This is a genomic window from Pantoea sp. BJ2 (genome assembly GCF_040255075.1).
Taxonomy (GTDB): domain Bacteria; phylum Pseudomonadota; class Gammaproteobacteria; order Enterobacterales; family Enterobacteriaceae; genus Pantoea; species Pantoea leporis.
This window is the reverse complement of the sequence record NZ_CP158292.1, coordinates 2,128,906-2,244,248: the sequence shown is the minus strand read 5'-3', so window position 1 is coordinate 2,244,248 and position 115,343 is coordinate 2,128,906. Positions and strand designations below refer to the sequence as shown.

Here is a 115,343-nt window from a genome sequence, read left to right as displayed (position 1 = left end):
CTCAACTTTATTTTTATTACTCTGCGATGAATGCGGGTAAATCAACGGCTTTGCTACAGTCTTCTTATAATTATCATGAACGTGGTATGCGATCGTTGGTTTATACCGCCGAGATCGACAACCGCTTTGGTGCAGGCAAAGTCAGTTCACGTATCGGGCTTTCGTCTCCTGCATTTTTATATAACGATGAGACAAAGCTCGATGAGGAAATAGCTGCAGAACATGCGAAGCAACCCGTGCATTGCGTGTTAGTCGATGAAAGCCAGTTCCTTACGCGCGAACAGGTCAAAGCATTATCTGATGTTGTCGACAATCTGGATATTCCGGTGCTTTGCTATGGCCTGCGCACCGATTTCCGTGGAGAGCTGTTTGTTGGCAGCCAATATTTACTGGCATGGGCGGATAAGCTGGTTGAGCTTAAAACCATCTGCCACTGTGGCAGAAAAGCCAGCATGGTGCTTCGTCTTGATGCTAAGGGTAAACCTTTCAGCGAAGGTGAGCAGGTGGTGATTGGTGGCAATGAGCGTTATATATCGGTCTGTCGTAAACACTATAAGCAGGCAATCGATGAGGGTTCACTTCAGGCGATATATGGCTCACAATCGCCGCAGGTTTAACTCATCAGCAAGCCATAAAAAAACCCGCCGTAGCGGGTTTTTTGTTTAAAGCGGTTTAGGCTTTTTTGGTTTTCTTGTCAATTTTCACTTCGGCTTTAACTTCTTGAGCATTCTCACTCAATGACTCAGAGAATTCACGACCGTAGAAGGTATCCAGCATGATTTGTTTTAACTCAGCAATCAGCGGATAGCGTGGGTTCGCACCGGTACATTGGTCATCGAATGCATCCTCAGCCAGTTTGTCCACTTTCGCGAGGAAATCAGCTTCCTGCACGCCCGCTTCGCGGATTGAGGTTGGGATGCCCAACTGCGTTTTCATCTCTTCAAGCCAGGCGAGCAGTTTTTCAATTTTCTGCGCGGTGCGGTCGCCAGCGGCGGAGAGTCCCAGATGGTCAGCAATCTCAGCATAACGACGACGTGCTTGTGGGCGGTCGTACTGGCTGAAAGCCGCTTGCTTAGTCGGGTTGTCATTGGCGTTATAGCGAATGACGTTTGAAATCAGCAGGGCGTTTGCCAGACCGTGTGGAATGTGGAACTCCGAGCCCAGTTTATGCGCCATTGAGTGACATACACCCAGGAAGGCGTTTGCGAACGCAATCCCCGCGATAGTTGCCGCATTGTGAACGCGTTCACGTGCTACCGGATTTTTTGCGCCATCACGATAACTGGCTGGCAGATTCTCTTTCAACAGTTTCAGTGCTTGCAAGGCCTGGCCATCAGAATACTCATTCGCTAATACGGAGACATAGGCTTCGAGTGAGTGCGTTACCGCATCGAGGCCACCGAAGGCGCAAAGTGAACGCGGCATATCCATCACCAGGTTGGCATCAACTATGGCCATATCTGGCGTCAGCGCATAATCCGCTAATGGATATTTCTGGCCGGTCGCATCGTCCGTTACCACGGCAAACGGCGTTACTTCAGAACCCGTACCGGAAGTGGTAGTGATGGCAACCATACGCGCTTTAACACCCATTTTCGGGAACTTATAGATGCGTTTACGGATGTCCATAAAGCGCAGTGCTAGCTCTTCGAAATGCGTCTCAGGATGTTCGTACATCACCCACATGATTTTTGCTGCATCCATCGGTGAACCACCGCCGAGTGCGATAATTACATCAGGTTTAAAGCTGTTCATCTGCTCTGCACCTTTACGGACGATGCTCAGCGTTGGGTCAGCTTCTACTTCGAAGAAGACTTCGGTTTCAATACCGTGAGATTTCAGTACGCGAGTCACCTGATCGGCATAGCCATTATTGAACAGGAAGCGGTCGGTAACGATAAAGGCGCGTTTGGCACCATCAGTTGCCACTTCTTCCAGAGCAATCGGCAGTGAGCCGCGACGGAAGTAAATAGACTTCGGAAGTTTATGCCACAACATATTCTCAGCTCGCTTGGCCACGGTTTTCTTGTTGATGAGATGTTTTGGTCCCACGTTCTCAGAAATGGAGTTACCGCCCCATGAACCACAGCCCAACGTCAGTGATGGAGCCAATTTGAAGTTGTACAGGTCACCGATACCACCTTGTGACGCCGGCGTGTTAATCAGAATACGCGCGGTCTTCATTTTGTCGCCGAAGTAATGCACACGCTCGATCTGATTATCCTGATCGGTATACAGACATGAGGTGTGGCCAATACCGCCCATGGTTACCAGTTTTTCAGCTTTATCGACCGCGTCGTGGTAATCCTTCGCCCGGTACATCGCTAAGGTTGGAGAGAGTTTTTCATGCGCGAAAGGCTCTGATTCATCAACCAGTTTCACTTCACCAATCAGAATCTTGGTGGTTGCCGGCACGCTAATTCCCGCCAATTCGGCAATCTTCGTCGCCGGCTGGCCGACAATCGCCGCATTCAGCGCGCCATTCTTCAGAATGATATCCTGAATCGCTTTCAGCTCTTTACCTTGCAACAGATAGCCGCCGTGGCTGGCAAAACGCTCACGTACCGCGTCATAGGCCGAATCAACCACAATTACGGATTGCTCAGACGCACAAATCACACCGTTATCGAAGGTCTTCGACATCAGGATGGATGCGACAGCGCGTTTGATATCCGCTGTTTCATCAATTACGACTGGCGTGTTACCGGCACCAACACCAATTGCGGGCTTACCGGAACTGTAAGCGGCTTTGACCATGCCCGGACCGCCGGTTGCAAGGATCAGGTTGATATCAGGGTGATGCATTAACTGATTAGAAAGTTCGACGGATGGGGTGTCGATCCAGCCGATGATATCTTTTGGCGCACCCGCCGCAATCGCTGCCTGCAGCACAATGTCAGCGGCTTTGTTAGTGGCATCTTTCGCACGTGGATGCGGAGAGAAGATAATGCCGTTACGGGTTTTCAGGCTGATCAGTGCTTTGAAAATCGCCGTAGAAGTTGGGTTGGTGGTAGGAACGATGCCACAGATCAGGCCAATCGGTTCAGCAATAGTAATCGTGCCGAAGGTGTCATCAGTGGCGAGAATACCGCAGGTTTTTTCATCTTTATAGGCGTTATAGATGTATTCAGAAGCAAAGTGGTTCTTGATGACTTTATCTTCAACAATACCCATACCTGATTCGGCAACGGCCAGCTTGGCCAGTGGAATGCGTGCGTCTGCAGCGGCGAGGGCGGCAGCGCGGAAGATTGCATCAACTTGTTCCTGACTAAAATTAGCGTACTCACGCTGTGCCTTTTTTACACGTTCAACCAGTGCATTAAGTTCGGCAACATTAGTAACGGCCATAGTGCTCTCCTGAAGGAAGTTAAACTCTTTTAGTAAACAAGCCTGAATCCAGAAGTATAGTCACGCTATGCTTATATATTGGGCAGGTTGGCGTCTGTTTTGCCGTTGCTTACTAAAAGGGTTTCCTGGTCAAGATACTTAAGCGTCAGGAAGTTGTTTCGACGGGGTAAGATTACCCCTGATGAGGTAGGTAAATTTTGATGCAGATCAATCCGGATCTAAGCTGACACCTTTCAGCACTAACTTTCGCAAGTAAAGTTAGCGCGATGTGCCACATATTCTGCACGCATCGGCTGCATCGCAATAACCAACGGTTAACAGCAGTTGAAAAAACTGGCTCAAAGCCAGACGTATAGCATAAATTTCTGCCGTCAACTCTGGTTTTTCGCCCGGCTTATGCACTACATTAAGCGCGCTTTTCTACTCAGACTTTACCGGAGCCTACTTTGAATCCCGTGCTACTCGATCTTTCCGGCTACATTAAGTTTTTTGTCGGTTTGTTTGCCCTGGTAAATCCGGTAGGTATCATCCCGGTCTTTATCAGCATGACCAGCTATCAGGCGGTGGTTGAACGTAATAAAACTAATCTTACCGCCAACCTGGCCGTGGCCATCATCCTCTGGACGTCACTGTTTCTTGGCGATGGCATCCTGCATCTGTTTGGCATTTCGATAGATTCATTCCGTATTGCTGGCGGTATTCTGGTGGTCACTATCGCGATGTCGATGATCAGCGGAAAACTGGGTGAGGATAAGCAGAACAAGCAGGAGAAGTCAGAGAGCGCTATTCGCGAAAGCATTGGCGTGGTACCGCTAGCGTTACCGTTAATGGCTGGTCCCGGTGCAATTAGTTCAACCATTGTCTGGAGTACGCGTTATCACAGCTGGCAGAACTTAATTGGTTTTAGTATCGCGATTGCCATTTTCGCCTTTTGCTGTTGGCTGCTGTTCCGCGCAGCACCGCTGATGGTGCGGGTGCTTGGACAAACCGGGATTAACGTGATTACCCGTATTATGGGCTTGTTGTTAATGGCGTTGGGCATCGAGTTTATTGTTACAGGTATGAAATCTATTTTTCCTGGTTTGCTGAATTAAACGAAGTTATTTTTTTCTTTTAAGAGATTTCACGATCCAAAATGGTGCATATCTTCATTTTATTGCACCATTTTGGTTAATTTATTCATTAACCTTAACTGCAAACGTCCAGCATCACTTTTACTACTATCCTCATCCCATCCGAGTAAAACCTCACACTAAACTGTGATAATTGTCACAGATAATTGTTCTGCACATAACTTTGAAATTAGCATTTGAGAAAAGTTGATAAGTTAATCGATGACTCTTTATGCGGATAATGGCTATTTTTATAGTCGAATTCGTAAAAATCATATTGAAAGAACAATAACGAGTAAAATACATGCAGTTATCCTACAAATAACTTTAAAATCATTTGGTTAATCGATAATTCAATAAAAGAATTAACACTTCTCCTACTCTCGCGAACGTGATAAAAGAGAATCTGCTAACATTTTTGCAGTTTAGCTTTGGCGTGCGGGCATCGGTTCTGATAATTTTCGGCACATCACAAATTTTTTATCTGATAGTGACAAATGTGTACGCTTCTTGCTTACAGGCTATCAGGCTTATGATTAAGGTTGATATTTGTTGATGAAATGCATGGTAGCGAAAACGGCCGTACTTTCAGTGCTTGCCTTCTGCCTTACAGACGCACTGGCAGCAAGCCAGGCAGCCCAAATTCCCGCGGGCACACAATTATCAGAATTACAGCGTATCGTGATTAATAATGGCGGTGAGGTGGCAACGCTTGATCCGCAGAAAGCAGAAGGCGTGCCGGAATCCAATGTCATGCGTAATTTGCTGGAAGGCCTGGTTGAAACCGATAATATCGGTCAACTGGTCCCCGGTGTCGCTAAGCAATGGCAAAGCGAAGAAGGGCGCATCTGGATTTTCACGCTGCGTGACGATGCGCGCTGGAGTAACGGCCAGCCTGTTACTGCTCAGGATTTCGTCTACAGCTGGCAGCGCCTGGCCGATCCTAAAACTGCTTCGCCTTACGCCAGCTACTTACAGGCTGCGCATGTGGCGAACGTTGACGCCGTTCTGTCTGGAAAAGCCGCACCCTCTGAACTCGGCGTTAAAGCCCTCGATGATCGTCATCTGCAAGTCACCCTTTCTGAACCCGTTCCCTACTTTGTTGCCATGCTGGCTCACAGCGCGATGCAACCGGTCTACCGTCCGGCGATAGAACAATGGGGCGAGCAGTGGACGCAGCCGCAACATTATGTTGGCAACGGCGCTTTTACGCTGGCGGAGTGGGTGGTAAATGAAAAAATCGTGGTGAAACGCAATCCACAGTATTGGGATAATGCCCACACGGTGATGGAAGAGGGCGTATTTTTACCGCTCTCCTCAGAGAACAGCGATATCAACCGCTATCGCAGCGGTGGCACTGATATGACCAACAGCGTTGTGCCGCCGGAAATGTTCAAAAAGTTACAGCAGGATCTCGGCGATGAGGTCAAAATCAGCCCGCTGCTGTGCACCTTCTATTACGAAATTAATAACAAAAAAGCGCCATTCGATGACGCGCGCGTACGCGCCGCGCTAAAGTTAACCCTCGATCGCGACATCATTGCGCAGAAGATCATGGGCCAGGGCCAGATTCCTGCCTACGGATTGACGCCGCCGTTTACCCACGGTATCACGCTTTCCCCTCCGGCCTGGGCGCAACAAACGCAGTCCGAGCGTAATGCCAGCGCCAAACAGTTATTAGCCGATGCCGGCTTTAACCAGCAAAACCCGCTGCGTTTTACGCTGCTGTACAACACCTCCGAACAAAACAAGCGACAGGCGATTGCTGCGGCCTCGATGTGGCAGAAAAATTTGGGGGCGGTGGTGTCATTGCAGAACCAGGAGTGGAAAACGCTGCTGGAGACGCGCCATCAGGCGCAGTATGACGTGGTACGCGCCACATGGTGCGCAGATTACAACGAACCTTCTACCTTCCTGAATATGCTGTTGAGCGGTTCATCCAATAACACCGCGTTTTACCACAGCCCGGCGTTTGACCAGTTGATGAAGCAAACATTAACCAGCGCAGACGAAGCAAAGCGCGCCTCGCTTTATCAGCAGGCGGAAGCGCAACTCGATAAAGACTCGCCAATCGTACCGGTCTATTACCGCGTCAGCGTGCGGTTGGTAAAACCTTGGGTGGGTGGTTTTATCGGCAAAGATCCGCAGGACATGTTGGCGTTGAAATACTATTACATAAAGAAACATTGAGTAATGGGCCGATCCGGCGCTACAGTCGGGCGGCACTTTACCGTGGTAAACCCTGAAGGGTGATTAGGGTCTTCGTTCAGACACGCGAAGATCACCTGGAAACGGGGTACGCCGGGCGTAAAATCGACCCGGTAAAGATAATAAAACTGGAGCGTAATAATGAACAACATCACAAAAAAAAGCCTGATTGCCGCGGGCGTATTAGCCGCAATCGGCGCGCTGGCAGGGAATGCCGCGCTGGCAGCAACAGTGCCAGCAGGCGTTGAATTGGCAGCAAAACAGGAACTGGTTCGCGGTAACGGCGATGAAGTACAGTCGCTGGATCCCCACAAGATTGAAGGTGTACCCGAAGACAACATCGCGCGTGACCTGTATGAAGGTTTAATCACCAGCGACAGCGATGGCAAACCGGTACCGGGCGTGGCAGAAAGCTGGGAAAACAAAGATTTCAAAGTCTGGACTTTCCACCTGCGCAAGAACGCTAAATGGTCCAACGGTGAGCCGGTTACTGCACAAGATTTCGTATATAGCTGGCAGCGCCTGGTCGATCCGAAAACCGCATCGCCTTATGCCAGCTATCCGCAATACGGCCACATCGTCAATGTTGACGACATCATCGCCGGTAAAAAGCCAACTTCCGAGCTGGGCGTAAAAGCCATCGACGATCACACGCTGGAAGTGACGCTGAGCGAGCCCGTACCCTACTTCTATAAGCTGCTGATCAACTCCGTGATGTCTCCGGTGTATAAGCCGGCGATCGACAAATTTGGCGATCAGTGGACTCAACCGCAAAACTGGGTCGGTAACGGCGCCTTTAAACTTGAATCGCACGTGATCAACGAACGCGTAACGCTGGTGCGTAACCCGCAGTATTGGGATAACGAGCACACCGTGCTGAACAAAGTCACCTTCCTGCCAATTAACTCCGAAGTCAGCGACGTTAACCGTTACTTCTCTGAGAACGGCAGCGATATCACTTACAACAACATGCCTATCGAACTGTTCAAAAAACTGCAGCGGGACAACGGCAAAGAGTTGATGGTTAAGCCATACCTGTGCACCTATTACTACGAAATCAATAACCAGAAAGCGCCATTCACCGATCCACGCGTGCGTACCGCGCTGAAACTCGGTCTGGATCGCGACATCATGGTGAACAAGGTTCTGGCACAAGGTCAGCAACCGGCTTACAGCTTCACCCCGCCAGCCACCGATGGCATGGAACTGCTGCCGCCGGATTGGTTCAAGTGGGATCAGAACAAGCGTAACGAAGAAGCGAAAAAGCTGCTGGCTGAAGCGGGTTACACCGCGGATAAACCGCTGACCTTCAACCTGCTGTACAACACCTCCGATCTGCACAAAAAACTGGCGATCGCTGCCTCATCTATCTGGAAGAAAAACATCGGCGTGAACATCAAGCTGGAAAACCAGGAGTGGAAAACCTTCCTCGACACGCGTCATCAGGGCAACTTTGATGTTTCTCGTGCGGCATGGTGTGCGGATTACAACGAACCGACTTCATTCCTGAACATCATGCTGTCTGACAGCAGCAGTAACACCTCGCATTACAAAAGCGCTGACTTCGATAAAGTTATTCACGATGCGGTTAAAGCCACAGACGATAAAGCGCGCGTAGCGGATTATCAGAAAGCTGAGCAGATTCTGGATAAAGACAGCACCATTGTACCGGTTTACTACTACGTCAATGCGCGTTTGGTGAAACCTTACGTGGGCGGTTACACCGGCAACGATCCGCTGGATAAAACCGTCGATAAAAACCTGTATATCATTAAACATTAATAGCACTCAGGCTATCGACAGTGGCGGTGCTGCGGCACCGCCTTTTTACTTTGTGAAGCAACAGCCTGGTAGGTACGGCAATGTTAAAATTCATCCTGCGTCGGCTCCTTGAAGCCATCCCGACGCTGTTTATCCTCATCACCATCTCTTTCTTTATGATGCGACTGGCACCCGGCAGTCCATTTTCCGGCGAACGTGTCCTCTCGCCGGAAGTGATGGCGAATATCGAAGCGAAGTACCATCTCAACGATCCAATTGGCAAGCAGTACCTGAGCTACCTGGTGCAGTTGGCACATGGCGACTTTGGCCCTTCGTTTAAATACAAAGATTACTCGGTCAATTATCTGGTCGGCCACGCCTTCCCGGTGTCAGCCAAACTTGGTCTGGCTGCCTTCTTCCTCGCCGTGGTGCTGGGCGTAACGGCTGGCGTGATCGCCGCCCTGAAGCAAAACAGTTTGTGGGATTATGCCGTGATGGGGGTCGCGATGACCGGCGTGGTGATCCCCAGCTTTGTCGTGGCACCGTTACTGGTGCTGGTGTTTGCGATTACCTTACGCTGGCTACCAGGCGGCGGCTGGAACGGCGGCCAATGGAATTACATGTTGCTGCCGATGGTGGCGCTGTCGCTGGCCTACATCGCCAGCATCGCGCGTATTACCCGTGGTTCGATGATTGAAGTGATGCATTCAAACTTCATCCGTACCGCGCGCGCTAAAGGACTGCCATTGCGTCGTATCGTGCTGCGTCACGCGCTGAAGCCTGCCATGTTGCCGGTGCTTTCCTATATGGGACCGGCGTTTGTCGGCATCATCACCGGTTCCATGGTGATTGAATCCATCTATGGTTTGCCGGGCATCGGCCAGCTGTTCGTTAACGGGGCATTGAACCGTGACTACTCGCTGGTGATGAGTCTGACCATTCTGGTTGGCGTGCTGACCATTCTGTTTAACGCGATCGTTGATGTGCTGTACGCCGTGATCGATCCGAAAATCCGTTACTGATTGTGGAGCTCGCCCATGATGTTAAGTAAGAAAAACAGCGAAGCTCTGGATGCCTTCAGTGAAAAACTGGAAGTCGAAGGGCGCAGCCTCTGGCAGGATGCGCGTCGCCGCTTTATTCACAACCGTGCAGCCTTCATCAGCCTGCTGGTGCTGCTGGTGATCACTTTGTTCGTGGTGTTCGCCCCGATGTTGTCGCAGTTCAAATATGACGACACCGACTGGGCGATGATGTCTGCCGCGCCGGATACCGTCTCCGGCCACTGGTTTGGCACCGATTCATCGGGTCGCGATCTGCTGGTGCGTGTTGCGATTGGTGGCCGTATCTCGCTGATGGTGGGTATCGCCTCCGCGCTGATCGCGGTGCTGGTGGGCACGCTGTATGGCTCACTGGCGGGTTATCTGGGCGGTAAAATCGACTCGGTGATGATGCGTATTCTGGAGATCCTCAACTCCTTCCCGTTCATGTTCTTCGTTATCCTGCTGGTAACCTTCTTTGGTCGCAATATTCTGCTGATCTTTGTGGCGATCGGCATGGTGTCGTGGCTGGATATGGCGCGTATTGTACGTGGGCAGACGCTGGGCCTGAAGCGCAAAGAGTTCATCGAAGCGGCGCAGGTCGGCGGTGTGAGCACTTTCAAAATCGTGCTGCGTCACATTGTGCCAAACGTATTAGGCGTGGTGGTGGTGTATGCCTCGCTGCTGGTGCCGAGCATGATCCTGTTCGAATCTTTCCTCAGCTTCCTTGGCCTCGGCACTCAGGAACCGCTGAGCAGTTGGGGCGCATTGCTAAGCGATGGCGCCAACTCGATGGAAGTGTCGCCGTGGTTACTGATGTTCCCGGCAGGTTTCCTCGTGGTCACGCTGTTCTGTTTTAACTTTATCGGCGATGGCTTGCGTGATGCCCTCGACCCGAAAGATCGTTAAGGAGTTTCCCGATGACCATTCATGAATTTCAGCCAGCCCTGGCTGCACGTGCGGGAAACAATAACCTGCTGCTTGATGTAAAAGACCTGCGCGTCACCTTCAGCACCCACGATGGCGATGTCACCGCTGTGAACGACCTCAACTTTTCACTGCATGCGGGTGAAACGCTGGGCATTGTTGGCGAATCCGGCTCGGGGAAATCGCAAACCGCGTTTGCCTTGATGGGCCTGCTGGCAAAAAATGGGCGCATTGGCGGTTCAGCGAAATTTAACGGCGCAGAGATCCTCAATCTGCCGGAAAACAAGCTCAACAAACTGCGCGCAGAGCAGATTGCGATGATCTTCCAGGATCCAATGACGTCGCTTAACCCTTACATGCGCGTCGGCGAGCAGTTAATGGAAGTGCTGAAGCTGCATAAAGGCATGAACAGCGCGCAGGCGTTCGAAGAGTCGGTGCGCATGCTGGATGCGGTGAAAATGCCGGAAGCGCGTAAGCGTATGAAGATGTTTCCGCATGAGTTCTCGGGCGGTATGCGTCAGCGTGTGATGATTGCGATGGCGCTGCTGTGTCGGCCGAAGCTGCTGATTGCCGATGAGCCGACTACGGCGCTCGACGTGACCGTACAGGCGCAGATCATGACGCTGCTGAATGAGCTGAAGCGCGAATTCAATACCGCGATTGTGATGATTACCCACGATCTCGGCGTGGTAGCGGGTATCTGTGACAAAGTGCTGGTGATGTACGCCGGTCGTACCATGGAATATGGACGCGCACGCGATGTGTTCTATCATCCTGCCCATCCATACTCGATTGGCTTGCTGAGTGCGGTGCCGCGTCTGGATGCTGAGGAGGGCGAGTCGCTGACCACCATTCCAGGCAACCCGCCAAATTTGCTGCGCCTGCCGCAAGGCTGTCCGTTCCAGCCTCGCTGCGCTTACGCCATGGACATTTGTGCCAAGGCACCGCCGCTGGAGCCTTTCGCTGAAGGGCGCTTGCGTGCCTGCTTCAAGCCGGTGGAGGAGTTAGTATGAGCACCGTAGTCGAAGAGAAAAAAGTCCTGCTGGAGATCGCCGACCTTAAGGTGCACTTCGAGATCAAGGATGGCAAACAGTGGTTCTGGCAGCCACCGCATACTCTGAAAGCGGTCGACGGCGTCAGTCTGCGTTTGTACGAAGGTGAAACATTGGGCGTGGTAGGCGAATCAGGCTGCGGTAAATCAACGCTGGCCCGCGCCATCATTGGCCTGGTGAAAGCCACAGAAGGGCGCGTCGCCTGGTTAGGACGCGATCTGCTCGGGCAAAACCGGGAGCAATGGCGTCAGGCGCGCAGCGATATCCAGATGATCTTCCAGGATCCGCTGGCATCGCTCAATCCGCGTATGACCATTGGCGATATCATTGCTGAACCGCTGCGCACCTATTACCCGAAGATGCCGGGCCAGCAAGTGAAGGATAAGGTGAAAACCATGATGATGAAGGTTGGGTTGTTACCTAACCTCATCAACCGCTATCCGCACGAGTTCTCGGGCGGCCAGTGTCAGCGTATTGGCATCGCGCGTGCGCTGATTCTCGAGCCGAAGCTGATCATCTGCGATGAGCCGGTATCGGCGCTGGACGTGTCGATTCAGGCGCAGGTCGTTAACCTGTTGCAGCAATTGCAGCGAGAAATGGGGCTGTCACTGATCTTTATCGCGCACGATTTGGCGGTGGTAAAACACATCTCCGATCGCGTGCTGGTGATGTATCTCGGGCATGCGGTTGAGCTGGGTACTTACGATGCGGTGTATAATAATCCGCAGCATCCGTACACCCGCGCGCTGATGTCAGCGGTGCCAATTCCCGATCCGGATCTGGAGAAGAACAAGCAAATCCAGCTGCTGGAAGGAGAGCTGCCCTCCCCGATCAATCCGCCATCGGGATGCGTGTTCCGCACCCGTTGCCCGATTGCCGGACCAGAGTGCGCGAAAACCCGGCCGCTGCTGGAAGGCAGCTTCCGTCATGCGGTCTCTTGTTTAAAAGTCGATCCGCTGTAAATGAAAACGCCGGGCGATTGCCCGGCGTTTTTTTGTCTGTCGCTTACTCGCGCCACAGGATGTGGCAGAGTTTGTGATCTTTCTCGCGGCAAAGCAGGACGCGTGCGAACACATCAGTGATCGGCTCGCCGTCGGCTTCACCCAATCCAATCACCACTTCTGCGAAGAAGTCTGGGTTGAGATCGAAATCAACATGTTCCTGCCAGTCTTCCGCAGGATCGAACAGTTCCGCGCCACCGCGCTCTTCAAACTGCAGATTGAACAGAATAATGTCAGCGGGATCGAGATTGTCACCAGCCAGCTCAAGAAAAATATCGTAAGCCTGCTCCAGCGTTTCATCTTCAGTAAGGCGATTATTTAAATCCATGGTCATTCCTGCTTGCCCTGAGGCGGTAATATTTTCGCTCGTTTTACAGTAAAGGACTAAAGAAGTAAAACAGTCGTTCAACGATGCGTTGCCACCAGGCACGTTTAGCCCAGCGAGCACCATCCAGTAAGCGTGAGCGGGCGATGTAATCATCCTGCACGGTAGCGAGATCGCTGCCGAAGCCGTCATCATCAACCACCAGAGTGATCTCAAAGTTGAGCCACAGGCTGCGCATATCCAGATTTACCGTGCCGACCAAACTCAGCTGCCCGTCAACCAGCACACTTTTGGTATGCAACAGGCCATCTTCAAACTGGTAAATCTTCACGCCGGCTTCCAGCAGTTCGGTGAAGAAGGCACGACTCGCCCAGCCTACCAGCAGCGAATCATTATGGCGCGGCACAATGATGCTCACTTCCACACCGCGTAACGCTGCGGTACAGATGGCGTGCAGCAGGTCATCGCTCGGCACAAAGTAGGGCGTGGTCATAATCAGCTGCTGACGCGCGGAGTAGACCGCTGTGAGTAACGCCTGGTGGATCATATCTTCCGGAAAGCCGGGCCCAGAAGCGATTACCTGAATGGTATGTCCGCTCTCCTGTTCGAAGGGCATCACGTTGCCATCCGGCGCGGGCGGCAGAATGCGTTTGCCGGTTTCAATCTCCCAGTCGCAGGCATACACAATGCCCATGGTGGTTGCCACCGGGCCTTCCATGCGCGCCATCAGGTCAATCCATTGTCCCACGCCGGCTTCCTGCTTAAAGAAGCGTGGATCGACCAGGTTCATGCTGCCGGTATAAGCGATGTAGTTATCGATCAGCACCACTTTACGATGCTGTCGCAAGTCCATGCGGCGCAGGAAAACACGTAGCAGGCTTACCTGCAATGCTTCAACCACGTCGATGCCGGCATTGCGCATCATATTGACCCAAGGGCTGCGGAAGAAGGTGACGCTGCCCGCTGAATCCAGCATCAAACGGCAATGTACACCGCGACGCGATGCAGCCATCAGCGATTCCGCCACTTCATCGGCCAGCCCGCCGGGATGCCAGATATAGAACACCATCTCGATATTATGCCGTGCCAGCTGGATATCACGGATCAGTGCGTGCATCACGTCATCGGAGTTGGTCAGCAACTGCAGCTGATTACCTTTCACGCCGGCGATGCCCTGACGATGGCGGCACAAATCAAACAGGGACCGCGCCACGTCGCTGTGTTCGGTGGCGAAGATATGACGGCACTGTTTGAGATCGTTAAGCCATTTGGCGGTGGAGGGCCACATGGTGCGCGCGCGTTCGGCACGCCTTTTACCTAAATGCAGCTCACCAAAAGAGAGATAAGCGATTATACCCACCAGCGGTAGAATGTAGATGATCAGCAGCCAGGCCATTGCTGAGGTGACTGCGCGGCGTTTCATCAGAATACGTAGCGTGACACCCGCAATCAGCAGCCAGTAACCAAACAGCAGCAACCAACTGATTAGGGTATAAAATGTGGTCATTAAGTGGACGTCCTGTTCGCGCTTTGTTGTGCAAAGTTTACGTGCTGATCACAGGGAGTGAAACCTTTAATCGTGAATGAGGTTTCGATGAAGCTTTCGATTTGGCATTTCCTGGCAGATCTTTATAATGCCTGCCGAGTTTAGCCTGTCTGAGAGGATGTGATGAGACGCAGCAAAAATGAAGTGGCGCGCTGGAGAATGTTACGTCAGGTACACCGTCGTCGTTCTCGCTGGCTGGAAGGGCAGTCGCGTCGTTATAAGCGCATCCATACCATTCGTCATCAGGTGGCGCAGCAACATCGCCGCTCCATCCTGTTTATCTCGCAAATGGACTGATGGGTTTACGCGGCCATCATGCGCCGCGTAGCACCCGGATGACATTGACCATCTCTACTGCCGCTGCCAGCACAATTAACATCACAATGTGCTGACGAGCGTTGCGCCAGCCTTGCTGACGCCATAGCCAAAGTGCTCTGCCGATGAGAGCGAATGCTATCACCAGCAGTAAAACTGACAACCACATAGATTAGAAAACGCGTTTGAACGGTTTGACCGCGACTTTCTCATACACGCCTGCGGCAATGTAGGGATCATCCTTGGCCCATGATTCCGCGACTTCCAGCGAAGAGAATTCGGCGATGATCACGGAACCGCTGAAACCGGCCGGGCCTGGATCGTTGCTGTCAACTGCTGGCAGCGGACCCGCAGCAATCAGTCGACCTTCATCTTGCAACAGCTTCAAACGAGCAAGATGCGCGGGACGTACCGAGTTGCGTTTTTCCAGTGAATCAGCGGTATCTTCCGCATAAATGACGTAAAGCACGATGGGATACTCCCGTTAGACTTGCCGAAATTGCGTGACACGTTAAGTGATCGTTAATCAGAGTGCAAACGAAAGATAAATACGCTGTCATTCAGCGCAATCAGGGTTAAAAAAGACCTTTCTGCGGGGCGCTTGCACATCGCTTATTGAAACTGATTGCTATTTGCATTTAAAATCTGCGCTTCACTCAATGAACATGAATGATATGACCACGTTGACTACGCCTTTACCTTCACGTACCCCCATTGCTGTAATTTTATCCGTGGTACTTCACGGTTCGTTGATCGCTGGCATTCTCTATGCATCGTTTCATCAGGTGATTGAAGTTCCAAAAGCGTCCCAGCCTATCAGCGTTTCGCTGGTGGCTCCGGAAGTGCAACCCGAACCTGCGCCTGCCCAGGTCACGCCGCCGCCACCTGAACCTGAGCCGGAGCCTGAAGTGGCGCCAGAGCCGCCGAAGGTTGAGCCGGTACCGATTCCTAAGCCGGAGCCGAAGCCAAAACCTAAACCGAAGCCAAAGGTTGAAAAGAAGGTTGAGCCGAAACCGCGTCAGCAAGTGAAGCCACAGGAAAATCCGTTTAAGCAGGAAGCCCCAACCACGCAGACGCGTCCAACAACCGCGCCGAAAGCCAATCCGACCGCAACGCCGAGCATTTCAGATGGTCCGAAAGCGATGAGCGTCAGCAAGCCTGCCTATCCGGCACGTGCGTTCGCGCTGCGTGTTGAGGGACGTGTGCGGGTGCAGTTTGACGTTGATAGCGACGGTCGTGTGGATAACGTCCAGATTTTGTCGGCAGAACCGCGCAACATGTTCGAGCGCGAAGTGAAGCAGGCGATGAAGAAGTGGCGTTATCAGCCAGGTCGTCCGGGCAAGAATCTCACCATGAACATCGTATTCCGCATCAATGGTGGCGCCAATATCGAATAAGCACTCGTGGCTGAGAGGCAATAAGAAAGCGGTCAGATGACCGCTTTTTTAATGTTACAGATCGCTTAAATTGCTTCTGCCGGGCGGCAACGGGCGAGATTGCCCGGTATTGTCGACGGCGACGTAAACAAACACCGCTTCGGTTGCGCAGTAGGTCTGTCCAATCGGTTCGGACGACACTTTCTTGATCCACACTTCGACGTTTATGGTCATGGAACTGTTGCCGGTGCGGATGCAGCGTGCGTAGCAGCTCACCACATCGCCAACCGCCACCGGTTTAAGGAACGTCATTCCGTCCACGCGCACGGTGACGACACGTCCTTCGGCAATCTCTTTCGCCTTAATTGCGCCGCCCATGTCCATCTGCGACATCAACCAGCCACCAAAGATATCTCCGTTAGCATTGGTATCCGCTGGCATGGCCAGGGTACGCAACACCATCTCGCCTTGCGGCGACTTATGTTTTTCGTCCATTGCTCAGTTCTTCTGCAGGTGAAGAGAAGCCCGACGCTGTCGGGCGGAGTGGCATTATTTTTGTTCTTGTTGCGGCATCTGTCGCCAGATATACACGCCGCTTAACAGAGTAAAGAGTAGGGTCAGGCCGGTCAGACCGAACACCTTAAAGTTAACCCAAAATTCCTGCGATAACCAAAACGCAACATAAATATTCGCTAAGCCGCAGGCGAGGAAGAAGATTGCCCAGGCAATGTTGAGATTGCGCCACACGCCTGAAGGCAGTTGTAACTCTTTACCCAGCATGGTTTGGATCAGCGGTTGCTTCATAAACCACTGGCTGTAGAGCAGCGCGACGGCAAACAGCGAATAGATCACCGTGACTTTCCATTTGATGAATTCATCGTTATGGAATACCAGCGTCAGCGTGCCGAATACCGCGACCAGCACAAAGGTAAAAATGGTCATCTTTTCCAGCTTGCGGTAGAGCACCCAACTGACGACCAGCGCCAGACCGGTGGCAACGATCAGTGCGCCAGAAGCAACAAAGATGTCGTACAGCTTGTAGAAGATGAAGAAAACCACCAGGGGAAGAAAATCGAGTAACTGCTTCATAGCGTTTCCAAGTAGGCAGGAGCGTACAGTTATGGCGCCCGGGTGAGCGCCATAACGATTAACGTAACAGCATATACAGCCGGTACAGGTAGATAATCAGCACTGCGGAGACCAGGTTACCCAGCGCGTTCAACACCACGGAGGCGATATTGGCGGGCAGCACGGTCAGCGATGAGAAGAAGAACATCAGCACAATTTTGGCCAGCAGCCACAGCACAATAGCCGGTGCGATAACCTTAATATTCTTCCAGGCGAGACGCATGCTGGCACGCATCGCGCCAATCACGCCGAGCTTCTCATTGGCGAGAATCACCGGTGCCAGTGAAAACAGGACCGCCAGAATCACGCCCGGTACCATCAGCACCATAAAGCCCAATTGAACCAGCAGGGTAATCAGGAAGGTCTGCAGCAGCAGCTTTGGCAGGATGGGCGCAGATGCACCAATAGCGCGCAGCGCGCTGACGCGTTGTCCGCCCGATACCATTGGGATTAGAAGCAGCATGCCACCCAGCAGCAGCGTGTTGCCAATCAACGCAGCGAACGTGCCTGCAGCGGAAGCGCGCAGCAAAATACGCTGCTGATCCGGAGACATATTTTGTACCAGCTCAAACAGCGACGATGCGCTGTCATCGGACTGGCTCAACAACGAGAGCTGGTCTTCACCTGGCGTTAACGCGTGGCCGACGATCACAGTAATGAACGAGGTCAGCAGCGCCAGCAGTAAAATAGTAACCAGCTGATGGCGCAAAAAATTTCCTGTGTCACGGTATAACGAGCTTGCCGTGATAGACATGTAAACTCCTTGAAAGAACCGGATTAATTAACCCGGCGATTGTACATGTTCTACTGGCGTGCTGGCACCCGCATTGGGATAACTTTCTGTCATAACAGGTAAAGAAGGGTGAAAAAGCGCAGGAAGACCGTAGCGAGCACGGGCGCGATCGCAAGCTTCGTTCTGTTCACCGTTCTCGCCGGACATCGAAAACTCCCGACAGGGCGAAGGACGCTGCTGATAAATGCCGCAGGATACGCAGCCGCCGACGTCGCCCTGCAGCGCAATACAGCGCGGCTGGCGTTGGTTGGTGCCGCGCATATTGCGCATAAACGGGGTTAACGGTTCGGTTAATTCAACGGGAACAGCACCGGCGCCATCATCGGCTTCGGCCCAGTAAAATGAGACACGGAAGTGCGCGCAGCATGCGCCACAGGTCACGCAAGGATTTAGTGAATCGCTCATCTGATCGCCCGCCACCTTTAAGGTATCGAACCAAAATCACACAGGGGAAAGTTAAAATAGTCACGGCGAAAAATTTTCGCAAGCGGACTTTTATTACGCGCTGTAAAGCCAAAATTGATCTGAATCAATTCATTGTTTTTTAAGTGATTAATTTAGATTGATGCAGATGATCTTTTACCAAAAAAGGGGTAAATGTTGTGCCGCATTCAACATTGTGACCCATCTTTATTTGGCAAAGGAGTGATTATGAAACTGGCAAAATGCGCACTGCTGATGGCGCTGGCAATTCCGCAACTGGCTCTGGCTCATGAAGCCGGTGATTTCTTTATGCGTGCAGGTAGCGCCACCGTTCGTCCGACCGAAGGCTCTGACAATGTGCTGGGTATGGGCGGCTTTAACGTTAGCAACGATACGCAGCTGGGCTTGACCTTCACCTATATGGCAACGGATAACATCGGCGTTGAGCTGCTGGCTGCAACCCCGTTCCGTCATAAGGTTGGACTGGGCGCCACCGGTAATCTGGCCACCGTTCGTCAGCTGCCGCCAACCTTAATGGCGCAGTACTATTTCTTTGATAGCAAAAGTAAAGTCCGTCCGTACGTTGGCGTCGGTATCAACTACACCACCTTCTACGATGCCAAATTCAACCAAACGGGTGAGGATGCCGGTTTAAGCGACCTGAGCGTGAAAGACTCGTGGGGCATGGCGGGCCAGGTTGGTCTGGATTATCAAATCAACCGCGACTGGATGCTGAACGCATCGCTGTGGTACATGGATATTGATACCGAAGTGAAATTTAAAGCTGGCGGTGAGCAGCAAAACATCAACACGCGTATCGATCCGTGGGTGTTCTTCTTTGGTGCGGGATATCGATTCTAATCGGCAACCAGAAATGAAGCGGGCGGCCAGAAGGTCGCCCGTTGTATTATTTGATCTGCATATTGTTAACCACAGATTTCACACCCGCCACGCCACGCGTTACGGCCACCGCGCGATTTGCCATCTGCGGTGAGCTGACAAAACCGCTCAGCTGAACTTTACCCTTGAAGGTTTCAACGTCAATTTCGGTCGATTTCAGCGACTCGTCATTCAACAGCTGAGCCTTAACTTTGGTGGTTACCACGGTATCGTCGATGTAACCGCCAGTGCCTTCTTTGGTCGCTGTGGGTGCACACGCGCTAAGTGCCAGCGCCATTACCGCAGCCATCATAAATCCTGCAACGACTTTGAAAAATTTCATTGGTTATCTCCCTGTCTTAGATGATGTTTCGCCGCAATGGGGCGGCGCAGTTAATTGTGGTCTGGAGATGCGAAATCAGCAAATCGGCGCGCGCGAAAAAGTCAGAAAGAGGGCATTTTTACCACTTAATGAGCCAATCGCAGTTTTCGCTGGGCATGAAAATCTGAGAGTAGCCGGGAATTTGAGTTTGGGGATGTTTGTGGCAATAAAAAGGCCTTATCCGCACCTGCGAATAAGGCCCTGAAGATTTTAGCGGGTAGCTGCTTTCAGACTGCTCACAAAGGCTTTCAGTTCGCTGAGCAGCGTTGCCGGATCGTTCTGGTTACGCTCAATAATTTTCACAATTGCCGACCCGGAAATGGCACCCGCCGCACCGGCGGCGATGGCTTCTTTCACCTGGCCGGGTTCAGAGATACCAAAGCCCTGCAGCGGCGGCGCAGCGTTAAACTCACGCAGCTTTTCGATCAGGTGATGCAGCGGCAGGCTGGCACGATTTTCCGAACCGGTGACGCCTGCGCGTGACAGCAAATAGGTATAACCGCGACCGTGCGCAGCGATCTCACGCAGCAGTTCATCGTCAGCATTTGGTGGACAGATAAAGATCGGCGCCACATTGTGGCGCAGCGCAGCCTGACGGAACGGCGCAGACTCTTCCAGCGGCACATCCGCAACCAGCACAGAATCGACGCCCACCGCTTCACACTGCGCATAAAAGTTGTCGATACCTTTGCTGAACACCAGATTGGCGTACATCAGCAAGCCAATCGGCAGCTCGGGATATTTCTGACGCACGGTCGCCAGAATTTCAAAGCACTGCGCCACGGTGGTGCCGGAAGCAAAGGCACGCAGCGTCGCGCCCTGTATGGTTGGGCCGTCGGCCAGCGGATCCGAGAACGGAATACCGAGCTCTAGCGCATCCGCACCGCCTTCCACCAGGGTATCGATAATTTTTAGCGACAGTTCAGGTGACGGATCGCCGAGAGTAACGAAGGGGACAAACGCGCCTTCTTGCTGCGCCGACAGACGTTGAAACAGCTGATTGTAACGTTCCATCAGATCTCTCCCTTGGCTTTCAAAATATCGTGAACGGTGAAGATGTCTTTATCGCCGCGACCAGAAAGGTTAACCACCAGCAGCTGCTCTTTTTCCGGATTTTCGCGGATCATTTTCAGTGCATGTGCCAGCGCGTGTGAGGATTCGAGCGCAGGAATAATCCCTTCAGCACGGCACAGCTCTTTAAAGGCGCTGAGCGCTTCGTTATCGGTGATCGAAACATATTCCGCGCGGCCGATACTGTTCAGATGCGCATGCTGAGGACCCACTGACGGGAAGTCCAGACCTGCAGAGATTGAGTAGGATTCTTCAATCTGCCCCTCTTCGGTCTGCATCATCGGCGCTTTCATACCGAAATAGATACCCACGCGACCGTGCTTGAGCGGCGCACCGTGTTCTCCGGTTTCGATCCCGTGACCGGCCGGCTCTACGCCGATCAGGCCAACACTTTCTTCTTCGATAAAATCAGCGAACATGCCGATAGCGTTCGAACCACCGCCCACGCAGGCTAACACCGCATCCGGCAGGCGACCTTCGCGCTCCAGAATCTGGGCTTTGGTCTCTTCACCAATCATGCGCTGGAATTCACGCACGATAGTCGGGAACGGATGCGGGCCAGCGGCGGTGCCGAGCATGTAGTGCGCGGTTTCATAGCTGCCAGACCAGTCGCGCAGCGCCTCGTTACAGGCATCTTTCAGCGTGGCTGAGCCGCTATGCACCGGAATCACTTCCGCGCCCATCAGACGCATACGGAATACGTTTGGCGACTGACGCTCAACGTCCTTGGCGCCCATGTAGATGCGGCACTTCATACCCAGCAGGGCACAGGCTAACGCTGACGCGACACCGTGCTGACCGGCGCCGGTTTCCGCGATGATCTCGTTTTTGCCCATGCGCTTAGCCAACAGCGCCTGACCCAGCACCTGGTTGGTTTTATGCGCACCACCGTGCAGCAAATCTTCACGCTTTAGATAAAGGCGGGTTTTGCTGCCTTTAGTCAGGTTGCTGCACAGCGTCAAAGCCGTTGGGCGTCCAGCGTAGTTTTTCAGCAGGTCAGTAAACTCGGCCTGAAACTCGGGATCGCGCTGCGCTTCAACAAACGCATTTTCCAACTGGCGCAAGGCTGGCATCAGGATTTGTGGTACGTACTGGCCGCCAAACTCGCCAAAATAGGGATTCAATAACGTGGTCATTTTTCATCTTCCTTATTCGGCCCGCACCATGGCGGGCAAGCGAAATTAATAGGCGCGCAGCGTGCGGAATACCGCCGCGACTTTGCTGGCATCTTTAATGCCTGGCGCAGATTCTACGCCGGAGTTGAAATCGAGGCCGGCACAGCCCAGCTGCGCGGCCTCTACGCAGTTGTCCGCGCTTAGGCCACCGGCCAGCAGCACATTGCTGAGATCCTGGCCTTGCAGCAGTGACCAATCGAAACGCTGGCCGGTGCCGCCCTGGCCATTATCAAACACGTAACGATCGACGTGCGGCCAGTCGCGCGCAGGTAACTGCTCTTTAATGCTCAGCGCTTTCCAGATTTTGGTGTCTGCTGGCAGCGCCTGACGCAATTCTGCGACGAACGCCTGATCTTCATCGCCGTGCAGCTGTACCGCAAAAAGTTTTAAACTTTCCGCTAGCGTGACAATGTCACTTGCCGCATTGTTGCGGAATACGCCAACATACTTCAGCGGGGCAGCCGCCTGCACAATCTGCGCCTGCTCGCGGCTGATTTTACGCGGTGAGCCTTCAGCGAAGATCAAGCCACCGTAAATGGCGCCGGCTTCCTGCGCTGCGCGTGCATCTTCGGCGCGGGTCAGGCCGCAGACTTTATTATCACCGAGCAATACGCGTCGCACGCCAGCAGTGAGATCGGCTTCTTCCATCAGCGCGGAGCCAATCAGGAAGCCGTTAGCGAAGTGGCTCAGCTCACGAACCTGCGCATAATTGTGAATGCCAGATTCGCTGATGACGGTGACGCCATGTCCGAGGCGCGGGGCTAACTGACGCGTGCGATTCAGGTCGATGGACAGGTCGCGCAGGTCGCGGTTATTAATGCCGACGACTTTGGCTTCCAGCGCAATCGCGCGTTCCATCTCTTCTTCATTACTGACTTCGGTCAGCACGCCCATTTTCAGGCTGTGCGCCACGGCGGCGAGCTGACGATATTGCTCATCATCGAGCACCGACAACATCAGCAAAATGGCGTCGGCCTGATAATGTCGTGCCAGATAGATCTGATACGGATCGATGATGAAGTCTTTGCACAACACCGGTTGCGTGATGGCGGCGCTAACAATCGGCAGGAACGCAAAATCGCCCTGGAAGTATTTCTCATCGGTTAACACCGACACCGCAGAAGCGTAATGACGATATACGCCAGCGATGGTGGCGGGATCGAAATCCTCGCGAATCAGCCCTTTGGAGGGCGATGCTTTTTTGCATTCCAGGATGAATACGGTGCGTGAGCCACGCAGTGCATCGTAAAAATGACGTTCCGCAGGCTGCAAATCGTTCTGGAAGGTGGCCAGCGGCTGCTGTGCTTTGCGCGCTTCAACCCAGACGGCTTTATCTTGTACGATTTTCTCTAAAACAGTGCCCTTAATACTCATCTCATCCTCTCGCTGCCAGAGCGACAACGCGCTCGTAGGCCTGTCCGCTGCGAATGGCAGCGATGGCGCGCTGTGCGTTGTCGCGCAAATCTTCATTTCCGAACACTTTCAGTAACATTGCGACGTTGACCGCCACCGCCTGCTCATGGGCGGGCTGGCCTTTACCCTGAAGTAAACGGGTCAGAATGTCACGGTTTTCTTCCGGCGTGCCGCCTGCCAACGCGTCTTTATCATGGAAGCCAAAACCGAAGTCTTCTGGCGTCAGCTGATAGCCAGTGATTTCGCCATCACGCAGCTCGGCGACCTGCGTTGGGCTGTGCAGCGCCACTTCATCCATGCCGCCGCCGTGAACCACAGCCGCACGTTGATAGCCGAGCACTTTTAGCGTTTGGGCGATTGGCAGTACCAGCTCCGGGCTGTACACGCCAATCACCGCCAGCGGTGGACGCGCGGGGTTAATCAGCGGACCCAGCACGTTAAAGATGGTACGGGTTTTCAACTGCTGACGTACCGGCATCGCGTGACGAAAACCGCTGTGGTACTGCGGAGCAAACAGGAAGCAGACGTTGAGATCGTCCAGCGCCTGGCGTGCTTGTTCCGCAGGCATATCCAGATTGATGCCAAATGCCGCCAGCAGATCGGAAGAACCCGACTTGCTGGAGACGCTGCGATTACCGTGCTTTGCCACTTTCAGGCCGCAGGTTGCCGCAACAAAGGCGCTGGCGGTCGAGATATTGATGCTGTTGCTGCCGTCACCGCCGGTACCGACGATATCGGCAAAGGTGTAATCCGGGCGCGGGAACGGTTTTGCATCAGCCAGCAGCGCGGAAGCGGCACCGGCGATCTCTTCCGGACGCTCGCCACGAACTTTCATGGCAATCAGCGCGGCGGCTAACTGCGTCGGCTCCAGCTGACCGGTAATAATAGCGCTAAATAGCTGGTGGCTTTCGCCCTGGCTCAGCGTCTCAGACTGATAAAGTTTTTCCAGAATAGTTTGCATCATAATCTCCCTATTACTTCGCCAGCGCCCAGGCCAACGTCTGTTCTAATAAGCGCGCGCCCTGAGTGGTGAGAATGGATTCGGGGTGGAACTGGAAGCCACACACCCGGTCGGCATCGTGGCGCACGGCCATCACCATGCCGTTGTAGCTGGCGTTAACGGTCAAGTCGGCTGGCGTATTGCTACCGACCAGCGAGTGATAGCGCGCCACCGGAAGCGGATTGCTTAGGCCAGCGAACATGCCTTCGCCATCATGGGTAATAGAAGAGGCTTTGCCGTGCAGGATCTCGCCGGCCTGGCCGACATGGCCGCCGTAAGCTTCAACAATCGCCTGATGACCGAGACAGATGCCGATAATCGGCAGACGACCGCGCAGCGCTTGCAGCAAATCTGGCATGCATCCGGCATCTTTCGGCGCGCCCGGACCCGGCGACAGCATCAGAATCGGGTTTTCCATCTGTTGCAGGCGTTCAATCAGCACCTCAGCGGGCACGTTGTTGCGGTAAATCACCACGTTATGGCCAAAGGTACGCAGCTGATCAACGAGGTTGTAAGTAAAAGAGTCGATGTTATCGAGCAGCAGGATATCGGCCATCAGAAAATCTCCTTGCAGTGATGGGCTGTTGCGATGGCACGCAATACCGCGCGCGCTTTGTTGCGGCTCTCGTCCGCTTCTGCCTGAGGCTGGGAATCCAGCACCACACCGGCGCCGGCTTGTACGGTGGCTACGCCGTCTTCAACCCACGCGGAACGGATAACGATGCAGGTATCAAGGTCGCCGTTAGCGGTGAAATAGCCGACTGCGCCGCCGTAGCTGCCGCGACGTGTGCCTTCTTTCCCGGCAATCAGTTGCATCGCACGCACTTTCGGTGCGCCGCTCAGCGTGCCCATGTTCATGCAGGCGCGGTAGGCGTGCAGCACGTCGAGATCTGCGCGCAACGTGCCGACCACGCGTGACACCAGATGCATCACAAACGAGTAGCGGTCAACTTTAGTCAGGTCTGCCACGTAACGGCTGCCCGGCACGCAGATACGCGCCAAATCGTTACGTGCTAAATCCACCAGCATCAGGTGCTCAGCCATCTCTTTATGGTCGGTGCGCATTTCCAGTTCGATGCGGCTGTCGAGATCGCGATCCAGCGAGCCATCGGCATGGCGGCCGCGTGGACGCGTACCGGCAATCGGGTAGATCTCAATCTGACGCGACGTCGCGTCATATTTCAGTGAGCTTTCTGGCGAGGCACCAAACAGCGCGAAATCCTGATCCTGCATAAAGAACATGTAAGGACTTGGATTGCTGTTTTTCAACGTGTCGTAAGCGGCCAGTGGAGAAGGGCACGGCAGCGAGAAGCGACGTGAAGGGACAACCTGGAAGATTTCGCCAATGCGAATCGCTTCCTGCATCTCACTAACTACGCTGCAATACTCTTCGTCGCTCTGACTGGTGCTCAGCGTCATGTGCTCGACGCGCTGGACCGGCAATGCGGGCGCTGCTTGCGTCATCTGGCCGCGCAGTTGTTCGATGCGGCCTTGCAGACGCTGGAACTCGCTGGTCGATGGGCTGAATAAGCTGGCCTGCAGGCGAGCAGTGCGCTGCTGATGGTCGATCACCAGTAAGGTTTCGGCCAGATAGAAGCAGTAATCCGGGCAACGCTGTTCGTTGCGCAGTTGCGGCAGATCTTCGAAACCGGCCACTAAGTCATAAGCGAACAAGCCGCCAAGTAGCATCGCTTCACGCTCCTCTTCCGGGCTGTTCACCAGTTGCGGGATCAGGCGCAGCGCATCAAATACGGAAAGGGCCTTCAGGCGGGAATCTTCGTCCTGCATGCCTTGCGGCTGGGTGAAATGCAGCTCGCGGCCATCAGGGCGCACCTCGATACGCACCTCAGAGGGCAGCGCCTCGTCCAGCAGCGGCAAGATGGCGCGACCATTTTCCGACAGCGCTTTGATGGTGACAATGTTGCCCAGCGCACTGACGCGCAGCGCGCTATCGACAATCAACAGGCTTTTCAGGTTTTGTTTGCTGTCGATATCTGCGGATTCAAGCAGCAGAGTTGCTGGACGTGCGCCGCATAACTGATGAAACACTGCGGCCGGATCTTCGCGGTAGGGCGCGGTACCGGTTATCAACTTCAATGTAGGTTTCGCAATAGCCATAATGGATTCTCTGAATTTCGCTCAAAAAAAAGCCCGCTCGGTGGCGGGCTTAGGTATCAATCTGCACTGCGGTTACGCAAATTGTGCACGACGACGTCGCCCGATAAAGGGATCTTCGCGCCACCAACCATTTAGATGCGTACCAAAAATAGTCATGATTAAATACCCGTTACGTGTGAACTTGTGTACTAGTTAACTGGTTCGGGCGAAAAATGTCAATACCCTTTTTCAGCCAGGGGCAAAATCGTTATCATGCCTGCCGGTTTATGCAGTTGCTGGAGTTATTTTGTCGGACATCGCTCGTTTTCCCCTTTACGATTTACACAGCCATACGCTGGCTTCTGACGGCTTATTGACGCCGACCGCGCTGGTGCAGCGCGCGGTTGAGATGAAAGTCGGTGTGCTGGCGATTACCGATCACGACACGGTGGCGGGCGTGGCAGAAGCGCAGGCGGCAGTGATGCAACAGGATCTACCGATCCGCGTGCTAGCCGGTTTAGAAGCATCAACCTTATGGGAAAATCACGAAATCCACATTGTGGGGCTGAATGTCGATTGCCAGCATCCCGCGCTGACTGAATTCCTTGCGCAGCAGTATCAGACACGCCTTGATCGTGCGCAGCAGATTGCCGAACGCCTCGAGCGCGCTCGCATTCCTGATGCGCTAGCCGGTGCGCAGCGACTGGCGCAGGGCGGCTTGATCACGCGTGGCCACTTTGCGCGTTATCTGGTGGAGATTGGCAAAGCCGACAATATGGCGCAGGTATTCAAGAATTATCTGGCGCGCGGGAAAACCGGCTACGTGCCGCCGCAATGGTGTACAATTAAACAAGCCATTGATGCTATTCATCATTCTGGCGGCTATGCCGTTTTGGCGCATCCCGGTCGTTATGGTTTGTCGGCTAAATGGTTAAAGCGGCTGATTGCGCATTTTGCCGACGTGGGTGGCGATGCCATGGAGGTCGCGCAGTGCCAGCAAGCGCCCAACGAGCGCACGCAGCTGGCAACCTATGCGCGTGACCATCAGTTAGCCGGGTCGCAGGGATCAGATTTCCACCAACCTTGTCCGTGGATAGAACTGGGACGCAAGTTATGGCTACCGGGCGGCGTGGAGCCGGTTTGGGAACGCTTCCCCGCATTGGCGCCCAGCAGTGCTGTTACAGACAGGTGATATGAGGTTTTTATGAGTCAATATTTTCACATTCATCCCGACAATCCGCAGCCGCGCCTGGTAAATCAGGCCGTTGATTATCTCAATAAAGGCAGCGTGATTGTTTATCCAACCGATTCCGGCTATGCGCTGGGGTGTCGTCTGGAAGAGAAAAATGCCATGGAGCGCATTTGTCGCATTCGCCAATTGGATGGCAATCACAACTTTACGCTGATGTGCCGCGATCTGTCGGAGCTGTCGACTTACGCGCAGGTGGATAACTCCGCGTTTCGCCTCCTGAAAAACAACACGCCGGGCAACTACACCTTCATTTTGAAGGCGACGAAAGAAGTGCCGCGTCGTCTGATGAATGACAAACGTAAAACCATCGGGCTACGCGTGCCGTCCAATCCGGTGGCGCTGGCGCTATTGGAGCGCCTCAACGAGCCGATGATGTCGACTTCGCTGATGCTGCCCGGCAATGATTTCACCGAGTCCGATCCGGAAGAGATTCAGTACAGCATTGGCAAGCTGGTGGATCTGATCATCGATGGCGGCACGCTGGGACAGCAGCCGACCACGGTGATCGATCTCACCAGCGATGCGCCGTTGGTGGTGCGCGAAGGTGTCGGTGACACGCGCCCGTTCCAGTAATCATGCATGGTCAGGCGTGGCTTTCTGCGTCTGACCAATATTGGATTCCAGCCAGGTTTTGAAATCCCCGTACGGAATATACAGCGAGACATCTTTTAAGATGACTTTCTTGCTGCGAACGTTAGATATTTCATGGCTGTAACCGACAATCACCCCGCCAATGGTTTGGTCCGCATTATATACCGCGCCACCGGACATCCCTTGCACCACGCCAGCATTTGATGCCATTGCCATGCAGGGCTTTTTATTCCATTTATTGGTAATGGCGGTACGCGCTAAATTAACGCCGCTCGATTCCACCGGCATAGCGGAAATAAAGCTGTAACCGTACATTTTAATCGGTTCGCCAATAGCACCGTTGCGGAATTTCGCCAGCGTTTCTGGACTGTTTTTATGATAAATAATCGCGACGTCGCAATAAGGATGATAGGCCTTGACACGCTGCACGGCCGTTTTTGCCACGTGCGCCGCCGTCAGGCTGTATTCTGGCGTCAAAGGAATGGTTGTACCGAGAATGCCCAAACCCAGCACGGTCGGGATGCCTGTCACGCTCATATCAACGTGTTGCATCGCAGTACGACTGTACTCAGTGTGGCCCACGGAACAACCGCTCAGTGCCAGCGCAGCGAGCGCAGGCCAAAGCAGAGAGGTTTTCATGGCTGTGATCTTCTTTAAAGCATGTCCGTAAAATCCCTGGTGAAGACTTTCGACATGCAAATTAAATTCATTCCGTAAATGAATAAACGCGTCTAATCCCGCGCGCGCCGGTTTGTAATATCAGTGAAATTACACAGTGGTTCGTTAATGATTTGTAAGTTGAACGAATATAAATAGTAAATGAAAGCTATGTTATTATGACGACGCACTGGATTTCAGGCTTAAATTTTACACAGTTTTTTCTGCAGAACAATTCATCAAATTTAATATTAATCAAATAATACAAAAATACAGACTTAATCCAACCTGTAGTGCCAATAAACTATCAGTTTGCATTTATTACTGTAATGGACCTTATTTAATGCTATTAAATAGTTTTTTATGCTGTTTTATTGTTTTTACTTAGATTTAAAGTTTGTGATTATCCTTAAGCGTGGCGAGCAATAGCGGTTAAGCAGTCTTGCAAAGTGCTAATGTATCAGTTGCCTTAAGTTGATAATAGGCTCAGGCGGGAAAGGTTAGGGACAAGTAATAATAATTCAGTCACTTGGCGTGGATGCTGCGGATGCAAATAAGATCGATCTATCAGCCAGCTGAATGTTTATCGTCATGGTCTTAATGGCCACGTTTTTACCAGACCCTCTGTTATCGGCAGCAAAGGAAAAGGTGTTAACAAAACTTGCGTTAGTGTAAAATCGCGGGCCGTCTGCGATTGCAGCAGCGATGCAGAGCGGTAACAGATTCTGATATGGGAATTGGTAATCCCTTTATCGCACCTCTTCTTACCACGACGCCTGGGAAGGCGACAACGAGGCTCCATGAGCGAAAAATTACAGAAAGTATTAGCGCGCGCCGGTCACGGTTCGCGTCGCGAAATCGAAACCATGATTTCAGCTGGACGCGTCAGCGTTGACGGCAAACTGGCGACGCTTGGCGATCGCATCGAAAGTGATAAATCCCTGAAAATTCGTATCGATGGCCATCTGGTTTCCATCGCTGAGTCGGCGACCGAAGTGTGTCGCGTATTAGCGTACTACAAACCAGAAGGTGAACTCTGCACGCGTAACGACCCGGAAGGGCGTCCAACCGTATTTGATCGTCTGCCGCGTCTGCGTGGTTCACGCTGGATTGCCGTCGGCCGTCTGGATGTGAATACCTGCGGTTTGATGCTGTTCACCACCGATGGTGAACTGGCTAACCGTTTGATGCACCCAAGCCGTGAAGTGGAGCGTGAATATGCGGTTCGCGTGTTTGGCGAAGTGGATGACGATAAAATCCGTCAGCTGAGCAAAGGCGTGCAGCTGGAAGATGGCCCGGCATCGTTCAAAACCATTAAGTTTGCCGGTGGCGAAGGCATTAACCAATGGTACAACGTGACGCTGACCGAAGGACGTAACCGCGAAGTGCGCCGTCTGTGGGAAGCGGTTGGTGTGCAGGTTAGCCGTCTGATGCGTGTGCGTTACGGTGATATCCAGTTGCCGAAAGGCTTGCCACGCGGCGGCTGGATCGAGATGGAATTACCGGCAGTCAACTATCTGCGTACGTTAGTCAGTATGCCGGAAGAGACGGTAACGAAAGTGGCCGTTGAAAAGGATCGTCGTCGCACCAAGGCTAACCAAATTCGTCGTGCGGTAAAACGTCACGGTGTGGTGAGCAACAATCCGCGTCGGAATAATACCAAACGCGGTTCCTGATCCTAAGCCTGACGCCGCGCTCTGCGGCGTCAGCGTGTTACCAATCTATTCCTTGCTGTGCCTGAATTCCCGCATCAAACGCATGTTTCACCGGACGCATTTCCGTTACGGTATCTGCCAAATCCAGTAACGTACGATGACAGCCGCGACCGGTTATGATTACGCTTTGCTGTGCAGGGCGCTGTTGCAACGCATCAACCAGCTCCGCTAAATCCAGATAATCCATACTCACCATGTACGTGATTTCATCAAGGATCACCAGATCGACGCGGCTGTCGGCCAACATACGACGCGCCTGCTGCCACACCAACTGACAGGCGGCAGTGTCGGTCTCGCGGTTCTGCGTATCCCAGGTAAAACCAGTGGACATCACCTGAAATTCGACGCCGTGCTGTTCCAGCAAATTACGTTCACCGTTGGGCCATTCGCCTTTAATGAACTGTACCGCCGCCACTTTTTTACCGTGCCCGCAGGCGCGCAACGCGGTGCCAAAAGCCGCGGTGGTTTTCCCTTTGCCGTTACCGGTGAACACCATCAAAATGCCGCGCGTCTCGGTGGCGGCGGCGATTCGGGCATCAACCTGCTCTTTTAGTCGCTGCTGGCGTTGCTGATGGCGATCATTCATGCGGTTGCCGGCCCCGCTTTGCGTCCCGGCTGCGCATCAAAGCTGGTACCGGTTTTACGTCGGCTGTCATCACCCATCAAATAGAGGTAGAGCGGCATCAAATCCGCGGGGGTTTTGAGTAAATTGGCATCCTCATCCGGGAAAGCGCTGGCGCGCATTTTGGTGCGCGTACCGCCAGGATTGATGCAGTTCACCCGCAAGTGACGGTTTTTATACTCGTCAGCCAGCACCTGCATCATACCTTCAGTGGCAAACTTCGAAACCGCATACGCGCCCCAGCCTGCACGGCCGGTGCGGCCCACGCTGGACGTGGTAAACACCAGCGATCCGGCATCTGATTTCAGCAGCAGCGGCAGTAATGCCTGGGTTAAATAGAAGGTGGCATCAAGGTTTATCTGCATCACGTCACGCCAGATCTGTGGATCGAGCTCCTCCAACGGTACGATTTCGCCCAGAATGCCAGCGTTGTGCAGCACGCCATCCAGACGCGGCACCAGCGCAGTAACCTGGTCGGCTAACTGCTGGCAGCTTTCTGGCGTAGCTTCGGCCAAATCCAGTAATAAAGAAGCGGCTGGCTGCTTGTTTAACTGGTTAATGGCCTGCTGCGTTTTCTGCAGGGTGTCGGCGTTGCGGCCCAACAGGATGACGCGCGCGCCGTAGCGCGCATAGGTCAGCGCCGCTTCACGGCCGATGCCATCGGAAGCGCCGGTGACGAGGATGATGCGATTTTCCAGCAGATCGCTTTTCGGTTGATAATGCACAGCGATGTCCTTTGCTCGGGTCAGAAGGTTTTTGGCTTTATGCCTGAATTTGCCGCGCGGTGCAACGCTTGAGCCTCGCATTCTGTGCCGCCTGCGGGCATTTCAGGCGACGACAGCGCGTAAAGCGGGTAAACTTATAGCTGTTGTAATTTACTGTTTAATAAGGCGGCAGAATGGATTTTTTCTCCAGTTATGGATTATTTCTGGCTAAGGCCGTTACCGTGGTGGTGGCGATCGCAGCTATTGTTCTGATTGTGCTAAATGCCGCGCTGCGTAAACGTCACAGCAGCGGTCAGCTGCGTTTGACGCATCTTGATGATGATTATCGTGAGATGAAGGAAGATCTGCAGCTCGCCAAAATGAAGCCACAGGCGCAAAAAGTGTGGCTCAAGCAGCATAAGAAAGAAGAGAAGCAAAAGGCGAAAGCCGATAAACGCAATGCTAAAGCGGGCGTGAGCGAGACGCTGAAGCCCACGCTGTATGTGCTGGAGTTCAAAGGCAGCATGGACGCGAGTGAGGTCACCTCATTGCGTGAAGAGATCTCCGCGGTGCTGGCAGTTGCGGTGCCGGGCGATGAAGTGCTACTTCGCCTGGAAAGCCCCGGCGGCGTAGTACACGGCTACGGTTTGGCGGCTTCGCAGCTGCAACGCCTGCGCGATGCCGGTCTGCAATTGACGGCGGTGGTGGATAAAGTCGCTGCCAGCGGCGGTTACATGATGGCTTGCGTGGCGGATCGCATTGTGGCCGCACCGTTTTCTATTATTGGTTCAATTGGCGTGGTCGCGCAGATTCCCAACTTCAACCGCCTGTTAAAGCGCAACGATATTGACGTCGAGCTGCATACCGCCGGTCAGTACAAACGGACTTTGACGCTATTTGGTGAAAATACGGAAGAAGGGCGCGAGAAATTCCAGGAAGATCTCAATGAAACGCATCAGCTGTTTAAAGATTTTGTACAGCAGATGCGTCCGTCGCTTGATCTGAACAAAGTGGCGACCGGCGAGCATTGGTATGGCCGTCAGGCGCTGGATTTGGGTTTGATTGATGAAATCGGCACCAGCGATGCGTTGATTATCAAGCATATGGATCGCTTCACCGTGCTGGGCGTCCATTACGCACGTAAGCGTAAAATGATGGATCGCTTCACCAACAGCGCCAGTCTGGCGGCAGAACGGTTGATTCTGAAAATATGGCAGCGCGGCGAGAAGCCGCTGTTGTAACCGAGCCCGGCAACTGCCGGGCTTTTTTATGCCAGATGATATTGAGAGGAGAGTTCGACCGCGAGGTGTTTAAACACGTTAAATACCGTGGTGGTTTTTGCGGTGGGCAAGCCTTCATCATCGAGAAAATAGGGACCGCGAAACACCAAAACATCACCTTGCTGAATCACATCATTGGCTTCTAATCCGACAAAATAATCGTCGTGCTGCGTGATTATCTGATTGGCTATTTCCAGTAACGCGTGGCGTGAAATAGCTTCCGTTGGCACTGACATTTTTCACCTCTTTTTTGACAGCCATTTTTCTCCTTCTATATTACTTGCGAGCTATCGCGTTCAGCAAATCAGCATGGCGTCGTAAAACTGACGCAAAATTAGGCAGAATGCTAATTAAGTTGCGTAACGGATTTTATCAGGTAGAGTGTGGGCGATTCAGCTTTCAGGGAGATCACACCCGGATGTGTGGTTCTGTCAGATGGAAAACTCGCTCCTAATCATAAAGTTGCAGAAGTCGACGCAATCTGACCTGAGATTATCCCTGCTGCCTTGAAATGCGAAATGCCGGCAGCAATATTGAACCCATTGGGTTTTGGGACCTCCAATTCTCTCCCGTTTATCAGGACGTTTCATTTAGGTAAAGGTACATATGGGTAAATCACTCGTAATCGTTGAGTCCCCGGCAAAGGCCAAAACAATCAATAAATACCTCGGTAATGACTACGTGGTGAAATCCAGTGTCGGTCATATCCGTGATTTGCCGACCAGCGGTTCAACTGCCCGTAAAAGTGCCGACGGGGAAAAAGCGAAACCTGGAAAAAAGGTTAAAAAGGATGAGAAAGCCGCACTCGTAAACCGCATGGGTGTGGATCCCTGGCATGGTTGGGAAGCGGATTATCAAATTCTGCCGGGCAAAGAAAAAGTTGTCGCTGAGCTGAAAAACCTGGCTGCCGATGCAGACCACATCTATCTCGCAACCGACCTTGACCGCGAAGGGGAAGCCATTGCCTGGCACCTGCGGGAAGTGATCGGTGGGGACGATAAGCGCTTTAGCCGCGTAGTATTTAACGAAATTACCAAGAATGCGATTCGTCAGGCGTTTGACAAGCCTGGCGAGCTTAATATTGAACGTGTCAACGCACAGCAAGCGCGCCGCTTTATGGATCGCGTGGTGGGTTACATGGTGTCGCCACTGCTGTGGAAGAAAATTGCCCGCGGCCTGTCAGCCGGTCGCGTTCAGTCGGTTGCGGTGCGTCTGGTTGTTGAGCGCGAGCACGAAATCAAAGCTTTTGTGCCAGAAGAGTATTGGGAAATCGATGCTGATTTCGCCACGCCGAAAGGCGCCGATCTGGCCATGCAGGTGACGCATCAGAATGACAAAGCGTTCCGTCCGGTTAATCGTGAGCAAACTCACGCGGCGGTAGCGATTTTGCAGAAAGCGCGTTACGAAGTGCTGGATCGTGAAGACAAGCCGACCAGCAGCAAGCCTTCTGCACCTTTTATTACCTCAACGCTGCAACAGGCGGCGAGTACGCGTTTGGGCTTCGGCGTGAAGAAGACCATGATGATGGCGCAGCGTTTGTATGAAGCGGGCCACATCACCTATATGCGTACCGACTCCACCAACCTGAGCCAGGATGCTGTGGCGATGGCGCGCGGTTATGTTGAGAGCAGCTTCGGTAAAAAGTATCTGCCAGAAGCGCCGAATACCTATGCCAGCAAAGAGAATTCACAGGAAGCGCACGAAGCGATTCGTCCTTCTGACGTGAATATCGTGGCTGAGCAGCTGAAAGATATGGAAGCTGATGCGCAGAAACTTTATCAGCTGATTTGGCGCCAGTTTGTTGCCTGCCAGATGGTTCCGGCTCAGTATGACTCCACCACGCTGACCGTGGGCGCGGCTGAATTCAAATTGAAAGCCAAAGGCCGCACGCTGCGTTTCGATGGCTGGACGCGCGTGATGCCTGCGCTGCGTAAAAATGATGAAGATCTGACGCTGCCGCCGGTAGATGTTGGCGACATGCTGGATCTTAAAGAGCTGATGCCAAGCCAGCACTTCACCAAACCGCCGGCGCGCTTCAGTGAAGCATCACTGGTGCGTGAGCTGGAAAAACGTGGCATTGGTCGTCCATCGACGTACGCCTCGATTATCTCCACCATTCAGGATCGTGGTTACGTGCGTGTTGAGAACCGCCGTTTCTACGCTGAAAAAATGGGTGAAATTGTTACCGACCGTCTGGAGTCTAATTTCCGCGAGCTGATGAACTATGACTTCACCGCGCGCATGGAAAATAGCCTCGACCAGGTGGCGAATAATGAAGCCGAATGGAAAGCGGTACTCGACTCCTTCTTCAGTGATTTCAGTCAGCAGCTAGATGATGCTGAGAAAGATCCGGAAGAGGGCGGCATGCAGCCGAACCAGATGGTGTTGACGTCAATTGATTGTCCAACCTGTAGCCGCCCTATGGGGATTCGCACCGCCAGTACCGGCGTGTTCCTGGGTTGCTCGGGTTATGCTTTGCCGCCGAAAGAGCGCTGCAAGCAGACCATCAACCTGATCCCGGAAAATGAAGTGCTCAACGTGCTGGAAGGCGATGATGCTGAAACCAATGCGTTGCGCGCTCGTCGTCGTTGCCAGAAGTGTGGCACCGCGATGGACAGCTATCTGATCGATAACCAGCGCAAGTTACACGTCTGCGGTAATAACCCAGAGTGCGACGGCTACGAGATTGAGCAGGGCGAATTCCGCATCAAGGGCTACGACGGTCCGATTGTTGAGTGCGAGAAGTGTGGTTCTGAAATGCATCTGAAAATGGGTCGTTTCGGTAAGTACATGGCGTGTACCAACGACGAGTGCAAAAACACCCGTAAGATTCTGCGTAACGGTGATGTCGCGCCGCCAAAAGAAGATCCGGTGCCGCTGCCAGAATTGCAGTGTGAAAAATCGGATGCTTACTTTGTGTTGCGTGATGGTGCAGCGGGCGTGTTCCTTGCTGCGAATACCTTCCCGAAATCACGTGAAACGCGCGCGCCGCTGGTGGAAGAGCTGCAACGCTTTGCCGACCGCCTGCCAGAAAAGCTGAAATATCTGTCAGAAGCGCCAGCCGCCGATCCGGAAGGGAATAAGACGATGGTACGTTTCAGTCGCAAGACCAAACAGCAATACGTCTCTTCCGAAAAGGATGGCAAAGCCACCGGCTGGTCAATGTTCTATATTGACGGCAAATGGCAGGAAGCGAAAAAGTAATTCCCCGCAAGGCCAGCATTCGCTGGCCTTTCTCTTATCCTTATAGCTAATCGTTCTACATTCTTCCTTTAACTGATATAGTAGTTATAGAACACTTTTCGTTTCGCTGACTCGCTTTCCCTCCCTCACCGCAATTAAAGCGGAAACACGCCTGCCGGGAATGCACCTCTGTCGCTACCAGGAAGATATAACTATGAAATTGCAGCAGTTGCGTTACATCGTCGAAGTGGTTAATCACAATCTTAATGTCTCATCGACCGCCGAAGGCTTATATACCTCGCAGCCAGGCATCAGTAAGCAAGTCCGTATGTTAGAAGATGAGCTGGGCGTGCAGATATTTGCGCGCAGTGGTAAGCATCTGACGCAAGTAACGCCTGCAGGTGAAGAGATTATCCGGATTGCGCGCGAAGTGCTGTCCAAAGTTGACGCGATTAAATCTGTTGCTGGTGAACACACCTGGCCAGATAAAGGCTCGCTGTATGTAGCAACTACCCATACGCAGGCACGTTATGCGCTGCCAGGCGTGATTAAAGGCTTTATTGAGCGCTATCCTCGCGTCTCTTTGCATATGCATCAGGGATCGCCGACGCAAATAGCTGAGGCGGTTTCAAAGGGCAATGCAGACTTTGCCATTGCCACAGAAGCGCTGCATCTGTATGACGATTTAATTATGCTGCCGTGCTATCACTGGAACCGCGCCATTGTGGTAACGCCAGATCATCCGTTGGCGGGTAAATCAAATGTGACGATAGAAGAGCTGGCGGATTTCCCGTTAGTGACTTACACATTTGGCTTTACAGGCCGTTCAGAATTGGACACCGCGTTTAATCGCGCCGGATTAACGCCACGCATCGTCTTCACCGCGACGGATGCTGACGTCATTAAGACGTACGTGCGTTTAGGCCTGGGCGTTGGCGTAATTGCCAGTATGGCGGTTGATCCGGTTGCAGACCCCGATTTGGTGCGTATAGAAGCTTCAGAAATCTTTACGAATAGTACGACCAAAATTGGCTTTAGACGTAGCACCTTCCTCCGCAGCTATATGTATGATTTCATTCAACGTTTCGCACCACACCTGACACGTGATGTGGTGGATGCGGCGGTCGCATTGCGCTCCAATGAAGACATCGAAGCCATGTTCCGCGACATCAAGTTACCCTCCAAGTAAATTCCTAACTCATTCTTTTGCCAAGGTGTCCAGTGGGCACCTTCGGAATCCCTTAGCGCTTAGCGCCACGAGTACTTCAAAAAAAATCATTATTTTTTTGTAAATGAAACATGGGTCACATGTTTTTTCATTGTTATCTATTAAATGCGAATCAGTACACAATTTTTACGATGCTGCTTTGCAGCTCGCCAGGAATATTCCCATACTCTAGTTAAGAATTGATGAAGAAGGGCTTTTTAACTGGCATGGTAAATTAAACTCAAATTTAGATTGGATCTAATTTGCTGTTAACCAAAATTTACAATGTAACGTTTTAATTAATAGTTGTGTTGGTAATTAAATTTATCTCATCAATTTTTGGCGTTTTGATAAATAGCGTTAATCGTTGTGCTCAATAAAAATAACTGGATTTTCGGTCTTAACAAGTTTAGGATTCGTCCTAAATCTTAATCGTTGTCATCAATCGTTTTATTGAGAGTGATTATCAAAAACTATGAACACGAGAATAACTGTACAGCCGGGCTTCCGGACTAAAAGCACCAAAGTTGAGCGTACTGGTAATACCCGTCGCAAAGCTTGGATGACTGTCTTCGCTGCTTCAGCACTGTTCTGGGTAGTGGTGGCGTTAATGATTTGGCGTATGTGGGGTTAAGCCATGTGGGCAAATACACTCAGTCGTAAGCATCCGGTTTCTGCACGTCAGCCGCAAACGCCTGCGTGCAAAGTTAAAGACGTTGTATCCACTGAACCTCAGGTCACCATTCCGACTTCGTGGGAACTCAGCGAGAATCAGCGCAACTTTATTGAATCCTTCATGGATATGAAGTCGAAATAACGCAGCATGCGTTCCGTACTATATTTAGTCGTTTAGTCCCTCTTTTTGCCGGATTATCCGGTGGGCAAGTTAAAAGCCCGTCCTTTAACACTCAGCATTAAAAAAACGGTGTCATCAGTACAACGCTGAAGACGGTGGACTTTTTTTGCCCGGAATCCGGGAGGGAGTGAATGATGAACATCAATACATCGACATTATCCTGGGTGAGCGTTTATACCTTTTCCCTGGCTTTTTGGGCCGCCGCCTTTTGGGCGATGATTTAAGCCCTAACTCAAATTATACTGAATTTTATAAATGCCCTGACAAACGTCGGGGCATTTTTCATTGTGTTTTAATGTGTCTATTCGTGTTGTTATCAAAACGTTAACGGCAATGTAGTCTATCTTTAAGTTAAACCTTGCAGTCACTGAGGTTTAAAAAAGATTCACTTACATGGAGGCGCTATGTCGTTAACGTTACGCGAGCAGAGTCAGGACACGCTGGATGTTCGGGCAAAAAAATATCATTACTACAGCTTGCCCAAAGCAGCTCAGCAACTGGGCAATATCGATCGCTTGCCCAAGTCGATGAAAGTCCTGCTGGAAAACCTTTTACGCTGGCAGGATGGTGATTCTGTCACGCTTGAAGATATTGAAGCGCTGGTCGCCTGGCAAAAAGATGCTCACGCCGATCGTGAGATTGCCTATCGTCCCGCGCGTGTATTAATGCAAGATTTTACCGGTGTACCGGCGGTGGTAGATTTGGCTGCCATGCGCGAAGCGGTGAAACGCCTTGGCGGCGACGTCGCCAAAGTCAATCCCTTATCCCCGGTAGATTTGGTTATCGATCACTCTGTCACCGTGGACCATTTCGGTGATGACAAAGCCTTTGATGAAAATGTGCACCTCGAAATGGAGCGCAACCATGAGCGCTACGTTTTCCTGCGTTGGGGGCAAAAAGCCTTTAATCGATTCCGCGTAGTTCCGCCAGGCACCGGGATTTGTCATCAGGTCAATCTGGAATACCTCGGTAAATCTGTCTGGCATGAGACGCTGAATGGGCAAGAGATCGCCTATCCCGATACGCTGGTGGGCACCGATTCGCACACCACCATGATCAATGCGCTCGGCGTATTGGGTTGGGGCGTTGGCGGGATTGAGGCTGAAGCGGCGATGCTTGGTCAGCCGGTCTCAATGCTGATTCCTGACGTAGTCGGTTTCAAACTCACTGGTAAATTGCGTCCGGGCATCACCGCAACGGATCTGGTGTTAACCGTTACGCAAATGCTGCGCAAACATGGTGTTGTGGGTAAATTCGTAGAATTTTACGGCGACGGCTTAGCCGACCTGCCGCTTGCCGATCGCGCCACCATCGCTAACATGGCGCCTGAGTATGGTGCGACCTGCGGCTTTTTCCCCGTCGATGATGTCACTCTGAGTTATATGACGCTCACCGGCCGCGATGCGGAGCAGGTTGAACTGGTTGAGGCTTATGCTAAGCAACAAGGTATGTGGCGTAACGCGGGTGATGAGCCGGTGTTCACCAGCTCTCTAGCGCTGGATATGGGCGACGTCGAGTCCAGCCTGGCCGGTCCAAAACGTCCGCAGGATCGTGTATCACTCGGTGATGTTCCTACTGCCTTTGATGCCAGCAACGAACTGGAAGTGAATCAGGCGCAAAAACCGCATAAAACCGTGAGCTACCGCGATAGCGAAACTGGAGAAAGCTATCAGCTGGATGACGGTGCGGTCGTGATCTCGGCGATTACCTCTTGTACTAATACCTCAAACCCTAGCGTGCTGATGGCTGCCGGTTTACTGGCGAAGAAAGCCGTTGAACGCGGTCTGATGCGCAAGCCCTGGGTTAAGGCCTCACTGGCACCCGGTTCCAAAGTGGTTTCCGACTACCTTGCTGTGGCCCAGCTTACGCCATATCTGGACGAGTTAGGATTCAATCTGGTCGGTTACGGTTGTACTACTTGTATCGGTAATTCCGGCCCGTTACCGGACGCGATAGAAAGCGCGATTAAAGAGGGTGACCTCACGGTTGCCGCGGTGCTTTCGGGTAACCGTAACTTCGAAGGCCGTATTCATCCGTTAATTAAAACCAACTGGCTGGCTTCGCCGCCGCTGGTGGTTGCATATGCCTTAGCGGGTAATATGAAGCTCAATCTGCAATCCGATCCGCTCGGCCAGGATCGCCAGGGCAACGATGTTTTCCTCAAGGATATCTGGCCTTCACCGGAAGAGATTGCGGAAGCGGTGCAAAAAGTCACCAGCGATATGTTCCACAAAGAGTATGCCGAGGTGTTTAACGGCACGCCAGAGTGGCAGCAGATCAAAGTCAGCGAAGCGGCAACCTACGATTGGGATGGTGATTCTACTTACATTCGTCTGTCGCCCTTCTTTGACGACATGGAGAAAACGCCGAAGCCGGTGCAGGATATCAAAGGCGCGCGCATTCTGGCGATGCTGGGTGACTCCGTCACCACCGACCACATTTCTCCTGCGGGAAGCATCAAAGCCGAAAGTCCAGCCGGACGCTATTTGCTGTCGCATGGCGTTGAGCGCACCGATTTCAACTCTTACGGTTCGCGTCGTGGTAACCACGAAGTGATGATGCGCGGCACTTTCGCTAATATCCGTATTCGTAACGAAATGGTGCCGGGTGTAGAGGGCGGTTATACCAAACACTTCCCGACTAACGAGCAGTTGGCGATTTACGATGCGGCGATGAAGTATCAGCAGGAAGGTGTGCCGTTAGCGGTGATTGCTGGTAAAGAGTACGGTTCAGGCTCAAGTCGTGACTGGGCAGCAAAAGGGCCGCGCTTACAGGGCGTGCGCGTGGTTATCTCCGAATCCTTCGAGCGAATTCACCGCTCTAACCTGATTGGTATGGGGATTCTGCCGCTCGAGTTTCCGGCTGGCGTGACGCGTAAAACGCTGCAGCTTACGGGTGAAGAGTTTATAGATGTGGCAAATCTGTCGCAGCTTAAGCCGGGTGGCACGGTAACCGTAATTCTGACGCGCGCGGATGGCAGCCAGGAGACGCTGGAAACGCGCTGCCGTATCGATACGGGCAACGAGCTAACCTATTACCAGAACGACGGCATTTTGCATTACGTTATCCGCAACATGCTGAACTAAAAGAAAAAGCCGGGATTTCCCGGCTTTTTTTATCTGCTTTAAAATCTGCTTAAGACTTCGGCAACAGATGACCCATTTTCTCGGCTTTCGTATCGAGATAGTGCGCGTTTTTCGGGTTACGCCCGACAACCAACGGCACGCGTTCGACGATATTGATACCGGCTTCACTCAGGATTTCAACCTTGCGCGGATTGTTTGTCAGCAAGCGCACTTCATTGACGCCCAACAGTTTGAACATATCTGCACATAGCGTGAAGTCACGCTCATCAGCGGCGAAACCGAGCTGATGGTTGGCTTCGACCGTGTCGTAGCCTTTATCCTGCAATGCATAAGCACGAATTTTATTCAGCAAACCGATGTTACGACCTTCCTGACGGTGATACATCAGAATGCCACGACCTTCTTCCGCAATCGCCGTTAACGCCGCTTCCAGCTGGAAGCCGCAGTCACAGCGCAAGCTGAACAGGGCATCGCCGGTGAGACATTCGGAATGGACGCGCGCCAGCACCGGATTGTGATCGCTAATATCACCATAAACCAGCGCGACATGGTCGTGGCCGGTTGCCAGTTCTTCAAAACCAACCATCAGGAAATCTCCCCATGGCGTGGGCAGTTTGGCTTCTGCTACCCGTTTAAGCTGCATGTGACTCTCCAGAACCTTCAGAGGATGCGCTATCATCATGATAACGCACGGGCCATGTGGCCCGATGAAACTTACGCTATTGTGCCACAACCCGAACGGCTGCCGTTAATCGGTCAGAGTGATTGTAGTGATAAAGCACAATTATCCAAGCCGCAATAGGTATGTTATTCTTTTTTCAGCTAAAGTTATGCTTAACGCACCTGTTAATCCGGATCTAAAAGGAAGCGAATGTTAAAAATCATTCAGCGCACCACCTTAGGGGCGTTTTTATTGTTGTTGATGCCGTTGGGCGTGTGGATATCTAACTGGCAATGGCAACCCGGGGAAAGCGGCAATCTACTTCGCGTGCTGTTTTGGATGACGGAAACCGTTACCAGTCCGTGGGGTATCCTCACCAGTATCATCCTCAGCGCCTGGGTGTTGTGGTGTTTACGCTTTCGGCTCAAACCCGCGATTCTGCTCATTCTTATCATGAATGGTGCGATTCTTGCTGGTCAGTACACCAAATCCTCAATCAAAGAGCATGTGCAGGAACCGCGCCCCTACGTCATCTGGCTGGAAAAAAGTCATGGCATTAACGGTGATGAGTTTTATCAGCTTCATCGCCAGCAGCGTGGCGAAATGGTCTCAACTTTGCTGGCCAATGACACTCAGCTGCCGCAATGGCTGAAGAATCATTGGGCATTTGAAACCGGTTATGCGTTTCCTTCCGGGCATACCATGTTTGCCGCCAGCTGGGCGCTTTTAGCCATCGGCCTGTTATGGCCGCGCCGTCATTTTGCCACCGTTGCCGTATTATTCGTTTGGGCGACCGCGGTGATGGGCAGCCGTTTAGTGCTGGGTATGCACTGGCCGCGTGATTTAGTGATGGCAACGCTGATATCCTGGTTATTGGTGACCGTAGCTACGCTGCTGGCCCAGCGTTTCTGCGGCCCGCTCACCATTCCACCAGAGGAACATCGTGAGATCGCGCAACGTGATGATGGATTGTAATCAGCCTATTCATCCCCATATGATTGATTGTGCTTGTAGAAAAAAGCGCTAACTGATGTGGGGATAAGCAGCATCGACGGCGGTTTTTTGGCATACTTCTATTGGATAACCTCTCGACAGGACGCATTGTGAAATATTTGCTTATTTTTCTCGTGGTATTGGTCATTTTCATTATCTCCGTCACGCTCGGAGCGCATAACGACCAAATCATCACCTTTAACTATCTGCTAGCGCAGGGCGAATTCCGCATTTCAACACTGCTCGCCAGCTTGTTTGGCGCTGGATTCCTGCTGGGATGGGCGATTTGCGGCCTGTTCTGGTTACGCTTACGTGTTTCTCTGGCAAATGCGCAGCGTAAACTTAAACGTATGCAGGCACAGAATGAACAATCAACTGCAGTGACCCCATCACCAACTGCCAGTCGTCGGGATTAATTTTCGATGCTTGAATTGCTGTTTCTGCTTCTTCCTGTTGCTGCGGCGTATGGCTGGTATATGGGCCGCCGCAGTGCCCACCAGGATAAGCAACAGGAAGCGAACCGCCTGTCGCGCGATTATGTGACCGGTGTAAACTTCCTGCTCTCCAATCAACAGGATAAAGCGGTTGATCTCTTTCTCGACATGTTGAAAGAGGACAGCGGCACGGTTGAGGCGCATCTGACGCTTGGCAATCTGTTCCGTTCGCGTGGTGAAGTTGATCGCGCCATTCGCATTCACCAATCCCTAATGGAAAGTGCGTCGCTCAGCTACGAGCAGCGCTTGCTGGCGATCCAGCAACTCGGCCGCGATTACATGGCAGCCGGATTGTACGATCGTGCCGAAGATATGTTTGGGCAACTGGTTGAAGAGACCGATTTCCGTATTGGCGCGTTGCAGCAGTTATTGTTGATTCATCAGGCAACCAGCGACTGGCAAAAAGCCATCGACGTGGCGGAAAAGCTGGTTAAGCTCGGCAAAGACAAGCAGAAAGGGGAAATTGCCCATTTTTACTGTGAGCTGGCGTTGCAGGCATTAAGCAGTGATGACCTTGATCGGGCGATGAGCTTGCTGAAGAAGGGCGAGTCAGCCGATCATCAAAGTGCGCGCGTCTCAATCATGATGGGCCGCATTTTGATGGAGCAGGGCGAGTACGCCAAAGCCGCCAGCCGACTGCAGCGCGTGCTGGAGCAGGACAAAGAGCTGGTGAGTGAAACGTTACCCATGCTGGAAACCTGCTACCAGCGCCTGAACCAACCCGAAAACTGGGCGCAATTTTTACAGCGTTGTGTCGACGAGAATACCGGCGCCGCAGCAGAGCTTTATCTCTCTGATATTCTTGAGCAACAGCAGGGACCGGAAGCGGCACAGCTGTATATCAATCGTCAGCTTCAGCGTCATCCGACGATGCGTGTGTTTCATCGTTTGATGGATTTCCACTTACACGAAGCGGAAGACGGACGTGCGAAAGAGAGCTTGATGGTGCTGCGCGATATGGTCGGCGAGCAGATCCGCACTAAGCCGCGATATCGCTGCCAGAAATGTGGCTTCACTGCCCATGCTCTGTACTGGCATTGCCCATCTTGTCGCGCCTGGTCTTCAGTTAAACCCATCCGTGGACTCGACGGCCAATAAATGGCCGCATCACGCGTCTGGTTACATCTATTTAGTTACAACATACTTGTGAGTTTGATTAAGAAACTGCCCTGGCATCGTGCAGCCAGCAGTCAAACAGGCAAGTTCTGGCGGTAGCGTGATTGTCGGCACCGGCCTGCGCAGGTAGAATGCTTGCCGTTTGTCCATCGCGCCTGCGGGTGCCAGTTACTGAGGAAACGTTATGCCTGTAACCACTTCACCTATTCTGGTGGCACTCGACTATCATGATCTCAACAGCGCGCTGCAGTTTGTAGACCGCATCGATCCAAGCCAGTGTCGCCTGAAAGTGGGCAAAGAGATGTTCACACTGTTTGGTCCATCGCTGGTGAAAACGCTGCAGGAACGGGGTTTTGAAGTGTTCCTCGATCTCAAGTTTCATGACATCCCAAACACCACCGCACATGCAGTCGCGGCAGCGGCGGATCTTGGCGTGTGGATGGTGAACGTGCATGCCAGCGGAGGCGCTCGCATGATGAACGCGGCTCGTGAAGCACTGGTACCATTCGGCAACGATGCGCCGCTGCTGATTGCCGTCACCGTATTGACCAGCATGGATGAAGACGACCTCAAAGGTTTGGGCATTACCTTATCTCCAGCCGCGCAGGCTGAGCGGCTGGCACGTTTGACCCGCGATTGCGGCCTGCACGGCGTGGTTTGTTCGGCCCAGGAAGCCGCGCATTTTAAGCAGGTGATAGGTCAGGATTTCGCGCTGGTTACGCCAGGCATTCGTCCGGCCGGCAGCGATGCGGGCGATCAGCGCCGTATCATGACGCCGCAGCAGGCAAAACACGCCGGCGTGGATTATATGGTCATCGGGCGTCCGATCACCCAATCCGCCGATCCGGCCGCCACGCTGCAGCAAATCCTGCAAAGTTTACAGGAGGCTTAATGGCTCAGGACAATCGATTGGTGTATTCGACCGATAGCGGTCGTATCACCCATGAAGAAGAGAAAGCGCCACGACCTAAAGGCGATGGCATCGTGCGTATTCAACGCCAAACCAGCGGACGTAAAGGTAAGGGCGTGTGTCTGATTACCGGTGTCGATCTGGATGATAGCGCTCTCGAAAAACTGGCTGCTGAACTGAAGAAAAAGTGTGGTTGCGGTGGAGCAGTGAAAGAGGGCGTGATTGAGATTCAGGGCGATAAACGCGATTTGATAAAAACGCTGCTGGAAGCCAAAGGCATGAAAGTCAAACTGGCGGGCGGTTGAAGCAGTTCGGGCCACTTTTAGGTGGCCCGTTGTTAAGTAGATGCGCTGCGTAGCCTGATAATTATAATTTATTTGCTGATCTGGTGGCCGATGATGCCGCCGACAGCTGCGCCACCAACGGTACCAAGTCCGCTACCGTTGGTCAGCACTGAACCACCAATGGCACCTGCACCCGCACCGATTGCGGTATTACGGTCGCGTTTAGACCAATTCGAACAGCCGCTCAGCGCGACAACTAGTGTTGTTGCCAATACGGCAGCAGTAAGACGTTTCATTGTTGTAGTCATTAACTTCTCCTTGATTGTTAACACCGTGGTAACCATATAAGTATAGATGTTACACCGCACTCGGCAGGGTAAAACGGTCCTAAAATGCGAGTTTGCAAGCCACTTCTTGTTTAATCATCAAAACCAACCCGCGCCACACATTTAACGCCTTAGCCACTTTCCGCAGCTTTTACAGCCGTTCCATCCATAACGCTTTTTCTTCCTGCTCCGCACAATTCAGCTATCACAGTTCGCAGGAGAAAAAAGATGCTGGAAGCGTTAAAGCAGCAGGTGCTGGAAGCCAATCTCGATTTACCCCGTTACAACCTGGTCACCTTTACCTGGGGCAACGTCAGTGCGGTGGACCGCGATCGGGGTTTACTGGTGATCAAGCCGTCGGGCGTGAAGTACGAGCAGATGCAGCGCGACGATATGGTGGTCGTCGATCTCGCCAGCGGCGAGGTGATAGAAGGGAAAATGCGCCCATCTTCGGATACCGCCACCCACCGCGCGCTCTATCTCGCTTGGCCAGAGATCGGCGGCATCGTGCATACGCACTCGCGCCATGCCACCATTTGGGCTCAGGCTGGACGTGAAATCATCGCGTTAGGCACCACGCACGCCGATGATTTTTACGGCACCATTCCCTGCACGCGGCAGATGAAGCGCGAAGAGATTGAGCAGGAATACGAGTGGAATACCGGCCAGGTGATCATTGAAACTTTTGCGCAGCGCGCAATTGAACCAACGGAAATCCCCGCCGTACTGGTGAATTCCCACGGTCCATTTGCATGGGGTAAAGATGCGCATGCTGCGGTACACAGTGCGGTGGTACTTGAAGAGGTGGCTTATATGGCATTGCATACCGAGCAGCTGCGCACTGAGTTACCGCCGATATCGCAAACACTGCTTGATCTGCACTACCTGCGTAAGCACGGTAAAAATGCCTGGTATGGGCAGAATTAAAGTCAATTCTGAAACATATACGCCTGCTGGCGTAATGCCAGTTAATTAAGCTAATGGTGAGCGCGCAGGCCGGGGGCACTTTTGGTCCGGCGGTCCTCGCGCCGCTTACGCGGTACCTTCACTTCGTTCGTCTGCCTGACGGACCGGCGGAGACGGGACGTCCTTGTCCCGGCTCCGCCTTTCGCCCGCGTCCTGCGGGCTCTCCTGGCCTCCTCGCTTCGTTCAGCGCTGCGGATTGCCGGCCCAATAGTGTCACCGGCCTGCTCATGAGCTTCAATGCGTGTTGTTGACAAGGGCAGATGCGTCAAAGCCCGCACAGATAATCCATCCTTACAAAAAAAACGCCTCCGGGTGCCTCTCATTTAACTTCAAATCACCTGGTATGGCGATGCGTATCATAAATACAAAATGATCGATCAATAAAAATAAAACAGCGTTTCATAAATGCATTTGCGATCACTTTTTTCCTTTCTGCCAATCGTTATCTTGCTCGCCATGCCATCTGGCAATTCATAAAAACACCTCCCTCTGGCTCAGTTAAGGTGACACCTTTATGCATATCAAACGTGCAATCGATAAAATTCCTGGCGGCATGATGCTGATTCCGCTGTTTTTGGGCGCGCTGTGCCATACGTTCTCTCCGGGCGCAGGTAAATACTTTGGTTCGTTCACCAATGGGTTGATGACCGGCACCGTCCCGATTCTTGCGGTGTGGTTCTTCTGCATGGGCGCATCTATCAAACTCAGCGCCACCGGCACAGTACTGCGTAAATCGGGCACGCTCGTGCTCACCAAGATTGCGGTGGCGGGGGTGGTCGCGGCGATTGCTTCACGTGTGATGCCGGAAAATGGCGTGGAAGTGGGCATGTTTGCCGGTCTCTCGACGCTGGCGTTAGTGGCGGCGATGGATATGACCAATGGCGGTTTATACGCATCCATCATGCAGCAATACGGTTCGAAAGAAGAGGCTGGTGCATTTGTCCTGATGTCACTGGAGTCCGGGCCGCTGATGACGATGGTGATTCTCGGCACCGCAGGCATTGCGTCGTTTGAGCCACATGTCTTCGTTGGCGCGGTACTGCCGTTTATCGTCGGGTTCGCGTTGGGTAATCTCGATCCCGAACTGCGCGAGTTCTTTGGCAAAGCGGTGCACACGCTGATTCCGTTCTTTGCCTTCGCGTTGGGCAACACCATTGATTTAACCGTTATCGCGCAAACTGGCCTGCTGGGCATTATGCTGGGTGTCGCAGTGATCATTGTCACCGGCATTCCGCTGATTATTGCCGATCGCCTGATTGGCGGTGGCGATGGGACAGCGGGGATTGCGGCATCCAGCACCGCAGGCGCTGCCGTAGCCACGCCAGTGTTGATCGCCGAGATGCTGCCACAGTTTAAACCGGTCGCACCCGCCGCAACGGCATTAGTTGCTACTTCGGTCATTGTCACCTCCGTCATTGTCCCCATCATCACCGCGGTTTATTCACGACGCGTTAAGCGTTCTCATGTTGCTGTGGGGCAACGCGCTGCCATCAAGTAAGCCCGCTAATGCTTCCCCGGCCGATGGTCGGGGATATCTCTGGATTTTGCTTTATAAATCAATCTCTCATTTGGTCTGGCCTCACTCTGGATTACGCTGATGTGGCGTTTAACGCACTACATAAACATAAACAGAGGATGAGACAATGACAGTAATTAACCAACCAACATGCAGACTGTTCACCGAAGTTGGACAAACCACACAGCTCGCGGCCTACTATGAAGAGGGTCGCCGCACCATGTGGATGATGCTGCGTGCGCAACCCCGTCCGAGTTTTAACCACGAATTAATTGAGGAGATCATGAACCTGAGCTATTCCGCTCAACGTTCCGGTCTGCCGATTGATTTCTGGGTGACGGGTTCGTTAGTGCCACAGATGTTTAACGCCGGAGGCGATTTGCGTTTCTTTGTGGAATGCATTCGCAACAACCGTCGTGAAGCACTGCGCGCTTATGCGCGTGCCTGTGTCGACTGCATTCACTCCGCAGCGCGGGGTTTCGATACCGGTGCGGTCACGCTGGCGATGATTGAGGGCAGTGCGCTCGGCGGCGGCTTTGAAGCGGCGCTGGCACATCACTTCATTCTGGCGCAGAACAGCGCGCGCATGGGTTTCCCGGAGATCGCATTCAACCTGTTCCCGGGTATGGGCGGCTACTCGTTAGTGGCGCGTCGGTCTGGCATGAAGCTGGCCGAAGAGCTGATTATGGAAGGTGAGTCACACAGCGCGGAATGGTATGAAACGCGTGGTCTGGTCGACAAGGTGTTCCAGCCGGGCGATGGTTATCGCACCACACGCACCTTCATCGATACGTTACGTCCAAAACTGAACGGCGTGCGGGCAATGCTGAAAGCACGTCAACGCGTATTGCAGTTATCACGCGCTGAGCTAATGGATATCACGGAGGACTGGGTCGATTATGCCTTCACACTGGAACCTAAAGACATTGCTTACATGGAACGACTGGTACAACTGCAGAACCGTCATAGCGCATCCTTGCGCAAAGCCGGCTAATCTCGCAGACCAGCGTTAAACGCGGGCAGGATGCTTAGCCAGCCAATGCCCGAGCTGTTCTGCGGGCATTGGTTTTGCATAATAATAACCTTGACGCCCATCGACACCGTTGGCCATAACAAACTTCTCTTCGGCTTTGGTTTCAATGCCCTCGGCGATCACCTGCAGCTTCAGGGCTTTGGCCACCGCGACAATCGCACGCACCAGCGACTGCGCCACGGGTTGTTTGTTGATATTACGTACAAAGCTCTGATCCAGCTTAATGGCATCAATCGGGACGCGCGCCAGTTGAGAAAGTGAGGAGTAACCGGTACCAAAGTCATCGAGATGCACTTGCGCACCCAGCTCCTGGAACTGTTTCATCAGCATCAGCGCACCGGCTTCATTCTCAATCAGACAGCTTTCCGTCAGTTCGATATCAATCGGACAATCGGTCAAACCGGCTTCATTCAATGCCTGTTTCAGATCGGTGTAAATGCTCTGGTCGATCAGCTGCTTAGCCGAGACGTTAACCGCGACGCGCAGAAAGATGCCTTCGCTGCGCCACTTAATGATCTGCTGCAGCACGTTGAGCATTACCCAGCGGCCCAGGGGCACAATCAAACCGGACTCTTCGGCGTAGGAGATAAAATCGCCCGGCGGCACCAGACCACGCTCTGGAGAATTCCAGCGCACCAGCGCTTCGGCGCTCAGCACTTCGCCTTCGGCATTGAGTTTTGGCTGGTAATGCACCACCAGATGATCCAGCTCGAGCGCTTTGCGCAGGTTGGTATCGAGCCACAGATATTCAAACACGCGCTGATTCATCTCATTAGCGAACACGCAAAATTTGCCGCGGCCGTTTTCTTTGGCGTGATACATCGCGGTATCGGCGTTACGAATCAGGCTTTCACGATCTTCACCATGCAGCGGGGCGAGGGCGATACCCAGCGAGCAGCCGCTGTAAACCTCAATCAGGCCAATGCGGAATGGCTGACGCAGCCGCTCAAGAATACGCGACGCCATCGCTTCCAGCGCTGCCTGGCTGGTGTGTTCCGCCAGCACCACGAACTCATCGCCGCCAAGGCGCGCCAGCGTCTGGTCTTTGCCAAGACAGCTAAGGATGGCCAGCGACACGGCTTGCAACAGCTGATCGCCAAACATATGGCCGTAAGCGTCGTTCACCTTCTTAAAATTGTCTAAATCGAGGTACACCACGCCGGTTTGACTGCCATTTGCCAGCTCCAGTGCCAGACTAATCTGCTGATGGATCGCGTTGCGATTGGGCAAGCCGGTGACGGTATCGGTATTGGCCAGCACGCGCAGACGTTCCTGAGCGCGGCGCTCTTCGGTTATGTCGGTTCCGGAACAGATGAGGAAAATTTCATTTTTCCCGCTGCCGCTGTGAACGAACTTATTACGAAACAGAAACAGTCGCTGACCTTTACGGGTTTTTATCCAGCGTTCAACTTCGTAAGAACTGCCTTCACGGAAGAAACCGGCGATATTACGGCGTGATGCCTGCGCTTCCTGCTTGGTCATAAACAGCTGGAATACGTTACGGCCAATCACTTCCTGCTCTTTCAGCCCGGTGTACTCTTCACTCAAACGGTTGAAACGCTGGATATTGCCGCGTTGATCGAGGATCACGATGACGGAATTCGCCTCAGAAACCACTTGCTCGGCGAAGGATAAACCCAGCGTCAAATCACGCGCGACAGACGACGTATCGCCCCAGGCTGACGAGGTGCCTGCCCAGGTAGATTGATTGACTTTACGGCCGACAAAATGCATCGGAACAGGTTCGCCATGCAGCGACAGCGTGAGGTTAATACTTGAGGTAATGACCGTCATCGCACGTAATAAACTGGCCTGTGCGGGAGTCAGCGGCACCGCCATATTGGTGTTTGCGTTCTCATCTTCGGCAAAATGCAGAGCATCACTATCTGAAGTTAAACGCCAATGAGGGCTGGTGGTGCCAAACAAGGTATATAGCAATGTTTGCCCTTGTTCATCGGTCATGGAAACTTCCTCCGGGGGAATGCTCAGCGGGCGGTATCTCATTATTTTAGCAACAGTATTCAACCTCCTGCGTCAGCACAAGATGCAATCCAAATATATTTTTGTTTTTATTAAAGAATGGCACGAAAAAGCCCCGACAAGCGGGGCTAATCTCTGTTAGCAAGGGCACTTACCGAGTTTTCCGGCCTGGCTGGGAAAGCGGGCATCGAGGCAGTGACGGTGAAAAGCGCGCTCATCCATGGGGGCGATCGTTGGATGATGTTCGCGCATATGCTTCAGATAAGTTTGATAGTCATGAACGCCGACCATTAAACGAAAACTTTGCTGCAATCCCCGCCAGATGCGCTGCCAGCGCGTAAGATTTTGCCCAGCCGTGGCGGGGGCGATTGGTAAGCACTGCTGAATGTGCCACGGCCCGTTGGGTTTTCTCCAGCGATAAATGGACTCAGACATTTCGCACCTCTTTGCGCAGTGAGATCTCAGATTCATGGGTGGTTGGCACCGTGCTGTTGAGCGCCCGACGAATCACGAAGAAGGCCGCCACCAGCATGGTCACCGCCACCAGCATGAAGAAGGCGCACAGGGCCGCGTTAATTTGATTGCTGAAGACGATGGTTTGCATGTCAGCGACACTCTTCGCCGGGGCGATGACGATGCCGTCATCAATGCCTTTGCGGAACTTGTTGGCCTGCGCCAGGAAACCAATCGAAGGTTTTTCGTGGAAAATCTTCTGCCAGCCCGCGGTCATCGAGGTAATGAACAGCCAGGCGGTTGGAACAATCGTCACCCACGCATAACGCTGCTTCTTCATTTTGAACAGCACCACGGTGCCGAGAATCAACGCCATTGACGCCAGCATCTGGTTGCCGATACCAAACAGCGGCCACAGCGTATTGATGCCGCCGAGCGGATCGACCACGCCCTGATACACAAAGAAGCCCCAGCCCGCCACCGCGACGGTGGTTCCCGCCATGTTGCCCAACCATGAACGGTTATTCGCCATCGACGGCACCACGGTGCCCACCAGATCCTGCACCATAAAGCGACAGGCGCGGGTGCCGGCATCCACAGCGGTCAGGATAAACAGCGCTTCAAACAAGATGGCGAAGTGATACCAGAACGCCATCATGGCGCGGCTGTTAAACACTTCGGTAATGATATGCGCCATGCCGACCGCAAAGGTTGGTGCACCACCGGCACGCGAAAGAATGGTGCTTTCGCCGACGTCGCGCGCAATGCCGCTCAGCATCTCGGGCGTCACCACGAAGCCCCAGCCGTTAATCACCTGCGACGCATTTTCCACCGTGGTGCCAATCAGCGCGGCAGGGGAGTTCATGGCAAAGTAGACGCCCGGGTCTAGCACCGAGGCACAGATCAGCGCCATGATTGCCACAAAGGATTCCATCAGCATCGCGCCGTAGCCGATAAAGCGGATATGACTTTCGCGCTCCACCAGTTTCGGCGTGGTGCCGCTCGAAACCAGCGCATGGAAACCTGAAATGGCGCCACAGGCGATGGTGATAAACAGGAACGGGAACAGCGCACCGGAGAAGACCGGCCCGGTGCCATCAATAAATTTGGTCACTGCGGGCATCTTCATCTCGGGCATGGCAAACACGATGCCGATGGCCAAACCGATGATCACGCCAATTTTCAGGAAGGTGGAGAGATAATCGCGCGGTGCCAGCAGCAGCCACACCGGCAGCGAAGAGGCGACAAAACCGTAGATCACCAGCACCCACGTCAGCTCCGCGCCTTTCAGCGTGAACAGCGGGCCCCAATAGGGATCGGCTGCTACATTGCCGCCATAAATAATCGCCGCCATCATCAGCACGAAGCCAATGATCGACACTTCCGCGATTTTTCCCGGACGCAGGAAGCGCATATACACACCCATAAACAGCGCAATCGGAATGGTTGCGGCAATGGTGAACAAGCCCCACGGACTGTTGGCCAGCGCCTTCACCACCACCAGCGCCAGCGCGGAAAGGATGATGATCATCACACCCAGCGCGCCCAGCATGGTGACCACACCAGCGAATGAGCCGAGTTCCTGACGCGCCATCTCACCCAATGAGCGGCCATCACGACGCGTTGAGATAAACAGGATCAGGAAATCCTGCACCGCACCGGCAAACATTACGCCAACCAGAATCCAGATGGTGCCCGGCAGGAAGCCCATCTGCGCCGCGAGGATCGGACCAACCAGCGGGCCCGCACCGGCAATCGCCGCAAAATGGTGGCCGAACAGCACCCATTTATTGGTCGGTACATAATCGAGGCCGTCACTTAAGCGCTCCGCTGGCGTGCGACGGCGATCGTCCAGTTCGAAAATACGCTTGGCGATAAACAGGCTGTAAAAGCGATAGGCAATGCTGTAGCAGGCGACGGAGGCAATCACCAGCCACACCGCGTTGACGTGCTCGCCACGGCTGAGGGCCAGCATGGCAAATGCGCCCGCGCCAATTAACGCCACCGCTAACCAGATGAGACTGGTTTTGACGTTGTTCATGAGTTAACTCCTTGTAGGGACCGGGAAAAGAGGCGATCGAATACAACAAGTTAAAAGTAATGTAATGAATTGTTAACGACAGACAAAGGCATTAGAAATGTGAAGCGGAAAGCAAATTTAACATTTGCTAAAGCGGGCGGAGAGAAATGCGGAATAACGGCTGTTATCCCGCGAGTTTTCATGCTCAGGCGGCCGGACGCGCGACCACGCTGCGGGTTTCCATACGCACTTCGGCGATGGTCACGTCGATGATGTCAGTGACACGGTAAGCGACTTCACCTTTTATCTGCACGGTGCCGCTTTCCTGCGAGCACACCAGCTCATCACGCACCGCGTGGATGAACGGCGCAGGAATGAAGGCTACCGCGCCATTCTCCAGCAGACGAACGCGCATGCCGCCGCGAGATACGTCGATGATCTCGGCGCTGAACTTGCGATCGGTAGCGGCAAACGGTGCGAGGAAACGGGCATACAACCAGTCCCCAACATCGCGCTCGGCCATGCGGTTCAGGCGACGACGTTCGCTCATGATGGTGGTCAGCTCATCCTGCGGACGGCCAGTGCTTTCACCGCGCACAATTGCCTTCAGCAAGCGATGGTTGATCATGTCGCCAAACTTACGAATCGGCGAAGTCCAGGTCGCGTAGGCTTCGAGGCCAAGACCAAAGTGCGGGCCCGGCTCGGTGCCGACTTCTGCAAACGACTGGAAGCGACGAATGCGGCTATCCAGATACTGGGTTGGCTGCGCGTCGAGTTGACGACGCAGCTGGCGGAAGCCTTCCAGCGTGGTAATCGCCTGCGGATCCACGGTGATGCCATGCCCCGCCAGCACGCCAGCGGCCTGCTCAGCATTGGCCAGATCGAAACCGGTGTGCAGGTTATAGATACCGAAGCCCAGCTTCTCCTGCAGCACTTTCGCGGCACAGACGTTAGCCAGAATCATCGACTCTTCAACGATGCGGTTCGCTATGCGACGTGGCTCAGAGATGATATCCAGTACTTCGCCTTTTTCGCCCAACACAAAGCGGTAGTCCGGACGATCTTTAAACACCAGCGCGTGGGTTTGACGCCATTCGCTGCGCGCCAGGCAAACCTGATGCAGCAGGCGAATCTGCTGAGCAATGGCGTCGTTTTCAGGCTGCCAGCTGCCGCTGTTTTCCAGCCAATCAGAAACTTCGTCATAAACCAGCTTGGCTTTCGACTCGATCCACGCAGCAAAGAAATGCACGTCATCAGCCAGGCTGCCATCTTTCAGCACGGTAACGCGGCATGCCAGCGCGGGACGACGCTCGTTCGGACGCAGGGAACAGACGTCGTCAGAGAGTTCGCGCGGCAGCATCGGTATGTTGAAGCCCGGCAGATAGTTGGTGAACGCGCGTTTCGACGCCAGCTTATCCAGCTCGCTGCCTTCTGCCACGTAAGCGGTTGGATCAGCGATAGCGATGGTCAGGATCAGATTGCCGTCGGCAGCCTCTTCCACGTACAGCGCATCATCCATATCCTGGGTGCTGGCGCTGTCGATGGTGACGAAGTTCAGTGCGGTCAAATCTTCACGCTGCAGATTTTCGTCGAGCATCTCACCAAAACCGACGTCCGGAGCCTGACGTTCGAGGTTATGGCGCGACAACGTTACCCACCACGGCGCGAGGTGATCGTCCGCAGTGACAATGAATTCGGTCAGCTCAGCATAGAAACCGCGATCGCCTTTCAGTGGGTGACGACGCATCTCTGCTACCGCCCAATCGCCATTCTGGAAATCGTGGGTCACGCCACGTTCGGCGCGGCACTGAATCGCCTCTTTCAGCAGCGGATGATCCGGCACAATTGACAGGCGATCGTCTTTCTTCTGCACGCGGCCGACAAAGCGGGTCAGGAACGGCTCAACCAGGGTTTCCGGCTCGGCACTCTCGCGGTCTTTATCGGTGTGGATCACGGCCGAAATACGGTCGCCGTGCATCACTTTCTTCATCTGCGGTGGCGGAATGAAGTAGCTTTTCTGGGCATCAACTTCGAGGAAGCCAAAGCCTTTTTCCGTACCTTTAACAACACCTTCGACGCGCGGAGTCTGCGCGTGAAGCTTCTCTTTAAGCTGCGCGAGCAGCGGATTATCCTGGAACATAATTTATATAGTTTCGTGGCCTAAGAGCGGCTGACAGTTTTACGCGAATCGGGTCCGCGCGGCAAGGCCAAAACAGGCTAAAAAGCCGCTTTACGCGGCTTTTTACCTTCTGATAACGCTTTGGTCAGGCGATACGTTGTGACGGTGTGGCGGCGCTTAATGCCAGCTTCACCGGCACCGATTTTGAGGTCGGCGTACCGCTGCCGTCGCCAAAACTCGAGAGCGGCACCAGCGGGTTGGTTTCCGGATAATACGCCGCGAGGTTACCGCGCGGAATGTTATACGGCACCAGCTTGAAACCGCTGACGCGACGGGTTAAACCGTCATTCCACAGCGTCTCGATATCCACCAACTGGCCTTCAGTGAAGCCCAACGACGTCATATCATCCGGATGGATAAACACCACTTCGCGCTGACCGTACACGCCACGATAACGGTCATCGAGGCCGTAAATCGTGGTGTTGTACTGATCGTGTGAACGCAGGGTTTGCAGCGTGAACGGCACCGCGACATCGCCCAACTGCGGGAACAGCGACGTTGGCAGGGCGGCGGCGCTGAACTCAGCACGTTTGCTTGGCGTATTGAAGCGCAGCTCGGCGGCAGCGCTACCCAGGTAGAAACCGCCCGGAATGTCGCACTTGTTATTGAAATCAGCAAAGCCGGGAATCGTGGCGGCGATGTGATCGCGAATCAGATCGTAATTGCCTGCCATCGCCAGCCAGTCGATTTTATCGCTGCCTAATGTCGCATGGGCTATGCCAGCCACAATCGCGGTTTCAGAGCGCTGCGTCTCCGCCAATGGAATGCCGACGCCTTCTGAGGCGTGCACCATGCTGAACGAGTCTTCCACGGTAATGTACTGATTACCGCTTGCCTGACGATCGCGTTCGGTACGGCCCAGCGTTGGCAGAATCAGCCCTTCGAGGCCCGGCACCAAATGGCTGCGATTGAGTTTGGTGCTGATGTGCACGGTCAAACCGCAATGCTGCAACGCTTCTTCGGTGACCGGTGAATCCGGTGCGGCCGCCGCGAGGTTGCCGCCCAGCGCAATCAGCACTTTCACTTCGTCACGCAGCATCGCGTTCAGCGCTTCAACGGTGTTGTGACCATGCTCACGCGGGGGTTCGAAATCAAAGTGTGCGCCGAGTGCATCGAGGAACGGCTTGCCCGGTTTCTCATCGATGCCCATGGTGCGGTTGCCCTGCACATTACTGTGGCCGCGTACCGGACACAGGCCTGCGCCTTTCTTGCCCAACTGACCAAACAGCAGCTGCAGGTTGGTGATCTCGCGAACGGTATCCACCGAGTGTTTATGCTGAGTAATGCCCATCGCCCAAGTGACAATCACGCGTTCAGCACTTTGATAGATCGCCGCCGCCTCACGAATCTGCACTTCGCTGAGACCGGATTGGCGCACGATATCGTCCCAGCGGGTGTTATCAACGGCGGCAAGATACGCGTCAATGCCATGAGTGTTGGCATCGATAAACGCTTGATCGAAAATACCTTCTTCACCGGCAGCTAAACTTGCACGCTGTAGCTCAAGCAGGGCTTTCACCATGCCGCGCACCGCTGCCATATCGCCGCCCAGATTAGGTTGGTAATAGGCGGAACTGATGGTGCCCGCCATCGACGTGACAATCTCCAGCGGCTTTTGCGGATCGGCAAAACGCTCGAGGCCGCGCTCGCGCAGCGTGTTAAAGGTGACAATTTTCGCGCCGTGATCGGCAGCGTGCCGCAGGCTGTGCAGCATGCGCGGATGGTTGGTGCCCGGATTCTGACCCAACACGAAAATCGCGTCGGCATGATCAAAATCGTCCAGACGAATGGTGCCTTTACCCACGCCGATGCTGCGTTTCAGGCCGGTGCCGCTGGCTTCGTGGCACATGTTGGAGCAGTCGGGGAAGTTGTTGGTGCCCATCACACGGCCAAACAGCTGATAAAGCCAGGATGCTTCATTGCTGGCGCGGCCGGAGGTGTAAAGCTCCATTTGATTTGGATGATCCATCGCCTTCAAATGGCGAGCAATCAAGGCTAACGCATCGTCCCAGCTGATCGGTTCGTAGTGGTCGGTCGCGCTGTTGTAGCGCATCGGATGGGTTAAGCGTCCCTGATACTCAAGGAAGTAATCGCTCTGTTGATAAAGAGTGCTGACGCTGTGCTGCGCAAAAAATTCCGGCGCAACCACACGACGCGTGGCTTCCCACGTCACCGCTTTTGCCCCGTTTTCACAGAAGCTGAAGGTGCTTTTGTTGTCATCGCCCCATGCGCATCCTGGGCAGTCGAAACCGCGCGCTTTGTTCATGCGCATCAGGTTTCGCATGTTCTTCAGGGCAGCTTTACTATCAAGGACGAAACGGGTGGTGGCTTCCAATGAACCCCAGCCGCCCGCAGCAGCGCGATAGGGTTGAATCTTACGTTTAAATTTCATAGTTGCAGGCTTATTTGTTTATGAGTTGTTATCAGAATATGTCTTCTGTTAGCGGGAAGTGTGCGACTCTCCTTAAAAGTTGTCTAATTGATTGGTTTAATGGTGCGATAGGCGGCGTTTATCGTGAAACGCACGTAAAGCGTGACCTAAGTCAAACTTTCCCGGCTGTTAAGGGGCGGCAGTTACGTGCTGCTGAGATAACTGACTAATAATTGCTCTTTCCATTCTGAAAAGGGCACGCAGCATGAAGAATCTGGCAAGCCAAATTCACGCCTTCGGTAAAGCCTTAATGATGCCCATCTCGGTGATTGCTGCCGCAGGGATCTTTCTTGGCCTGGCCGCCGCAATGCAAAATCCGGCCATCACCGGCGATGCCTTCGCCAGTCTGCAGGTGCCACAGCTGATTATCGGGTTTATCCGCAAGGTGGCGGGCGCGCTGTTCGCCAATTTGCCGCTGTTCTTTGCGGTGGCCAGCGCCATCGGGCTGGCGAAAGCGGAGAAACCGACCGCCGCCTTTGCCGCCGTAATTGGCTATATCGCCATGAATGTTGGTATCAGCTCCACGCTGGCGTCGAAAGGTTTGACAGCCGCTACCACCACGCCAGAAGCGCTGCAGAAAGCGGGTATGGATCAAACCGCAGCGATGATGACGTCGGCCGAATACATCGACATGCTCGGCATCTTTACTTACAACATGAGCGTGCTGGGCGGCGTGATTGCTGGATTGATTACCGTGCTGCTGCATAACCGTTTTTACACTCAGCAACTGCCGACGGCGATCAGCTTCTTTGGTGGACGCCGCTTTGTGCCGATCGTGACCGTGGTGGTGCTGCCGCTGGTGGGCGTGCTGCTGGCGTTGATTTGGCCGACCATCGGCGAAGGCATCGCGTGGGTGGGTTTGATGATTGGTAAAAGCGGGCAATACGGCGCCTTCCTGCTTGGCACCAGCGAACGCTTACTGATTCCCACCGGTTTGCACCATATCCTCAACGAAACCGTGCGCTTCACACCGATTGGCGGCATGGCAACGGTTGATGGACAAAGCATCGTCGGCGCGCTGAACATCTTCAACACCTCGCTAACGCATCCCGGCGCCATACCGGACGATACGGTGCGCGGCGCGACGCAATTCCTCGCGCAGGGCAAAATTCCGGTAATGATGTTTGGCTTACCGGCCGCCGCGCTGGCGATCTACCACACTGCGCGCCCTGAGCATAAGCAGCGCGTTAAAGCGCTGGTGCTGGCCGGTGCACTGACTTCCTTTACCACCGGCATCACCGAGCCGCTGGAGTTCTGTTTCATCTTCGTGTCGCCGGTGCTCTATATCCTGCATGCGCTATTAACCGGCCTGTCATTTATGTTGATGTCGATGCTGCATTTGATGATTGGCAACGTGCAGGGCGGCGCCATCGATCTGGTGGTGTTCGGCATTCTCGGTGGCAGCAAAACGCATTGGTGGTGGACGATTGTGCTCGGCGTAATTTATGTGCCGATTTACTACTACGGCTTCCGTTTTGTCATCACGCGGATGCGGGTTGAAACGCCGGGACGGGAATCCGATGAGGAGCACAAACCCGAACAGGTGGCGGCGGATGAGCGCACCAAAGTGATCATTAGCGGGCTGGGCGGCGAAGCCAATATAGAGGACGTCGATTGCTGCTTCACCCGGCTGCGCGTGCGGGTCAAACAGATGAATGAGGTGGTCGATCAAACGTTACTGACCACCGGCGCGAACGGCATCAATCGCGTCAGCGAACATGATATCCAGGTGATTTACGGCCCGCAGGTCGAGAAGATCGCCAACGACGTAAAAAGTGCCTTGGGTGTGGCGTAACACAATGGCCGCTGCGCGTGGACGCAGCGCAGCGGCAACCGCCATGATACACTGCTGTTTTCCAGCCAATTCTGCTTTCCATGGACATCAAACAATTAATCTATCTGACAAATCTTGAACGCGAACGCCACTTTGGCCGCGCGGCAGAGGTCAGCTTTGTCAGCCAGCCGACGCTGTCGATGCGCCTGAAAAACCTCGAACGCGAATTAGGGCTGTCGCTGATCAACCGCAGTAATAATTTCGATGGCTTTACGCCGGAAGGCGAGCGCGTGCTGACCTGGGCGCGGGAAATTGTTTCGGTGTATCAGGGATTGAAGCTGGAAGTGGAGTCGCTCAAGCATGGCGTCAACGGCACCTTGCGGCTTGGCGTTATGCCGCAGTGCAGCGTGGCGCTGCCTGCGTTGTTGAAAGCGGTTGAAGCGCGTTATCCACAGCTGGATTATCGCGTGGCCGCGATGAGCGCCGATCAACTGCTGGAAGCGCTCAACAGCCACACCGTGGATGGCGGTATCGGCTTTTTTGAACTGACGTCACTGCGCGAGCTGCATTTTCAAACTGCGCTGTTGAAAGATCCTGGCGTCGAGGCGCTATTCAATCCGGCGCACTTTCCGGCGCTGCTGGAACAAGAGAACATCTCGCTCGCCACGCTTGCCTGCCAGCCGCTGTGTCTGGCAGAGCCCACGCGCTATTTTCGACGCTATCTTGATGGGCAACTGAGGGAAACCGGCTTGATTCCACGCGTGATCGTTGAGAGCGCGTCGATCATGCAACTGCTGCAAAGTGCGCAGGTTGGTTTAGGCGTGATGGTGTCGCCATGCGGACATCTGTTGCCGGAGCTGATGCAGAATCTGGCGCGGCGGCCGATTGAGATGGCGCCGATGGGCCGGCAGGCGGCATTAGTGATTGCCGAGCCGGGCAGAGCATCGCCGCTGGCTCAGCATTTCTTTGATGAAGCGCGGCGACATCTGCCCGATTAACGGGTTTCGCCGAGCGCCATCAGCAGGCGATCCTGCCAGCTGGCGAAAGCCACCGCTTGCAACAGCGTGAAGATACGTTCGCTGCCCCAGCCCGCGTTCAGCAGCGGCTGCAAATGTGCAGCGCTGAAGCGGTCGGGCAGGCGCGTGAGCTGGGCGCTGAGTGAAATCACCGGCGATGCTGCGCCAGCGCTTTCGACATCCTGCAGCAGTGCGTCACGCCATTCATCGGTAACAAAATCAAACTGACGTCGACAACCCAGCACGCGTGCGCTAACCGCCTGCGCCAGCGCTTCATCCCCGGCAAAATGTTCACTCAGCCGCTGTTTTAGCGTGGCGAAGCCATACAGCACTTGCGCATCGTGCACCAGCAGCCAAATGGCATCATCTAATCCCTCAATACCCTGACAGAAAGTAACCGCCGCCAGTTGATCGGCGCTGGCATAGCGCAGTTCAACCGGTTTCAACGCGTGCTGCCAGCCGTCGTTGCCGGTAAACAGCGCTGCGCTGGCATCCGGCGGCGGTGTTACGCCCGGAATCCAGCGCACCGGCAAGCCCATCATCGCCTGCAGCGATGCCACCACGCGTGACTGATAGCTGACATATCCCACCAGTTGATTCAGCGTGACGATATCGGGCTCGGTTAAGCCCACCGCGTCCAGCGCGCTGATGCTGTTGGCGGTGATCAGTTCCGGCTGCATCGCCAGCTGACGCGCATATTGGGTGATTTGCGTCAGGCGATTATTGCTTTCACGTGATGAGTCCGGACCCGGCAACGGATTGAGCCGGGCTGAGTAGTGATTGCACAGGCGCTGCACGCCGGCGACCTGCGCCACCGTTAGCGCGGTGCTGAGACGATCGTACAGCGTTAAGGTGTGGGTCAAACTGGTGGCAAGCGTATCGGGAAACAGAATCTGGCTGAGATCGCGCGCGGCCAATAACGCAGGCTGAAAACGCGACAGCAGCGGCTGTAACGCGGTCGCTTCCTGTTGCAAACCGAGTAAGAAACGATCGTCGATATAGGCGGCTTCGGGCACCAGCGGCGCAGTGGCGGTGCTATTCGGGCGAGTCTGGCTTTCATAAAACCAGTGGTCATGGCCGGGAGAACGGCGTTGTTCCATGGTCATTCCTTGCGCTAAAAACGGACTTGCTGCACAGCGTGCGAATCTGAAAAGCAGGCATGCAACAAAGGGCTAGCTTATCGTCGCTGAACGGCTGTCCACGGCAAAAGAATGTTGGGGAATAATTAATAGCTTACGAGTATAAGGAGGGCGTTATTTGAAGAGGAGGTCGCCATGAAAGGCGACCTTGGGTAAATCTTATTTCAGTTCCAGCTCGTTCATTGCGGCAATGCTGAAGCCGCCATCAACGTGTACCACTTCACCGGTGATACCACCCGCCAGATCAGAGCACAGGAATGCAGCTGAGTTACCCACGTCTTCGATGGTAACGGTACGACGAATCGGGGTAACCGCTTCGCAGTGCGCCAGCATTTTACGGAAATCTTTGATGCCTGATGCAGCCAGCGTACGGATTGGACCGGCAGAAACGGCGTTAACACGTGTGCCTTCTGGACCCATTGCGTTCGCCATGTAGCGTACGTTAGCTTCCAGAGACGCTTTCGCCAGACCCATCACGTTGTAGTTCGGGATGGCGCGCTCTGCACCCAGGTAAGACAGGGTCAGCAGGGCAGAATTCGGGTTCAGCATTGCACGGCACTCTTTCGCCATCGCCACAAAGCTGTACGCGCTAATGTCGTGAGCGATCTTGAAGCCTTCACGGGTAACAGCATTCACGTAGTCGCCATCCAGCTGATCGCCAGGTGCGAAACCGATGGAGTGAACGAAACCGTCAAATTTCGGCCAGGTTTTTGCCAGTTCGGTGAACAGCGCAGTGATGCTCTCGTCTTCAGCCACATCGCATGGCAGAACAATGTCTGAACCCAGATCTTTAGCAAACTCTTCCACACGACTTTTCAGTTTGTCGTTCTGGTAGGTGAAAGCCAGTTCTGCGCCCTGTTTGTGCATCGCCTGCGCAATACCGTAGGCGATTGAGAGTTTACTGGCAACGCCAGTAATCAGAATGCGCTTACCGGAAAGAAAACCCATAGCTGTAATCCTTTTGGTCATTGTTGTTGGCGGTCGCGGTGGTTGAAAAACAGGCGACCGACGTTAATCTCGTGCGAAGTCTAGCACGTCTCTATAAATGCGGTAAATCGCACCGCGTTTTCGGCGCCTTAACGCTCGCGGCGCCAGGCTTCAGCGGTTAAGGCTTCACCAAAGTGGCTGGTGATCAGGCGCTTGGTGAGATCGTGCAGCGGCGAGGCCAATACATCGGCGGTGCCGCCGCGCTCGACCACTTCGCCCTGATGCATCACCAGCACCTGATCGCTGATGTGCTTCATCATGCCGAGATGCTGGGTAACGTAAATATAGGCGATGCCGTGCTTCTCCTGCAGTTCCAGCATCAGGTTCACCAACTGCGAACGCATGGTCATATCCAGCGAGGCGAGAGCTTCATCGGCGACGATCACTTTCGGCTGCAGAATCAGCGCTCGCGCCAGCGCCAGACGCTGCTTCTGGCCCGGTGCCAGCATGTGCGGATAGTATCCGGCGTGGTCGCGCAGCAAACCAACCTGACGCAGCGTGGCAGTAATGCGTTTTTCACGCGCGTCATCATCCAGCTCGGTATTCAGGCGCAGCGGGAAATCGAGTATCTGGCTGATGCGCTGGCGCGGATTCAGCGAGGTTGAGGGATCCTGAAAAATCATGCGAATGCGCTGGCTGCGATAACCATAATCACCGTACTCCAGCGGATGATCGTCAATCAGCATTTCGCCCTCGCTCGGCTCGACCATGCCGCTGAGCATTTTTGCCAGCGTCGATTTTCCCGAACCGTTTTCACCAATTACCGCCAGCGTCTGTTTCTCACGCAGGGTAAAACTGACGCCTTTCACCGCCTCAACGTGCTGACGACGGAACAAACCGGTGCGATAGCGGTAGGTTTTACTCAGGTTGCGCACTTCCAGCAGCGTTTCCATGTTTACTGGCTCTCCATATTCAGCGGGAAGTGACAAGCAAACAGATGCGCTTTATTGCCGGTCAGGCGCGGTGTTTCGATGCATTTACGCTGCGCATACGGGCAGCGCGGCCCCAGACGACAGCCAATCGGCAGATGTTCCAGTGAAGGAATCGCGCCAGAAAGCGTGTTGAGGCGGCTTTTGTGCGGCAGCGCGCTACCGAAATCGGGCATCGCCCGGATCAGCGCCTGCGTGTAAGGATGATGCGGTGACTCCATTAACTCTTCGCTTTGCGCGATCTCCACCGTCTGGCCGCAATACATCACATTAATGCGGTCAGCCCAGTGGCTCATGGTGCGCAGATCGTGGCTGATCAGCAAAATGGTGGTGTTGTTATTCTGATTGAGGCGGCTCAGCAGGCGGAAAATTTGCGCCTGCGTGGTCGGCTCCATCGCATTGGTTGGTTCATCGGCGATCAGCAAACGCGGCTGATTGGCCAGCGCGATGGCGATCATTACCTTTTGGCATTCGCCGTCGGTGAGTTCATACGGGAAACTGCGCATGATGTCTTTATGATCTTTGATGCCGACGCGATGCAGCAGCTCAATGGCGCGCACTTTGCGCCAGAACCACAGCCGTTTATACCAGCGGCCTTTGTGCGTCCAACGCGGAATCGCCTGCATCAGCTGGCGACCAATACTTTCTGACGGATCAAGACAGGATTGCGGCTCCTGAAAAATCATCGAAACGTTATGGCCGACGATCCGACGGCGTTCGCGCGGTGACAGGCGCAGCAGATCAATATCATCAAACACCATGCGATCGGCGGTGACGCGCCAGTTATCTTTGGTGACGCCGCAAATGGCTTTGGCGATCAGACTTTTGCCTGAACCCGATTCACCCACCAAACCGCGGATTTCGCCTTCGCTTAGCGTCAGGTTGATGCGATCAACCGCTTTGACCGGACCGTCAGCGGTCATAAATTCGATGGTCAGGTTACGGATATCCAGTAGCGGCATTATTCAACTCCCGCTTCTACAGCGCGACGAATGCCGTCGCCCAGCAGGTTAACGATCAACACGCTGACCATCAGCGCCACGCCCGGCAGCATGACCGTCCACGGCGCAACGTAGATCAGCTCCAGCGCGTCACCCAGCATCGCACCCCATTCGGGCGAGGGCAGCTGCGCGCCAAGATCGAGGAAACCGAGTGCTGCGATGTCCAGAATCGCCATCGACAGCGAGCGGGTAAATTCGCTCACCAGCAGCGGCAGCACGTTAGGCAGCACCGCATTCCACAAGATATTCAGGTTGCGCGCGCCATCAAGACGCAGCGCCACCACATACTCTTTTTCCATCTCATCATGCACAGCAGTATAGATCTCGCGCACCAGACGTGGGATCAGCGCGAGAAACACCGCCAGCATCGCGTGTTCCAGGCGCGGGCCGAGAAATGCCACCACGATAATCGCCAGCAGCAGCGAGGGAATCGACAGTAAGGTATCCAGCACGTGATTCATCACCGCCGAGCGCATGCCGTGCGTGATACCGGCAAACACGCCAAGCACCAGCGCACAAATTGCCGCCAGCACCGTCACCAGAATCGCCGATCCCACGGTCGGCGCTACGCCGCTCAGCAGGCGGCTCAGCACATCACGGCCTAAATCGTCGGTGCCGAGGAAAAAGGAGACATCGCCGTAGCGCGACCACGATGGCGGCAGCAGCTGATAACCCAGGAATTGCTGATCGATGCCATACGGCGCCAGCAGGCCGCCAAACAGGCACAGGAACAGCAGCAGGCCAAAGCCGTATAAGCCGACCATGCCGCTGGTATCGCGATACAAGCGCTGCCAGCTGCGACGCAGCGTGCTGGGCAGCCGCTTCTCGTCGTAGACATTATCTAAGGGCATACCATTCCTTATGTTTCAGCGGGTTAAGCGCCGCACCCAGAATATCGGATAACACGCTGACCAGAATCACCAGACCGCCCACCACCATCACGCCAGCGGAAATCGCCGCGTAATCCTGCTGGCGAATGGCGTTAATCAGCCAGCGGCCGAGGCCCGGCCAGTTGAACACCACTTCGGTGATCATCGCCAGCGTCAGCATGGTGGAAAATTGCAGGCCAAGGCGCGGGATCACTGGCGGCAGGGCATTGTGCAGCACGTGGCGGCGGATCACCGTGAAGCGCGACAGGCCGCGCGTGGCGGCGGCTTTGACGTAGTTTTTGTCCATCACATCGCTGGTGCTGCTGCGCAGTAAGCGGATCATCTCGGTGGCGGGCGCAACGGCGAGCACGACCACCGGCAGAATCATGTGCGTTAAGGCGCTGACCAGCATTTCATGACGCCACGGCGACGGGCTTAGCCAGGCATCAATCAGCGCGAAGCCGGTAACGTTTTGCACCGGATAGAGAAGGTCGAAACGTCCGGACACCGGCAACCAGCCGAGCGTTAACGAGAAGAACAGCGTAAACAGCAGCGCCAGCCAGAATACCGGCATCGAGAAGCCAAGCAGCGCCAGTGCGCTAATGGCTTTATCCTGCCATTTTTTGCGCATCACGCCGGCGCAAATTCCCAGCGGAATGCCCACCAGTAGCGCCAGAATAAATGCCATTACGCACAGCTCCAGCGTGGCGGGAAACACTTCGCGCAGCTGAAGATCAATCGGCTGGCCGTTGGTGCTGGAGACGCCAAAATCGAACTGCAGCAAGCCCTTGAACCAGAACCACCACGCATCAAACAGCGATGCGCCTTCGAGCGGGGCATTTGGTGTGAAGTAGCTCAGACTGAAGCTCACCAGCGACAGCAAAAACAGGGTGATGAGCAGCAGCACCACGCGACGCAGAATATAGATAATCATGCTTACTCCTCGCTGCTCTCATCGCGGTAAACGCCAGCGAACGAAGCGTTACCAAACGGGCTCAACACCAGGCCTTTGATATCATGCCGATAGGCTTGCAAACGCAGCGATGACGCCAGCGGCAGCACCGGCAACTCCTGCGCCAAAATCTGCTGCGCCTTGTCATAGCTGTCAATGCGCGCCGATAGCTGCTGGGACAACAGTGCATGCTGCAAAGCCTCATCAAAGGCGGGCGAGCACCAGTGTGCGTAGTTGGTTTGCGAACGGATCGCCGCGCAGCTTAACAGCGGACGGAAGAAACTGTCGGGATCGTTACTGTCGGTTGCCCAGCCGGTGAGCGTGAGATCATGATTCATCTCCATCAACTGCGCTTCCTGGAAGCGGCCTTCCACCGGCGCGATAGTGACGCGCACGCCAACCTGAGCCAAATCCGCTTGCAACAATTCAGCGGTTTTTAACGGGCTGGGATTCCACGACTGCGAGGAAGAGGGCACCACTAAACGTAAATGCAAATCTTCCAGCCCCAGCGCTTTCAACTCTTCACGCGCCTTAGCCGGATTGTATTCGGTGACGCGCGCATCGTTGTCATACGCCCAGGACGCACGCGGCAAAATGGAGGCGGCAGTTTCAGCGGTGCCGTAATAGATCGACTCCATCAGGCGTTCGTTATTGATCGCCAGCGCCAGCGCGTGACGCACTTCCGGGCGATCCAGCGGCGGTTTGCGCGTGTTGAACGCCAGATAGGCGATGTTCATGCCGGGACGCAGCGTCATGCGCAGGCGCGGATCGTCACGCAAAATGCTCAGCTGGCTGGCGGCGGGATAGGCCAGCACATCGCATTCGCCGGTCAGCAGTTTGGATAACCTTCCGGTGCCGCCGACGCCCAAATCAATCACCACCTGCTGCAGACGCGGCACGCCTTTCCAGTACTGCGGATTACGCGCCAGGCGGAGATATTGCCCGGTACGGTATTCGCTCAACTGGAACGGGCCGGTGCCGACCGGTTCGCGGTCCAGCTGTTCCTGCTGGCCTTTAGCGCTGAGTTTATTGGCGTACTCCTGCGACAAAATCGGCGCGTAATGCGTCGCGATATGCCACAAGAATGAGGCGTCCGGGCTGTTGAGGCGGATTTCAACGGTATCGCTATCCAGCTTTTTCACGCTCTGCACCGAATCGGCAAACTGCAGGCTATCAAAATAGGGATAGCTGCCGCCGTTGACGTTGTGCCACGGATGCTTGCGATCAAACATGCGTGCAAAGCTGAACACCACATCATCGGCGTTCATTTTCCGCGTCGGTTTAAACCAGTTGGTGTGCTGGAAGGCGACATCTTTACGCAGGTGAAAACGGTAGGTTGCGCCGTTATCACGCACTTCCCAGCTCTGGGCGAGGTCGGGAATCAGCCGATAAGTATAAGGATCCACGTCCAGCAGCCGGTCATACAGCTGCGCCGCCAGCGTATCAACGACTAAGCCGCTGCTAACCATTTGTGGATTGAAGGTATTAACCGTGCCGTTAACGCAATAGACAAAACCGCTGTTGCGGATGTTGTCCGTTGGCGCGGCCCACGCTGACGCGCTCATCATGCTGAGACCCAGCAGCAGAGAGGGGAATAATTTTGGCATAGAACTCAACGATTCTGAGGCAATAGCGTGAGTGTATCTTAAACGCCACGTACTCCCCAAATTCGCGACGCTTCTGCTGTGTTTTTCGCCAAACTGGCGATGGGGTAATCACAATCTCTGTGTGGAGATGAGAAAAATTCTCAATTAGGGGTTTACAGATGATAATAAGAATGATTATTATTCCTCTGCGCTTCGACGGTGGCTCTACCGAAGAAGAGCACGACATTGCTCACATTGCTTCCAGTATTAGTTGCCCGCGTTAACCCGCGGGCCTTTTTTCGTCCTGTTTCGAGCGGCTGCCGCGTTGGCTGCGCTCGTCCACCCTGGTCACATACTTATGTATGCTCCCAGGGATGTCCTCGCTTGCCGCCTTGCATCCACTCGAAACAGTTAGAAAAAAACACCGTGCGATTTGCTTTAAAAAAAGGAAAATCAAATGAATACGTATAGGCGACGTTTATGGCGATTTGGCTAATCCTCGTCGCGTGCCTGAATACCGTGCTTTTTCATCATGGCGCGCAACTGATGGTACGTCACACGCAATAACTCGGCGGCGCGGCGCTGGTTGTATTTGGCTTGCTGCAAACTCGCTTCAACCAGCTCGCGTTCCTGTTGATTTTGCCACTGACGCAAATCCAGCGGCAGGGAAGGCAAGGCAGATACGTCCGCCTGGGCAATGACGTCGGCGGGCGGCGTGCGGGGGGCGAACGGGTTAATGATAATGTTATCCAGCTCATCGTCGGCGCTGTGATGGCGATAAACCGAACGCTCGACCACGTTCTTCAGTTCACGCACGTTGCCGGGCCAGCTGTGATTGAGCAACGTCAGCTGAGCGCGATCGCTGAAGCCAGGGAACAGCGGCAAGCCCAGTTCGCGGCACATCTGAATGGCGAAATGGTTGGCCATCACCAGTATGTCGCTGCGGCGTTCACGCAGCGGCGGCAGTTGCACCACATCAAAGGCGAGGCGATCGAGCAGGTCGGCGCGGAATTTACCGGCGGCGGCAAGCGCCGGCAAATCTTCATTGGTCGCGCACACCAAACGCACATTCACCTGCAAAGATTGATTACCGCCAACGCGTTCCAGCTGTCCGTATTCAATCACGCGCAGCAATTTCTCCTGCACCAGCATCGGCGCGGTGGCGAGTTCATCAAGAAACAGCGTGCCGCCATCGGCGCGTTCGAAGCGTCCCAGATGGCGTTTTTGCGCCCCGGTAAACGCGCCAGCTTCATGACCGAAGAGTTCGGAATCGAGCAGGTTTTCATTTAGCGCGGCGCAGTTCAGCGAAACAAACGGACCTTCCCAGCGGTTTGACAAATAATGCAGGCGGCTGGCAATCAGCTCTTTGCCGGTGCCGCGCTCGCCAATCACCAGCACCGGTTTTTCCAGCGGCGCTAAGCGCGAAACCTGTTCCAGTACCTCCAGAAAGTTATTCGATTCGCCTAACAGGTTGTCTGAACTGTTCGCCATGATGAAATTCGCCACTGATTAATCAATTTCACTACCTTAAGCGATGTCCAGGCGGATGTAAAATAAACAAATCGCGTAAAATCAATAAATTAAAAGTTGGCACGCGAATTGTATTAGTGAAGGGCGCTTCGCGCACCTACACACAAAATTTGAGGAACATCATTATGGGTATTTTTTCTCGTTTCGCCGACATCGTGAACGCTAACATCAACTCTCTGCTGGAGCGCGCCGAAGATCCGCAGAAACTGGTACGCCTGATGATTCAGGAAATGGAAGATACGCTGGTAGAAGTCCGTTCAACCTCAGCCCGTGCGCTGGCCGAAAAGAAACAGCTGCTGCGCCGCAGCGAGCAGGCTGAAATTCAGCAGGCCGAATGGCAGGAAAAAGCGGAGCTGGCGATTAATAAAGGTAAAGAAGATCTGGCGCGTGCTGCTTTAATTGAGAAGCAAAAGCTGACCGATTTGATTGCTGCGCTGCAGCAGGAATCGACCCAGGTTGAAGAGACGCTGGACCGCATGAAAGGCGAGATCGGTGAGCTGGAGAAAAAACTCACTGAAACCCGTGCGCGTCAGCAGGCGTTAACGCTGCGCCATCAGGCAGCATCGTCATCACGTGATGTGCGTCGTCAACTCGACAGCGGCAAAATTGATGATGCGATGGCACGTTTCGAATCCTTTGAACGTCGCATCGATCACATGGAAGCAGAAGCAGAAAGCCAGCGTTTTGGTAAACCAAAAGGTTTGGATCAGGAGTTCGCCGAGCTGAAAGCCGATGATGAAATCAGCCAGCAGCTGGCCGCGCTGAAAGCTAAAATGAACCGCCCTGAGTGATCGCCACGGGCCTGATTGCGGGCCCGAGTTAAAAATGGTGTTAGTGATTAAGGAGAGTCAATGAGCGCACTTTTTTTAGCCATACCTTTAACGATTTTCGTGCTGTTTGTCGCACCAATTTGGTTATGGCTGCATTACAGCAACAAACGCAACGGCGGCGCCGATCTATCGTCGAGTGACCTGCAGCGTTTGCAACAAATTACCCAGGATGCGCGCCGCATGCGTGAGCGTGTTGAAGCACTGGAAGCCATTTTGGATGCCGAACATCCAAACTGGAGGCAACCATGATGAATGGCCGTAAACTGTGGCGCATTCCGCAGCAGGGCAAAGTACGCGGCGTCTGCGCGGGTATCGCCGAATACCTCGACATTCCGGTGCGCTTGCTGCGTGTGATTGTGGTGCTGTCGCTGTTCCTTGGGCTGTTTATGTTCACCATCGTCGCCTATTTTATTCTGGGCTTTGTGCTGGACGAGAAACCCGTTGATGCGACATCTGAACGGGCACCCAGCGCACGTGAACTGCTCGACGAGCTGGAAACAACGCTGCAAAGCGATGAGCGAAAGGTGCGTGAAGTTGAACGCTACGTCACTTCAGAGACGTTTAGCGTGCGCAGCCGCTTTCGCCAGATCTAAATTCCCGGGCTTTCGGGCCCACTTCTTCTATTGTGATAAGAGGCTCTATGCAAACTCAACGTTTTACTGCTCTGCGCCGTCGCGCGACACCTGCGTTGATGTCGGCGGGGAAATTTATCATCATTAGTGCAGTAACTTACGGGCCCGGCGGTATCGCTGGCTGGGCGGTGAAATCGGTGGCGCGCCGTCCGCTGCGCCTGTTGCTGGCGGCCGCCCTGGAACCGTTGCTGAGCAAAGCGTTTAAACGCTTATCGGCACGATTCATCAGGGAGAACGATGAAAAGACTGCAAAATGAATTTGTGGCGTTGATGAACCGCGGTGTTGACCGCCATCTGCGCCTGGCTGTAACCGGTTTAAGCCGTAGCGGCAAAACCGCGTTTATCACTTCGCTGGTTAACCAGCTTCTCAATGTTCACAGCGGCGCACGTTTGCCGCTGTTTTCCGTGGTGCGCGAAGATCGCCTGCTGGGCGTCAAGCGCGTGCCGCAGCGTGAACTCGGCACGCCGCGTTTCACCTACGACGAAGGTCTGGCGCAACTGTACGGCACGCCGCCGATGTGGCCGACGCCGACGCGTGGTGTGAGCGAAATGCGTCTGGCGCTGCGCTATCGTCCGGATGAATCGCTGCTGCGCCATTTCAAAGATACCGCCACGCTCTACCTTGAAATTGTCGATTACCCCGGCGAATGGCTGCTGGATCTGCCGATGCTGGCGCAGGATTATCTCAGCTGGTCACGCCAGATGGTGGGCTTGCTGCAGGGCGATCGCGCGGGCTGGTCAGCACAATGGCGCAGCTTGTGCGCCGATCTCGATCCTTTTGCGCCCGCCGATGAAAATCGTCTGGCAGCCATTGCCGCTGCCTGGACCGATTATCTGCACCAATGCAAAAGCGAAGGCTTGCACTTTATCCAGCCGGGCCGCTTTGTATTGCCGGGCGATATGGCCGGCGCGCCCGCGCTGCAGTTCTTCCCGTGGCCGCAGGTCGACGAGATGCAGGTTAGCAAGCTGGCGCAAGCGCCAGCAGGCAGCAACTTCGCCATGCTGCAGCAGCGTTTCAACTATTACTGCCAGCACGTGGTGAAAGGATTCTATAAAAATCATTTCCTGCGTTTCGATCGCCAAATCGTGCTGGTCGATTGTCTGCAACCGCTTAACAGCGGGCCGCAAGCGTTCAACGATATGCGTCTTGCCTTGACGCAACTGATGCAGAGTTTCCACTACGGTCAGCGCACGCTGTTCCGCCGTCTGTTCTCTCCGGTGATCGATAAGCTGCTGTTTGCTGCCACCAAAGCCGATCATGTGACTTCGGATCAGCACGCCAATATGGTGTCCCTTTTGCAGCAGCTGGTGCAGGACGCGTGGCAAAACGCGGCGTTCGAAGGCATCAATATGGATTGCCTCGGTTTAGCCTCGGTGCAGGCCACAGAAAGTGGGCTGGTTGATCATCGTGGCGAGAAATTACCGGCGTTGCGCGGTCATCGTTTAGCCGATAATGAAGCGCTGACGTTCTATCCCGGCGAAGTGCCGCCACGCTTGCCTGGCCACAATTTCTGGCAGCAGCAGGGATTTCAGTTTGAACAGTTCCGGCCGCAGCAGCTGGATGTCGATCGCCCGCTGCCGCACATTCGCATGGATGCCGCGCTGGAGTTTTTATTGGGAGATAAATTGCGATGAGCGACGAAACACCTTTGAAAGGACGCATTGATTTTGCCCGTCCGCTGACGGTGGAAGCGGAAAAACCGCTGCGCGCCGCACAAACCTTTAGCGCGGACAGCGAGAAAGCCTTTCTCGCCACGGCGGAAGCCGAGCCGTTGGAAGAGGGCGAAGGCGAAAAAGTGGTGGAAGCCGCGCTGCGGCCTAAGCGCAGCCTGTGGCGTAAAATGGTGGGCGTTGGCCTCGCTATTTTCGGCGTCAGCGTGGTGGCGCAGGGCGCGCAAACGCTGCACGATGCGTGGCTGGTGCGCGACTGGTTTACCCTCGGCACCGGCGTGGCAGGCACATTGATAGTTGCCGCGGGGGCGGGTGCGCTGATTGGCGAATGGCGGCGTTTATATCGTCTGCGTCAGCGGGCCGAAGAGCGCGATATTGGCCGCGAATTGCTGCACAGTCACGGCGTCGGCAAAGGTCGCGCGTTCTGTGAAAAACTGGCGCAACAGGCGCAGCTTGATCAGGCGCATCCTGCACTGCAGCGCTGGCATGCGGCGCTGCATGAAACCCACAACGATCGTGAAATCGTCACCTTATATGCCCAACTGGTGCAGCCAGTGCTGGATCGTCAGGCGCGCCGGGAAATAAGCCGTCACGCCGCCGAATCGACGTTAATGATCGCCGTCAGCCCGCTGGCTTTGGTCGACATGGCGTTTATCGCCTGGCGCAATCTGCGGCTGGTCAATCGCATCGCGGCGATCTATGGCATTGAGCTGGGCTACTTTAGCCGCATCCGCCTGTTACGCTTAGTGCTGCTCAATATGGCGTTTGCCGGGGCTTCCGAACTGGTGCGTGAAGTCGGGATGGATTGGATGTCACAGGATCTTGCCGCACGCCTGTCAACCCGCGCTGCGCAAGGGATTGGTGCCGGTTTGCTCACCGCACGTCTCGGCATTAAAGCCATGGAGCTGTGTCGCCCGTTACCGTGGCTGGAAGATGATAAGCCGCGTCTGGGCGATTTCCGTCGCGAGTTAATCGGTCAGCTGAAAGAATCCCTGGTAAAAAGTGGGGATAAAGCAGGGCAGGCTGCTAAATAATCAGCACTTGCGTGCCTTTCACGCTGCAACTGGCGTGAAAGGTAAAATTATCTTTGTTACCACGCATATTCGGCGGGATTTTTGTTGGTCGCTCCGTTACACTTCCCTTTATCACCTGCCTCTGGCTGTCAACTTTTCCTGACAGGCCTCTTCTGAGGCGCTGCAAGTTAGCGTATTATCACTAAAATCAAAACCTGACTAAGGCTCATCGCAATGCGTTTGGAAGTTTTCTGCCAGGACCGAATCGGTCTGGCGCGCGAGTTGCTCGACCTGCTGGTTGCCCGCAATATCGACCTGCGCGGCATCGAAATTGCGCCACTCGGTCGCATTTACCTCAATTTTACCGCGCTGGAGTTTGAACCCTTCAGCAATCTGATGGCGGAAATCCGCCGTACACCTGGCGTGACAGATGTGCGTACCGTTTCGTTTATGCCCTCTGAACGCGAGCATCGCGCATTGAGCGCGCTGCTGGTGGCGATGCCAGAACCGGTGTTATCCATCGATCTGAAATGCAAAGTCGAGCTGGCCAATCCGGCAGCGCAAAATCTGTTTACCCTTGATGAACAGAAGCTGCGCAATCAAAACGTTGGCACTTTAATCACCGGCTTCAATTTCCAGCGCTGGCTGGAGAATGATCGCGTTGACGCACAGGCGCAGCATGTGGTGATTCAGGGACGCGATTTCCTGATGGAAGCGCGACCAATTTATCTGGCAGAAGAAGAGGGCCAGAGCGACCTGCCGGTCGGCGCGATGATCACCCTGAAATCGACGGCGCGTATGGGCCGACAGTTGCAGAATCTTACCGTTACCGATGAATCGGAGTTCGATCATATCGTGGCGGTTACGCCAAAAATGCGTCAGGTGATCGATCAGGCGCGCAAGCTGGCGATGCACGATGCGCCGCTGTTAATCGTGGGCGATACCGGCACCGGCAAAGATATGCTGGCGCGCGCCTGTCATTTGCGTAGCGCGCGCGGCAAAAAACCGTTCCTGGCGCTGAACTGCGCCTCATTGCCGGATGATGTGGCGGAGAGCGAGCTATTTGGTCACGCTGCCGGTGCTTATCCCAATGCGCTGGAAGGCAAGAAAGGCTTCTTCGAGCAGGCTAACGGCGGTTCGGTATTGCTGGATGAGATTGGCGAAATGTCGCCACGCATGCAGACCAAACTATTGCGTTTCCTCAACGACGGCACGTTCCGCCGGGTGGGTGAAGAGCATGAAGTCCACGTTGATGTGCGCGTGATTTGCGCCACGCAGAAGAATTTGATTGAGCTGGTGCAGCGTGGTGAGTTCCGCGAAGATCTGTTTTATCGCCTGAATGTGCTGACGCTCAATCTGCCGCCGCTGCGTGAACGTCCACTGGATATTCTGCCGCTCACCGAAATGTTTGTCGCGCGTTTCGCCGATGAACAAGGCTTGCCGCGTCCGCGCCTCTCATCGCAGCTGACGCCATTCCTGACGCGTTATAACTGGCCCGGTAACGTACGCCAGTTAAAGAATGCGCTGTACCGCGCGCTGACGCAGCTGGAAGGTTACGAGCTGGGACCACAAGATATTGTGTTGCCAGAGCAGGCGCTGGATGTGTCATTGGGCGAAGAGGCGATGGAAGGTTCGCTGGACGATATCACCAGCCGTTTCGAACGTTCGGTGCTGACGCGTCTCTATCTCTCTTATCCCAGCACGCGCAAACTGGCGAAACGCCTCGGCGTGTCGCATACCGCGATTGCCAATAAGCTGCGTGAATATGGGTTAGGGCAGAAGCGCAACGAGAGCGAGTAATAGAGCGCGTGCATCTCGCAACGCTGTTCTACGTTTACGTTCAACATTCATGGTGTAATGCCTGTTAGTTAAGCCAACGACGAGTGCGCTGGCCGGAGCTTCCGTGCGTGTTGTTGAAAAGGGCACATTTGCCAGAGGCGCTGGCGCGTCTGCTGCGGCAAAAGGGCCATTCGCAGCGCTGAGGCTTTTACGTTGGGCCAGCAGCCTCACGCATGGATGCGTGAGGCAGTTCGGGGCCGGCCAGGACGGCCGATCCCCGAATGGTCCGTTGGCACAATGTGAAAGCCGAAGGTACCGCGCTAGCGGCGCGAGGACGGCCCGTGACGCAGCAGATGTGTCAGTGCCCGCACCAGATTTAAAGCAACATGCTCTCTAACTGACAAGCATTACGCCATTCATCGCGACCTTTCGTAAATCTGCATCTACTCTGGCACGCGGATGTCTACCTGACTTCCTGCTCTCGTAAACACTGGAATTTCACTCAGTGGCGCGGCGACGCTGATGCGTTGGCCGCCTTGATAGCACTCACCATTGCGGGTAATCCATTGCTCGCCAGCAGGTAACCACACTTCACGTTCACGCTGCCCGGCGTGCAGTACCGGCGCGATCAGGAGGTCGCGGCCCAGCAGATACTGATCTTCCACTTGCCAGCTCTCTGGCTGCTGCGGGTAGTGATAGAACAGCGGGCGCATCACCGGATCACCGAGCTCATGCGCTTCGCGCATCAGGCCATCAATATAGGGGCGAATCTGCTCACGTTGCAGCAGGCAGCTTTTCATCAGCGCGTAATTCTCCTCACCGTAACTCCATACCTCATTGGGCGAGCCGCTGTTGCACTGCGCAATGCCATCGCGCCAGGTTTCTTCAGGTGCAATTTGTGGCTCGCGGTAACCATGCAAACGCATCACCGGACAGAATACCGCCCACTGGAACCAACGGATCAACAGTTCATGAAACGCCGGATCATGAATATTCCCGCCCTGAAAACCGCCGATGTCGGTGGTCCACCATGGAATACCTGCCATCGCCATATTCAGCCCGGCAGTGAACTGATTACGTAAGGCATGGAACGAGGAGTGAACGTCGCCCGACCAGGCAAGCACGCCGTAACGCTGGCTGCCCGCCCAGGCGCAGCGCACCAGATTGACGATCTCGCTCTCGCCCTGTTGTTGCAGACCTTCATAAAATCCGCGGGCAAACAGCTGCGGATAGATATTGCCCACTTCCTGTACCGGACCGAGATGATAGCGGTAATTATCAAAATCGTAGGCGCGGTATTCTGGCTCTGCTTCGTCGAGCCAAAAAGTGCGGATGCCGTGGTCATAATAGTTGCGCTTAACTTCCTGCCAGACGAACTCGCGTGCGGCGGGATGCGTGGCGTCAAAAAAGGTGGTGTTGCCCATAAAATCAAGGTTCACCGATACGCCGCGCTCGCTGTTAACCAGCAAGCCTTTGGATTTCATCAGACAATAGTTATCACTGCGGCTATCCACCGTGGGCCACACCGACACCATGGTTTCGATGCCCATCTCTTTCAGCTCCTGCACCATGGCACGCGGATCCGGCCAGTCGCGCGCATCGAAACACCAGTTTCCCTGATTTGGCCAGTGGAAAAAGTCGATGACGATCACCGAGAGCGGTAGCTGCAGGCGGCGATATTCGCGCGCGACCTCCAGCACTTCCTGCTGAGTGCGATAGCGCAGTTTGCATTGCCAGAAACCGGTCGCGAAGCTGGGCATCATCGGAGCTGTGCCGGTGGCGCGGCCATACTGACGCACGATCTCAGCGGGTGTGTCGCCTGCGGTGATCCAGTAATCCATCTGATCGGTTACTTCGGCTTGCCAGCGCGTGCCGTTTTTACCAAAGGTCACCTCGCCGATGGCCGGGTTATGCCACAGCAAGCCGTAGCCGAGATTGGATACCATAAACGGCACGCTGGCCTGCGAATTGCGCTGTGCCAGCTCAAGCGTGCAGCCTTTCAGATCGAGACAATCCTGCTGATACTGGCCCATGCCATAATTTTTCTCTTCGGCACGCGCTTCAAAGCGCACGCTCAGCTGATATTTCCCTCCCGGAATCGGTCGAAAGGCGCGCGCATCCAGCTTCAGGGCGCTGATGTATTTGTCCTGGCTCTTTTCGCTGGCACCGATGCCCACGGTGCTGCGCTGACGCCAGAACTCCTCGAGCAGCAAATCGCCGTGCTGATTATAGAAAGCCAGCTGGCCGCGAATATTCAGCGTGGCGGTGATATTGCCGTTACGCAAGCTGAGAGATTCATGCTCGCGCTGGATCTCCACCTCGCAAGCCGCAGGCGATAACAACGCCCAGTCATGGTCGATCAGTTCGGGCTGACAGGTGGCTCGTACTCGCAGGCTATGCGCGCCCCAGGGTTCGATAACCAGCGTCTGACGGTCAAATGTCCAGATAATACGCTGGGATTCGGCGCGTAATTCACTCATGACAACTCCTGTGGTTGTAAAAGGGGGGAAGCAGTGGCAGCCGGTTGGGCTGACACTTTGTGCTGATTGATGGTGCGCATGGTGGCATCGTTAAGTTTGTAGCCGCGCATCGCCAGCGCGCTTAACAGCGACAGCAGGCCGGGAACCACCGAAAACAGCGCCACGATGGCCATCATGGCGGCGGGTTGCTGATGCGGTGCCTGAGCGACGTAACCGCTCAGGCCAAGCGTCCAGCCGACAATCGCACCGCTGATGGCCATGCCCATTTTCAATACGGCGAGCAGAGTCGAGAAGACGGTGCCATCGAGGCGTTTTCCCTGACGATATTCACCGTAATCCACCACGTCGGCCATCATCACCCACATCAGCGTGGTGGTGACCTGATAGAAGCTGGAGACGATGAATGTCATGCCAACCAACAGCGCCAGCGAGCCGGGCAGGAACACGATGCTGATGCTTAGCACGCCAGCAGTAATGGCGCTGAGCGTAAAGGCGGTGATTTTGTTCAGGCGGCGCGTCAGCAGTTTCGCCAGCACGCTACCGACGCTTTTGCCGACAATATGCGCGGCCAGCAGCCACATGAAGAGGCTGGCATCACCCAGAAAATAGGTGACGTAGTACATCATCGCGCCGAGCCGTACCACGCCGAATGAGATATTGCAGAACACCAGCAACGCGACCACGCGCCACTGATCGTTACGCAGCAAATCGCGCAGATCGGCAAGAAAGTTGCCGTGGTTAGCGGGAGCATTGATGCGTTCGCGTGTATTGAGAAAACAGATAAAAAACAGCAGGGTTGCCAGCGTCGCCATTATCGACATTGCTGCGAAGTAACCGTCCAGTTTGTTACCGCCGCCCAGCCAGGTGGCGAGCGGGATCATCAGGAAAGTGGACATCGCGCCGCCCAGCGTGGCGAGGAAGAAGCGCCATGATTGCAGGGAGATGCGCTGATTATCATCGGCGGTGATAATCGCCCCCATCGAGCAGTAAGGAATATTGATGGCGGTGTACATCAGCATCATCAGGCTGTAGGTCACGGCGGCGTAAATCATCTTGCCAGTCAGCGACAGGCTTTCCGGCACCGCATAAATCAACATACAGCTGACGCCGAACGGTACCGCGAGCATCAATAGCCAGGGACGGAATTTGCCCCAGCGTGAACGGGTTCGGTCAGCCACCATCCCCATCGCCGGGTCGATCACCGCATCGGCGACGCGCGCCAGTAAAAACAGCGTGCCAACAAAGATTGCGGGCAAACCCACCACATCGGTGTAGTAAAAGGTGAGAAAAATAATGACGTTATCGATGGCGATATGGCTGGCCATATCACCGAGGCCGTAACTGAACTTTTCTTTAATGGATAAGCTTGCTTGCATAAAGATTCCCGCCTGTCTTTAAATCGCTTAAGTGCAATTGACGGTTAGTTATAGGTAGCGATGCTGATGGGAACAATTGCGGGATTTGTTACGGGTTTTATGTTTTTTAATTAATGTGATACGGGTAACAAGAATCACAGTAAAAATGCAACATGGCGGGAAGAAGTGCTACGTATCGCGATAAATCAACAGGTTGAAAATTGAGCCATCCTGAAGGTGAGCATAAAAAAAGCACCGACGCGTTAATCATTCGGTGCTTTTTGTTTCGCCTGGCAGGCGAGAGATTTACTTCAGCGCAGCCAGCGCGGCATCGTAGTTTGGCTCTTCGGTGATTTCATTCACCAGCTCGCTGTAAATCACTTTATCGTTTTCATCCAGCACCACCACCGCACGTGCGGTCAGGCCTTTCAGCGGGCCATCAGCAATCGCCACGCCATAGTTTTCTTTGAACTCAGCGCCGCGCAGGGAAGAGAGCGTGATCACGTTGCTGACGTTCTCTGCGCCACAGAAGCGTGACTGGGCGAAAGGCAGGTCGGAAGAAATGCACAGCACAACCGTGTTGTTCGCTTCACCTGAACGCTCGTTAAACTTACGCACCGATGCCGCACACACGCCAGTATCAATGCTTGGGAAAATGTTCAGAACTTTGCGTTTGCCTGCATAATTAGCCAGGGATACGTCAGTAAGATCTTTTGCGACCAGGTTGAAAGGTTTAGCTTGCTCGCCAACTTGTGGGAACTGGCCTGCAACCGGCACCGGATTGCCCTGAAAGTGAACAGTCTGAGACATGCGATTTCCTTTTTTAACGATGAAATATCTGACTTTTGGAACGTCAGAACAGGTATAGCGCTTGTTTATGACATAATTTTTAAGGGTTTACGAGCGCATTTCCTGGCGATAATCGAGCCGGCTCGCATTAAAGCGACGGATTTAAGGAGAAATAATGAGAACAGTGAAGAGTTATCCGGAAGCCTGGCCGTTACATTCGCCGTTTGTTATTTCGCGCGGCAGCCGCACCGAGGCGCATGTTGTGGTAGTGGAAATCGAGCAAGATGGCGTTAAAGGTGTTGGCGAAGCGACGCCTTACGCGCGCTACGGTGAAAGTGAGGAGTCGGTGCTCAAGCAGATCGCCTCGCAGCTAAGCGCGTTGCAAAGCGGCATGACGCGAGAAGTGCTGCAACAGGCGTTACCGGCGGGCGCGGCACGCAACGCGATTGACTGCGCAATGTGGGATCTGGCACGACAGCAGCAGGGCGAAAGTCTGGTGCAATTGTGCGCGGTGCCACTGGCTGAAGAGATTGTCACCGCACATACCATCAGCATCGATACGCCAGATGCGATGGCCAGCAGCGCGCAGGCGCTGTGGCAACATGGCGCGCGTTTATTGAAGATTAAAATGGACGATCACCTGATCAGCGAACGTTTGGTGGCGATACGCAGCGCGGTACCTGACGCGACTTTGATTGTCGATGCCAACGAATCCTGGCATGCCGAAGGCCTGGCGGCACGCTGTCAGCTGCTGGCCGACCTCAATGTCGCGATGCTGGAACAGCCGCTACCGGCCGCAGAAGACAGCGCGCTGGGCAACTTTATCCATCCGCTGCCAATCTGCGCCGATGAAAGCTGCCATACGCGTGAAAGCCTGCCGCAGCTGAAAGGGCGCTATGAGATGGTGAATATCAAGCTGGATAAAACCGGCGGATTAACGGAAGCGCTGGCGCTGGCAGAGGCGGCGCAGCAGCAGGGATTCGCGATTATGCTCGGCTGCATGCTCTGCACGTCGCGGGCGATTCGTGCGGCATTACCGCTTACGGCGCGCGCGACCTTCGCGGATCTCGACGGTCCAACCTGGCTTGCGGCCGATGTTGAACCGTCGCTGCATTTCTCTCACGGCGTACTCAAGCCGCTGGCTGCCAGCGCAGCAGATTGATCATCGTTTCCAGATAGACTTCGGTGGCTTCGTCCACCGAAATCGGCGGCATCTCGGCGGTAATGCATAACAGACCGAGATCGTCGCACCAGCTGCCAAACGAACCCGGCGTAGCATAACCCACGCTGCTCACCACCGGCAGCGCGGTCTGCTGCGCCAGCCACTGCGCTAATTCGCTGTGGTGCGGATCGTCAATGCAGGCCAGCGGTTCATGCCACGAAACCACCCAACGCGGTTTGATCTGATGAATCAGCTGGCACAGCGCGCGGGTTTCTGGTTCGGAAGAGGGCGCTGATCCGGTTGAAAGCACCACATCACGCTCATCCGCTTCGCTGTTCCAGCGATACACCGTGTCGCCATGCTGCCAGTTAGCGGCGGGGAAATTACGGTTAAGATCGACGCCGTTGGCGTTGGCGCGCAGCCCCAACTGACAACCATCGGGATTGACCGCCAGAACAACGTGATGACGCCGCAGCGCGTCCGGCAAGGTGCGCATCGCGCCCGATAAGGTGGCAATCGCGGCATTCTCGTCGCCGTGCGTGCCAGCAATAATCAGCCCGCTTTCGGCATCGGCGGCGGGTGCCGGAAACCACAGCAGCGGTGCACCCAGCACCGATTGCCCGTATTGTTGCCAGACAGCGTCCAGCTTGCCGCGCAGCGCACGTGGATGGTATGACGACATGACGTTCCTCTATGAAATGCTTCCAACACCGCCAAAAGCCTTCTGGCGCTCAAGGTAAAAATGTGACCGGGAATCCAGCCTCAACATAACGGTAAATAGCCTGCGGGGAAATAGCTATATATCAATCAGCAATTTGCGATAAAGTGCCAAAAGTTGCTGGCGACACAATCTCTTCGCGGTCGCCATTTTTTTCGCGTAAAGGAGTGGTGATGAAACTAACGTTCCGCAAAACGCTGACTGCCTTAATTGTAGCCAGTGCAGTCTCACCCGCATTCGCCGCCAACGTGCCGTCGGGCGCACAACTGGCCAGTACCCAGGAAATCGTTCGCCATATTAAAGATGAACCCGCTTCACTCGATCCGATGAAGGCGGTTGGCTTGCCAGAAATTCAGGTGATGCGCGATCTGTTCGAAGGGCTGACCAATCAGGACGCCCACGGAAAAATCGTGCCGGGCGTGGCGTTAAGCTGGAGCAGCAACGACAACAAAACCTGGATGTTTACCCTGCGCAAAGATGCGCGCTGGTCAAATGGTGAGCCGGTTACCGCGCAGGATTTTGTCTATAGCTGGCAACGTTTAGTTGAGCCGAAGAACAGTTCGCCGTTTGCCTGGTTCGCCGCCTTAAGCGGCATTGAAAACGCCGAAGCAATCACCAAAGGACAGATGAGCGCCGATAAGCTGGGCGTAACGGCAACCGATGCGACCCACCTTAAGGTGACATTGTCACGTTCTGTACCGTGGTTCCCGAGCATGGTCGCCAACGCCGCGATGTATCCGGTATCGAAGCAAGTGATTGAAAAAGAAGGCGATAGCTGGACATCACCGGGCAAGCTGGTGGGCAATGGCGCTTATCAGCTGCAGGATCGCGTGGTGAACGAAAAAATTGTATTGGTGCGCAACGCTAACTATTGGGATGACAAAAAATCGGTGCTGACGAAAGTCACGTTTATTCCGATTAATGAAGAATCCAGTGCTACCAAACGCTATCGTGCCAACGATATCGATATCACCGAATCCTTCCCGAAAAACATGTATGCGCTGCTGAAAAAAGAGTTGCCTGGTCAGGTGTATACGCCGGATCAGCTTGGCACCTATTACTACGCGTTCAATACTGAGAAAGGGCCAACCGCTGATGTACGCGTGCGCAAGGCACTGTCGTGGAGCATCGATCGTCGCATCATTGCGGAGAAAGTATTGGGCACAGGCGAGAAACCGGCCTGGCACTTCACGCCGGACGTTACCGCCGGTTTCACCCCGATGAAGAGCTATCTGCAGCAACATAGTCAGCAGGAACTGAACGCGCAGGCCAAAGCATTGCTGACAGCGGCAGGTTATGGACCGGGCAAACCGCTGCATTTGACGCTGCTCTACAACACCTCGGAAAGCCATCAGAAAATTGCTATCGCGGTGGCGTCAATGTGGAAGAAGAATCTTGGCGTGGATGTCACCTTGCAAAATCAGGAGTGGAAAACCTATATCGACAGCCGTAATAGCGGCAGTTTCGATGTGATCCGCGCTTCATGGATCGGCGATTATAATGAGCCTTCAACCTTCCTCAGTCTGCTGACCTCGACCCACACCGGCAATATCGCGCGCTTCCGCAGTGCCGATTACGATGCGGTGATTAATAAAGCCAGCACTGAAACCAGCGTGGCGGCGCGTAACACCGATTACAACAAAGCCGAGCAGATCATCGCCGATCAGGCGCCGATCGCGCCGATCTACCAATACACCAACGGCCGCTTAATCAAGCCGTGGGTGAAAGGTTATCCGATCACCAATCCTGAAGACGTGGCGTACAGCCGCGAGCTTTGGATTGAGAAACATTAACCCCGCACATCCGCAGGCGGTGATTGTCACCGCCTGTCATCTTTGCTCACAGCCTGATGATTGCAACTGGTCTGCGCCACGCTAGACTGTATCGTATTGATTTTGATAGTGAGGCGAGTTCGTGAACGTCATTGAAGGAAAAGCGTTACAAGTATCCGATGCTATTGTGTCCTGTCAGTTGGATGGCGCAGGCGGCATGATTCCCATCGAAGATAAAGACGTCATCAACTGCGAACGTCCCTGCTGGTTGCACCTCAATTACACCCAACGGAAAAGTGCGGAATGGCTGCAAAACACGCCGCTGATCCCCGATTCGGTGCGTGATGCGCTGGCGGGTGACAGCATGCGTCCGCGCGTGACGCGGCTCGGTGACGGCTTCATGATTGTGCTGCGCAGCGTGAACCATAACGCCGATTCACGTCCCGATCAGCTGGTGGCGATGCGCGTATTTATCAACGATAAGCTGATTGTCTCGACGCGCCGGCGCAAAGTGTACGCCATTGATGCCGTGCTGACCGATCTACAACAAGGTAACGGTCCGGTTGACGGCGGCAGCTGGCTGGTGGATGTGTGCGATGCGTTAACCGACCACGCCAGCGAATTTATCGAAGAGATGCACGATAAAATTATCGAGCTGGAAGATGCGCTGATGAATCAGGAAGTACCAGCGCGCGGCGATTTGGCGCTGCTGCGTAAGCAGCTGATTGTGATGCGTCGTTATATGGCACCACAGCGCGATGTGTATGCGCGGCTGGCTATCGAGAAGATGGCGTGGATGAACGACGACGATCGTCGCCGTATGCAAGAAGTTGCCGATCGCTTAGGTCGCGGATTGGACGATCTTAATGCGGGCGTGGCGCGTACTTCGATTCTGGCGGATGAAGTGGCGTCAATACTTGCGGAATCGATGAACCGCCGCACTTATACCATGTCGTTGATGGCGATGATTTTTTTACCGGCCACGTTCCTTACCGGCTTATTCGGCGTCAACCTCGGCGGCATTCCGGGCGGCAATTGGGCGCTGGGCTTTACCGCTTTCTGCGTGCTGCTATTGGTGATGGTTGGCGGCGTGGCAATATGGCTGAAACGGCGGAAATGGTTGTAAGGCAGAAAAGCGGATTAAACCTGATCGATATCAATATCCCGCCAGCGCAATCGGGGCAAACTCTTTCCCGCAGGTGAATGCAACGTCAAGCGATGGGCGTTGCGCTCCATATTGTCTTACTTCCTTTTTTGAATTACTGCATAGCACATTTGATTCGTACGACGCCGGCTTATCCGCCGGCTTTTTTTTGCCCGCTTGGCTTGCTCTGCTAACCTTTCCTATGCTTAAAGAACATTCAGCGACAAGGAGAAGGGCATGCAAGAGATCATTGCCAGCGAACCGATTCCTACCGATCCACCACCGATTCCCGAACCGATTCCACAACCGCAGCCGATACCACCCGCACAGCCACCACACGATCCCGAATTCCCACCGATTCAGGATCCACCGCCGCACCGTTAATAAAAAAGGCGCGTAGCCGAAGCGACGCGCCTTTTTTGCAGCAAAACCTATTACTTAATTTCCAGCACATCAAGACGCACGCTGAGATTCGGCGCATCATCCTCTTCTGGCTGCCAGCCCGCGGGCTGCACCGGCAAGCTTTCGCGATCAAACGCCAAATCACCGCCATCCACCACGGCATCACCGTGTTTGATGCCTTTGAAATCGAACAGATTAATGTCGGCCATGTGTGATGGCACCACATTCTGCATCGCGGTAAACATGGTTTCGATACGGCCCGGATAACGTTTATCCCAGTCACGCAGCATGTCGGCAACCACCTGACGTTGCAGATTCGGCTGCGAACCGCACAGGTTGCACGGAATGATCGGGAACTGGCGCGCTTCCGCAAAACGAATGATGTCTTTCTCGCGGCAGTATGCCAGCGGACGAATCACAATATGTTTACCGTCATCGCTCATCAGTTTTGGTGGCATGCCTTTCATCTTGCCGCCGTAGAACATGTTGAGGAACATGGTCTGCAGAATATCGTCGCGATGATGACCTAAGGCGATTTTGCTACAACCCAACTCGGTGGCGGTGCGATACAGAATACCGCGGCGCAAACGCGAACAGAGCGAGCAGGTAGTTTTGCCTTCAGGAATCTTATCTTTAACGATGGAATAAGTGTCTTCGTTAACGATGTGATACTCAACGCCCTGTTGTTCCAGATAGGCTGGCAGAATATGCTCCGGGAAACCGGGCTGTTTCTGGTCGAGATTCACTGCTACCAGCGAGAAATTCACCGGCGCGCTCTGCTGCAAATTACGCAGGATCTCCAGCATGGTGTAGCTGTCTTTACCACCAGACAGACAAACCATGATGCGATCGCCTTCTTCAATCATGTTGAAGTCAGCAATGGCTTCGCCAACGTTGCGACGCAAACGCTTCTGCAGTTTGTTGAGGTTGTACTGCTCTTTTTTTGTTACTTCTTGATTTTCTGACATTATTTTCACGCTTAAGAGTGAAGGCGAGGGCCGTTAGCGGCTGAAGCAATCTTCAACGGCAATAAACCCTGTAAACATGACTGCGTATGGTACGGATTGCGGGCGCGAATGCTAGCCTGAAGTGATCTCTTTTCTGATGATAACTCAATGCGCTTGAGACAAAGGCGCACACTTTGTCAGAACAATCTGGCTATTTATTGATCTGGGCAAATATTTACCTCATCTGGGCCTGACAGGATGGCCGAAGTGCTTTTTTTACTTTCTTTAGGTGAGGAGCGGCAAATGCAAACGTACGATATGGTTTTTGAAGAGGCGTGTCGGCTGGTGGGGCAATGTTATCTGGAGCTGGCACAGCGTGGCGCAGCAACCGAAAAAGAGGTGCTAGCCAGCGAGTTGCGCAATCTACAGTTGCGCTATCGTGAACTCACCGGCTCACCGAATCGGGCGGTAGAGATGGCCATCGTTCAGCTCAAGCCGTGTTAATCCATCAACATTAACCCAGCAAAGAAACGCCCGGCCATCGCGCCGGGCTTTTTCATCTACTCGCTTTTCTCGGTTTTCCCGGCTAACTCGGCCAGCCGCTGATAACGCTGACTGGCGGCTACCGTTGCATCACGCCACAGCTGCGACGCTTCTTCTGGCCGCTGAGTTTGCAATTGGCGGAAACGCTGCTCGTTCATTAATGCTTGTTCGAGTTCCGAGGTCGGCGGACGCGAATCCAGCGCCAGCGCGGCTTTACCTTGCTCGGCGCGTCGAGGATCAAAACGATAAAGCGGCCAGAAACCGCTGGTGGTCAGCAGGCGCATCTGCTCGTGGCTATAAGCCAGATAGTAGCCATGCTCTTCACACGGGCTGTAAGCGATGATCAGCGAGGGTCCCGGCCAGGCTTCCGCTTCCTGAATCGCTTTCACGGTTTGATTGAGCTGCGCGCCCAGCGAAATCTGCGCCACATACACATGCCCATACAGCAGCGTCGACATGCCGAGATCCTTACGCGCCTTGCGTTTCCCCTGTTCGCCAAACTTGGTCACCGCGCCGAGCGGCGTCGCTTTTGAAGCCTGACCGCCCGTGTTCGAGTAGCACTGCGTATCCAGCACCAGCACGTTGACGTTTTCGCTCAGGCTCATCACGTGATCGAGGCCGCCGTAGCCAATGTCGTACGCCCAACCATCGCCACCAATCAGCCAGACCGATTTCGCCACTAGCGCATCCGCTGTGTCGTTTAGGGCTTTGGCTTCAGGCTGCGGTGAAGCCGCGAGCAGGGCGCGCAGCTGTATAATCTGCTCCCGTCGTTGGGAAATGGTGACGCTGTCACCTTTTAATGCGTCAACCAATGCCGCCGGTAGCTGCGCAGCGCATTGATCAAGTAGTCTGAGCGCGCGCTGTTTCTGCTGGTCGACGCTCAAGCGAAAGCCCAGACCAAATTCGGCATTATCTTCAAACAGCGAATTCGCCCACGCCGGACCGCGACCTTCAGCATTGGTGGTGTAAGGCGTGGAAGGCAGATTACCGCCATAAATGGAGGAGCAGCCGGTGGCATTGGCAATCAGCAGGCGATCGCCATACAGCTGCGTCAGTAGTTTGATATAGGGCGTTTCCCCGCAGCCCGAGCAGGCACCGGAATATTCAAACAGCGGCGTAATCAGCTGCGAGGTGCGGATATCAATACGTTCTAGCTGCTCGGCGGTGATCTCCGGCAGCGCAAGGAAGGCTGCGTAATTGACCTTTTCCGTCTCAACATGCTCCAGGAGTGATTTCATGTTGATGGCTTTGATTTCCGGATGCTGGCGATCGCTGGCCGGGCACACTTCCACACACAGATTGCAGCCGGTGCAATCTTCCGGCGCCACCTGCAGCACGTATTTCTGTCCGCGCATATCGCGCGATTTAACATCCAGTGAAGCGAGCGAAGCTGGCGCATCTTCCAGCGCTCCAGGATCAACCACTTTGGCGCGAATGGCCGAGTGCGGGCAGGCGGCGACGCAATGGTTGCACTGCGTACAGAGATCGGGCTGCCAGATCGGCACGGCTTCGGCGATATTGCGCTTTTCCCATTGCGTGGTGCCAACTGGCCAGGTTCCATCAGGCGGCAGCGCCGAAACCGGCAGTTTATCGCCAAGGCCGGCAAGCATCGCTGCGGTGACGGTTTTGACGAAATCCGGCGCGCTATCGGCTACCACCGGCGGGCGATGCGGACTGCGATCGTCTACCGGTTGCAGCGGCACCGTCTGTAGCGCTTGTTGTGCCATCGCCAGCGCTTGCCAGTTTCGCTGCACAAGCTCTTCGCCTTTGCTGCTGTAGCTGCGCGCAATGGCGTTTTGCAGTTCAGTTAACGCGCTATCGCCCGGCAAAATCTGGGTCAGCTGGAAAAAGGCCATCTGCATCACGGTGTTGATGCGTGCGCCCAGCTGGCATTCGCGCGCGATACGCGCAGCGTTGATCACATAAAATCGCGCCTGTTTATCGTTGAGCTGGCTCTGCACTTCCTGCGGCAGGCGCGGCCACACTTCCTCAGCGCTGTAGGGCGTATTGAGTAGAAAAATCCCGCCCGGTTTAAGCTGATCGAGCATCGAATACTTATCGATAAACTGCAGCTGATGGCAGCCAATGAAATCGGCTTGCTGAATCAAATAGGCGGATTGAATCGGATATTCACTGACGCGCAGATGGGAAATCGTCAGGCCGCCGGCTTTCTTCGAGTCGTAGACGAAATAGCCCTGCACCTGCCACGGCGTGGCGTTACCGATTATCTTCAGGTTATTTTTACTGGCGCTGACGCTGCCGTCGCTGCCCAAACCATAAAACAGCGCTTCAAGCCGTGCGCGATTCGGCACGATGTTGGCTTCCAGCGGCAGCGAAAGATGGGTGACGTCGTCGTAAATGCCGACGGTAAAACGCGCTGGCGGTGTTTCGCGCAGCAAGGCACGAAACACTGCCAGCACCGCATCGGGTGCGAACTCTTTCGATGACAAACCATAGCGACCGCCGATCACCTTCGGCAGCGACGCCCGCTCGCCACGGCTGTAAGCTTCAGCCAGCGCGGTCATCACATCCAGGAATAGCGGTTCGCCGAGCGCGCCGGGCTCCTTGGTGCGATCGAGCACCGCAATCCGCTGGGCGGAAGCGGGGATCTTTTGCAGCAAATGCGCCGCCGAAAACGGGCGATAGAGGCGCACTTTCACCAGCCCGACTTTCTCGCCGCGCTGCAGCATCTCATCAATCGCCTCTTCAGCCGTGCCGCAGCCGGAGCCCATCATCACCATTACGCGCTCGGCCTGCGGATGGCCATAAAACTCAAACGGCTGATAATGGCGGCCGGTATTTTCGCCAAACGCGGTCATTGCAGCCTCAACGTGCTGGGTGCAATCGTCATACCAGCGGTTGGTGGCTTCGCGTGACTGAAAATAGGTATCAGGATTGGCGGATGTGCCACGAATCGTTGGGCGATCCGGCGTTAATGCACGAGCGCGATGGGCGTTAATTGCCTCGGCGGGCATCAGCGCCTGCAAGGTTTCATCGCTGATCGGCACGATCTTGTTGATCTCGTGCGAGGTGCGGAAGCCATCGAAGAAGTGGATAAACGGGATGCGGCTATTCAGTGAGGCGATTTGTGCAATCAGGGCAAAATCCTGCGCTTCCTGCACGCTGGAGGCGCAGAGCTGCGCGCAGCCGGTTTGTCGTACTGCCATGACATCGGAGTGATCGCCAAATATCGACAGCGCGTGCGTCGCCACGGTCCGCGCCGCGACGTGCAGCACAAACGGCGTCAGCTGGCCCGCCAGTTTGTAGAGCGTCGGGATCATCAACAGCAATCCCTGCGACGAGGTGAAGGTTGTTGAGAGTGCACCGGTTTGCAGCGCGCCGTGCACCGTGGCAATCGCGCCGCCTTCAGATTGCATCTCGACCACGCGCGGCACATCGCCCCAGATATTACGGCGGCCTTCGCCGGACCAGCTATCCGCCAGCTCGGCCATGGTTGAGCTGGGCGTGATGGGATAAATGGCAATCACTTCGCTGGTGCGGAAGGCGACTGAAGCCACTGCACCGTTACCGTCGACGGTAATCATAAATCGTCCTTTGCTACGCTGAGAAACCCGCAAACTTTACGGGGGTTATCAGTTCAGTTTAGCAAAGGGCTTGGACGCGACTTTTTCATCTGTGTGCTAGCGAGATGGCAGCGCACCGCAATCTAACATTGATGATTTTTACATCATCTCTAGCGATTGAACGCCTTTGATTTCCATCACTTTGTCATAGATATTATGCATTGGTGTACGTCGTGACAACGTCACCTCAACGCTCAGTTCGCACAGACCAACCTCTTCATCACGGTTCACTACGGCGATGTGACCGTAGCGCACATTTTCGCGTTGCAGCACCAGCAGCACCAGCGGCACGCTTTTCGGTTTGAGGTGCACCAGCAGCGTATGGTGACGGCCAATCAGCCAGTGACTGATGCGACGGAACGTCTCCAGCACCACCAGCGCCAGCACGGTGCCGTAGATACCGATTTCATACATGCCGCTACCGATCACCAGACCAATCGCCGCAGTGACCCATAAACCGGCGGCGGTAGTAAGACCTTTCACCACTTGCTTCTGAATAATGATGGTACCGGCGCCAAGGAAGCCCATGCCGCTCACCACCTGCGCCGCAATACGGCTGGGATCGAGCGCTACATGGTCGCTGACTAACATATCGGCAAAGCCATATTTCGATACCAGCATAAACATCGCGCTGCCGATACCGACCAGGATATGGGTGCGCAAACCGGCCTCTTTGGCGCGCAGCTGCCGCTCTAGCCCAATCAGTCCGCCGAGAATTCCAGCCAGCGCGATGCGGATAAGCATATCCGTCAACATCGTTCTCTCCTTAGTTATTGAAAAACAAACCCTCTGCCGGGCGAAAAGGGCGGAAATAACTCAAACAGGATAATTCTGCTTGCAAACAATGAAATTAAATTTTGTAAAAAGCTGTGTCGCCTATCGATCCCTCAGCGCACCTGACATATGCTGGTGCGACTTTTTCGCTCAATCCCCGGAGCCCCATCGATGAAAGCCGCTCTCTTCCTGCTGGCTGGCGCCACCTTGTTACTTTCTGCCTGCAGCAGTAACAGTGACAACGAACCGCCGCAACAAGCTACTGCCGCCCACGTACAACCGCGCGTTGTGATGTCATCAATGGCTGAAGTGAATTGCAGTAATGCCGGGGGATCGCTGGCGTTTTCCCGTCAGTTAGACGGTTCACGCATCGGTATGTGCCAGTTGGCGAATGGTCGTCGCTGTGACGAACAGGCGCTGATGGGTGGAAGCTGCGCCCGCTAAGGCAGGCGCAGAAGGGTTAGGCGGTGACCTGATTCGGGCTGATTTCGCCGCGTTCCAGCTGTTGCAAGTTGCTGAGCGTGGTTTCTGAAATTGCCGTCAAGGCTTCGGCGGTCAGGAAAGCCTGATGGCCGGTGAACAGCACGTTGTGACAGGCCGACAGACGACGGAACACATCATCCTGAATCACGTCATTCGATTTGTCTTCAAAGAACAGATCGCGCTCGTTTTCATACACATCCATCCCCAGCGAACCAATCTTCTGCTGTTTAAGCGCATCAATTGCCGCTTGTGAATCAATCAAACCGCCACGGCTGGTGTTGATGATCATCACGCCATCTTTCATTTGGCTGAACGCCTGCGCGTTAAGCAGATGGTGGTTTTCCGGCGTAAGCGGACAGTGCAGCGTAATCACATCGGCTTCAGCGAACAGCGTTTTGAGATCGACATATTCCGCGCCCAGCTCCAGCGCCGCCTGGCTTGGATAGGGATCGAACGCTAACAGGCGCATGCCAAATCCCTTGAGAATACGCATCGCCGCGATACCAATCTTGCCGGTTCCGACTACGCCCGCGGTTTTGTTATGCATGTTGAAGCCGGTTAAGCCATCCAGCGAGAAGTTAGCGTCGCGCGTGCGTTGATAGGCGCGGTGAATGCGACGATTCAGCGTCATCATCAGGCCAACCGCATGTTCCGCTACCGCTTCTGGCGAATATGCCGGGACGCGCACCACGTTTAAGCCGAGCGCTTTCGCCGCCGACAGATCGACGTTATTGAAACCGGCACAGCGCAGCGCAACGTGCTTCACGCCCAGCGCCGCCAACTCTTCCAGCACCGCTTTGCTGGCATCATCGTTGACGAAAATACACACCGCATCACAGCCCGCGGCGTTCTTTGCCGTCGCCGGTGTCAGCAGGAAGTCAAAAAACTGCAGCTCAAATCCGTAGCTGTCGTTGACGTGTTCAAGGTATTTTTGGTCGTAATGCTTGGTGCTGTAAACCGCAACTTTCATTGTTTCGCTCCTGAAAAATGCAACGTCGGTATCACAACAGGATAACGTTTTCCGCGTCATTTTGCTGTGCTTCAGCCAGACTATGTCGCTAACACCTTCATTTGCCGGACGTAACATGCCATCATTTGGCTCCTCGTCAGGATTGTGTAAAGAACAGGAACGTTAACTGCCATGACGCGTGGCCTTCGCCGAACACTTGCTGCGCTGCTGGCGCTGATACTGCTGCTATTGGGATTGCTGCTGACGCTCACGCAATGGTTGCCGCGTCTGGCCGGTATCTGGCTGCCTGAAAACACCCGAGTGGAACTTAACGGCACGCCGCGCTGGCAGCAAGGCGCGCTGCATTTCCCGGCGGTGCGCTATCTGGCGGGCGATTGTGTACTGGCAAACGTCAGCGATGCGGCGCTCGGCTGGCAGCAAAAGCGCTGGCAACTTAGCGCGGGAGAAGTCCAACTCAATAGCGACTGCCTGCAATCGCTGCCGCACAGCGAAGCCAGCGGTGCGCCGCGCAGCCTGACTGACTGGCAGAAGATGTTGCCTGGCGCCGATGTCCACCTGCAAAAAATCACCATTCTGCCGTGGCAACAATATGCCGGACGTTTCGATCTCACCTTAAATAACGATGTGCAGCGGCTGCATTATCAGGGCGACAACCTGAGTGTGGATGCGCGGTTGCAAGGCCAGCTGCTGCAGATTGCCCAGCTGCAGCTCAGTCATCCTTTACTGCCCAAACCGCTCAACCTGCATGGCGATGTCACCTTGCCAACCTTTGCCGATGGTTTGCCGGTAGCGGGCGAACTCAGCGCTGACCTCAATATTGTGCAGTGGCCGCAGCCGCTAGCGCTGGCGCTCAACTGGCAGCAACAGCAAGGCACCTTGACGGTGAAGCAGCAGGATGACGATCAGCCGCTGCTGCAGCTGCCGTGGCAGGTCGATGAGCGGCAGATTCGTATTACGCAAGGTCAATGGCGCTGGCCGCAGGCCGATCAACCGCTATCAGGTGGCGTGGCGCTAACGCTGGAAAACTGGCAGCAAGGCCTGGAAAACACGCTGGTCAGCGGGCGATTTAATTTGCTGACGCAAGGGCGCGGCGGCAAAGGCAATCTGGTATTGAGCGTTGGCCCGGGCAAACTGAGCATGGTCGATAGCGCCTTGCCGTTCCAGTTGACCGGCGAGAGCAAATTCGCCGATCTGCAGCTGTTTGGCAGCATGCCGGGCTTACTGCACGGCGTGCTGACCGATCCGCAATTGACCCTGAAACAAGGCGCGCTGCTGCGTTTGCGCGGTCGCTTGCTCTCAACGCTGGAAGTGGATGAAGCGCGCTGGCCGCTGGCGGGCGTGACGGTGGCGTCGAGCGGAATTAATGGTCGCCTGCAGGCGATACTTAAGGCACACGATCCCAGCTTTAGTCGCTTCAGGTTGCATCTCGATGGCCGCGCCAGCGATTTCTGGCCCGACAGCGGCGTGTGGAACTGGCGTTATTGGGGGGACGGCCTGATCGAGCCGCTCACCGCCAAATGGGACGTGAAGGGCACCGGCAGCTGGCAGGACACTTTGATCAGCCTCGACACGCTGAATACCGGTTTCGATCAGCTGGCGTACGGCATGGTGCAAGTGGCTAAACCGCGCCTGACGCTCAATGCGCCGGTGCGCTGGCAGCGCGATCCCTCGCATCCGGCGTTTAACGGTGGCTTCACGCTCAAATCCGGTCAAACCCAGTTCAGCTACGGCGGCTGGCTGCCGCCATCAGAACTTAATTTTGAAGCCAAAGGCAGCGATCCCAGCCAGTTTATCTGGCGCGGTCAGCTGACGGCGGAGGATATTGGCCCGGTACGCGTGCATGGCCGCTGGGACGGCGAACGTCTGCGCGGCGAAGCCTGGTGGCCGGCGCAATCTTTGACGGTGTTCCAGCCACTGCTCAGCAGCGATTTAAAAATGCGTATCCAGTCGGGTGAACTGCGCGCGCAGGTGGCATTCTCGGCGGCTAGCGAGCAGGGCTTTGAAGCGGGCGGTCACTGGACGGTGAAAAACGGCAGCCTGTGGATGCCGGACAGTGAAATCAACGGCATCGATTTCTCGCTGCCGTTTCGGCTGAAGGATCATCAATGGCAGCTTGGACGGCGCGGCCCGGTTTCACTGCGTATCGCCGAAGTAAAAAATCAGTTCTCACTGCAAAACATCACCGCTGATTTGCAAGGTCACTATCCATGGCAGGAGCGCCAGCCGCTAACGCTCAGCAACGTCAATCTCGATCTGTTAGGCGGACACGTCAGCATGCCCGAACTGCGCATGCCACAGCATCAAGCGGCGCGCGTCTCGCTGAAGGAGATCAATCTCAGCAAGCTGGTCAGCGCGATCAAACCCAAGCAGTTTGCCATGTCTGGCAAGGTCAATGGCGAATTGCCGCTGTGGGTGAATAATCCGCAATGGCTGGTTGAAAAGGGCTGGATCGCCAACAGCGGTCCGCTCACCTTCCGGCTGGATAAAGATATGGCGGACGCGATTGTCAGCAATAACTTTGCGGCCGGAGCGGCGCTGGATTGGCTGCGCTACATGGAAATCTCGCGTTCATGGGCCACTATCGATCTGGATAACTTCGGCAATCTAATCATGCAATCGGAAGTGAAAGGCGTTAGCCAGTTCAGTAACCGCCGACAGACCGTTAATCTGAACTACCGGCATCAGGAAAATTTGTTCCAGCTGTGGCGCAGCCTGCGCTTTGGCGATAATTTGCAATCCTGGGTGGAGCAAAATGCCACCTTACCCTCGAAGAAGGATCCCCAACCATGAGCCTCAGGGCATTACTGGTGCTGGCAGCCTGGCTGCCGCTGATTGGCTGCGTGCCGCGCATTGAAGTTGCGGCGCCGAAAGAGCCCATCACCATCAATATGAACGTCAAAATTGAGCATGAGATTCACATCAAGGTGGATAAAGATGTGGAAGCGCTGCTGAAGAATCAGAGCGGACTGTTTTGAGGAGAAGCATGATGAAACGCAAGGGGATCGCGCTGCTTGTGGCGCTGCTGCTGATGCCGTCTGCCTGGGCGCTCACGCTGGATGAGGCGCGTCAACAGGGGCGCGTGGGCGAAACGCTCAGCGGCTATGTGGCGGCGCGTCAGCAGGACGAAGAAACGCTGGCGCTGGTCAAGCGCATCAACGATGGCCGCCTGCAGCAATATCAGCGCGTGGCGCAGCAAAATAACCTGACTGCCAGCGAAGTGGCGCGCATCGCCGGCGAAAAGCTGGTGAACCGCGCAGGTAGCGGCGAGTATGTGCGCGGCATCAATGGGCAGTGGCTGCGTAAGTAAGGTTTATCCGCAGATAATCTTTTTGGGAGCTTAAAATGCCAATGCCTCAAACGACAACGGATGCACAGAAGCGCGCCTTAATCGCCGGTTCAGTGGGCAATTTCATTGAGTGGTACGAGTTTGCGGTTTATGGCTTTCTCGCGACGGTGATCGCGCAGAACTTCTTTCGCCTGCAAGGCGAAGCCGAGCTGACCGGCATTATTTTGACCTACGCTTCCTTCGCCATTGCCTTTTTCTTCCGTCCGTTGGGCGCAATATTTTTTGGCCGCATGGGCGATCGTATTGGGCGCAAGCCGACGCTAATTTTTGTCTTGATCATGATGACGCTGGTGACGACCGCGATCGGCATTATTCCCACCTATGCCAGCATTGGTGTGGCGGCGCCGCTGATCATTACCGGTCTGCGTATTCTGCAGGGCTTGTTTGCTGGGGGGGAATACGGCGGTGCGGTGTCACTGATGACAGAGTTTGCCCCCAAAGGGCAGCGAGGACGTTACGGTGCCTGGCAATCATTCACCGTGGCGTTGGGCCTGCTGGCGGGCGCTGGCATTGTCGCGTTGCTGTCGGCGGTGTTGAGTGTGGATCAGATGCACAGTTGGGGCTGGCGCATTCCCTTCTTCCTCGCCTTGCCGATGGGGATGGTGGCGCTGTGGCTGCGCTACAGCATGGAAGAAACGCCCAGCTTCGTGCGTCAGCAGCAAACGCAAAAAGCGCATCAGCCAATGGCGGTCAGCGCCAGTTTTGGCGCGACGCTCAGGATTATCTTGCTGGCAATCAGCCGCGTGATGGTGTGGTCAGCGGCGGGCTATACCTATCTGGTGATCATGCCAACCTATCTGCAATCTTCGCTGCACACCGGCTTTAACCAGGCGCTATTGATTGCGGTGATCTCCAATCTTGGCTTTGCCGCCACCATCATTCCAGCGGGCATGCTTAGCGATAAAATCGGACGCCGCAGCGTGATGGTTATCGCGGCATGTTTGTTGCTGGTGCTGGCATTACCGTTATTGAAAGTGTTGCAGGCCGATTCCTCAACGCTGTTGATCAAGGCGCTGGTGGTGTTTGTGGCGGGTGGAATTGTGGGATTGCTGGCAGGACCGGGCCCGGCAATGTTAGCTGAAATGTTCCCCACGCGCGTCCGCTATACCGGGCTGGGGCTGGCCTATTCACTCTCTAACGCAGTTTTCTCGGGGTGTGCCGGACTGATTATCACCTCCCTGATTAAGCAAACGGGGAATCTGGATATCCCCGCCTGGTACATCATGGTCACGGCTGCAATCAGTATTCCGGCGCTGATGACGCTAAACAAAAAAGACCATCTGCGTTCGCTGGATGAAGCAGATGGTTGAAGACGCTAGCGTGTTGCCAGTTGCTTAACCGCTTCATACACCGGCACTTCACCGCCGGTTAATTCAATGATCATCCGGCTGACCGCCGGTTGATCGATGATTTCAGCCAGCGTCGCCGCTACGTCATCGCGAGGAATATCGCCATACGGGATGGCCAAACCAGCGCGCACCCGGCCTTGGCCTTGCTCATCCGTTAGCGTGCCGGGGCGTAAAATCACCCAATCCAGATCGCTTTGCGCCAGCTCGACATCTGCTGCTTTCTTCACGCGCATGTAGTTTTCGAAGCTGGCGGAGAGGTTTTTGTTTCTGCCGGCTTCAGGGAAAGCCGAAACCAGCAGAAAGCGTGAGATGCCGGCCTGCTGCGCGGCAGCAACTGCGGTAGTTAATCCTTTGCCATCAATGGCGTTCGTCATCTCTTCACCGCCTTTGCCACCGGCACCGGCGGTAAAGACCACCACATCGCTGCCCTTCATCAGCGCGGCCAGCGATGTTGCGTCCAGCGCGGTTAAATCGCCGTTAACCGGCTCCGCACCCCGTTCACGCAAAGGCTGCTCCTGTTCCGCTTTGCGAAACAGCGGGCGCGCAACGTGCCCGTTTGCGGCCAGCAGTGATGCCAGACGACGGCCAATGTTGCCTGCGCCGCCAATGATAAATACCTTGGACATGAGTACCTCTTAAATTGCGTGGATAACAGCGAGTCAGTATAGACAACGTCAATTTGCGGAGAAAAAGCAGCGCAGCTTTTGCCTTTCGCGTCCGTGCTGATCCATATTCTCCACCGCCAGCCATTGGCTTAAAGCCTGCTGAATCGGCGGCCATTCACCATCAATGATCGATAACCAATCGGTATCGCGATTGCGCTGTTTGCGCGTCATGGCCTGACGAAAACGACCTTCAAAGGTAAAGCCGATACGTTCAGCGGCGCGTCGTGAAGCCAGATTTAGGGAATCACAACGCCAAGCCACGCGGCGATAACCGAGCGCGAAGGCCTGCTGCAACAGCAGATATAACGCTTCAGAGCCCAATACGTTGCGCTGCATCAGCGGCGACCAGGTCACATGGCCAATCTCAATCGCGCCGTTCTGCACGTCGATATTGGCGAAACAGACCGCGCCAACCGCTTGCTGATTAGCCTGATCGATCACCGCATAACTGACCAATCCACGGTCACCTATTTTGTTAGCAATCCAATCGTTCATCTCGGCTAACGATTGCGGCTGCGATGCGCCAAGCCAGGTCCAGTCGCGATCGTCGGGTGCCAGCAAAAAGGAGGTAAGCAGGGCAGGCGCGTGATTGAGTTGAAGCGGTGTGAGATGGCAAAAGCGGCCAGTGAGAATAGCAGCGGGCGGGAAGATTGCGGGTTGCCAGTCGGGTAGCGCAAAACCGATAGGCTGACCATATTGATTGTGTTGTGTCACTTCATCTCCTTTCGCTGTGCTGAAAAACAACAGCAAAAAAAATGCCCGCCGGTTAAGCCTGACGGGCATTGATCATGCGAAAAAAATGATTACGCAGCAACGATTTGTTTGATGGCGTCTTTTGCATCGTTAGCCGCTTTGGTCGCCACTTCTGGACCATAAGCGATGCCTTCCGCGAACACGAACTCCACGTCAGTGATACCGATGAAGCCGAGGAACAGCTTCACGTATGGCGTCAGCAGATCGCTGGCCGTATCTTTATGGATGCCGCCACGGCTGGAGAGGATCACCGCACGTTTGCCGGTCACCAGACCTTCCGGACCTGCTTCGGTGTAACGGAAGGTCACGCCAGCGCGGGCAATCAGATCGAAGTAATTTTTCAACTGAGTTGGAATGTTGAAGTTGTACATGGGTGCGGCAATAACCACGGTGTCATGGGCTTGCAGTTCAGCAATCAGCTCATCGGAGAGAGACAGCGCTTCCTGCTGACGTGGTGACAGTGGGGCATCGGATGGGCGCAGCGCGCCAACCAGCTCACCATCCAGCACCGGAATCGGCTGCGCGGCTAAATCACGTACGGTAACAGAGTCACCTTTAGCGCGTGCTTCGTCAGCGTAGAAGTCAGCCAGTTGATTTGACTGAGAGTAACCAGCGAGGATGCTTGATTTCAGAACTAAAACTTTGCTCATGGTATTTTCCTGTGCGTTACGCGGTTGGCTTACCGCTCAATGCTTTACACTGTACGGAGTTAGCCCGCGGGGTAAAAGCGCAATATTTCGAGATCAATGTTCGAAATAATTGAATAACCTCGCACGTCCCGTTCAGGCAGGTGTTCCAAATTGTGCTATGATGCCGACCATTAATTGCTTGAATCCGCCGGGAAATCATCTGCCCGCTGCAACAACAGGTACGCATCGCTATGTCATCATCCGACTCTTCACCTTTAGCCTCCCTCTGGCCGCGGCTCGATAATCTGACGCTGCGCGACAGTCAACGTCTGCGACGTCGACTGCTGGGCGCTGCAAAGGTGAAAAATCCTGCGGCGCAGCAGGGCATTGTGGCTGAACTGGAGCCGGAATTTGTCGCGGCGGAGCAGCGCCTGGCGCAGCGCACGGCGGCGACACCGCGCATCACTTTCCCGGACAACCTGCCGGTAAGTCAGAAGCAGCAGGACATTGCTGATGCGATCGGTCAGCATCAGGTGGTGATCGTTGCGGGTGAAACCGGATCGGGTAAAACCACGCAGCTGCCGAAAATCTGCCTGGCGCTGGGGCGCGGGGTTAAAGGGCTGATTGGTCATACTCAGCCGCGTCGTCTGGCGGCGCGCACCGTGGCCAACCGCATTGCCGATGAGCTGGAAACCTCGCTCGGCGGCACCATCGGTTACAAGGTGCGCTTTAACGATCAGGTGAGCGAAACCACCCAGGTTAAGCTGATGACCGACGGTATCCTGCTGGCGGAAATCCAGCAGGATCGCCTGTTGCTGCAGTACGACACCATCATTATCGATGAAGCGCACGAACGCAGTCTGAACATCGATTTCCTGCTCGGCTATCTGCGCGAACTTTTGCCGCGTCGTCCCGACTTAAAAGTCATTATCACGTCAGCGACCATCGATCCGCAGCGCTTCTCACGCCATTTCCACAATGCGCCGGTGATTGAAGTGTCCGGCCGGACGTATCCGGTCGAAGTACGTTATCGCCCAATGGTGGAAGAGGCTGACGACACCGATCGCGATCAGCTGCAGGCGATTTTTGATGCGGTCGATGAGCTTGGACAAGAGAGCCGCGGCGATATCCTGATCTTTATGAGCGGCGAGCGCGAAATCCGCGATACTGCCGATGCGCTGATGAAGCGCGATATTGCGCACACCGAGATTCTGCCGCTGTATGCGCGCCTGTCGAACGCCGAGCAAAACCGCGTGTTCCAGTCGCATAGCGGACGCCGCATCGTGCTGGCGACCAACGTGGCGGAAACCTCGCTGACCGTGCCTGGCATCAAATATGTTATCGATCCTGGCACCGCACGTATCAGCCGCTACAGTTTCCGCACTAAAGTGCAGCGCTTGCCGATTGAGCCGATTTCGCAGGCTTCCGCTAATCAGCGAAAAGGGCGCTGCGGCCGCGTTTCGGAAGGTATCTGTATTCGCCTCTATTCCGAGGATGATTTCCTCAGCCGTCCGGAATTTACCGATCCTGAAATTCTGCGTACTAACCTCGCCTCGGTGATTCTGCAGATGACCGCGCTGGGACTGGGCGATATTGCTGCCTTCCCATTTGTCGAAGCACCGGACAAGCGCAATATTCAGGATGGCGTGCGCCTGCTGGAAGAGCTGGGTGCCATCACGCTGAGTGAAGACGAAACCTACAAGTTGACGCCTTCGGGCCGCCAGCTCGCGCAGTTGCCCGTCGATCCGCGTATGGCGCGCATGGTGCTGGAAGCGCAAAAATTTGGCTGCGTACGTGAAGCGATGATCATCACCGCGGCGCTATCGATTCAGGACCCGCGCGAGCGTCCTTCGGATAAAAAGCAGGCATCTGACGAAAAACATCGTCGTTTTGAGGATAAAGAGTCTGATTTCCTCGCCTTCGTAAATCTGTGGAATTATCTGCAGGAGCAGCAAAAAGCGCTCTCCAGCAATCACTTCCGTCGCTTGTGTAAAACCGAGTTCCTTAACTATCTGCGCGTGCGTGAATGGCAGGATATCTACACGCAACTGCGTCAGGTGGTGCGGGAACAGGGGATGCCGGTCAACAGCGAACCTGCGCCGTATCGTGAAGTGCACTGCGCTTTGCTTACCGGTTTGTTGTCGCATATTGGTCAGAAAGATAACGACAAGCAGGAGTTTACCGGCGCTCGCAACGCGCGCTTCGCCATCTTCCCCGGTTCCGGGCTGTTTAAGAAGCCGCCGAAGTGGACCATGGTGGCGGAACTGGTGGAAACCAGCCGTTTATGGGGCCGCGTTGCCGCCCGTATCGATCCGGAATGGATCGAACCGCTGGCGCAGCATCTGATTAAACGCAGTTACAGCGAACCGCACTGGGAAAAAGCACAGGGAGCGGTGATGGCGACGGAAAAAGTGACGCTTTACGGCCTGGCAATTGTGCAGGCGCGTAAGGTTAATTACAGCCGCATCGATCCGCAACTGAGCCGCGAGCTGTTTATCCGTCATGCGCTGGTGGAGGGCGATTGGCAGACGCGTCACGCGTTCTTCCGCAATAACCTGAAACTGCGCAACGAAATTGAAGATCTGGAGCACAAATCGCGTCGTCGCGACATTCTGGTCGATGATGAAACGCTGTTTGCTTTCTACGATCGCCGCATCGGCAGCGACGTGGTGTCTGCACGCCATTTCGATAGCTGGTGGAAGCAGGCCAGCAAAGAGAATCCGGATCTGCTGAGCTTTGATAAGCAAATGCTGATCAAAGACGGCGCGGACAAAGTCAGCCAGCTCGATTACCCCAACTTCTGGCATCAAGGCAACCTGAAACTCAAACTGAGCTATCAGTTTGAACCGGGCGCGGATGCCGATGGCGTGACGGTGCACATTCCGCTGCCGCTGCTGAACCAAATCGAAGAGACCGGTTTCGAGTGGCAAATTCCTGGCGTGCGCCGCGAACTGGTTATCGCGCTGATCAAATCGCTGCCCAAGCCGGTGCGCCGCAATCTGGTACCCGCGCCCAACTACGCCGAAGCGTTTCTCGGTCGCGTTACGGCGATGGAACTGCCGTTGCTGGATGCGCTGGAACGCGAATTCCGCCGCATGACCGGCGTCACCATTGACCGGGAAGCCTGGCAGTGGGATCAGGTGCCCGATCACCTGAAAATGACCTTCCGGGTGGTTGACGAGCACAACCGTAAGCTGCAGGAAGGCAAAAATCTGCATCAGCTGCGGCTGCTGCTGAAAGGCAAAGTGCAGGAAACGCTGTCGAAAGTGGCGGATGATGGCCTGGAACAGAGCGGTCTGCACATCTGGAGCTTTGGCGATTTGCCGCAAAGCTACGAACAGAAGCGCGGCAGCTATCAGGTCAAAGCCTGGCCGGCGCTGGTGGATGAAAAGGACAGCGTGGCGATTCGCCTGTTCGATAGCGAAGTGGAACAGCAGAAAATGATGTGGCGCGGTCAGCGTCGCCTGCTGCTGCTCAACATTCCGTCGCCAACCAAGTATCTGCACGAGAAGCTACCGAACAAAGCCAAACTCGGTTTGTACTTCAATCCCTACGGCAAAGTGCTGGAACTGATCGATGACTGCATCGCCTGCGGCGTGGATAAGCTGATGGCGGAGGCGGGCGGCCCGGCGTGGCAACAGGAAAACTTCGAACAGCTGCGCGACAAAGTGCGTGCTGATTTGAATGAAACCGTGGTCACCATCGCCAAACAGGTCGAACAGATCCTGACCTGCGTGTTCAATATCAACAAGTTCCTTAAAGGACGCGTGGATATGTCGCTGGCGCTGGCGTTAGGCGATATCAAAGCGCAAATGAATGGCCTGGTGTATCGCGGTTTCGTCACCGGCAATGGCTGGTCGCGTCTCGGTGATACGCTGCGCTATCTGCAAGGTATTGAGCGTCGTCTCGAGAAGCTGCCGGTCGATCCTCACAGCGATCGTGCGCGTATGCTGAAAGTGCAGGCGGTGGAGCAAGCCTGGCAGACGTGGCGGAATAAATTGCCGCCCCAGCGTCAGGATGATGCCGACGTGCAGGCGATTCGCTGGATGCTGGAAGAGCTGCGAATTAGCTATTTCGCCCAGCAGTTGGGCACGCCTTATCCAATTTCGGATAAGCGTATTCTGCAGGCGATGGAGCAGTTGAGTTAATTGTTAGATGGCGCGATAAATCGCGCCGCTACGAAACAGCGCGGTTTTAACATCGCAAAATTCGCGAAGAAAACGGCAAGACGGTGCAGAGGCCCCAGGGATGGGTCCACGACGACGTTACGTAGCGGCCCCGCCTTTTTGCCTGAGAGCGCAGAATTACTGGGCTAACTCTTCCAGCTTATCTTTAAAGGACGGCACCGCAATCGCGCGGTTATCGGCACGGTAACGATCGGCCGGCGCGGGTGCTGAACTCTGTACCGCAATCAACTGCCACTCATCACCGTTCTTCAACAGCAGCGGCGAACCGCTGTCGCCCGGCAAGGTATCGCACTGATGCGACAACACTGCACGCTGTGCCCAACCGGTCACTAAACAATCGCTGTGCGAATAGAGCGTATCCAGATGATCGGCCGGATATCCGGCTTGCGTCACTTTACGTTGCGTGGTTTTCAATGCGGCGGTTAAATCGCCACGCGAACCCTCAAACAATGGAATCGGCACAATGCCGGAGGGCGGATTATGCAAAATAACCAGCCCATAATCGTAGGGTGCGGCTCCCGGCGGCACGATCCAGCCTTCGCCGTCTGCCTGCAACCGGCGCGCTAAAGAGGGTTCAACGCGCGCATCAATATCATGAATCTCGTAGCGCCAACCTTTCGCGCTGGCCATAAAACGCAGCGCCACCGGCTTATCAAACTTGCCGGGCGGAGCCAATAAACAGTGTCCGGCGGTCAACGCCAGATGGGCAGAAATCAAGGTGGCAGTGCAGAGGTTACCGCTTTCGGTCTCTAACTGACCGATGGCATCCCAGGGCGCGGCGCTCACGTCGCTAATCGCCTGGCGATGATCTTTGCCAAAGAACAACGTTTTGATGTCTTCCGGGCTTGGCCCATCTTCATCATCGGCATGTGCTGTGTGGGTAAAACTGAAAAGACCAACGAGTAACAGGATAGCCAGGCGCATAGTTCTCTCAATGGCGAGAATAAGTAGAAGTTGTTGTCATCACGCTTGAGCGATAACTATAGTCGGTGAGCGGTGAAAAAGGGAGAAATATTGGAGTAATCAGCACGCTACAACGACTAGATAAAAAAGCTGGCTGCAACTATGCCACAGAGGATCATCACAATCAGAATAATTTCGAAGCGATAGCGACGCACCATTTTTCGCTACTCCAGTAAATAAACACCCGGCATAACCGGGTGTTTTCAATCATCAATACGGTGTTGGCGCTAAAGGCGATCTTATTTAGCTGCTTTTTTCACTTTGTGATGCTTTTTAGCAGCCTGAGCTTTCTGCGCAGCTGGCTTGGTTACTTTGTGGTGCTTTTTAGCAGCCTGAGCTTTCTGTGCAGCTGGCTTGGTTGCTTTGTGGTGCTTTTTAGCAGCCTGAGCTTTCTGTGCAGCTGGCTTGGTCGCTTTTTTGTGGTGCTTTTTCGCAGCCTGGGCTTTCTGAGCCGCTGGCTTGGTTGCTTTTTTATGATGCTTTTTAGCGGCCTGAGCTTTCTGTGCAGCTGGCGCTTTCTTCTCTACTTTTTTGTGCTTCTTAGCAGCCTGCGCTTTCTGAGCAGCAGGTTTCTTATGATGTACTGCTTTGTGTTTCGCTGGCGCTGCAGTGGTTGCTGGCGTTGCTGGAGCAGCTGTGGTCTCAGCAGCGAAAGCAACAGAAGACATACCCATAGCAGCGGCGATCACCAGTGCAAATAATTTTTTCATTGCAAAATCCTCGAACTATTTTTTCATGTGTAGCCCACTGCGGGGCCGGTGAAAACACTATATGAAAAACAATTCAGGCTTTCCGTGAGGCATTGGTATCGGCGTGTAACGGATTGTACAAAGCGGCGTAAAGGAAGTGAAAAGGGCGGCCGCATCGGCCGCCGCGCAGTTTACTCAGAGAGATAACGTTGTTCAAGGTGCTGACGGAAATAGCGCGGATTCAGCGCTTCGCCGGTGGCATTGATCAGCAGCTGCTGCGTTGGGAAACGGCTGCCGTGCTGCCAGATGTTCTGCTGTAACCAGTCAAACACTGGCTGCAACTCACCTTGCTGGATCAGCGTCTCAACCTGCGGAATGGCACGCTTCACCGCGTGGAACAGCTGGGCTGCATACATCGCACCCAAGGTGTAGGTTGGGAAATAGCCGAACGCACCGTCGGTCCAGTGAATATCCTGCATGCAGCCATCGCGATAATTACCGCGCGTATCAATGCCCAACGATTGCTGCATCTTCTCGTCCCACAGCGCCGGGATATCTTCAACTTCAATCTCGCCTTCAATCAGCGCGCGCTCGATTTCGTAACGTAAAATCACGTGCGCCGGATAACTCAGTTCATCAGCGTCGACACGAATAAAGCCCGGCTTCACGCGCTGCGCCTGACGGATAAAGTTGTTTAGCGCCAGCGCAGGCTGATCGCCCATCAGCGCCACCACCTGCGGATGGATATGTTGCAGGAAGGCTTCACTGCGCCCCAGCTGCATCTCCATAAACAGGCTTTGTGACTCATGAATCGCGGTAGAACGCGCCTGCGCCACCGGCTGACCGCGCCACTGTTTTGGCAAATTCTGCTCGTAGCGCGCATGGCCGGTTTCATGGATCACGCCCATCATGGCACTGAGGAAGTCGTTCTCGTTGTAACGCGTGGTAATACGCACATCTTCCGGCACGCCGCCACAGAACGGGTGCGCACTCACATCTAAACGACCGTGATTGAAATCAAAGCCCAGCGTTTTCATCACGCTCAGGCCGAGCTGTTTCTGCGATTCGATAGCGAACGGCCCCACCGGCTGCGCGATCGGGGTTTGCTGCTGCTTCGCCACTGCTCTTTGTAGCAGGTCAGGCAACCAGCTTTTCAGATCGCCAAAGGTTTGATCCAGCTGCGCGCTGGTCATGCCAGGCTCAAACACATCCAGCAGCGCGTCGTAGCGCGATACGCCGAGTGCATCGGCACGCAGCTGCGCCTCTTGACGACTCAGCTTGACCACTTCTTTCAGATTGGCTGAGAAACCTTGCCAGTCGTTCGCCGGACGCTGTTGACGCCAGGCGTGTTCACAGCGCGAACCGGCCAGCGACTTGGCTTCAACCAGTGAGGCGGGCAGCAGCGTCGCTTGCTGCCAGGCGCGCTGCATCTCGCTCAGGTTAACCTGCTCGACATCATTCAATGATTCCTGCTGCGCGGCATCAAACAGCCAGCCGAGGCGTTTATCGGTCAGCACTTCGTGCATGAACACACTCAGTTCGGCCATCGCTTCACCGCGCGCCTGGCTGCCGCCCGGCGGCATAGTGGTTTGCATATCGACACCGGCAATGGCGCCTAAATGGCCAAAGCGGGAGAGACGCTGAAAAGTGCGGCTAAGTTCTTGATAAGCTGAAGTCACGTAAAAAGCTCCTTATGACGGTAAGCGTGGCGCAATGTCCCGCAAGGGTAGATCAACCGGCCAGCAAAAGCGAACGCTGGCGCCGCCAAGCGGGCTGCTCTCAATCGACACTTTTCCCTGCATGGCCAGCGCAATGGAGTGCACGATCGCCAGACCCAAACCACAACCGCCGGTGGCGCGATCGCGGCTTGGATCGAGGCGTACAAAAGGTTCGAACACGCGGGCGCGCTCTTCCTGCGGAATGCCCGGACCGTCGTCTTCCACCTGCAAACAGCCCAGCGCGCCATCAAACCATAAGCTGACGCGCAGGCGCTGTTGCGCATAACGCAGGGCGTTATTCACCAGATTATCCAGCACACGCTCCATCAGGCGCGTATCAGCGCTGCCGACGTTCTCCAGCTGCGGGATATCCAGCGCAATCTGCGTCTGAGGATTCATGGTTTGCACGTCTTCAATATGTACACGTAGCCATTGCGCAAGATCGAAGGATTGCAGATGAAGATCAACGCGCGGACGATCGAGGCGCGCATACGTCAGCAACTCCTCAATCAAACTCTCCAGCTGGCCCACATCGCGGTTCAGCGCGGCGGATTCCGTGGCGGTGAGGTTATCGCTCATCTCCAGCCGGTAGCGCAGTCGCACCAGCGGCGTACGCAACTCGTGTGCGATGCCGTCAATCAGCTGTTTCTTACTGGCAACCAGCGTGTTGATGTTCTCCGCCATCTGATTAAACGCCACGCCAAGACTGTGCAGGCTAGAGGTGCTTTCAAAATGGGTGCGCACGTCGAGTTCGCCACGGCCAAAACGCTGCGCGGCTTTCTCTAGCCGCTGCATCTCTTGCCAGTGCGGACGCAGCCAGATAAACACCGGCAGCGCCAGCGACATCCCGATAAATGCCAGCAGCGCGATATCCAGAATGCGCATCTGATGCAGATAGAAAAGATACGGAATCGGGCCAACGGAAAGCACATAGTGGCTGCGCGGAATATGCTGTAAGAAGGTGTACTGATCGTCAATCGCCACGATTTCCCCGGCGCGCAGGCGCTTCATGTCTGCATCACCCAGCTGATATTTGCTCATCGGCTCGATATTCAGATCAAACGACAGGTCAAGATCGAGGCTGCGAATGGTTTTGCTCCAGTCGCGCGGTGGGATCTCGCGCAGTTCGCTGCGCATCAAAAAAAGCGAGCTGGCCATCAAGTCGTTCATCGACTGGCGTCCGGCGCGTTCGGCGGTGAATTTGTACACCAGCCCAACCAGCAGCGTCATCACCAGAAAACAGACGAACAGCAGCAAATAGAACTGAATAAAGAGCTTTCTCATGCGGAACGGGTATCCCAGGCCTGCGGCGCGAACAGATAGCCTTTGTTACGGATGGTTTTGATGCGGAATGGCTCGGTGGCGCTGTCGTAGAGTTTTTTGCGTAAGCGAGAAATTGCCACGTCGATGCTGCGATCCATGCCATCGTAGGTCACGCCGCGCAGGGTTTTCAGCAGCGCATCGCGATTGAGGATCTGTCCGGCGTGATTCGCCAGTTCCCACAGCAGATCGAAATCGGCGGTGGATAGCACAATATTCTCCTCAAACAGCGTCACCTGGCGATTGAGCGAGTCGATGGTCAGGGAACCAAAACGCAGCACGCGTTGTGAGCTTTGTAGGGCGGGCGTCACTTCCGGCTGACCGGCATGCGCCTGACGCAGATGCAAACGTAGGCGCGCCAGTAACACCGCCGGCGGCGTGGTTTTGAGGATGTAATCGTTAGCGCCCATCTCCAGCGACAGAATGTGGTTCATGTCGCTATCGAGCGAGGTGAGCAGCACAATCGGACCTTGCCAGCTAGCACGCAGATCGCGGCACAATGTCATGCCATCTTTGCCGGGTAACATGATATCCAGCATCACTAAATCGGGATCGTGCAGGGCGATGGTGGCTTCGGCGCGGTCACCGCGCGTTTCAACAATTACTTCAATATCGTGGCGGCCAAGATAAGCGGCGATCAGTTCGCCCACTTCTGGCTCATCTTCCACATAGACGATTTTGTTCATAATTCACTGTGACGGATGAGAATCTCAGCAGCATAGCTTTTCCTGGTCCTGAGCTCTACGCTACCGCACGAAATATCCCTGCGTGACTGGTATGTATACCGTGAAATGTGCCATCATTAGCGGCGCGTTGTCGCGCAAGGTTCGGAACCGTAACGAAAAACAGGAGGAGTGCGAGAGTGTCTGATAAAGAGCTGGCTTCAGCCGGATACAGTGATCGCATCTGCTTCAATTACAGTGATTTTCTCTCCGCTTCCTGCAAAAAACGCTGGAGTTTTGTCGATGCCATTTATGGCGTGATGCCTATTTTTGGCATGGTGACGCGTAAATCGGCGCACAATCTTCAGGCCAGCGACGACCATCTGAAAGAATTAGCATTACAAATCATTTCAACACAGGTGAGCGACGAGATTAATATCGCGCGTTTGATAACCCTGGCCGAACAACAACACATCAGCCGCTTTGATATTCAGCTGCCGTATCCGCTGTCAGCGGAGCAGCTTGACGCTATTCATCAGGAATACCGTAAGCCGCTCAATCTGACACAGCAGGATGACCTGCTGTGCGTTTCCATTCCCGTCCAGCCGCACTAATTCGTTAGCTGCCACAACGCGGGCAGTGACGCCGCAATCAACAACACAATCGCGATGCGCTCCAGCTGTGACAACACCTTGTCGCCACGGCCGCCGCGTCGTGCAAACAGGAACAGCAGCAATCCAGGCGCATAGAGCACAACAGAGAGCAGCAGATGCAAAGGACCCGACGCATACAGCAGCCAAATGCCATACGCGCTGGCACCGACGCCGGTAAACATCGCCCAGGGTTTGTTCTGCCCGCGCACCACCTTAATCAGATACAGACCCACCAGCAGATAGGGCACCAAAATCATTTCTGAAGCGATGGTCAGCAGCGTGTTGTAATCCGCACCGGTTAAGGCGATCAAAATCAGGCAAACCTGTACGCTGCCGTTGGTCAGCCATAACGACGCCGAAGGGGAGTTGTGGCGGTTCTGACGCGCGATGCTGCGCGGGAAGGCACCTTGTTGTGCGGCGAGGAACGGCACTTCAGCGGCCATAATCGTCCAGCTCAGATAAGCGCCGCACACCGAAATAATCAATCCGACCGCAATCACCGCATCGCCCCAATGACCGAGCAAATGCTTCATCAAACCCGCCATAGAAGGGTTGCGCATCTGCGCCAGCTCGGCACGCGGAATCACGCCTAACGACAGCAGCGTAACCAGCAAGTAGACCAGCAGCGCGGCCAGCACCGCCATCAGCGTGGCGCGTCCGACATCCTGTTTATTACGCGCACGCGCAGAAACCACCACCGCGCCTTCCACACCAATAAATACCCACAAGGTGATCAGCATGGTTTGCTTCACCTGCTGCCACAGCGGCTGACCGAGTTCCACGCCGCTGAAATCAAAGCGGAAGCGATCGTAGTTGAATGCCAGCAGCGCCAGCACCACAAACAGCAACAGCGGCACCAGTTTTCCCAGGGTCGCCAGCACATTAATGCTGGCCGCAGTTTGCACGCCGCGCAGCACCAGACAATGCACCAGCCACAGCAGCACCGACGCGCCGAGCATCGCCTGCCACGTATTGCCATCACCAAACACCACGCGATCCGGCGTGTCGGTAAAGAAACTCAGCGCCGAGAAGACAATCACCAGATAAGAGACGTTGGCAATGACCGCACACAGCCAATATCCCCACGCCGAGCAGAAGCCCATCAGCTCGCCAAAGCCGGCGCGCGCATAGGTAAAGATGCCGCCATCCAACTCTGGTTTCAGCCGCGTCAGCAACAGCATGGCGAGCGACAGGAAGATGATGCCAACGCCGGTGATGAGCCAGCCGATCAGCAGCGCCGCCGGGCCGGCAACCGCTGCCATATTTTGCGGCAGGCTGAACACGCCAGCGCCCAGCATAGAGCTGAGTACCAACGCGGTGAGCGCACTAAGACCTAATTTTTTATCCAAAACGCCCATCCTAAACAGCAGAGTATGCTGGGTGGTGACGATTCCGCTGGAGTGTCGCGTGGCAATGAGCCAACTTTGAAACGGAATCCCCTAAAAACAGGCGGCAGATTTTACGGAGTGCAAACGGGGAAGGCAATGCAAGACTATGCAAATCTGCGCACAGATTATGCAGTTAGTATGAAGGAGATTTTGAAAAGGGCGGCGGACGCCGCCCTTAATCGCTATTACTTGAACAGATCGGCGGTGACGGTCAGGTTGCCGCCGCTCTGGTTCTGCCATTGACGCGTGATGTGGTAGTACTTAGCGCCTTTTTCCACTGCGCGTTTGCCAACCGCTTCCGAGATTTCGGTTGGGGTACCAAAGTGATCGGAGAAGGTGATGGTGTCAAACGGCTGCATCTGCGCAGCAGTAATCGCATTCACTTCCTGCACGCTACGGCCATCGGCAGTTTTCACCGTGTAACGTTGGCCGGTTGAGCTTTGCGTTTCGAAGAAACGACCAACGTTGCGGCTTGGGGTATCCGAAGAGGCCACGCCAGGAATGGCCACTTTAGTGGCGGCGGTGCCACCAGCGGCCAGTGCTGCTTTACCGGCTTCAGAATCTGCTGGGATTGAATCAGAGGTATTCTGTACTTTACGCTCTGGCGCATCAGCCTTGTAAACATACGCGGTCACGTACTGGTTGCCGCCGTTGTTAGCATCAACCTGACGCACGATAAAGAACGATGCCGCACCTTTATTTTTGGCTGCCTTGGCAATCGCTTCATTAACATCTGGCTGGCTGGAGAAGAAGCCATTTACCGATACGGTGTCATACGGCTCAAGGCGATAGGCTTCTGCTTTCGGCAGCTCTTTCACGCCTAAGAAGGTGCGATATTTAGTGGAGTCATCCGCTTTCGGTGCGTTAGCTTTATACAAATCAGCCGTTACGCGCCAGTTACCGCCGTTGCCGTTGCTATCATTAATACCCTGAACATAGAAAGAGTCAGCGCCTTTGGCATCGGCTTGTTTGGAGATGGCATCAGTTGCATCGCCAATCGCATTGAAACGGCCGCTGATATTAATACGTTCGAATGGTTTCAACGCGGCCGCTTGCTCTGGCGTTAACTCTTTAGCAGCAAACGCATTCGCTGCCAGCAGTGATAACAAGGTTGACGCCAGAATGGTGTTCTTCAGCTTCATAAAAATGATCCTTCGCCTTACGCAAAATGAGTACGAAAACGTGCTGGACTCTTGATGTATAACAGATTAGCCGCTGATTATTGCATGTAATAATCGGCCTGTCTCAGCCAATTTAAGCGCATAACATTGACAATCTCTGCCGTTTATTCATCGACCTGTCATTGACTTCTGTTACGGCTCTTTTTTGCACAGATAACCACTTATTCTGGTAACACTTAGTGCCATAATAGTTAACGCATTGTTAATTAAAGGTTTTTAAAAACACTTAATTCGACATGACACGATTTTACGCAGCAGAATATTTTTTAATAAACACCAAATGCAGTGGCAAAACATGGCATTCAATCTTTGTGTCTGAATATTTGTGTGAATGTCATAAGTGGGCGTTATCGCTGTGGATCACTCTTCATATTTTCAGTAGGTTATAAAGACTTTGTTACATTGTGCATTTTGCTCATAAAAAGCTGAAACACTGTTTCGGCTTTTGAACTTTTGCCACTTACAGAACCTCATCCTTTAATTGTTGAAAGGAAACAGTATGTTAATTGGGATACCCAAAGAACGGTTAGCCAACGAGTCGCGCGTGGCCGCCACGCCAAAGACCGTTGAGCAACTGATCAAGCTGGGATTTAGCGTCACCGTTGAACAGAGCGCAGGACTTCGCGCCAGCTTTGATGATGAAAGCTTTATCGCCGTCGGCGCCACCATTACTAACACTCACGATGTGTGGCAATCGGACATCGTTTTGAAAGTGAATGCGCCGGACGATCAGGAGATTGAACTGACGCGCGCCGGTAGCACGCTGGTGAGCTTTATCTGGCCTGCGCAGAATCCCGCGCTGTTAGAAAAGCTGGCAGCACGCAACGTCACTGTGATGGCGATGGATTCGGTGCCGCGTATTTCTCGTGCGCAGGCGCTGGATGCGTTGAGCTCAATGGCGAACATCGCGGGTTATCGCGCCATCGTTGAAGCCGCTCATGAATTCGGCCGCTTCTTCACCGGCCAAATCACCGCTGCCGGTAAAGTGCCGCCAGCCAAAGTGATGGTGATCGGTGCGGGCGTCGCGGGATTAGCGGCCATCGGCGCGGCAGGCAGTTTAGGTGCCATCGTGCGTGCGTTCGATACGCGTCCGGAAGTGAAAGAGCAGGTACAGAGTATGGGCGCCGAGTTCCTTGAGCTGGACTTTGAAGAGGAAGCAGGCAGCGGCGATGGTTATGCCAAAGTGATGTCTGAAGCCTTTATTAAGGCAGAGATGGAGCTGTTTGCCGCGCAGGCGAAAGAAGTGGACATTATCGTCACCACCGCGTTGATTCCTGGCCGTCCGGCCCCGAAGCTGATTACTGCCGAGATGGTTGCCAGCATGAAACCAGGCAGCGTAATCGTCGATCTGGCTGCGCAAACCGGCGGTAACTGCGAATTGACGGTGGCCGATCAGGTGACCTTAACCCCTAACGGCGTGAAGATTATCGGTTACACCGATTTGCCAAGTCGCCTGCCAACGCAATCCTCACAGCTTTACGGCACCAACCTTGTCAACCTGCTGAAACTGCTGTGTAAAGAGAAAAACGGCGAAATTACCGTGGATTTCGACGACGTGGTGGTGCGCGGGGTGACGGTGATTCGTGATGGCGAAGTGACATGGCCAGCGCCGCCGATTCAGGTTTCCGCCGCGCCGAAAGCGCAACCCGCCGCACAGCCGCTGCCGAAGGCAGAAGCCAAACCGGTTTCACCATGGCGCAAGTATCTGCTGCTGGCATTGGCGGTGGTGCTGTTTGCCTGCCTGGCCAACGTCGCGCCGCCGGACTTCCTGTCACACTTCACCGTGTTCGCGCTCTCTTGCGTGGTCGGCTATTACGTGGTGTGGAACGTGAGTCACGCATTACACACGCCTTTGATGGCCGTCACCAACGCCATTTCCGGCATTATTGTGGTGGGTGCGGTGCTGCAGATGGGCCACGGCGGTTGGGTCACGATTCTGTCGTTTATCGCCGTACTGATCGCCAGCATCAATATCTTCGGTGGTTTCACCGTCACCCAGCGCATGCTGAAAATGTTTCGTAAGAATTAAGGGGTAGCAACATGTCTGGCGGATTAGTTACTGCAGCATATATTGTTGCCGCGATTCTGTTTATTTGCAGCCTTGCCGGTCTCTCGAAACACGAGA

Annotated in this window: 101 protein-coding genes, 1 pseudogene and 1 other annotated feature (2 of these 103 only partly in view); of the genes and pseudogenes, 51 read left to right on the top strand and 51 right to left on the bottom strand. The window is 54.5% G+C overall.

The features are described 5' to 3' along the window. Nucleotides 1–617, top strand: partial view of a thymidine kinase gene (tdk, locus tag AAF463_RS10325; RefSeq protein WP_101764244.1) — the 3' portion only. Its footprint begins 4 nt before the window's first position; the window shows 617 of its 621 coding nt (coding positions 5–621); its start codon lies beyond the left edge, outside the window; the stop codon is at nucleotides 615–617. 55 nt (nucleotides 618–672) lie between these two features. Here the strand turns inward: tdk and adhE are convergent, their stop codons facing one another. Further along, nucleotides 673–3,348, bottom strand: a complete 2,676-nt coding sequence (adhE, locus tag AAF463_RS10320; protein WP_350260687.1) for a bifunctional acetaldehyde-CoA/alcohol dehydrogenase — start codon at nucleotides 3,346–3,348, stop codon at nucleotides 673–675. 446 nt (nucleotides 3,349–3,794) lie between these two features. Between adhE and AAF463_RS10315 the strand changes: the two genes are divergently transcribed. The 7 genes from AAF463_RS10315 (at nucleotide 3,795) to oppF (ending at nucleotide 12,407) form a co-directional block, all read left to right on the top strand. Then, a complete protein-coding gene (locus tag AAF463_RS10315) occupies nucleotides 3,795–4,442 on the top strand; it encodes a YchE family NAAT transporter (RefSeq protein WP_008106584.1) in 648 nt (215 codons plus the stop codon). Nucleotides 4,443–5,015: 573 nt separating this feature from the next. Further along, nucleotides 5,016–6,650: an ABC transporter substrate-binding protein gene (locus AAF463_RS10310; protein ID WP_350260686.1), complete on the top strand. Its 1,635-nt coding sequence runs from the start codon at nucleotides 5,016–5,018 to the stop codon at nucleotides 6,648–6,650. A gap of 159 nt (nucleotides 6,651–6,809) precedes the next feature. Beyond that, nucleotides 6,810–8,450, top strand: a complete 1,641-nt coding sequence (gene oppA / locus AAF463_RS10305; protein WP_110866261.1) for an oligopeptide ABC transporter substrate-binding protein OppA — start codon at nucleotides 6,810–6,812, stop codon at nucleotides 8,448–8,450. 80 nt (nucleotides 8,451–8,530) lie between these two features. Next, nucleotides 8,531–9,451 (top strand): oligopeptide ABC transporter permease OppB, encoded by a 921-nt coding sequence (oppB, locus tag AAF463_RS10300; protein ID WP_222233351.1) that lies wholly within the window; start codon nucleotides 8,531–8,533, stop codon nucleotides 9,449–9,451. 15 nt (nucleotides 9,452–9,466) lie between these two features. Then, nucleotides 9,467–10,375 (top strand): oligopeptide ABC transporter permease OppC, encoded by a 909-nt coding sequence (gene oppC / locus AAF463_RS10295; RefSeq protein WP_008106577.1) that lies wholly within the window; start codon nucleotides 9,467–9,469, stop codon nucleotides 10,373–10,375. Nucleotides 10,376–10,386: 11 nt separating this feature from the next. After that, entirely contained in the window at nucleotides 10,387–11,406 is a 1,020-nt protein-coding gene (locus tag AAF463_RS10290; RefSeq protein WP_222182260.1) for an ABC transporter ATP-binding protein, read from the top strand. After that, the gene (oppF, locus tag AAF463_RS10285; RefSeq protein WP_350260685.1) at nucleotides 11,403–12,407 is read left to right on the top strand and encodes a murein tripeptide/oligopeptide ABC transporter ATP binding protein OppF; all 1,005 of its coding nucleotides are present in this window, start codon (nucleotides 11,403–11,405) and stop codon (nucleotides 12,405–12,407) included. Before AAF463_RS10290 ends, oppF begins: the two co-directional genes overlap by 4 nt. A gap of 43 nt (nucleotides 12,408–12,450) precedes the next feature. On the opposite strand, the gene AAF463_RS10280 is transcribed toward oppF, so the two are convergent. Continuing rightward, a complete protein-coding gene (locus tag AAF463_RS10280) occupies nucleotides 12,451–12,780 on the bottom strand; it encodes an HI1450 family dsDNA-mimic protein (protein WP_196761379.1) in 330 nt (109 codons plus the stop codon). A gap of 37 nt (nucleotides 12,781–12,817) precedes the next feature. After that, nucleotides 12,818–14,278, bottom strand: a complete 1,461-nt coding sequence (gene cls, locus AAF463_RS10275) for a cardiolipin synthase (RefSeq protein WP_101764252.1) — start codon at nucleotides 14,276–14,278, stop codon at nucleotides 12,818–12,820. Between the two features lie 162 nt (nucleotides 14,279–14,440). Here cls and AAF463_RS10270 point away from each other — a divergent pair, with 162 nt between their 5' ends. Beyond that, nucleotides 14,441–14,614, top strand: a complete 174-nt coding sequence (locus tag AAF463_RS10270) for a YciY family protein (RefSeq protein WP_137385893.1) — start codon at nucleotides 14,441–14,443, stop codon at nucleotides 14,612–14,614. A gap of 190 nt (nucleotides 14,615–14,804) precedes the next feature. Here AAF463_RS10270 and AAF463_RS10265 read toward each other — a convergent pair whose 3' ends face one another. Continuing rightward, nucleotides 14,805–15,101: a YciI family protein gene (locus AAF463_RS10265; protein WP_101764253.1), complete on the bottom strand. Its 297-nt coding sequence runs from the start codon at nucleotides 15,099–15,101 to the stop codon at nucleotides 14,805–14,807. Between the two features lie 205 nt (nucleotides 15,102–15,306). Here AAF463_RS10265 and tonB point away from each other — a divergent pair, with 205 nt between their 5' ends. Beyond that, the gene (gene tonB / locus AAF463_RS10260) at nucleotides 15,307–16,029 is read left to right on the top strand and encodes a TonB system transport protein TonB (RefSeq protein WP_350260684.1); all 723 of its coding nucleotides are present in this window, start codon (nucleotides 15,307–15,309) and stop codon (nucleotides 16,027–16,029) included. Nucleotides 16,030–16,083: 54 nt separating this feature from the next. Here the strand turns inward: tonB and yciA are convergent, their stop codons facing one another. From yciA to AAF463_RS10240, 4 genes are read right to left on the bottom strand one after another with little or no spacing between them, the layout of a single operon-like run. Further along, nucleotides 16,084–16,503, bottom strand: coding sequence for an acyl-CoA thioester hydrolase YciA (yciA, locus tag AAF463_RS10255; protein WP_007892397.1), 420 nt, complete (start codon nucleotides 16,501–16,503; stop codon nucleotides 16,084–16,086). 54 nt (nucleotides 16,504–16,557) lie between these two features. After that, entirely contained in the window at nucleotides 16,558–17,097 is a 540-nt protein-coding gene (locus AAF463_RS10250) for a septation protein A (RefSeq protein ID WP_008106564.1), read from the bottom strand. Nucleotides 17,098–17,155: 58 nt separating this feature from the next. Further along, nucleotides 17,156–17,890: a YciC family protein gene (locus AAF463_RS10245; RefSeq protein ID WP_210080748.1), complete on the bottom strand. Its 735-nt coding sequence runs from the start codon at nucleotides 17,888–17,890 to the stop codon at nucleotides 17,156–17,158. Nucleotides 17,891–17,917: 27 nt separating this feature from the next. Beyond that, a complete protein-coding gene (locus AAF463_RS10240) occupies nucleotides 17,918–18,334 on the bottom strand; it encodes a YkgJ family cysteine cluster protein (protein ID WP_101764256.1) in 417 nt (138 codons plus the stop codon). Between the two features lie 246 nt (nucleotides 18,335–18,580). On the opposite strand from AAF463_RS10240, the gene ompW reads away from it, so the two are divergent. Continuing rightward, nucleotides 18,581–19,213, top strand: a complete 633-nt coding sequence (ompW, locus tag AAF463_RS10235) for an outer membrane protein OmpW (protein WP_064738828.1) — start codon at nucleotides 18,581–18,583, stop codon at nucleotides 19,211–19,213. A gap of 46 nt (nucleotides 19,214–19,259) precedes the next feature. Here ompW and AAF463_RS10230 read toward each other — a convergent pair whose 3' ends face one another. The 6 genes and pseudogenes from AAF463_RS10230 to AAF463_RS10205 all read right to left on the bottom strand — a co-directional run bounded on the left by AAF463_RS10230 (nucleotide 19,260) and on the right by AAF463_RS10205 (nucleotide 26,390). Beyond that, nucleotides 19,260–19,574, bottom strand: a complete 315-nt coding sequence (locus AAF463_RS10230) for a BON domain-containing protein (protein WP_350260683.1) — start codon at nucleotides 19,572–19,574, stop codon at nucleotides 19,260–19,262. 249 nt (nucleotides 19,575–19,823) lie between these two features. Then, a complete protein-coding gene (gene trpA / locus AAF463_RS10225; protein WP_101764258.1) occupies nucleotides 19,824–20,627 on the bottom strand; it encodes a tryptophan synthase subunit alpha in 804 nt (267 codons plus the stop codon). Next, on the bottom strand, nucleotides 20,627–21,820 hold the full coding sequence (gene trpB, locus AAF463_RS10220) for a tryptophan synthase subunit beta (protein ID WP_350260682.1): 1,194 nt from the start codon (nucleotides 21,818–21,820) through the stop codon (nucleotides 20,627–20,629). Before trpB ends, trpA begins: the two co-directional genes overlap by 1 nt. A gap of 45 nt (nucleotides 21,821–21,865) precedes the next feature. Continuing rightward, nucleotides 21,866–23,233, bottom strand: coding sequence for a bifunctional indole-3-glycerol-phosphate synthase TrpC/phosphoribosylanthranilate isomerase TrpF (gene trpCF / locus AAF463_RS10215; protein ID WP_350260681.1), 1,368 nt, complete (start codon nucleotides 23,231–23,233; stop codon nucleotides 21,866–21,868). Between the two features lies 1 nt (nucleotide 23,234). Next, a pseudogene (gene trpD, locus AAF463_RS10210) lies at nucleotides 23,235–24,828 on the bottom strand (bifunctional anthranilate synthase glutamate amidotransferase component TrpG/anthranilate phosphoribosyltransferase TrpD). Next, nucleotides 24,828–26,390, bottom strand: a complete 1,563-nt coding sequence (locus AAF463_RS10205) for an anthranilate synthase component 1 (RefSeq protein WP_350260680.1) — start codon at nucleotides 26,388–26,390, stop codon at nucleotides 24,828–24,830. Before AAF463_RS10205 ends, trpD begins: the two are co-directional and overlap by 1 nt. 23 nt (nucleotides 26,391–26,413) lie before the next feature. Then, nucleotides 26,414–26,522 (bottom strand) — a sequence feature (Trp leader region). 154 nt (nucleotides 26,523–26,676) lie between these two features. Here AAF463_RS10205 and AAF463_RS10200 point away from each other — a divergent pair. Together AAF463_RS10200 and AAF463_RS10195 are read left to right on the top strand one after the other, a co-directional pair. Further along, a complete protein-coding gene (locus AAF463_RS10200) occupies nucleotides 26,677–27,561 on the top strand; it encodes a PHP domain-containing protein (RefSeq protein ID WP_217546485.1) in 885 nt (294 codons plus the stop codon). 12 nt (nucleotides 27,562–27,573) lie between these two features. Then, nucleotides 27,574–28,194, top strand: coding sequence for an L-threonylcarbamoyladenylate synthase (locus tag AAF463_RS10195; protein WP_336767635.1), 621 nt, complete (start codon nucleotides 27,574–27,576; stop codon nucleotides 28,192–28,194). Here the strand turns inward: AAF463_RS10195 and AAF463_RS10190 are convergent, their stop codons facing one another. Next, complete coding sequence (locus tag AAF463_RS10190) at nucleotides 28,195–28,851, bottom strand: serine protease (protein WP_137385887.1); 657 nt, start codon at nucleotides 28,849–28,851, stop codon at nucleotides 28,195–28,197. A gap of 818 nt (nucleotides 28,852–29,669) precedes the next feature. On the opposite strand from AAF463_RS10190, the gene rluB reads away from it, so the two are divergent. After that, nucleotides 29,670–30,545: a 23S rRNA pseudouridine(2605) synthase RluB gene (gene rluB, locus AAF463_RS10185; protein WP_101764266.1), complete on the top strand. Its 876-nt coding sequence runs from the start codon at nucleotides 29,670–29,672 to the stop codon at nucleotides 30,543–30,545. Between the two features lie 37 nt (nucleotides 30,546–30,582). Here rluB and cobO read toward each other — a convergent pair whose 3' ends face one another. Both cobO and AAF463_RS10175 read right to left on the bottom strand, forming a co-directional pair. Beyond that, a complete protein-coding gene (gene cobO / locus AAF463_RS10180; protein WP_110866250.1) occupies nucleotides 30,583–31,170 on the bottom strand; it encodes a cob(I)yrinic acid a,c-diamide adenosyltransferase in 588 nt (195 codons plus the stop codon). After that, complete coding sequence (locus tag AAF463_RS10175; RefSeq protein ID WP_350260679.1) at nucleotides 31,167–31,931, bottom strand: YciK family oxidoreductase; 765 nt, start codon at nucleotides 31,929–31,931, stop codon at nucleotides 31,167–31,169. The genes cobO and AAF463_RS10175 overlap by 4 nt, the downstream gene beginning before the upstream one ends. Nucleotides 31,932–32,104: 173 nt before the next feature. On the opposite strand from AAF463_RS10175, the gene sohB reads away from it, so the two are divergent. Then, on the top strand, nucleotides 32,105–33,151 hold the full coding sequence (sohB, locus tag AAF463_RS10170) for a protease SohB (RefSeq protein WP_110866249.1): 1,047 nt from the start codon (nucleotides 32,105–32,107) through the stop codon (nucleotides 33,149–33,151). 26 nt (nucleotides 33,152–33,177) lie between these two features. Here sohB and AAF463_RS10165 read toward each other — a convergent pair whose 3' ends face one another. Then, nucleotides 33,178–33,426, bottom strand: a complete 249-nt coding sequence (locus AAF463_RS10165; RefSeq protein WP_101764269.1) for a DUF2498 family protein — start codon at nucleotides 33,424–33,426, stop codon at nucleotides 33,178–33,180. Between the two features lie 370 nt (nucleotides 33,427–33,796). Here AAF463_RS10165 and topA point away from each other — a divergent pair, with 370 nt between their 5' ends. The 5 genes from topA to acnA all read left to right on the top strand — a co-directional run bounded on the left by topA (nucleotide 33,797) and on the right by acnA (nucleotide 41,522). Next, nucleotides 33,797–36,394 carry a type I DNA topoisomerase gene (gene topA / locus AAF463_RS10160; RefSeq protein WP_008106525.1) on the top strand — a complete coding sequence of 866 codons (2,598 nt, stop codon included), beginning with the start codon at nucleotides 33,797–33,799 and terminating at the stop codon, nucleotides 36,392–36,394. A gap of 193 nt (nucleotides 36,395–36,587) precedes the next feature. Continuing rightward, nucleotides 36,588–37,562, top strand: coding sequence for an HTH-type transcriptional regulator CysB (cysB, locus tag AAF463_RS10155; RefSeq protein ID WP_350260678.1), 975 nt, complete (start codon nucleotides 36,588–36,590; stop codon nucleotides 37,560–37,562). A gap of 493 nt (nucleotides 37,563–38,055) precedes the next feature. Further along, on the top strand, nucleotides 38,056–38,214 hold the full coding sequence (locus AAF463_RS10150) for a YmiA family putative membrane protein (RefSeq protein WP_071531660.1): 159 nt from the start codon (nucleotides 38,056–38,058) through the stop codon (nucleotides 38,212–38,214). Nucleotides 38,215–38,217: 3 nt separating this feature from the next. Then, a complete protein-coding gene (locus AAF463_RS10145) occupies nucleotides 38,218–38,397 on the top strand; it encodes a hypothetical protein (protein ID WP_064738813.1) in 180 nt (59 codons plus the stop codon). Nucleotides 38,398–38,840: 443 nt separating this feature from the next. Further along, nucleotides 38,841–41,522: an aconitate hydratase AcnA gene (gene acnA / locus AAF463_RS10140; protein WP_101764271.1), complete on the top strand. Its 2,682-nt coding sequence runs from the start codon at nucleotides 38,841–38,843 to the stop codon at nucleotides 41,520–41,522. A gap of 49 nt (nucleotides 41,523–41,571) precedes the next feature. Here acnA and ribA read toward each other — a convergent pair whose 3' ends face one another. Continuing rightward, a complete protein-coding gene (gene ribA / locus AAF463_RS10135) occupies nucleotides 41,572–42,165 on the bottom strand; it encodes a GTP cyclohydrolase II (protein ID WP_097097212.1) in 594 nt (197 codons plus the stop codon). A 228-nt stretch (nucleotides 42,166–42,393) separates the two neighbouring features. Between ribA and pgpB the strand changes: the two genes are divergently transcribed. From pgpB to yciH, 5 genes are all read left to right on the top strand, one after another. Beyond that, the gene (pgpB, locus tag AAF463_RS10130) at nucleotides 42,394–43,158 is read left to right on the top strand and encodes a phosphatidylglycerophosphatase B (protein WP_101764272.1); all 765 of its coding nucleotides are present in this window, start codon (nucleotides 42,394–42,396) and stop codon (nucleotides 43,156–43,158) included. A gap of 128 nt (nucleotides 43,159–43,286) precedes the next feature. Next, entirely contained in the window at nucleotides 43,287–43,592 is a 306-nt protein-coding gene (locus AAF463_RS10125; protein WP_137385878.1) for a LapA family protein, read from the top strand. Between the two features lie 6 nt (nucleotides 43,593–43,598). Then, nucleotides 43,599–44,768, top strand: a complete 1,170-nt coding sequence (lapB, locus tag AAF463_RS10120; RefSeq protein ID WP_110866246.1) for a lipopolysaccharide assembly protein LapB — start codon at nucleotides 43,599–43,601, stop codon at nucleotides 44,766–44,768. 202 nt (nucleotides 44,769–44,970) lie between these two features. Beyond that, nucleotides 44,971–45,678, top strand: a complete 708-nt coding sequence (gene pyrF / locus AAF463_RS10115) for an orotidine-5'-phosphate decarboxylase (RefSeq protein WP_350260677.1) — start codon at nucleotides 44,971–44,973, stop codon at nucleotides 45,676–45,678. Then, a complete protein-coding gene (yciH, locus tag AAF463_RS10110) occupies nucleotides 45,678–46,001 on the top strand; it encodes a stress response translation initiation inhibitor YciH (protein ID WP_110866244.1) in 324 nt (107 codons plus the stop codon). Before pyrF ends, yciH begins: the two co-directional genes overlap by 1 nt. Before the next feature lie 68 nt (nucleotides 46,002–46,069). Here the strand turns inward: yciH and osmB are convergent, their stop codons facing one another. Next, entirely contained in the window at nucleotides 46,070–46,288 is a 219-nt protein-coding gene (gene osmB / locus AAF463_RS10105; protein WP_008106509.1) for an osmotically-inducible lipoprotein OsmB, read from the bottom strand. Nucleotides 46,289–46,534: 246 nt separating this feature from the next. Here osmB and araD point away from each other — a divergent pair, with 246 nt between their 5' ends. The 3 genes from araD to AAF463_RS10090 all read left to right on the top strand — a co-directional run bounded on the left by araD (nucleotide 46,535) and on the right by AAF463_RS10090 (nucleotide 49,782). Then, nucleotides 46,535–47,233 carry an L-ribulose-5-phosphate 4-epimerase gene (gene araD, locus AAF463_RS10100; protein ID WP_350260676.1) on the top strand — a complete coding sequence of 233 codons (699 nt, stop codon included), beginning with the start codon at nucleotides 46,535–46,537 and terminating at the stop codon, nucleotides 47,231–47,233. 553 nt (nucleotides 47,234–47,786) lie between these two features. Further along, on the top strand, nucleotides 47,787–48,770 hold the full coding sequence (gene kdgT / locus AAF463_RS10095; RefSeq protein WP_350260675.1) for a 2-keto-3-deoxygluconate transporter: 984 nt from the start codon (nucleotides 47,787–47,789) through the stop codon (nucleotides 48,768–48,770). A gap of 145 nt (nucleotides 48,771–48,915) precedes the next feature. Beyond that, the gene (locus AAF463_RS10090; RefSeq protein ID WP_007892438.1) at nucleotides 48,916–49,782 is read left to right on the top strand and encodes a crotonase/enoyl-CoA hydratase family protein; all 867 of its coding nucleotides are present in this window, start codon (nucleotides 48,916–48,918) and stop codon (nucleotides 49,780–49,782) included. 15 nt (nucleotides 49,783–49,797) lie between these two features. Here AAF463_RS10090 and pdeR read toward each other — a convergent pair whose 3' ends face one another. From pdeR to AAF463_RS10065, 5 genes are all read right to left on the bottom strand, one after another. Further along, the gene (pdeR, locus tag AAF463_RS10085) at nucleotides 49,798–51,783 is read right to left on the bottom strand and encodes a cyclic di-GMP phosphodiesterase (RefSeq protein ID WP_101764279.1); all 1,986 of its coding nucleotides are present in this window, start codon (nucleotides 51,781–51,783) and stop codon (nucleotides 49,798–49,800) included. Nucleotides 51,784–51,939: 156 nt separating this feature from the next. After that, complete coding sequence (locus AAF463_RS10080; protein ID WP_350260674.1) at nucleotides 51,940–52,236, bottom strand: CstA-like transporter-associated (seleno)protein; 297 nt, start codon at nucleotides 52,234–52,236, stop codon at nucleotides 51,940–51,942. Next, entirely contained in the window at nucleotides 52,229–54,295 is a 2,067-nt protein-coding gene (locus AAF463_RS10075) for a carbon starvation CstA family protein (protein ID WP_350260673.1), read from the bottom strand. The genes AAF463_RS10080 and AAF463_RS10075 overlap by 8 nt, the downstream gene beginning before the upstream one ends. Before the next feature lie 184 nt (nucleotides 54,296–54,479). Beyond that, a complete protein-coding gene (locus AAF463_RS10070; RefSeq protein WP_192233995.1) occupies nucleotides 54,480–56,414 on the bottom strand; it encodes an exoribonuclease II in 1,935 nt (644 codons plus the stop codon). A gap of 124 nt (nucleotides 56,415–56,538) precedes the next feature. After that, nucleotides 56,539–58,845, bottom strand: coding sequence for an FdhF/YdeP family oxidoreductase (locus tag AAF463_RS10065; protein WP_350260672.1), 2,307 nt, complete (start codon nucleotides 58,843–58,845; stop codon nucleotides 56,539–56,541). Nucleotides 58,846–59,089: 244 nt separating this feature from the next. Here AAF463_RS10065 and AAF463_RS10060 point away from each other — a divergent pair, with 244 nt between their 5' ends. Together AAF463_RS10060 and AAF463_RS10055 are read left to right on the top strand one after the other, a co-directional pair. After that, complete coding sequence (locus tag AAF463_RS10060) at nucleotides 59,090–60,679, top strand: PTS transporter subunit EIIC (protein ID WP_101764284.1); 1,590 nt, start codon at nucleotides 59,090–59,092, stop codon at nucleotides 60,677–60,679. 80 nt (nucleotides 60,680–60,759) lie between these two features. Then, nucleotides 60,760–61,656, top strand: a complete 897-nt coding sequence (locus AAF463_RS10055) for a LysR family transcriptional regulator (RefSeq protein WP_110866237.1) — start codon at nucleotides 60,760–60,762, stop codon at nucleotides 61,654–61,656. Here AAF463_RS10055 and AAF463_RS10050 read toward each other — a convergent pair. The 8 genes from AAF463_RS10050 to pspF form a co-directional block, all read right to left on the bottom strand. Then, nucleotides 61,653–62,774: an oxidoreductase gene (locus AAF463_RS10050; protein WP_210080733.1), complete on the bottom strand. Its 1,122-nt coding sequence runs from the start codon at nucleotides 62,772–62,774 to the stop codon at nucleotides 61,653–61,655. The two genes, AAF463_RS10055 and AAF463_RS10050, sit on opposite strands and share 4 nt — an antisense overlap. A gap of 198 nt (nucleotides 62,775–62,972) precedes the next feature. Further along, nucleotides 62,973–63,761 carry an enoyl-ACP reductase FabI gene (fabI, locus tag AAF463_RS10045; RefSeq protein ID WP_007892455.1) on the bottom strand — a complete coding sequence of 263 codons (789 nt, stop codon included), beginning with the start codon at nucleotides 63,759–63,761 and terminating at the stop codon, nucleotides 62,973–62,975. A gap of 128 nt (nucleotides 63,762–63,889) precedes the next feature. Continuing rightward, entirely contained in the window at nucleotides 63,890–64,693 is an 804-nt protein-coding gene (sapF, locus tag AAF463_RS10040; protein WP_350260671.1) for a putrescine export ABC transporter ATP-binding protein SapF, read from the bottom strand. Nucleotides 64,694–64,695: 2 nt separating this feature from the next. After that, on the bottom strand, nucleotides 64,696–65,691 hold the full coding sequence (sapD, locus tag AAF463_RS10035) for a putrescine export ABC transporter ATP-binding protein SapD (RefSeq protein WP_101764288.1): 996 nt from the start codon (nucleotides 65,689–65,691) through the stop codon (nucleotides 64,696–64,698). After that, a complete protein-coding gene (gene sapC, locus AAF463_RS10030) occupies nucleotides 65,691–66,581 on the bottom strand; it encodes a putrescine export ABC transporter permease SapC (RefSeq protein ID WP_101764289.1) in 891 nt (296 codons plus the stop codon). Before sapC ends, sapD begins: the two co-directional genes overlap by 1 nt. Further along, nucleotides 66,568–67,533, bottom strand: coding sequence for a putrescine export ABC transporter permease SapB (gene sapB / locus AAF463_RS10025; protein WP_101764290.1), 966 nt, complete (start codon nucleotides 67,531–67,533; stop codon nucleotides 66,568–66,570). The genes sapC and sapB overlap by 14 nt, the downstream gene beginning before the upstream one ends. Nucleotides 67,534–67,535: 2 nt before the next feature. Continuing rightward, complete coding sequence (gene sapA, locus AAF463_RS10020) at nucleotides 67,536–69,158, bottom strand: ABC transporter substrate-binding protein SapA (protein ID WP_110866234.1); 1,623 nt, start codon at nucleotides 69,156–69,158, stop codon at nucleotides 67,536–67,538. A gap of 471 nt (nucleotides 69,159–69,629) precedes the next feature. Then, the gene (pspF, locus tag AAF463_RS10015; RefSeq protein ID WP_137385865.1) at nucleotides 69,630–70,628 is read right to left on the bottom strand and encodes a phage shock protein operon transcriptional activator; all 999 of its coding nucleotides are present in this window, start codon (nucleotides 70,626–70,628) and stop codon (nucleotides 69,630–69,632) included. 164 nt (nucleotides 70,629–70,792) lie between these two features. Between pspF and pspA the strand changes: the two genes are divergently transcribed. The 7 genes from pspA to tyrR all read left to right on the top strand — a co-directional run bounded on the left by pspA (nucleotide 70,793) and on the right by tyrR (nucleotide 76,613). Continuing rightward, nucleotides 70,793–71,458, top strand: coding sequence for a phage shock protein PspA (gene pspA / locus AAF463_RS10010; RefSeq protein WP_008106471.1), 666 nt, complete (start codon nucleotides 70,793–70,795; stop codon nucleotides 71,456–71,458). Nucleotides 71,459–71,518: 60 nt separating this feature from the next. Next, complete coding sequence (gene pspB / locus AAF463_RS10005) at nucleotides 71,519–71,746, top strand: envelope stress response membrane protein PspB (RefSeq protein ID WP_007888081.1); 228 nt, start codon at nucleotides 71,519–71,521, stop codon at nucleotides 71,744–71,746. After that, nucleotides 71,743–72,090: an envelope stress response membrane protein PspC gene (pspC, locus tag AAF463_RS10000; RefSeq protein ID WP_101764292.1), complete on the top strand. Its 348-nt coding sequence runs from the start codon at nucleotides 71,743–71,745 to the stop codon at nucleotides 72,088–72,090. The genes pspB and pspC overlap by 4 nt, the downstream gene beginning before the upstream one ends. A gap of 47 nt (nucleotides 72,091–72,137) precedes the next feature. Next, nucleotides 72,138–72,386: a phage shock protein PspD gene (gene pspD / locus AAF463_RS09995; protein ID WP_007888070.1), complete on the top strand. Its 249-nt coding sequence runs from the start codon at nucleotides 72,138–72,140 to the stop codon at nucleotides 72,384–72,386. Next, nucleotides 72,367–73,764, top strand: coding sequence for a YcjX family protein (locus tag AAF463_RS09990; protein ID WP_222182220.1), 1,398 nt, complete (start codon nucleotides 72,367–72,369; stop codon nucleotides 73,762–73,764). The genes pspD and AAF463_RS09990 overlap by 20 nt, the downstream gene beginning before the upstream one ends. Next, nucleotides 73,761–74,834, top strand: coding sequence for a TIGR01620 family protein (locus AAF463_RS09985; RefSeq protein ID WP_350260670.1), 1,074 nt, complete (start codon nucleotides 73,761–73,763; stop codon nucleotides 74,832–74,834). The genes AAF463_RS09990 and AAF463_RS09985 overlap by 4 nt, the downstream gene beginning before the upstream one ends. 213 nt (nucleotides 74,835–75,047) lie before the next feature. Beyond that, nucleotides 75,048–76,613: a transcriptional regulator TyrR gene (gene tyrR, locus AAF463_RS09980; protein ID WP_101764295.1), complete on the top strand. Its 1,566-nt coding sequence runs from the start codon at nucleotides 75,048–75,050 to the stop codon at nucleotides 76,611–76,613. A gap of 422 nt (nucleotides 76,614–77,035) precedes the next feature. On the opposite strand, the gene AAF463_RS09975 is transcribed toward tyrR, so the two are convergent. From AAF463_RS09975 to tpx, 3 genes are all read right to left on the bottom strand, one after another. Continuing rightward, nucleotides 77,036–79,072, bottom strand: a complete 2,037-nt coding sequence (locus AAF463_RS09975; RefSeq protein ID WP_350260669.1) for a glycoside hydrolase family 31 protein — start codon at nucleotides 79,070–79,072, stop codon at nucleotides 77,036–77,038. Then, the gene (locus tag AAF463_RS09970) at nucleotides 79,069–80,448 is read right to left on the bottom strand and encodes a glycoside-pentoside-hexuronide (GPH):cation symporter (RefSeq protein ID WP_271459721.1); all 1,380 of its coding nucleotides are present in this window, start codon (nucleotides 80,446–80,448) and stop codon (nucleotides 79,069–79,071) included. Before AAF463_RS09970 ends, AAF463_RS09975 begins: the two co-directional genes overlap by 4 nt. Nucleotides 80,449–80,733: 285 nt before the next feature. Next, a complete protein-coding gene (gene tpx / locus AAF463_RS09965) occupies nucleotides 80,734–81,237 on the bottom strand; it encodes a thiol peroxidase (protein ID WP_101764298.1) in 504 nt (167 codons plus the stop codon). Between the two features lie 154 nt (nucleotides 81,238–81,391). On the opposite strand from tpx, the gene ycjG reads away from it, so the two are divergent. Then, nucleotides 81,392–82,378, top strand: coding sequence for an L-Ala-D/L-Glu epimerase (gene ycjG, locus AAF463_RS09960; RefSeq protein WP_350260668.1), 987 nt, complete (start codon nucleotides 81,392–81,394; stop codon nucleotides 82,376–82,378). Here ycjG and mpaA read toward each other — a convergent pair. Further along, nucleotides 82,347–83,060, bottom strand: coding sequence for a murein tripeptide amidase MpaA (gene mpaA, locus AAF463_RS09955; protein ID WP_350260667.1), 714 nt, complete (start codon nucleotides 83,058–83,060; stop codon nucleotides 82,347–82,349). The genes ycjG and mpaA overlap by 32 nt on opposite strands. Before the next feature lie 209 nt (nucleotides 83,061–83,269). On the opposite strand from mpaA, the gene AAF463_RS09950 reads away from it, so the two are divergent. The 3 genes from AAF463_RS09950 (at nucleotide 83,270) to AAF463_RS09940 (ending at nucleotide 86,396) form a co-directional block, all read left to right on the top strand. Next, a complete protein-coding gene (locus tag AAF463_RS09950) occupies nucleotides 83,270–84,889 on the top strand; it encodes a peptide ABC transporter substrate-binding protein (protein WP_350260666.1) in 1,620 nt (539 codons plus the stop codon). Nucleotides 84,890–85,010: 121 nt separating this feature from the next. Then, complete coding sequence (zntB, locus tag AAF463_RS09945; RefSeq protein WP_350260665.1) at nucleotides 85,011–85,994, top strand: zinc transporter ZntB; 984 nt, start codon at nucleotides 85,011–85,013, stop codon at nucleotides 85,992–85,994. A gap of 255 nt (nucleotides 85,995–86,249) precedes the next feature. Further along, nucleotides 86,250–86,396 (top strand): hypothetical protein, encoded by a 147-nt coding sequence (locus tag AAF463_RS09940; protein ID WP_167391210.1) that lies wholly within the window; start codon nucleotides 86,250–86,252, stop codon nucleotides 86,394–86,396. 50 nt (nucleotides 86,397–86,446) lie between these two features. Here the strand turns inward: AAF463_RS09940 and ttcA are convergent, their stop codons facing one another. After that, nucleotides 86,447–87,382, bottom strand: coding sequence for a tRNA 2-thiocytidine(32) synthetase TtcA (ttcA, locus tag AAF463_RS09935; RefSeq protein WP_101764303.1), 936 nt, complete (start codon nucleotides 87,380–87,382; stop codon nucleotides 86,447–86,449). A gap of 282 nt (nucleotides 87,383–87,664) precedes the next feature. Between ttcA and AAF463_RS09930 the strand changes: the two genes are divergently transcribed. Continuing rightward, a complete protein-coding gene (locus AAF463_RS09930) occupies nucleotides 87,665–87,865 on the top strand; it encodes a DUF2767 family protein (protein WP_008106442.1) in 201 nt (66 codons plus the stop codon). A 56-nt stretch (nucleotides 87,866–87,921) separates the two neighbouring features. Here AAF463_RS09930 and nifJ read toward each other — a convergent pair whose 3' ends face one another. Next, nucleotides 87,922–91,449, bottom strand: coding sequence for a pyruvate:ferredoxin (flavodoxin) oxidoreductase (nifJ, locus tag AAF463_RS09925; protein ID WP_350260664.1), 3,528 nt, complete (start codon nucleotides 91,447–91,449; stop codon nucleotides 87,922–87,924). Nucleotides 91,450–91,587: 138 nt separating this feature from the next. Then, complete coding sequence (locus tag AAF463_RS09920) at nucleotides 91,588–92,244, bottom strand: MgtC/SapB family protein (protein WP_061718808.1); 657 nt, start codon at nucleotides 92,242–92,244, stop codon at nucleotides 91,588–91,590. 189 nt (nucleotides 92,245–92,433) lie between these two features. On the opposite strand from AAF463_RS09920, the gene AAF463_RS09915 reads away from it, so the two are divergent. Further along, a complete protein-coding gene (locus tag AAF463_RS09915; protein ID WP_061718809.1) occupies nucleotides 92,434–92,706 on the top strand; it encodes a DUF333 domain-containing protein in 273 nt (90 codons plus the stop codon). A 16-nt stretch (nucleotides 92,707–92,722) separates the two neighbouring features. Here the strand turns inward: AAF463_RS09915 and AAF463_RS09910 are convergent, their stop codons facing one another. Then, nucleotides 92,723–93,715 carry a 2-hydroxyacid dehydrogenase gene (locus AAF463_RS09910; RefSeq protein WP_350260663.1) on the bottom strand — a complete coding sequence of 331 codons (993 nt, stop codon included), beginning with the start codon at nucleotides 93,713–93,715 and terminating at the stop codon, nucleotides 92,723–92,725. Between the two features lie 171 nt (nucleotides 93,716–93,886). Between AAF463_RS09910 and AAF463_RS09905 the strand changes: the two genes are divergently transcribed. The 4 genes from AAF463_RS09905 to AAF463_RS09890 are packed head-to-tail and all read left to right on the top strand — an operon-like array spanning nucleotide 93,887 to nucleotide 98,371. Beyond that, complete coding sequence (locus AAF463_RS09905) at nucleotides 93,887–96,505, top strand: YdbH family protein (protein WP_350260662.1); 2,619 nt, start codon at nucleotides 93,887–93,889, stop codon at nucleotides 96,503–96,505. Beyond that, nucleotides 96,502–96,690, top strand: a complete 189-nt coding sequence (locus tag AAF463_RS09900; RefSeq protein WP_008106429.1) for a YnbE family lipoprotein — start codon at nucleotides 96,502–96,504, stop codon at nucleotides 96,688–96,690. The genes AAF463_RS09905 and AAF463_RS09900 overlap by 4 nt, the downstream gene beginning before the upstream one ends. An 11-nt stretch (nucleotides 96,691–96,701) precedes the next feature. Further along, nucleotides 96,702–97,022 carry a YdbL family protein gene (locus AAF463_RS09895; RefSeq protein WP_277974925.1) on the top strand — a complete coding sequence of 107 codons (321 nt, stop codon included), beginning with the start codon at nucleotides 96,702–96,704 and terminating at the stop codon, nucleotides 97,020–97,022. A 35-nt stretch (nucleotides 97,023–97,057) separates the two neighbouring features. Next, nucleotides 97,058–98,371, top strand: coding sequence for an MFS transporter (locus AAF463_RS09890; RefSeq protein WP_101764308.1), 1,314 nt, complete (start codon nucleotides 97,058–97,060; stop codon nucleotides 98,369–98,371). Between the two features lie 5 nt (nucleotides 98,372–98,376). On the opposite strand, the gene AAF463_RS09885 is transcribed toward AAF463_RS09890, so the two are convergent. The 3 genes from AAF463_RS09885 to AAF463_RS09875 form a co-directional block, all read right to left on the bottom strand. Further along, nucleotides 98,377–99,036, bottom strand: coding sequence for an NAD(P)H-binding protein (locus tag AAF463_RS09885; protein ID WP_350260661.1), 660 nt, complete (start codon nucleotides 99,034–99,036; stop codon nucleotides 98,377–98,379). Nucleotides 99,037–99,084: 48 nt separating this feature from the next. Further along, a complete protein-coding gene (locus AAF463_RS09880) occupies nucleotides 99,085–99,789 on the bottom strand; it encodes a GNAT family protein (protein ID WP_350260660.1) in 705 nt (234 codons plus the stop codon). A gap of 89 nt (nucleotides 99,790–99,878) precedes the next feature. Beyond that, nucleotides 99,879–100,478: an FMN-dependent NADH-azoreductase gene (locus AAF463_RS09875; protein ID WP_110866220.1), complete on the bottom strand. Its 600-nt coding sequence runs from the start codon at nucleotides 100,476–100,478 to the stop codon at nucleotides 99,879–99,881. Between the two features lie 230 nt (nucleotides 100,479–100,708). On the opposite strand from AAF463_RS09875, the gene hrpA reads away from it, so the two are divergent. After that, the gene (gene hrpA, locus AAF463_RS09870) at nucleotides 100,709–104,605 is read left to right on the top strand and encodes an ATP-dependent RNA helicase HrpA (protein WP_222182195.1); all 3,897 of its coding nucleotides are present in this window, start codon (nucleotides 100,709–100,711) and stop codon (nucleotides 104,603–104,605) included. Between the two features lie 156 nt (nucleotides 104,606–104,761). Here the strand turns inward: hrpA and AAF463_RS09865 are convergent, their stop codons facing one another. The 5 genes from AAF463_RS09865 to rstA form a co-directional block, all read right to left on the bottom strand. Further along, a complete protein-coding gene (locus AAF463_RS09865; protein WP_137385851.1) occupies nucleotides 104,762–105,568 on the bottom strand; it encodes a serine protease in 807 nt (268 codons plus the stop codon). A gap of 278 nt (nucleotides 105,569–105,846) precedes the next feature. Further along, nucleotides 105,847–106,317 (bottom strand): acid resistance repetitive basic protein Asr, encoded by a 471-nt coding sequence (asr, locus tag AAF463_RS09860; protein ID WP_007888004.1) that lies wholly within the window; start codon nucleotides 106,315–106,317, stop codon nucleotides 105,847–105,849. Nucleotides 106,318–106,487: 170 nt separating this feature from the next. Next, entirely contained in the window at nucleotides 106,488–107,975 is a 1,488-nt protein-coding gene (locus AAF463_RS09855) for a carboxypeptidase M32 (protein WP_350260659.1), read from the bottom strand. 12 nt (nucleotides 107,976–107,987) lie between these two features. Next, nucleotides 107,988–109,298: a two-component system sensor histidine kinase RstB gene (gene rstB / locus AAF463_RS09850; protein ID WP_350260658.1), complete on the bottom strand. Its 1,311-nt coding sequence runs from the start codon at nucleotides 109,296–109,298 to the stop codon at nucleotides 107,988–107,990. Continuing rightward, on the bottom strand, nucleotides 109,295–110,020 hold the full coding sequence (rstA, locus tag AAF463_RS09845) for a two-component system response regulator RstA (RefSeq protein WP_101764317.1): 726 nt from the start codon (nucleotides 110,018–110,020) through the stop codon (nucleotides 109,295–109,297). Before rstA ends, rstB begins: the two co-directional genes overlap by 4 nt. Nucleotides 110,021–110,196: 176 nt before the next feature. Here rstA and AAF463_RS09840 point away from each other — a divergent pair, with 176 nt between their 5' ends. Further along, entirely contained in the window at nucleotides 110,197–110,610 is a 414-nt protein-coding gene (locus AAF463_RS09840) for a hypothetical protein (RefSeq protein WP_008106403.1), read from the top strand. On the opposite strand, the gene AAF463_RS09835 is transcribed toward AAF463_RS09840, so the two are convergent. Next, on the bottom strand, nucleotides 110,607–111,998 hold the full coding sequence (locus AAF463_RS09835; RefSeq protein WP_192233953.1) for an amino acid permease: 1,392 nt from the start codon (nucleotides 111,996–111,998) through the stop codon (nucleotides 110,607–110,609). The two genes, AAF463_RS09840 and AAF463_RS09835, sit on opposite strands and share 4 nt — an antisense overlap. Nucleotides 111,999–112,222: 224 nt before the next feature. Then, nucleotides 112,223–113,179: a DUF1471 family protein YdgH gene (ydgH, locus tag AAF463_RS09830; protein ID WP_217546543.1), complete on the bottom strand. Its 957-nt coding sequence runs from the start codon at nucleotides 113,177–113,179 to the stop codon at nucleotides 112,223–112,225. Nucleotides 113,180–113,717: 538 nt separating this feature from the next. Between ydgH and pntA the strand changes: the two genes are divergently transcribed. Next, entirely contained in the window at nucleotides 113,718–115,247 is a 1,530-nt protein-coding gene (pntA, locus tag AAF463_RS09825; RefSeq protein ID WP_101764319.1) for a Re/Si-specific NAD(P)(+) transhydrogenase subunit alpha, read from the top strand. A gap of 11 nt (nucleotides 115,248–115,258) precedes the next feature. Next, a protein-coding gene (gene pntB, locus AAF463_RS09820; protein WP_137385846.1) for a Re/Si-specific NAD(P)(+) transhydrogenase subunit beta crosses the window boundary here: on the top strand, nucleotides 115,259–115,343 show its 5' portion. The gene runs 1,304 nt beyond the window's last position; only the first 85 of its 1,389 coding nucleotides appear in the window; it begins with the start codon at nucleotides 115,259–115,261; the stop codon falls past the right edge of the window.

Bases quoted from the DNA above. Each gene is read 5' to 3' on its own strand.
- AAF463_RS10090 (WP_007892438.1), top strand. From the start codon at position 48,916: ATGACAGTAATTAACCAACCAACATGCAGACTGTTCACCGAAGTTGGA.
- yciA (WP_007892397.1), bottom strand. From the start codon at position 16,503: ATGGACGAAAAACATAAGTCGCCGCAAGGCGAGATGGTGTTGCGTACC.
- AAF463_RS10150 (WP_071531660.1), top strand. From the start codon at position 38,056: ATGAACACGAGAATAACTGTACAGCCGGGCTTCCGGACTAAAAGCACC.
- AAF463_RS10055 (WP_110866237.1), top strand. From the start codon at position 60,760: ATGGACATCAAACAATTAATCTATCTGACAAATCTTGAACGCGAACGC.
- AAF463_RS10050 (WP_210080733.1), bottom strand. From the start codon at position 62,774: ATGGAACAACGCCGTTCTCCCGGCCATGACCACTGGTTTTATGAAAGC.
- AAF463_RS10145 (WP_064738813.1), top strand. From the start codon at position 38,218: ATGTGGGCAAATACACTCAGTCGTAAGCATCCGGTTTCTGCACGTCAG.
- AAF463_RS10240 (WP_101764256.1), bottom strand. From the start codon at position 18,334: ATGAGCGATTCACTAAATCCTTGCGTGACCTGTGGCGCATGCTGCGCG.
- AAF463_RS10245 (WP_210080748.1), bottom strand. From the start codon at position 17,890: ATGTCTATCACGGCAAGCTCGTTATACCGTGACACAGGAAATTTTTTG.
- ycjG (WP_350260668.1), top strand. From the start codon at position 81,392: ATGAGAACAGTGAAGAGTTATCCGGAAGCCTGGCCGTTACATTCGCCG.
- AAF463_RS09900 (WP_008106429.1), top strand. From the start codon at position 96,502: ATGAGCCTCAGGGCATTACTGGTGCTGGCAGCCTGGCTGCCGCTGATT.
- AAF463_RS10190 (WP_137385887.1), bottom strand. From the start codon at position 28,851: ATGAAAACCTCTCTGCTTTGGCCTGCGCTCGCTGCGCTGGCACTGAGC.
- yciH (WP_110866244.1), top strand. From the start codon at position 45,678: ATGGCTCAGGACAATCGATTGGTGTATTCGACCGATAGCGGTCGTATC.
- ttcA (WP_101764303.1), bottom strand. From the start codon at position 87,382: ATGTCAGAAAATCAAGAAGTAACAAAAAAAGAGCAGTACAACCTCAAC.
- AAF463_RS10065 (WP_350260672.1), bottom strand. From the start codon at position 58,845: ATGAAATTTAAACGTAAGATTCAACCCTATCGCGCTGCTGCGGGCGGC.
- AAF463_RS10290 (WP_222182260.1), top strand. From the start codon at position 10,387: ATGACCATTCATGAATTTCAGCCAGCCCTGGCTGCACGTGCGGGAAAC.
- AAF463_RS10280 (WP_196761379.1), bottom strand. From the start codon at position 12,780: ATGACCATGGATTTAAATAATCGCCTTACTGAAGATGAAACGCTGGAG.
- AAF463_RS10270 (WP_137385893.1), top strand. From the start codon at position 14,441: ATGAGACGCAGCAAAAATGAAGTGGCGCGCTGGAGAATGTTACGTCAG.
- tpx (WP_101764298.1), bottom strand. From the start codon at position 81,237: ATGTCTCAGACTGTTCACTTTCAGGGCAATCCGGTGCCGGTTGCAGGC.
- AAF463_RS10205 (WP_350260680.1), bottom strand. From the start codon at position 26,390: ATGGCTATTGCGAAACCTACATTGAAGTTGATAACCGGTACCGCGCCC.
- rstB (WP_350260658.1), bottom strand. From the start codon at position 109,298: ATGAGAAAGCTCTTTATTCAGTTCTATTTGCTGCTGTTCGTCTGTTTT.
- nifJ (WP_350260664.1), bottom strand. From the start codon at position 91,449: ATGATTACCGTCGACGGTAACGGTGCAGTGGCTTCAGTCGCCTTCCGC.
- pntA (WP_101764319.1), top strand. From the start codon at position 113,718: ATGTTAATTGGGATACCCAAAGAACGGTTAGCCAACGAGTCGCGCGTG.
- mpaA (WP_350260667.1), bottom strand. From the start codon at position 83,060: ATGTCGTCATACCATCCACGTGCGCTGCGCGGCAAGCTGGACGCTGTC.
- oppB (WP_222233351.1), top strand. From the start codon at position 8,531: ATGTTAAAATTCATCCTGCGTCGGCTCCTTGAAGCCATCCCGACGCTG.
- oppF (WP_350260685.1), top strand. From the start codon at position 11,403: ATGAGCACCGTAGTCGAAGAGAAAAAAGTCCTGCTGGAGATCGCCGAC.
- AAF463_RS09875 (WP_110866220.1), bottom strand. From the start codon at position 100,478: ATGAGCAAAGTTTTAGTTCTGAAATCAAGCATCCTCGCTGGTTACTCT.
- osmB (WP_008106509.1), bottom strand. From the start codon at position 46,288: ATGACTACAACAATGAAACGTCTTACTGCTGCCGTATTGGCAACAACA.
- AAF463_RS09895 (WP_277974925.1), top strand. From the start codon at position 96,702: ATGAAACGCAAGGGGATCGCGCTGCTTGTGGCGCTGCTGCTGATGCCG.
- AAF463_RS09915 (WP_061718809.1), top strand. From the start codon at position 92,434: ATGAAAGCCGCTCTCTTCCTGCTGGCTGGCGCCACCTTGTTACTTTCT.
- AAF463_RS10230 (WP_350260683.1), bottom strand. From the start codon at position 19,574: ATGAAATTTTTCAAAGTCGTTGCAGGATTTATGATGGCTGCGGTAATG.
- sapA (WP_110866234.1), bottom strand. From the start codon at position 69,158: ATGCCAAAATTATTCCCCTCTCTGCTGCTGGGTCTCAGCATGATGAGC.
- trpCF (WP_350260681.1), bottom strand. From the start codon at position 23,233: ATGAGTATTAAGGGCACTGTTTTAGAGAAAATCGTACAAGATAAAGCC.
- fabI (WP_007892455.1), bottom strand. From the start codon at position 63,761: ATGGGTTTTCTTTCCGGTAAGCGCATTCTGATTACTGGCGTTGCCAGT.
- tyrR (WP_101764295.1), top strand. From the start codon at position 75,048: ATGCGTTTGGAAGTTTTCTGCCAGGACCGAATCGGTCTGGCGCGCGAG.
- sapD (WP_101764288.1), bottom strand. From the start codon at position 65,691: ATGCCGCTACTGGATATCCGTAACCTGACCATCGAATTTATGACCGCT.
- AAF463_RS10070 (WP_192233995.1), bottom strand. From the start codon at position 56,414: ATGTTCCAGGATAATCCGCTGCTCGCGCAGCTTAAAGAGAAGCTTCAC.
- AAF463_RS10080 (WP_350260674.1), bottom strand. From the start codon at position 52,236: ATGTCTGAGTCCATTTATCGCTGGAGAAAACCCAACGGGCCGTGGCAC.
- acnA (WP_101764271.1), top strand. From the start codon at position 38,841: ATGTCGTTAACGTTACGCGAGCAGAGTCAGGACACGCTGGATGTTCGG.
- oppA (WP_110866261.1), top strand. From the start codon at position 6,810: ATGAACAACATCACAAAAAAAAGCCTGATTGCCGCGGGCGTATTAGCC.
- pspA (WP_008106471.1), top strand. From the start codon at position 70,793: ATGGGTATTTTTTCTCGTTTCGCCGACATCGTGAACGCTAACATCAAC.
- lapB (WP_110866246.1), top strand. From the start codon at position 43,599: ATGCTTGAATTGCTGTTTCTGCTTCTTCCTGTTGCTGCGGCGTATGGC.
- AAF463_RS09865 (WP_137385851.1), bottom strand. From the start codon at position 105,568: ATGCGCCTGGCTATCCTGTTACTCGTTGGTCTTTTCAGTTTTACCCAC.
- ompW (WP_064738828.1), top strand. From the start codon at position 18,581: ATGAAACTGGCAAAATGCGCACTGCTGATGGCGCTGGCAATTCCGCAA.
- AAF463_RS09950 (WP_350260666.1), top strand. From the start codon at position 83,270: ATGAAACTAACGTTCCGCAAAACGCTGACTGCCTTAATTGTAGCCAGT.
- AAF463_RS09975 (WP_350260669.1), bottom strand. From the start codon at position 79,072: ATGAGTGAATTACGCGCCGAATCCCAGCGTATTATCTGGACATTTGAC.
- rstA (WP_101764317.1), bottom strand. From the start codon at position 110,020: ATGAACAAAATCGTCTATGTGGAAGATGAGCCAGAAGTGGGCGAACTG.
- adhE (WP_350260687.1), bottom strand. From the start codon at position 3,348: ATGGCCGTTACTAATGTTGCCGAACTTAATGCACTGGTTGAACGTGTA.
- pgpB (WP_101764272.1), top strand. From the start codon at position 42,394: ATGTTAAAAATCATTCAGCGCACCACCTTAGGGGCGTTTTTATTGTTG.
- AAF463_RS09985 (WP_350260670.1), top strand. From the start codon at position 73,761: ATGAGCGACGAAACACCTTTGAAAGGACGCATTGATTTTGCCCGTCCG.
- trpB (WP_350260682.1), bottom strand. From the start codon at position 21,820: ATGACCACGTTATTGAATCCCTATTTTGGCGAGTTTGGCGGCCAGTAC.
- AAF463_RS09920 (WP_061718808.1), bottom strand. From the start codon at position 92,244: ATGTTGACGGATATGCTTATCCGCATCGCGCTGGCTGGAATTCTCGGC.
- topA (WP_008106525.1), top strand. From the start codon at position 33,797: ATGGGTAAATCACTCGTAATCGTTGAGTCCCCGGCAAAGGCCAAAACA.
- cls (WP_101764252.1), bottom strand. From the start codon at position 14,278: ATGACCACATTTTATACCCTAATCAGTTGGTTGCTGCTGTTTGGTTAC.
- AAF463_RS09910 (WP_350260663.1), bottom strand. From the start codon at position 93,715: ATGAAAGTTGCGGTTTACAGCACCAAGCATTACGACCAAAAATACCTT.
- hrpA (WP_222182195.1), top strand. From the start codon at position 100,709: ATGTCATCATCCGACTCTTCACCTTTAGCCTCCCTCTGGCCGCGGCTC.
- rluB (WP_101764266.1), top strand. From the start codon at position 29,670: ATGAGCGAAAAATTACAGAAAGTATTAGCGCGCGCCGGTCACGGTTCG.
- asr (WP_007888004.1), bottom strand. From the start codon at position 106,317: ATGAAAAAATTATTTGCACTGGTGATCGCCGCTGCTATGGGTATGTCT.
- oppC (WP_008106577.1), top strand. From the start codon at position 9,467: ATGATGTTAAGTAAGAAAAACAGCGAAGCTCTGGATGCCTTCAGTGAA.
- ribA (WP_097097212.1), bottom strand. From the start codon at position 42,165: ATGCAGCTTAAACGGGTAGCAGAAGCCAAACTGCCCACGCCATGGGGA.
- AAF463_RS09970 (WP_271459721.1), bottom strand. From the start codon at position 80,448: ATGCAAGCAAGCTTATCCATTAAAGAAAAGTTCAGTTACGGCCTCGGT.
- pyrF (WP_350260677.1), top strand. From the start codon at position 44,971: ATGCCTGTAACCACTTCACCTATTCTGGTGGCACTCGACTATCATGAT.
- sapB (WP_101764290.1), bottom strand. From the start codon at position 67,533: ATGATTATCTATATTCTGCGTCGCGTGGTGCTGCTGCTCATCACCCTG.
- AAF463_RS10310 (WP_350260686.1), top strand. From the start codon at position 5,016: ATGAAATGCATGGTAGCGAAAACGGCCGTACTTTCAGTGCTTGCCTTC.
- AAF463_RS10060 (WP_101764284.1), top strand. From the start codon at position 59,090: ATGAAGAATCTGGCAAGCCAAATTCACGCCTTCGGTAAAGCCTTAATG.
- AAF463_RS10195 (WP_336767635.1), top strand. From the start codon at position 27,574: ATGAGTCAATATTTTCACATTCATCCCGACAATCCGCAGCCGCGCCTG.
- pdeR (WP_101764279.1), bottom strand. From the start codon at position 51,783: ATGACCGATGAACAAGGGCAAACATTGCTATATACCTTGTTTGGCACC.
- AAF463_RS09890 (WP_101764308.1), top strand. From the start codon at position 97,058: ATGCCAATGCCTCAAACGACAACGGATGCACAGAAGCGCGCCTTAATC.
- tonB (WP_350260684.1), top strand. From the start codon at position 15,307: ATGACCACGTTGACTACGCCTTTACCTTCACGTACCCCCATTGCTGTA.
- araD (WP_350260676.1), top strand. From the start codon at position 46,535: ATGCTGGAAGCGTTAAAGCAGCAGGTGCTGGAAGCCAATCTCGATTTA.
- AAF463_RS10165 (WP_101764269.1), bottom strand. From the start codon at position 33,426: ATGTCAGTGCCAACGGAAGCTATTTCACGCCACGCGTTACTGGAAATA.
- cobO (WP_110866250.1), bottom strand. From the start codon at position 31,170: ATGAATGATCGCCATCAGCAACGCCAGCAGCGACTAAAAGAGCAGGTT.
- pspC (WP_101764292.1), top strand. From the start codon at position 71,743: ATGATGAATGGCCGTAAACTGTGGCGCATTCCGCAGCAGGGCAAAGTA.
- AAF463_RS09905 (WP_350260662.1), top strand. From the start codon at position 93,887: ATGACGCGTGGCCTTCGCCGAACACTTGCTGCGCTGCTGGCGCTGATA.
- pspD (WP_007888070.1), top strand. From the start codon at position 72,138: ATGCAAACTCAACGTTTTACTGCTCTGCGCCGTCGCGCGACACCTGCG.
- AAF463_RS09990 (WP_222182220.1), top strand. From the start codon at position 72,367: ATGAAAAGACTGCAAAATGAATTTGTGGCGTTGATGAACCGCGGTGTT.
- pspB (WP_007888081.1), top strand. From the start codon at position 71,519: ATGAGCGCACTTTTTTTAGCCATACCTTTAACGATTTTCGTGCTGTTT.
- kdgT (WP_350260675.1), top strand. From the start codon at position 47,787: ATGCATATCAAACGTGCAATCGATAAAATTCCTGGCGGCATGATGCTG.
- cysB (WP_350260678.1), top strand. From the start codon at position 36,588: ATGAAATTGCAGCAGTTGCGTTACATCGTCGAAGTGGTTAATCACAAT.
- ydgH (WP_217546543.1), bottom strand. From the start codon at position 113,179: ATGAAGCTGAAGAACACCATTCTGGCGTCAACCTTGTTATCACTGCTG.
- trpA (WP_101764258.1), bottom strand. From the start codon at position 20,627: ATGGAACGTTACAATCAGCTGTTTCAACGTCTGTCGGCGCAGCAAGAA.
- sapC (WP_101764289.1), bottom strand. From the start codon at position 66,581: ATGCCCTTAGATAATGTCTACGACGAGAAGCGGCTGCCCAGCACGCTG.
- AAF463_RS10075 (WP_350260673.1), bottom strand. From the start codon at position 54,295: ATGAACAACGTCAAAACCAGTCTCATCTGGTTAGCGGTGGCGTTAATT.
- AAF463_RS10250 (WP_008106564.1), bottom strand. From the start codon at position 17,097: ATGAAGCAGTTACTCGATTTTCTTCCCCTGGTGGTTTTCTTCATCTTC.
- AAF463_RS09885 (WP_350260661.1), bottom strand. From the start codon at position 99,036: ATGTCCAAGGTATTTATCATTGGCGGCGCAGGCAACATTGGCCGTCGT.
- pspF (WP_137385865.1), bottom strand. From the start codon at position 70,628: ATGGCGAACAGTTCAGACAACCTGTTAGGCGAATCGAATAACTTTCTG.
- AAF463_RS09940 (WP_167391210.1), top strand. From the start codon at position 86,250: ATGCAAGAGATCATTGCCAGCGAACCGATTCCTACCGATCCACCACCG.
- AAF463_RS09930 (WP_008106442.1), top strand. From the start codon at position 87,665: ATGCAAACGTACGATATGGTTTTTGAAGAGGCGTGTCGGCTGGTGGGG.
- sohB (WP_110866249.1), top strand. From the start codon at position 32,105: ATGGATTTTTTCTCCAGTTATGGATTATTTCTGGCTAAGGCCGTTACC.
- sapF (WP_350260671.1), bottom strand. From the start codon at position 64,693: ATGGAAACGCTGCTGGAAGTGCGCAACCTGAGTAAAACCTACCGCTAT.